This is a genomic window from Gulosibacter molinativorax, from assembly GCF_003010915.2.
Taxonomy (GTDB): Bacteria; Actinomycetota; Actinomycetes; order Actinomycetales; family Microbacteriaceae; genus Gulosibacter; species Gulosibacter molinativorax.
In genome coordinates, this window is sequence record NZ_CP028426.1 from 1,092,950 (window position 1) to 1,207,069 (window position 114,120).

The 114,120-nt window shown below is 65.0% G+C and carries 106 protein-coding genes, 2 tRNA genes and 1 pseudogene (1 of these 109 running past the window's edge); 19 read left to right on the forward strand and 90 right to left on the reverse strand.

From position 1 onward, the window contains the following. Positions 1 to 184 carry the 5' end (the start) of a Zn-dependent alcohol dehydrogenase gene (locus GMOLON4_RS05215; protein ID WP_026935656.1) on the reverse strand. 908 nt of this gene lie to the left of the window's left edge, so 184 of the gene's 1,092 nt are visible here — the first part of the coding sequence; it begins with the start codon at positions 182 to 184; its stop codon lies beyond the left edge, outside the window. A gap of 691 nt (positions 185 to 875) precedes the next feature. Between GMOLON4_RS05215 and GMOLON4_RS05220 the strand changes: the two genes are divergently transcribed. Continuing rightward, the gene (locus GMOLON4_RS05220; RefSeq protein WP_146137552.1) at positions 876 to 1,424 is read left to right on the forward strand and encodes a 4'-phosphopantetheinyl transferase family protein; all 549 of its coding nucleotides are present in this window, start codon (positions 876 to 878) and stop codon (positions 1,422 to 1,424) included. On the opposite strand, the gene GMOLON4_RS05225 is transcribed toward GMOLON4_RS05220, so the two are convergent. From GMOLON4_RS05225 to dapB, 29 genes are all read right to left on the reverse strand, one after another. Further along, the gene (locus GMOLON4_RS05225) at positions 1,395 to 2,747 is read right to left on the reverse strand and encodes a M1 family metallopeptidase (RefSeq protein WP_051265842.1); all 1,353 of its coding nucleotides are present in this window, start codon (positions 2,745 to 2,747) and stop codon (positions 1,395 to 1,397) included. The two genes, GMOLON4_RS05220 and GMOLON4_RS05225, sit on opposite strands and share 30 nt — an antisense overlap. A gap of 26 nt (positions 2,748 to 2,773) precedes the next feature. Next, entirely contained in the window at positions 2,774 to 6,781 is a 4,008-nt protein-coding gene (locus tag GMOLON4_RS05230) for a Pls/PosA family non-ribosomal peptide synthetase (protein ID WP_026935654.1), read from the reverse strand. 169 nt (positions 6,782 to 6,950) lie between these two features. Beyond that, positions 6,951 to 7,025, reverse strand: a tRNA-Asn gene (locus GMOLON4_RS05235). A gap of 136 nt (positions 7,026 to 7,161) precedes the next feature. Next, positions 7,162 to 8,172: a D-isomer specific 2-hydroxyacid dehydrogenase family protein gene (locus tag GMOLON4_RS05240; RefSeq protein ID WP_084147258.1), complete on the reverse strand. Its 1,011-nt coding sequence runs from the start codon at positions 8,170 to 8,172 to the stop codon at positions 7,162 to 7,164. Next, positions 8,172 to 9,221 carry an ATP-binding cassette domain-containing protein gene (locus GMOLON4_RS05245; protein WP_051265839.1) on the reverse strand — a complete coding sequence of 350 codons (1,050 nt, stop codon included), beginning with the start codon at positions 9,219 to 9,221 and terminating at the stop codon, positions 8,172 to 8,174. The genes GMOLON4_RS05240 and GMOLON4_RS05245 overlap by 1 nt, the downstream gene beginning before the upstream one ends. Positions 9,222 to 9,346: 125 nt before the next feature. Beyond that, on the reverse strand, positions 9,347 to 11,233 hold the full coding sequence (gene dnaG, locus GMOLON4_RS05250; RefSeq protein ID WP_026935652.1) for a DNA primase: 1,887 nt from the start codon (positions 11,231 to 11,233) through the stop codon (positions 9,347 to 9,349). A 17-nt stretch (positions 11,234 to 11,250) separates the two neighbouring features. Then, entirely contained in the window at positions 11,251 to 12,552 is a 1,302-nt protein-coding gene (locus GMOLON4_RS05255) for a deoxyguanosinetriphosphate triphosphohydrolase (RefSeq protein WP_051265836.1), read from the reverse strand. Continuing rightward, a complete protein-coding gene (dusB, locus tag GMOLON4_RS05260; RefSeq protein WP_265415408.1) occupies positions 12,536 to 13,609 on the reverse strand; it encodes a tRNA dihydrouridine synthase DusB in 1,074 nt (357 codons plus the stop codon). Before dusB ends, GMOLON4_RS05255 begins: the two co-directional genes overlap by 17 nt. A gap of 146 nt (positions 13,610 to 13,755) precedes the next feature. Next, a complete protein-coding gene (locus GMOLON4_RS05265; protein ID WP_026935649.1) occupies positions 13,756 to 15,144 on the reverse strand; it encodes a glycine--tRNA ligase in 1,389 nt (462 codons plus the stop codon). A gap of 76 nt (positions 15,145 to 15,220) precedes the next feature. Continuing rightward, positions 15,221 to 16,258, reverse strand: a complete 1,038-nt coding sequence (gene lipA / locus GMOLON4_RS05270) for a lipoyl synthase (protein WP_035731298.1) — start codon at positions 16,256 to 16,258, stop codon at positions 15,221 to 15,223. Then, complete coding sequence (lipB, locus tag GMOLON4_RS05275; RefSeq protein WP_245575315.1) at positions 16,255 to 16,890, reverse strand: lipoyl(octanoyl) transferase LipB; 636 nt, start codon at positions 16,888 to 16,890, stop codon at positions 16,255 to 16,257. Before lipB ends, lipA begins: the two co-directional genes overlap by 4 nt. A gap of 46 nt (positions 16,891 to 16,936) precedes the next feature. Next, positions 16,937 to 17,722 carry an isoprenyl transferase gene (locus GMOLON4_RS05280; protein ID WP_026935647.1) on the reverse strand — a complete coding sequence of 262 codons (786 nt, stop codon included), beginning with the start codon at positions 17,720 to 17,722 and terminating at the stop codon, positions 16,937 to 16,939. Positions 17,723 to 17,780: 58 nt separating this feature from the next. After that, positions 17,781 to 18,563, reverse strand: coding sequence for a DNA repair protein RecO (gene recO / locus GMOLON4_RS05285; RefSeq protein WP_322745136.1), 783 nt, complete (start codon positions 18,561 to 18,563; stop codon positions 17,781 to 17,783). A 5-nt stretch (positions 18,564 to 18,568) separates the two neighbouring features. Continuing rightward, complete coding sequence (leuA, locus tag GMOLON4_RS05290; RefSeq protein ID WP_026935645.1) at positions 18,569 to 20,308, reverse strand: 2-isopropylmalate synthase; 1,740 nt, start codon at positions 20,306 to 20,308, stop codon at positions 18,569 to 18,571. A gap of 136 nt (positions 20,309 to 20,444) precedes the next feature. After that, positions 20,445 to 21,173 carry an ATP-binding cassette domain-containing protein gene (locus GMOLON4_RS05295; protein WP_026935644.1) on the reverse strand — a complete coding sequence of 243 codons (729 nt, stop codon included), beginning with the start codon at positions 21,171 to 21,173 and terminating at the stop codon, positions 20,445 to 20,447. 80 nt (positions 21,174 to 21,253) lie between these two features. Next, complete coding sequence (locus GMOLON4_RS05300) at positions 21,254 to 21,844, reverse strand: response regulator (protein ID WP_245575316.1); 591 nt, start codon at positions 21,842 to 21,844, stop codon at positions 21,254 to 21,256. Between the two features lie 88 nt (positions 21,845 to 21,932). Next, a complete protein-coding gene (locus GMOLON4_RS05305; RefSeq protein ID WP_146137538.1) occupies positions 21,933 to 23,333 on the reverse strand; it encodes a sensor histidine kinase in 1,401 nt (466 codons plus the stop codon). Next, complete coding sequence (gene era, locus GMOLON4_RS05310) at positions 23,299 to 24,246, reverse strand: GTPase Era (RefSeq protein ID WP_026935642.1); 948 nt, start codon at positions 24,244 to 24,246, stop codon at positions 23,299 to 23,301. The genes GMOLON4_RS05305 and era overlap by 35 nt, the downstream gene beginning before the upstream one ends. Next, positions 24,236 to 25,588 carry a hemolysin family protein gene (locus GMOLON4_RS05315; protein WP_035731294.1) on the reverse strand — a complete coding sequence of 451 codons (1,353 nt, stop codon included), beginning with the start codon at positions 25,586 to 25,588 and terminating at the stop codon, positions 24,236 to 24,238. The genes era and GMOLON4_RS05315 overlap by 11 nt, the downstream gene beginning before the upstream one ends. After that, the gene (gene ybeY / locus GMOLON4_RS05320; RefSeq protein WP_026935641.1) at positions 25,585 to 26,058 is read right to left on the reverse strand and encodes an rRNA maturation RNase YbeY; all 474 of its coding nucleotides are present in this window, start codon (positions 26,056 to 26,058) and stop codon (positions 25,585 to 25,587) included. Before ybeY ends, GMOLON4_RS05315 begins: the two co-directional genes overlap by 4 nt. Continuing rightward, complete coding sequence (locus tag GMOLON4_RS05325) at positions 26,055 to 27,089, reverse strand: PhoH family protein (protein ID WP_051265830.1); 1,035 nt, start codon at positions 27,087 to 27,089, stop codon at positions 26,055 to 26,057. The genes ybeY and GMOLON4_RS05325 overlap by 4 nt, the downstream gene beginning before the upstream one ends. Beyond that, positions 27,076 to 27,423: a histidine triad nucleotide-binding protein gene (locus tag GMOLON4_RS05330; protein ID WP_026935640.1), complete on the reverse strand. Its 348-nt coding sequence runs from the start codon at positions 27,421 to 27,423 to the stop codon at positions 27,076 to 27,078. Before GMOLON4_RS05330 ends, GMOLON4_RS05325 begins: the two co-directional genes overlap by 14 nt. Positions 27,424 to 27,440: 17 nt before the next feature. After that, on the reverse strand, positions 27,441 to 28,184 hold the full coding sequence (locus GMOLON4_RS05335) for a 16S rRNA (uracil(1498)-N(3))-methyltransferase (protein WP_026935639.1): 744 nt from the start codon (positions 28,182 to 28,184) through the stop codon (positions 27,441 to 27,443). Next, positions 28,184 to 29,281: a molecular chaperone DnaJ gene (dnaJ, locus tag GMOLON4_RS05340; protein WP_026935638.1), complete on the reverse strand. Its 1,098-nt coding sequence runs from the start codon at positions 29,279 to 29,281 to the stop codon at positions 28,184 to 28,186. The genes GMOLON4_RS05335 and dnaJ overlap by 1 nt, the downstream gene beginning before the upstream one ends. 17 nt (positions 29,282 to 29,298) lie before the next feature. Further along, complete coding sequence (gene hrcA, locus GMOLON4_RS05345; protein ID WP_026935637.1) at positions 29,299 to 30,321, reverse strand: heat-inducible transcriptional repressor HrcA; 1,023 nt, start codon at positions 30,319 to 30,321, stop codon at positions 29,299 to 29,301. 83 nt (positions 30,322 to 30,404) lie between these two features. Then, complete coding sequence (hemW, locus tag GMOLON4_RS05350; RefSeq protein ID WP_245575314.1) at positions 30,405 to 31,574, reverse strand: radical SAM family heme chaperone HemW; 1,170 nt, start codon at positions 31,572 to 31,574, stop codon at positions 30,405 to 30,407. Between the two features lie 52 nt (positions 31,575 to 31,626). Then, the gene (gene thyX, locus GMOLON4_RS05355; protein ID WP_026935635.1) at positions 31,627 to 32,355 is read right to left on the reverse strand and encodes an FAD-dependent thymidylate synthase; all 729 of its coding nucleotides are present in this window, start codon (positions 32,353 to 32,355) and stop codon (positions 31,627 to 31,629) included. 141 nt (positions 32,356 to 32,496) lie between these two features. Beyond that, on the reverse strand, positions 32,497 to 32,967 hold the full coding sequence (locus tag GMOLON4_RS05360; RefSeq protein ID WP_026935634.1) for a tetratricopeptide repeat protein: 471 nt from the start codon (positions 32,965 to 32,967) through the stop codon (positions 32,497 to 32,499). Next, positions 32,964 to 33,692, reverse strand: a complete 729-nt coding sequence (gene dapB, locus GMOLON4_RS05365) for a 4-hydroxy-tetrahydrodipicolinate reductase (RefSeq protein WP_035731287.1) — start codon at positions 33,690 to 33,692, stop codon at positions 32,964 to 32,966. Before dapB ends, GMOLON4_RS05360 begins: the two co-directional genes overlap by 4 nt. Before the next feature lie 58 nt (positions 33,693 to 33,750). On the opposite strand from dapB, the gene GMOLON4_RS05370 reads away from it, so the two are divergent. Then, positions 33,751 to 34,287, forward strand: coding sequence for a GNAT family N-acetyltransferase (locus GMOLON4_RS05370; protein WP_026935633.1), 537 nt, complete (start codon positions 33,751 to 33,753; stop codon positions 34,285 to 34,287). A gap of 18 nt (positions 34,288 to 34,305) precedes the next feature. On the opposite strand, the gene GMOLON4_RS05375 is transcribed toward GMOLON4_RS05370, so the two are convergent. Continuing rightward, complete coding sequence (locus GMOLON4_RS05375; RefSeq protein ID WP_026935632.1) at positions 34,306 to 34,905, reverse strand: histidine phosphatase family protein; 600 nt, start codon at positions 34,903 to 34,905, stop codon at positions 34,306 to 34,308. Next, positions 34,905 to 36,248: a M16 family metallopeptidase gene (locus GMOLON4_RS05380; protein ID WP_026935631.1), complete on the reverse strand. Its 1,344-nt coding sequence runs from the start codon at positions 36,246 to 36,248 to the stop codon at positions 34,905 to 34,907. The genes GMOLON4_RS05375 and GMOLON4_RS05380 overlap by 1 nt, the downstream gene beginning before the upstream one ends. 142 nt (positions 36,249 to 36,390) lie before the next feature. Here GMOLON4_RS05380 and GMOLON4_RS05385 point away from each other — a divergent pair, with 142 nt between their 5' ends. After that, positions 36,391 to 36,945, forward strand: a complete 555-nt coding sequence (locus GMOLON4_RS05385; protein WP_051265827.1) for a YbhB/YbcL family Raf kinase inhibitor-like protein — start codon at positions 36,391 to 36,393, stop codon at positions 36,943 to 36,945. A 97-nt stretch (positions 36,946 to 37,042) separates the two neighbouring features. Here the strand turns inward: GMOLON4_RS05385 and GMOLON4_RS05390 are convergent, their stop codons facing one another. The 5 genes from GMOLON4_RS05390 to GMOLON4_RS05410 all read right to left on the reverse strand — a co-directional run bounded on the left by GMOLON4_RS05390 (position 37,043) and on the right by GMOLON4_RS05410 (position 42,858). Then, positions 37,043 to 39,283, reverse strand: coding sequence for a polyribonucleotide nucleotidyltransferase (locus tag GMOLON4_RS05390; protein WP_026935629.1), 2,241 nt, complete (start codon positions 39,281 to 39,283; stop codon positions 37,043 to 37,045). A gap of 196 nt (positions 39,284 to 39,479) precedes the next feature. Further along, positions 39,480 to 40,670: a cystathionine gamma-synthase gene (metB, locus tag GMOLON4_RS05395; protein ID WP_026935628.1), complete on the reverse strand. Its 1,191-nt coding sequence runs from the start codon at positions 40,668 to 40,670 to the stop codon at positions 39,480 to 39,482. 223 nt (positions 40,671 to 40,893) lie between these two features. After that, complete coding sequence (gene rpsO / locus GMOLON4_RS05400) at positions 40,894 to 41,163, reverse strand: 30S ribosomal protein S15 (RefSeq protein WP_026935627.1); 270 nt, start codon at positions 41,161 to 41,163, stop codon at positions 40,894 to 40,896. A 118-nt stretch (positions 41,164 to 41,281) separates the two neighbouring features. Beyond that, entirely contained in the window at positions 41,282 to 41,647 is a 366-nt protein-coding gene (locus GMOLON4_RS05405) for an FKBP-type peptidyl-prolyl cis-trans isomerase (RefSeq protein ID WP_035731283.1), read from the reverse strand. A 26-nt stretch (positions 41,648 to 41,673) separates the two neighbouring features. After that, positions 41,674 to 42,858: a PrsW family intramembrane metalloprotease gene (locus GMOLON4_RS05410; protein ID WP_146137537.1), complete on the reverse strand. Its 1,185-nt coding sequence runs from the start codon at positions 42,856 to 42,858 to the stop codon at positions 41,674 to 41,676. A 135-nt stretch (positions 42,859 to 42,993) separates the two neighbouring features. Here GMOLON4_RS05410 and GMOLON4_RS05415 point away from each other — a divergent pair, with 135 nt between their 5' ends. Continuing rightward, positions 42,994 to 43,476 (forward strand): hypothetical protein, encoded by a 483-nt coding sequence (locus GMOLON4_RS05415; RefSeq protein ID WP_035731280.1) that lies wholly within the window; start codon positions 42,994 to 42,996, stop codon positions 43,474 to 43,476. Between the two features lie 169 nt (positions 43,477 to 43,645). Here GMOLON4_RS05415 and GMOLON4_RS05420 read toward each other — a convergent pair whose 3' ends face one another. After that, a complete protein-coding gene (locus GMOLON4_RS05420; RefSeq protein WP_035731277.1) occupies positions 43,646 to 45,145 on the reverse strand; it encodes an aspartate ammonia-lyase in 1,500 nt (499 codons plus the stop codon). Positions 45,146 to 45,259: 114 nt separating this feature from the next. Then, complete coding sequence (locus tag GMOLON4_RS05425) at positions 45,260 to 47,407, reverse strand: DEAD/DEAH box helicase (RefSeq protein WP_026935625.1); 2,148 nt, start codon at positions 47,405 to 47,407, stop codon at positions 45,260 to 45,262. A gap of 235 nt (positions 47,408 to 47,642) precedes the next feature. On the opposite strand from GMOLON4_RS05425, the gene GMOLON4_RS05430 reads away from it, so the two are divergent. After that, a complete protein-coding gene (locus GMOLON4_RS05430; protein WP_169516423.1) occupies positions 47,643 to 48,305 on the forward strand; it encodes a maleylpyruvate isomerase family mycothiol-dependent enzyme in 663 nt (220 codons plus the stop codon). On the opposite strand, the gene GMOLON4_RS05435 is transcribed toward GMOLON4_RS05430, so the two are convergent. From GMOLON4_RS05435 to truB, 4 genes are read right to left on the reverse strand one after another with little or no spacing between them, the layout of a single operon-like run. Further along, positions 48,302 to 49,243 (reverse strand): bifunctional riboflavin kinase/FAD synthetase, encoded by a 942-nt coding sequence (locus tag GMOLON4_RS05435; protein ID WP_026935623.1) that lies wholly within the window; start codon positions 49,241 to 49,243, stop codon positions 48,302 to 48,304. The genes GMOLON4_RS05430 and GMOLON4_RS05435 overlap by 4 nt on opposite strands. Further along, on the reverse strand, positions 49,240 to 49,677 hold the full coding sequence (locus GMOLON4_RS05440; RefSeq protein WP_026935622.1) for a hypothetical protein: 438 nt from the start codon (positions 49,675 to 49,677) through the stop codon (positions 49,240 to 49,242). The genes GMOLON4_RS05435 and GMOLON4_RS05440 overlap by 4 nt, the downstream gene beginning before the upstream one ends. Positions 49,678 to 49,702: 25 nt before the next feature. Further along, positions 49,703 to 50,083, reverse strand: a complete 381-nt coding sequence (locus GMOLON4_RS05445) for a hypothetical protein (protein WP_026935621.1) — start codon at positions 50,081 to 50,083, stop codon at positions 49,703 to 49,705. Continuing rightward, positions 50,080 to 51,105: a tRNA pseudouridine(55) synthase TruB gene (gene truB, locus GMOLON4_RS05450; protein ID WP_084147257.1), complete on the reverse strand. Its 1,026-nt coding sequence runs from the start codon at positions 51,103 to 51,105 to the stop codon at positions 50,080 to 50,082. Before truB ends, GMOLON4_RS05445 begins: the two co-directional genes overlap by 4 nt. A gap of 67 nt (positions 51,106 to 51,172) precedes the next feature. On the opposite strand from truB, the gene GMOLON4_RS05455 reads away from it, so the two are divergent. After that, a complete protein-coding gene (locus tag GMOLON4_RS05455; RefSeq protein ID WP_051265821.1) occupies positions 51,173 to 52,252 on the forward strand; it encodes a ketopantoate reductase family protein in 1,080 nt (359 codons plus the stop codon). Next, entirely contained in the window at positions 52,245 to 53,213 is a 969-nt protein-coding gene (locus GMOLON4_RS05460) for an HhH-GPD family protein (protein WP_084147265.1), read from the forward strand. Before GMOLON4_RS05455 ends, GMOLON4_RS05460 begins: the two co-directional genes overlap by 8 nt. 106 nt (positions 53,214 to 53,319) lie before the next feature. Here the strand turns inward: GMOLON4_RS05460 and rbfA are convergent, their stop codons facing one another. From rbfA to dxr, 14 genes are all read right to left on the reverse strand, one after another. Further along, complete coding sequence (rbfA, locus tag GMOLON4_RS05465; protein WP_026935619.1) at positions 53,320 to 53,745, reverse strand: 30S ribosome-binding factor RbfA; 426 nt, start codon at positions 53,743 to 53,745, stop codon at positions 53,320 to 53,322. Beyond that, on the reverse strand, positions 53,738 to 56,722 hold the full coding sequence (gene infB, locus GMOLON4_RS05470) for a translation initiation factor IF-2 (RefSeq protein WP_026935618.1): 2,985 nt from the start codon (positions 56,720 to 56,722) through the stop codon (positions 53,738 to 53,740). Before infB ends, rbfA begins: the two co-directional genes overlap by 8 nt. 73 nt (positions 56,723 to 56,795) lie before the next feature. After that, complete coding sequence (locus GMOLON4_RS05475) at positions 56,796 to 57,101, reverse strand: YlxR family protein (protein WP_084147256.1); 306 nt, start codon at positions 57,099 to 57,101, stop codon at positions 56,796 to 56,798. A gap of 16 nt (positions 57,102 to 57,117) precedes the next feature. After that, entirely contained in the window at positions 57,118 to 58,119 is a 1,002-nt protein-coding gene (nusA, locus tag GMOLON4_RS05480) for a transcription termination factor NusA (RefSeq protein WP_026935617.1), read from the reverse strand. A gap of 77 nt (positions 58,120 to 58,196) precedes the next feature. Continuing rightward, positions 58,197 to 60,008, reverse strand: a complete 1,812-nt coding sequence (locus tag GMOLON4_RS05485) for a proline--tRNA ligase (RefSeq protein WP_026935616.1) — start codon at positions 60,006 to 60,008, stop codon at positions 58,197 to 58,199. An 18-nt stretch (positions 60,009 to 60,026) separates the two neighbouring features. Then, entirely contained in the window at positions 60,027 to 60,737 is a 711-nt protein-coding gene (locus tag GMOLON4_RS05490; protein WP_026935615.1) for a hypothetical protein, read from the reverse strand. Beyond that, positions 60,734 to 61,720, reverse strand: a complete 987-nt coding sequence (locus tag GMOLON4_RS05495) for a vWA domain-containing protein (RefSeq protein ID WP_051265818.1) — start codon at positions 61,718 to 61,720, stop codon at positions 60,734 to 60,736. The genes GMOLON4_RS05490 and GMOLON4_RS05495 overlap by 4 nt, the downstream gene beginning before the upstream one ends. Beyond that, a complete protein-coding gene (locus GMOLON4_RS05500) occupies positions 61,717 to 62,712 on the reverse strand; it encodes a VWA domain-containing protein (protein WP_051265815.1) in 996 nt (331 codons plus the stop codon). Before GMOLON4_RS05500 ends, GMOLON4_RS05495 begins: the two co-directional genes overlap by 4 nt. Further along, positions 62,703 to 63,245, reverse strand: a complete 543-nt coding sequence (locus tag GMOLON4_RS05505) for a hypothetical protein (RefSeq protein ID WP_026935614.1) — start codon at positions 63,243 to 63,245, stop codon at positions 62,703 to 62,705. The genes GMOLON4_RS05500 and GMOLON4_RS05505 overlap by 10 nt, the downstream gene beginning before the upstream one ends. After that, on the reverse strand, positions 63,232 to 64,143 hold the full coding sequence (locus tag GMOLON4_RS05510) for a DUF58 domain-containing protein (RefSeq protein ID WP_051265812.1): 912 nt from the start codon (positions 64,141 to 64,143) through the stop codon (positions 63,232 to 63,234). Before GMOLON4_RS05510 ends, GMOLON4_RS05505 begins: the two co-directional genes overlap by 14 nt. A 2-nt stretch (positions 64,144 to 64,145) precedes the next feature. After that, positions 64,146 to 65,141, reverse strand: a complete 996-nt coding sequence (locus GMOLON4_RS05515) for an AAA family ATPase (RefSeq protein WP_026935612.1) — start codon at positions 65,139 to 65,141, stop codon at positions 64,146 to 64,148. Positions 65,142 to 65,211: 70 nt separating this feature from the next. After that, positions 65,212 to 66,357, reverse strand: coding sequence for a flavodoxin-dependent (E)-4-hydroxy-3-methylbut-2-enyl-diphosphate synthase (gene ispG / locus GMOLON4_RS05520; RefSeq protein WP_181244087.1), 1,146 nt, complete (start codon positions 66,355 to 66,357; stop codon positions 65,212 to 65,214). A gap of 21 nt (positions 66,358 to 66,378) precedes the next feature. Beyond that, positions 66,379 to 67,707 (reverse strand): M50 family metallopeptidase, encoded by a 1,329-nt coding sequence (locus GMOLON4_RS05525; protein WP_026935610.1) that lies wholly within the window; start codon positions 67,705 to 67,707, stop codon positions 66,379 to 66,381. A gap of 11 nt (positions 67,708 to 67,718) precedes the next feature. Continuing rightward, the gene (gene dxr, locus GMOLON4_RS05530) at positions 67,719 to 68,819 is read right to left on the reverse strand and encodes a 1-deoxy-D-xylulose-5-phosphate reductoisomerase (protein ID WP_035731271.1); all 1,101 of its coding nucleotides are present in this window, start codon (positions 68,817 to 68,819) and stop codon (positions 67,719 to 67,721) included. A 113-nt stretch (positions 68,820 to 68,932) separates the two neighbouring features. On the opposite strand from dxr, the gene GMOLON4_RS05535 reads away from it, so the two are divergent. Then, a complete protein-coding gene (locus GMOLON4_RS05535; RefSeq protein WP_026935608.1) occupies positions 68,933 to 69,949 on the forward strand; it encodes an asparaginase in 1,017 nt (338 codons plus the stop codon). Between the two features lie 50 nt (positions 69,950 to 69,999). On the opposite strand, the gene GMOLON4_RS05540 is transcribed toward GMOLON4_RS05535, so the two are convergent. The 16 genes from GMOLON4_RS05540 to prmC form a co-directional block, all read right to left on the reverse strand. Then, positions 70,000 to 72,972, reverse strand: a complete 2,973-nt coding sequence (locus GMOLON4_RS05540; protein WP_026935607.1) for an FtsK/SpoIIIE domain-containing protein — start codon at positions 72,970 to 72,972, stop codon at positions 70,000 to 70,002. After that, positions 72,972 to 74,096, reverse strand: coding sequence for a DUF4192 family protein (locus GMOLON4_RS05545; protein ID WP_026935606.1), 1,125 nt, complete (start codon positions 74,094 to 74,096; stop codon positions 72,972 to 72,974). The genes GMOLON4_RS05540 and GMOLON4_RS05545 overlap by 1 nt, the downstream gene beginning before the upstream one ends. A gap of 97 nt (positions 74,097 to 74,193) precedes the next feature. Beyond that, on the reverse strand, positions 74,194 to 75,372 hold the full coding sequence (locus tag GMOLON4_RS05550) for a DUF5684 domain-containing protein (RefSeq protein WP_106486572.1): 1,179 nt from the start codon (positions 75,370 to 75,372) through the stop codon (positions 74,194 to 74,196). A gap of 200 nt (positions 75,373 to 75,572) precedes the next feature. Continuing rightward, the gene (locus tag GMOLON4_RS05555; protein WP_026935604.1) at positions 75,573 to 76,352 is read right to left on the reverse strand and encodes a YaaA family protein; all 780 of its coding nucleotides are present in this window, start codon (positions 76,350 to 76,352) and stop codon (positions 75,573 to 75,575) included. Beyond that, positions 76,349 to 76,636, reverse strand: coding sequence for a F0F1 ATP synthase subunit epsilon (locus GMOLON4_RS05560; RefSeq protein ID WP_026935603.1), 288 nt, complete (start codon positions 76,634 to 76,636; stop codon positions 76,349 to 76,351). Before GMOLON4_RS05560 ends, GMOLON4_RS05555 begins: the two co-directional genes overlap by 4 nt. After that, positions 76,636 to 78,102, reverse strand: a complete 1,467-nt coding sequence (gene atpD / locus GMOLON4_RS05565; protein WP_026935602.1) for a F0F1 ATP synthase subunit beta — start codon at positions 78,100 to 78,102, stop codon at positions 76,636 to 76,638. The genes GMOLON4_RS05560 and atpD overlap by 1 nt, the downstream gene beginning before the upstream one ends. A gap of 31 nt (positions 78,103 to 78,133) precedes the next feature. Further along, positions 78,134 to 79,030 (reverse strand): F0F1 ATP synthase subunit gamma, encoded by an 897-nt coding sequence (locus tag GMOLON4_RS05570; RefSeq protein ID WP_026935601.1) that lies wholly within the window; start codon positions 79,028 to 79,030, stop codon positions 78,134 to 78,136. Between the two features lie 38 nt (positions 79,031 to 79,068). Beyond that, positions 79,069 to 80,712, reverse strand: a complete 1,644-nt coding sequence (atpA, locus tag GMOLON4_RS05575; RefSeq protein WP_026935600.1) for a F0F1 ATP synthase subunit alpha — start codon at positions 80,710 to 80,712, stop codon at positions 79,069 to 79,071. 47 nt (positions 80,713 to 80,759) lie between these two features. Beyond that, positions 80,760 to 81,551 (reverse strand): F0F1 ATP synthase subunit delta, encoded by a 792-nt coding sequence (locus GMOLON4_RS05580; RefSeq protein ID WP_026935599.1) that lies wholly within the window; start codon positions 81,549 to 81,551, stop codon positions 80,760 to 80,762. After that, the gene (locus GMOLON4_RS05585) at positions 81,551 to 82,129 is read right to left on the reverse strand and encodes a F0F1 ATP synthase subunit B (RefSeq protein ID WP_084147254.1); all 579 of its coding nucleotides are present in this window, start codon (positions 82,127 to 82,129) and stop codon (positions 81,551 to 81,553) included. The genes GMOLON4_RS05580 and GMOLON4_RS05585 overlap by 1 nt, the downstream gene beginning before the upstream one ends. Before the next feature lie 16 nt (positions 82,130 to 82,145). Beyond that, positions 82,146 to 82,376, reverse strand: a complete 231-nt coding sequence (atpE, locus tag GMOLON4_RS05590) for an ATP synthase F0 subunit C (protein ID WP_026935597.1) — start codon at positions 82,374 to 82,376, stop codon at positions 82,146 to 82,148. A 99-nt stretch (positions 82,377 to 82,475) separates the two neighbouring features. Next, on the reverse strand, positions 82,476 to 83,270 hold the full coding sequence (gene atpB, locus GMOLON4_RS05595) for a F0F1 ATP synthase subunit A (protein WP_106486573.1): 795 nt from the start codon (positions 83,268 to 83,270) through the stop codon (positions 82,476 to 82,478). A 196-nt stretch (positions 83,271 to 83,466) separates the two neighbouring features. Then, on the reverse strand, positions 83,467 to 83,916 hold the full coding sequence (locus GMOLON4_RS05600; RefSeq protein ID WP_051265803.1) for a hypothetical protein: 450 nt from the start codon (positions 83,914 to 83,916) through the stop codon (positions 83,467 to 83,469). Next, a complete protein-coding gene (locus GMOLON4_RS05605; protein WP_051265800.1) occupies positions 83,916 to 85,187 on the reverse strand; it encodes an MraY family glycosyltransferase in 1,272 nt (423 codons plus the stop codon). The genes GMOLON4_RS05600 and GMOLON4_RS05605 overlap by 1 nt, the downstream gene beginning before the upstream one ends. After that, positions 85,188 to 85,865, reverse strand: a complete 678-nt coding sequence (locus GMOLON4_RS05610) for an L-threonylcarbamoyladenylate synthase (RefSeq protein ID WP_026935595.1) — start codon at positions 85,863 to 85,865, stop codon at positions 85,188 to 85,190. Positions 85,866 to 85,877: 12 nt separating this feature from the next. Next, positions 85,878 to 86,741 carry a peptide chain release factor N(5)-glutamine methyltransferase gene (gene prmC / locus GMOLON4_RS05615; RefSeq protein WP_169516420.1) on the reverse strand — a complete coding sequence of 288 codons (864 nt, stop codon included), beginning with the start codon at positions 86,739 to 86,741 and terminating at the stop codon, positions 85,878 to 85,880. A gap of 199 nt (positions 86,742 to 86,940) precedes the next feature. Here prmC and cysK point away from each other — a divergent pair, with 199 nt between their 5' ends. Beyond that, on the forward strand, positions 86,941 to 87,879 hold the full coding sequence (gene cysK, locus GMOLON4_RS05620; protein ID WP_026935593.1) for a cysteine synthase A: 939 nt from the start codon (positions 86,941 to 86,943) through the stop codon (positions 87,877 to 87,879). Positions 87,880 to 87,909: 30 nt separating this feature from the next. Beyond that, positions 87,910 to 88,506: a serine O-acetyltransferase EpsC gene (gene epsC, locus GMOLON4_RS05625; RefSeq protein WP_051265794.1), complete on the forward strand. Its 597-nt coding sequence runs from the start codon at positions 87,910 to 87,912 to the stop codon at positions 88,504 to 88,506. Between the two features lie 125 nt (positions 88,507 to 88,631). Here epsC and prfA read toward each other — a convergent pair whose 3' ends face one another. The 8 genes from prfA to argS form a co-directional block, all read right to left on the reverse strand. After that, entirely contained in the window at positions 88,632 to 89,720 is a 1,089-nt protein-coding gene (gene prfA / locus GMOLON4_RS05630; RefSeq protein ID WP_026935591.1) for a peptide chain release factor 1, read from the reverse strand. After that, positions 89,717 to 91,843: a transcription termination factor Rho gene (gene rho / locus GMOLON4_RS05635; RefSeq protein WP_026935590.1), complete on the reverse strand. Its 2,127-nt coding sequence runs from the start codon at positions 91,841 to 91,843 to the stop codon at positions 89,717 to 89,719. Before rho ends, prfA begins: the two co-directional genes overlap by 4 nt. A 185-nt stretch (positions 91,844 to 92,028) precedes the next feature. Then, the gene (thrB, locus tag GMOLON4_RS05640; protein WP_026935589.1) at positions 92,029 to 92,982 is read right to left on the reverse strand and encodes a homoserine kinase; all 954 of its coding nucleotides are present in this window, start codon (positions 92,980 to 92,982) and stop codon (positions 92,029 to 92,031) included. Between the two features lie 69 nt (positions 92,983 to 93,051). Continuing rightward, the gene (locus GMOLON4_RS05645) at positions 93,052 to 94,386 is read right to left on the reverse strand and encodes a homoserine dehydrogenase (RefSeq protein WP_026935588.1); all 1,335 of its coding nucleotides are present in this window, start codon (positions 94,384 to 94,386) and stop codon (positions 93,052 to 93,054) included. Beyond that, complete coding sequence (gene lysA, locus GMOLON4_RS05650) at positions 94,387 to 95,817, reverse strand: diaminopimelate decarboxylase (RefSeq protein WP_035731266.1); 1,431 nt, start codon at positions 95,815 to 95,817, stop codon at positions 94,387 to 94,389. 59 nt (positions 95,818 to 95,876) lie between these two features. Next, entirely contained in the window at positions 95,877 to 97,211 is a 1,335-nt protein-coding gene (locus GMOLON4_RS05655) for a hypothetical protein (protein WP_051265788.1), read from the reverse strand. A gap of 121 nt (positions 97,212 to 97,332) precedes the next feature. Beyond that, complete coding sequence (locus GMOLON4_RS05660; protein WP_026935586.1) at positions 97,333 to 98,196, reverse strand: LmeA family phospholipid-binding protein; 864 nt, start codon at positions 98,194 to 98,196, stop codon at positions 97,333 to 97,335. 3 nt (positions 98,197 to 98,199) lie between these two features. Next, positions 98,200 to 99,867: an arginine--tRNA ligase gene (argS, locus tag GMOLON4_RS05665; protein ID WP_026935585.1), complete on the reverse strand. Its 1,668-nt coding sequence runs from the start codon at positions 99,865 to 99,867 to the stop codon at positions 98,200 to 98,202. 73 nt (positions 99,868 to 99,940) lie between these two features. Here argS and GMOLON4_RS05670 point away from each other — a divergent pair. Further along, a tRNA-Arg gene (locus GMOLON4_RS05670) sits at positions 99,941 to 100,013 on the forward strand. A 232-nt stretch (positions 100,014 to 100,245) separates the two neighbouring features. Here GMOLON4_RS05670 and GMOLON4_RS05675 read toward each other — a convergent pair. Then, positions 100,246 to 100,446 carry a hypothetical protein gene (locus GMOLON4_RS05675; RefSeq protein WP_169516418.1) on the reverse strand — a complete coding sequence of 67 codons (201 nt, stop codon included), beginning with the start codon at positions 100,444 to 100,446 and terminating at the stop codon, positions 100,246 to 100,248. A gap of 119 nt (positions 100,447 to 100,565) precedes the next feature. On the opposite strand from GMOLON4_RS05675, the pseudogene GMOLON4_RS05680 reads away from it, so the two are divergent. The 3 genes and pseudogenes from GMOLON4_RS05680 to GMOLON4_RS05690 all read left to right on the forward strand — a co-directional run. Further along, positions 100,566 to 100,778 (forward strand): annotated as a pseudogene (locus tag GMOLON4_RS05680) (IS1634 family transposase); the annotation flags it as partial. A 19-nt stretch (positions 100,779 to 100,797) separates the two neighbouring features. Continuing rightward, complete coding sequence (locus GMOLON4_RS05685) at positions 100,798 to 100,992, forward strand: integrase core domain-containing protein (RefSeq protein ID WP_051265783.1); 195 nt, start codon at positions 100,798 to 100,800, stop codon at positions 100,990 to 100,992. 662 nt (positions 100,993 to 101,654) lie between these two features. Further along, positions 101,655 to 102,092: a hypothetical protein gene (locus GMOLON4_RS05690; protein ID WP_146137435.1), complete on the forward strand. Its 438-nt coding sequence runs from the start codon at positions 101,655 to 101,657 to the stop codon at positions 102,090 to 102,092. A 1,681-nt stretch (positions 102,093 to 103,773) separates the two neighbouring features. On the opposite strand, the gene GMOLON4_RS05700 is transcribed toward GMOLON4_RS05690, so the two are convergent. Further along, entirely contained in the window at positions 103,774 to 104,130 is a 357-nt protein-coding gene (locus GMOLON4_RS05700) for a cupin domain-containing protein (RefSeq protein ID WP_026935582.1), read from the reverse strand. A 136-nt stretch (positions 104,131 to 104,266) separates the two neighbouring features. On the opposite strand from GMOLON4_RS05700, the gene GMOLON4_RS05705 reads away from it, so the two are divergent. Together GMOLON4_RS05705 and GMOLON4_RS05710 are read left to right on the forward strand one after the other, a co-directional pair. Then, positions 104,267 to 105,187, forward strand: a complete 921-nt coding sequence (locus tag GMOLON4_RS05705) for a cation diffusion facilitator family transporter (protein WP_026935581.1) — start codon at positions 104,267 to 104,269, stop codon at positions 105,185 to 105,187. A 124-nt stretch (positions 105,188 to 105,311) separates the two neighbouring features. Continuing rightward, positions 105,312 to 105,887 (forward strand): helix-turn-helix domain-containing protein, encoded by a 576-nt coding sequence (locus GMOLON4_RS05710; RefSeq protein WP_026935580.1) that lies wholly within the window; start codon positions 105,312 to 105,314, stop codon positions 105,885 to 105,887. A 10-nt stretch (positions 105,888 to 105,897) separates the two neighbouring features. Here GMOLON4_RS05710 and GMOLON4_RS05715 read toward each other — a convergent pair whose 3' ends face one another. Continuing rightward, positions 105,898 to 107,055, reverse strand: a complete 1,158-nt coding sequence (locus GMOLON4_RS05715) for a trans-sulfuration enzyme family protein (protein WP_035731259.1) — start codon at positions 107,053 to 107,055, stop codon at positions 105,898 to 105,900. Positions 107,056 to 107,321: 266 nt separating this feature from the next. Here GMOLON4_RS05715 and GMOLON4_RS05720 point away from each other — a divergent pair, with 266 nt between their 5' ends. Beyond that, the gene (locus GMOLON4_RS05720) at positions 107,322 to 107,636 is read left to right on the forward strand and encodes a DUF4333 domain-containing protein (protein ID WP_051265780.1); all 315 of its coding nucleotides are present in this window, start codon (positions 107,322 to 107,324) and stop codon (positions 107,634 to 107,636) included. Positions 107,637 to 107,747: 111 nt separating this feature from the next. Here GMOLON4_RS05720 and GMOLON4_RS05725 read toward each other — a convergent pair whose 3' ends face one another. Both GMOLON4_RS05725 and GMOLON4_RS05730 read right to left on the reverse strand, forming a co-directional pair. Continuing rightward, on the reverse strand, positions 107,748 to 108,188 hold the full coding sequence (locus GMOLON4_RS05725; protein WP_026935577.1) for a hypothetical protein: 441 nt from the start codon (positions 108,186 to 108,188) through the stop codon (positions 107,748 to 107,750). A 10-nt stretch (positions 108,189 to 108,198) separates the two neighbouring features. After that, positions 108,199 to 108,972 carry a gamma-glutamyl-gamma-aminobutyrate hydrolase family protein gene (locus GMOLON4_RS05730; protein WP_084147252.1) on the reverse strand — a complete coding sequence of 258 codons (774 nt, stop codon included), beginning with the start codon at positions 108,970 to 108,972 and terminating at the stop codon, positions 108,199 to 108,201. A 114-nt stretch (positions 108,973 to 109,086) separates the two neighbouring features. Between GMOLON4_RS05730 and GMOLON4_RS05735 the strand changes: the two genes are divergently transcribed. Further along, positions 109,087 to 109,830, forward strand: coding sequence for an SDR family oxidoreductase (locus GMOLON4_RS05735; RefSeq protein ID WP_026935576.1), 744 nt, complete (start codon positions 109,087 to 109,089; stop codon positions 109,828 to 109,830). Positions 109,831 to 109,908: 78 nt separating this feature from the next. On the opposite strand, the gene GMOLON4_RS05740 is transcribed toward GMOLON4_RS05735, so the two are convergent. After that, complete coding sequence (locus GMOLON4_RS05740; protein WP_051265774.1) at positions 109,909 to 110,193, reverse strand: DivIVA domain-containing protein; 285 nt, start codon at positions 110,191 to 110,193, stop codon at positions 109,909 to 109,911. Positions 110,194 to 110,387: 194 nt separating this feature from the next. On the opposite strand from GMOLON4_RS05740, the gene GMOLON4_RS05745 reads away from it, so the two are divergent. Beyond that, positions 110,388 to 110,786 carry a Fe-S oxidoreductase gene (locus GMOLON4_RS05745; RefSeq protein WP_026935575.1) on the forward strand — a complete coding sequence of 133 codons (399 nt, stop codon included), beginning with the start codon at positions 110,388 to 110,390 and terminating at the stop codon, positions 110,784 to 110,786. Positions 110,787 to 110,859: 73 nt separating this feature from the next. On the opposite strand, the gene GMOLON4_RS05750 is transcribed toward GMOLON4_RS05745, so the two are convergent. The 3 genes from GMOLON4_RS05750 to GMOLON4_RS05760 form a co-directional block, all read right to left on the reverse strand. Beyond that, positions 110,860 to 112,311 carry an amidase gene (locus GMOLON4_RS05750; protein WP_026935574.1) on the reverse strand — a complete coding sequence of 484 codons (1,452 nt, stop codon included), beginning with the start codon at positions 112,309 to 112,311 and terminating at the stop codon, positions 110,860 to 110,862. A 51-nt stretch (positions 112,312 to 112,362) separates the two neighbouring features. Then, a complete protein-coding gene (locus GMOLON4_RS05755) occupies positions 112,363 to 113,049 on the reverse strand; it encodes a uracil-DNA glycosylase (protein WP_035731256.1) in 687 nt (228 codons plus the stop codon). Between the two features lie 134 nt (positions 113,050 to 113,183). Then, entirely contained in the window at positions 113,184 to 113,960 is a 777-nt protein-coding gene (locus GMOLON4_RS05760) for a type 1 glutamine amidotransferase family protein (RefSeq protein WP_026935573.1), read from the reverse strand. Between the last annotated feature and the right edge of the window lie 160 nt (positions 113,961 to 114,120).

A 114,120-nucleotide genomic window follows, 5' to 3' on the forward strand; every position in this document is an offset into this window, starting at 1 on the left:
CGATCTCGTGACCAAGCACGGCGGGCGGCGGATAGTTCACCTCGTTCTTCATTTCCATGAGGTCGCTACCGCACAGGCCCGAGGCCTTGAGCTCAACGAGCACCTCGTTGCCGACCGGGTCAGCAAGCGTGACGTCTTCTTCAACCCAGCCCGCGCCGAGTTCGCGAACAACCATTGCCTTCATCGATTCCTCCAAATCGTTGTAACGACGGTGTCTTTTCACGTTAGTCCTCGCCCTGGGGAGAACCCGGGCAGTCTCGAGCCAGCCCGTGCTGGGATATTGGATGCGCGCGCATGGATCTCGGTGCTGGGCCGGGCTGTGCTGGGCCGGGCTGTGCTGGGCTGGCCGTGCTGGCCCGGCCGTGCTGGCCCCGGTCGTGCTGGCACAGCACCTGTCCGGCGCTGGCTCAAAAATTCAAGCCCCGCAGGAGTTCTGGCGTGAAATTTCAAGCCATGCGCGCATCCGGGTTTGAAACTTCAAGCCACGCGGATGCTGGCCTAAAAATTCCAGCCAAATCCGTCCCACCGAGGTGATATCACCTCGGTGGACACCCCTCGGCAGAAACTTTCAAACCGCGTCAACGCTGGTCTCAAATTTCAAGCCGTCAAGCCTGCACGGCGTCAAACTTCAAGCCGTCAAGCCTGCACGGCGTCAAAATTCGCACCCGCCAGCGTCCGCGGCGTCAAAGTTCAGGCCGAACACCGAGCACGATGGACCGCCCTGCGGACCTGCTCGCCGTTTGATGCACTGCACGTAAGTCTGAAGCTCAGGGGCGCTGCAGACTCGCCCGAACTCGCCCGACTCCCCCGCGAGTACAACTTCGCATCCCTTCCAGCGGACCGGTCGTCGCTGCGGATCGCTGTACGCTTCGGGGATGGATGCTGAATCGGTGCTGGCGCGGCCGGACGGAGTGCGAATCGCCTGGACGACGACCACTGCTTCACACCGCCGCGAGGCATCCCGCCAGCTCCTTCGCGAACTCATCGAGCCAACACAAGGCGAGATCGGTTTTCAACAACAGTGCCCAATTTGTGCCGCTCGTGACCACGGGCCGCTCTATGTACAACTAACCGACACGGTGCCTGCACCGTCCAGGACTCCACGGCTAGTCAGCGTGAGCTACGCGGGTCCGTTTGCTATTGCCGCCGTGGCACCATCCGAATCATCGGCATTCGCGATTGACGCCGAAATTGATTCGGACCGCACTCGGGCCGCAGTAAAAGAAGCGCTCGGTCCGGATACACCTGACCACAGCATCCGCGCGTGGACGCGGCTTGAGGCCATTGCCAAAGCACACCAAACCGGGCTGCGGGGTGAATGGACCGAGCCGGATACGACCGACTTCGAAATCACCGACCTGCAACTGCCGCGGACTGAACCCTCCGTGATTGTGTCAATCGCGCGGCGTCGACACTTGTGTTGACACGTCGCCAGCCACAAACGACGGCAATTGCGGCAATGCAGTGTCGTACAACCAGTGCTGCCATAGATCGGCCTGTGGTGGAATACCGCCAACCTCCTCGACCAGGGCAATGAAATCAGCGCTCACCACGAGCTGGTGTGCGCGTTCCACAGCCCACCGACGCAGTAGATTGCGGAACGACATCTCGCCAATCGTGCGCCGAATCGACTCCAAGAGCAGGGCACCGCGTTTATAGACGCGATCGTCGAAGAGGTCCCGGGCTCCGGGGTCAGCGAGTTGCAAGTCTTGCGGCTCGCCCATGAGTCGTTCGTGGTGCCGCTCTGCGCACTGCGCAATCGTCGGGCCGCCGGACGACTCGGACCACACCCATTCGGCGTAGCAAGCAAAACCCTCATTGAGCCAAATATCTTCCCACTGCCGAATTCCGACGCTGTTGCCAAACCACTGGTGCGCGAGCTCGTGCGCGAGGAGCCGGTGCTCGCTCGGCTCGCAATGATTGATGCCGAACGTCGCCATTCCCTGCGCCTCGAGAGGAATCTCGAGTTCGTCCGCAGTGACGACCGTCGTGAGGTCTTCTTGCGGGTACGGACCAAACCAGTCTTCAAACACCTCCAGCATTCGCGGCGTCGACGCGAACGCGTCGCGAACGCGCGGCCACTGCGACTTCGGCGTGAGGATGCGACCCCTCCCGAGGGGATATTCCCGATATTCGCCGACGTGGGCGGCTAGGAGATAGGTCGCCGTAGGCACGTTACTTGCAAACATCCATGTTCGTTTCCCGCCTCGAGTCGTCACCGGACCTGGCACACCAGTTACTGCGACAAAATACTCCTGATCACAGGTAAACCGCACCTCGTAGGTCGCACGATCATCGACTCGGTCATTGCATGGAAACCAGGTGGGCGCACCAGTTGGCTGCGACGCCACGAGCGCACCATTGTCGAGTTCCTCCCAACCGATCTGCCCCCAAATGGATCGAGTGGGTGCGGGGCGCCCCGCGTACTCAATCGCAATCTCCATTTCCTCGCCAGGCGCAAGGATGCGATCAAACTTCACCTGGATACTGCGACGGTCCTGCGCGACCTGACTGTGGAGCCACCCGTCGACCCGTATTTTCGCCACCTTGAGACCAACGAGATCAACTGATAGCGATCTCGTCGTGGCAAGCACGCGAATGCGAAGCGTCGCGGTGCCCTCGAGACGGTTTTTCCGCGGTATGTAGTCGAGGTCGAGCCGATAGTGCAAGACGGCATACCGCGTATCACCGGAGTTCGGCGTGTAGCGGTTTGGGGCAGGTTCGGCTGTCGTGGAAAGTGAGGTCATCAAAGCATTTCAGCGCCGGAGCGCGGTTAGTTGGTGGATTGATAGGCGCGCACTTTCACTGCGCGCCATGGGCCGATTGGGTTCCCGCTCCATCGCGAACCTACGGGCACGCTTTCGCCTCGCATCACGAGTGAAGCAGGCCCGACCGTCGCGTGAGCGCCGATTACTGCTGCGGGCAAGATTACGCTGTGGGGTCCGAGCGTCGCGCCCGCCTCGAGCTCGACAGTGTCGGTGCTCATGATGCGATCGTGGAAGAGGTGGGTCTGTACGACGCAACCGCGATTTACGGTCGACCCGTCACCCAGCGTGACGAGATCCGGTTCTGGCAGCCAGTAGGTATCGCACCAGACGCCGTGGCCGATCTTTGCGCCAAGGGAGCGCAGCCACACTGCCATCGCGGGAGTACCAATCGCGGCGCGCGCGAACCAGGGCGCCGCGAGCATCTCGGTGAAGGTGTCGCTCACCTCCGTGCGCCAGACAAAACTTGACCAGAGTGGATGCTCGCCCGGGCGAATCGGTCCGACGATCACCCATTTCGCGACAGTCGTGATGCCGGCGGCGACCGCTCCGGCGACAAGCATTACGACACCGGAAAGCAGCACGGTAATCACCGGGCCGGTCTCGAGCCAGAGCCACGCAAAGGTGAACAGCACGCCAAGGCCAAGTCCGACGGTCAGAAATACCGGCACAATGCGGCACAGTTCCCATGCCGTTCGAAGGATACGCAACCGTGCCCCGGGGTTGTAGGTGCGCTCATCCTCAACGTCTTGAGTCTGCCGACGTAGACGCGCGGGCGGCGAGCCCAGCCACGAGGAGCCGGCCTTTGCCTTCGAAGGCGCAACCGAGAGCACCGCGACGAGCGAGTTCTTAGGCACCTTGTGTCCCGGTCCAGCGATTCCCGAGTTCCCGACGAACGCGCGCCTTCCGATGCGCACCTCGCCGATTCGCATCCAGCCACGGTGTAGTTCGTAGGATGCGATCATCGTGTCGTCGGCGAGGAAAGCACCGTCATTAATGCGCACCATCTTGGGCAGCAGCAAGACAGTGGATGCTTCAACGTTCTTCCCGACCTTGGCTCCCAGCATCCGCAACCACACCGGGGTGAAAAGGCCCGAGTACAGCGGGAACAGGAAATTACGTGCGGAGTCGAGGAGTCGTTCCGTCGTCCACGCCTGCCACCCAGCGCGACTGTGCACTGGGAAGACGCCTTCGCGCATCCCGATCGAGCAGAATCGAACGAGTAGGACTACGGCACCGGCATAAACAACTCCGGTAACCAGCGTGGCCGGAACGAGCCATACGACTGCGCCGCCGAGCGCGGCAAGGAGCGTTTCGGCACCCTGAATGCCGAAGCTGACGACGAGCGCGCCTGCTGCAAAAGCAACGAACGGCAACAGCGCCAGCAACACCGAAGACAGGCCGTACGCGAACTTCCAGATGGCTCGCTGAGGCGCGACCTCGAGGGGCCAGCCATCAAGGGTTTGGCGCCGCTGCGAGTCTTTCGCACCGCCGATTCGCACCGCGGGCGAACCCGCCCACAGCTGGTCTGCCTTGACCCGTCCGAATACGGCAGACCCTGGCGCAATCTCGGCCCCGTCGTCGATTCGGGTTCCGGGAGCGAGTGTCGATCGCGCGCCAACTGACACGTTGCGCCCGATCTGCACTGCACCGAGGCGGAGCAGGTCGCCGTCAATCCAGTAGCCCGTGAGGTCCACCTCAGGCTCGATCGCGGATCCGCCGCCGATCTCGAGCATCCCGGTAATGGGCGGAAGGGTGTGGAGACTCACATCGCGGTCGATTTTTGCGCCGAGTGCCCGTGCGTAGACGATCACCCATGGCGCGCCCGAGAGTCCAACCGCATCGATCTGACTCGCGAACTGTTCGGCAAGCCACAGTCGCATGTGGACCACGCCACCGCGCGGATAGTCGCCGGGTTTCACGCCCGCCAGCAGAATACGGGCGACGATGACGGCGATCGTCATCCGGCCAAACGGAGTCGAGACGATCACGAGCGCAATCACGAGCACCCACCACGGGACCGAAGGAAGCACCGCAAATGCTTCGTTATCAATCGCTCGAAGGATCGTCCCCGCCGTGAGCAGGTAGAGAAGCCAGCGAATGCCGCTCGCGATAAAGAGCGGGATGCCCGCGAGGGTTTGCGCCCACTGGGTACGTTTTGGCGTGGGTTGCGGCTGGTGATAGCTCTCGGGATCCGCCTTTTCCTCGGTCGCGGCGATCGCTTTCGCCATCGCCGCGAGCCTCGGCACATCGTAGATATCGGCAACCGTAAACTCGGGTACTCGGACGCGGATGCGCGACACGAGTTGTGCGGCCGCGAGCGACCCGCCACCGAGATCGAAGAAGTCGGCGCTCGTGGATGGGACCGCGGCGCCGAGTACCGATTGCCACTGCTCGGCAAGCCACCGTTCGGTTTCCGAAAGCTCCGGATCGTTTTCGATGCCTTCTTCGGCCCCGGCCCCCGCGATCGGCCACGGTAGCGCGGCACGGTCAACCTTGCCGGAAGTACGAATCGGCAGTTCGTCTACCACGGCGAGTAGCGGCATCACGCCTGCCGCGAGCCGCGAGGCGAGATACTCGCGAGCATGGGCTCGGTCAAGTTCCCCGCCGTTGCCCTCAACCACGAGGTAACCGACGAGGACGGGGACTCCCGCCTCAGTTTCTCGCACGGCAGCCGCGGCCGCGGTGACGCCGGGCAAATCTTGCAACGCATTCTCGACTTCGCCGAGTTCGATTCGGCGTCCGCCGACCTTCACCTGGTCATCGGCACGGCCAAGGAACATGAGGCCGGTCTCCTCAAAACGGACGAGGTCGCCGGATCGGTAGGCGCGATCCCATCCGAGGGACGGCATCGGGGCATACTTCTCGGCGTCCTTTGCCGGATCGAGATAACGCGCGAGACCAACACCACCGATGATCAGCTCGCCCTGCTCCCCCGGCGCGACACGCTTGCCCTCGGCGTCGACAACTGCAAGATCCCACCCATCCAGCGGCAGGCCAATGCTCACGGGGGTCACCCCATCCAACTGGCAACCGCACGACACTACCGTTGCCTCGGTGGGCCCGTACGTGTTCCAGATTTCACGGCCTGGCTCGACGAGCCTGGCAACGAGCTCCGGCGGACACGCCTCGCCCCCGACAATGAGCAGTCGCACGTTCTCGATGGCCTCCGCGGGCCACATCGCAGCGAGGGTGGGAACGGTCGAGACCACGGAGATACTCTGGCGCACCAACCATTGGGCAAGATCCTCCCCCGACCGGACGAGCGCGCGTGGCGCCGGGACAAGGCATGCACCGTGTCGCCACGCGAGCCACATTTCCTCACACGACGCGTCGAACGCGACTGACAGCCCCGCGAGCACGCGGTCGCCAGGAGCAAGCGGATCCTGTTGCAGGAACATGTTCGCTTCGGCATCGACGAATGCGGCCGCGGAGCGGTGAGTCACCGCGACGCCCTTGGGCACACCCGTAGAACCCGAGGTAAAGATGACCCACGCGTCGTCCTCGAGTTGTGGAAAGCCGGTGTCGGCAGCGGTCTCGGCAGCGCGCGTTGAGTCGCCTTCGTCAGCGTCACGCGTGTCCGGATGCGGCGGCCGGCTCGGCTGGTAGCCATCGTTCGTGATGATTCCCGCGACTTTGGCCTCGCCAAAGACGAGCTGTGCACGCTCCTCCGTGTCATCAGCATCAACCGGAACGTATGCGGCGCGAGCACGCAAAATGCCGAGAATCGCGATGTAAAGATCTTGCGAACCGGAATCAACCCGGACGCCAACTCGGTCTCCCGGACGAACACCGAGGTCTCGCAGCGCATTCGCCGTCGCCTCGACTTCCTCGAGTAGTTGAGAATAACTCAGCGCAGCGGAGCCGTCGTCGATTGCCGAGGCATCGGGATGCTGCGCGGCTGTCGCCCAAAGAATATCGATCAGTGTGCGGGGATCAGGCGCAGCGGATGCGCGACTGAGTACCGCCTGCGAGTGATGAGATTCAGAGGCCGACGGTTCTTGTGCTGAACGCATTTCCAATTGCTTGGGTACTCCTTGATCGAGATCCGACAACGTCACGAGCAAATCCGGCGCAAAAAGATTCCAGTGCGAGAAAGCCGAGATCAATCATGGCATCGAAAAGAGAATGGCGTGGTCATGTGGAGGCCCATTCCTGGTACTTCCGCATGACCACGCCATACATTGGCTCCCCGAGTTGGATTCGAACCAACAACCTGCCGGTTAACAGCCGGCTGCTCTGCCGTTGAGCTATCGGGGATGACAACTTGACTACTATAACGCGAACTTTCGGTCTAAGTAAAATCGAGCCTGCACCATCCGCGTGTCCCGCATCCTGGTGCGGATCACACCGTTGTCATTCGCGAGATTTCGACCGCGCGCGGACACGCACGCAATCAGTACCCAAGCCGCGGATCGGCGACGCCGACAAACTCCCCCGTCTCCAGGAACGCCCGCACGTTGTCGCGGATGCGCTGCTCGAGCAGCGGCTGCACCATCTCGGGAGTGTCCGCGGTGTGCGGCGTCACGACGCAACGCTCGTGCGAGTACAGCGGATGCCCGGCGGGCAGCGGCTCCGGGTCGGTCACGTCGAGGCCAGCCCCAAAAATCATGCCGGCGTCCAAAGCAGCAACCAGCGCATCCGTGTCAACGAGCTTGCCACGCGCAATATTGACCAGCACGGCGGACGGCTTCATGCTCGCCAATCGCGAGGCATCGATCAGCGCACGGGTCTCGTCAGTACTCGCGGCGGCGAGCATCACGACGTCGGCCTCCGGCAGCACCACATCGAGCTCATCTGTCGTCACGGTGAGATCCGCGGCAGCTACGGGCACGGAACGGCGCCGCACCACCGTGGTGCGTGCCCCAAACGACTCAAGCAGCCGCAGGTACTCGAGCGCGATGCCACCCGCACCAACGACCACGACATTCGCGCCGTAGAGCGATTGCCCCGAAGACTCGCCCCAGGACGTCGCCCGCAGCCGCATGGGCAGCTGACGAAGCGTCGCGAGCGTCAGCGTCAGCGCGTGCTCGGCAACCGGCTGCGCGTACGACCCCTTCGCCGAGGTGAAGAGCACGCCCCGCTCCGCGGCAGGAATGAGCGCCTTGCCATACGCGTCGATGCCGGCGAACGGCAGCTGCACCCATCCGATGCCAGGATGCGCATCCAGGGTCCGCACCAGCGTGTCGACATCGCGCGTGGTCGTGTAGATCAGCCCGCGTGTCGCATCCGACAGCGGTGCCACGACTCCCCCGGCCTCGCGGACGGCAACGCCGTCGGCAAACTCGCTGCCCTCGGGCAGAATCGCGATCGAGCCGGGCTCGGGCCGAGCCTCGGCGGGCAGGATGCGAGGGGCCTCCGCCAGGACCTCGTCGTGGGTGAACTCTCCGCTCGTTCCGCGGTCCATCACTTCTCCTTATTGAATCGGTCGAATTCGGGACGGCTCTCGATGAGCTTCGCTCGTTCGGCCTTCTCGGCCTCGAGCCGTGCCTCTTCCGCATCCGCCTCGGGATCGGGGAACAAACCGCGAACGACTCGATCGACCGCGGCGTCTGTGTCCTTCGTGAGCGTACCTGGAAGCGGCGTGCGGGCGTAGTCGCGGGCCTCGCGCATCCGAACCAGGTACGGGTCCGTGGCGTCGCACAGGACTTCCTCGATATTGCCCTGGGCGATGACAAATCCGCGATGGCACACGAGCATGTCCTGCGTGAGCCGCTCGACCGTCGCGAGCTCGTTGCTGATCACGATCACGCTCATTTGGCGCACCCGGTTGAGCCTCTCGAGCAGCGACATGATCGCGGGCTGCGCGAAGATGTCCACGCCCTGCGTCGGCTCGTCCACGATGAGCACACGCGGCTCGATGATCAGGGCCTGCGCGAACGCGACGCGCTGCCGCTGGCCCCGGCTGAGCTCGAACGGAAAGCGGTTGAGGGTGCCGAGCTCGAGGTCGACGGCATCGATGAGGAGCGCCGCTGCCCGACCGAGGGCGCGCCGGTCAAAGTCGCGATCGCGGCTAAGCACCGGCTCGGCGATGTTCTCTGCGACGGTGAGGTCGTTGCGCAGGCGATCGCCTGATTCGGGCGCGAGGTACCCGACATCGAGGGTCAGCCGGCGCTGGTCGTCCCGCGTTGGTTTCCGCAGATCGATGCCCGCAACCTCCGCGTTTCCGCCCGAGATCCAGGGCCAGTCCACTTCCTTCTCACGCAGCATCGCGCGACCCGACAGCACCCGGCCGAGCGAGCTCTTGCCGCTGCCCGAGGCTCCGACGACGCCGAGAATCCCGCCGCGCGGCAGGTCGATCGACACGCCGGAGAGCACGCGCCGATCGTCGGCGGCCAGGTGCGGGCCAAAGGAGATGGACAGGTCGCGGGTGCGCACCACGGGCTTGAAACCGGCAGGTTGTTCGTCGGCAGGATGCGCGCCCACGTGGGGCTCGTCGATCTTGGTGGAACTCATGCGAGCAGCCTAGCCGGGCGCCGTGCCCAACCCGCCGATGCGACGTGGCTCAGTGCCAATAACCATCCGGAGTCGGATGCGCGGCCCGGCTGGTGCGCGGGCAGCCAGCCAGCGTCCAGCCAGCGTCACACCTGCTGTTCGAGGCTCTCGCGCACGTCGCGCTTGCGGCGCTCAACATCCACTAGCTTCTCGCTCAGCTCGCGGTGGCGCAGCGGGTCGATCTCGATGTCGGTGCGACGCAGCTCACCGAGGAGCTCCGCCTTCCGGTGCAGCAGGTCTCGCTCGACGAGCGCGGCCGCCATCGAGCGCACGTAGGCCGCGACCTGTTCGGGACCGTTGCCCGCCGGTAGCGGCGCCATCGAGAGGTCGTTCACGAGCGGCATGAAGGAGCTCGGCACTTCCTCCTGCACGCGAGGCAGCCACTGCGGCGTGCCGAGGTCGGCCTGGGTGGCGATAATCGCATCCCGCACGATCGACAGCGTCGAGTTCGAGAACTCGGCGTCGAGCACGTTGTTGAGCTGCGCATCCGAGAGCATCTTCGGGTACTGCAGGATCGCCGAGAGCGTGTCCCGCTCGAGGCGCGTGACGGGATCGTTCGGGAGGTCCTGCATCCGCACCGCCGGCACGGTGTAGCCTCCGGCCGCAGCCATCTCCTCCGGCGAGTAGTCCGGCGGGTAGTCGGATGCGCGCTGCTGCTGCCGCTCGGCGCTCGCTACGGCCGCGCGCACCTGCTCGAGGTCCATCCCGAGCCAGCCCGAGAGCTGCCGTTCGTACTCGGGCCGCAGGGCTCGGTCGCGGATGCCCACGATGATCGGCGCGGCCTCGCGGAGCGCGGCGACCCGACCCTCGGCGGTGCGCAGGTTGTGCTTGCGCAGCTGCTCGCGAATCACGAACTCGTACATCGGCTGCGGATTCTCGACCATGCTGCGCACGGCCTGGTCACCGCGGTGAAGCCGCAGGTCACACGGGTCGAAGCCCTCCGGGGCGACGGCGACGAAGGTCTGCGCGACGAAGCGGTTCTCCTCCGCGAACGCACGCATCGCGGCCTTGCGGCCGGCTTCGTCCGGGTCGAAGTTGAAGATGACGCGGCCTCGGTGCGACTCGTCGTCCATGATGCGCCGCAGCACCTTGATATGGTCGACGCCGAAGGCCGTGCCACAGGTCGCGACGGCCGTGGTCACGCCGGCGAGGTGCGCGGCCATGACGTCGGTATAGCCCTCGACCACGACCACCTCGTGGCTGCGGCCGATGTCCTTCTTTGCGAGGTCGAGCCCGTAGAGTACGCGCGACTTGTGGTAAATCTCGGTCTCGGGGGTATTGAGGTACTTCGGGCCTTTGTCCTCGTCGAGCAGCTTGCGCGCGCCGAAGCCGACCGTCTGCCCCGAGGTGTCGCGGATCGGCCAGATCACGCGGCCGCGGAAGCGGTCATAGCTCGAGCCGCGCTCGTTCGTGGACACGAGCCCCGCATCCTGCATCTCCTGCATCGAGAAGCCGCGGCCGCGCAGGTGCTTGGTCAGCGCATCCCACGACTGCGGGGCGAAGCCCACGCCGAAGCGCGCCGCCGCGGCCGGGTCGAAGCCGCGGCCGCCGAGGAAATCGCGCGCGGGCTGCGCCTCCGCGGTCGAAAGCTGGCCCTGGAAGAACTGCTCGGCCTCGCCCGTCGCGGCCAGCAGGCGAACGCGCTTCGAGTGATCGGGAGCCTCGCCGCCGTCCTCGTAGGTCAGCTGGTAGCCGAGCTTGCCCGCGAGCTTCTCGACGGCCTCGACGAAGGTGACGTGATCCATCTTCTGCAGGAAGCTGAATACGTCGCCCGACTCGCCGCAGCCGAAGCAGTGATAGAAGCCGAGCTGCGGGCGCACGTGGAATGAGGGCGTGCGCTCGTCGTGGAAGGGGCACAGTCCCTTCTTCGAGCCAACACCGGCGGACTTCAGCGTGACGTATTCGCCAACGACGTCCTCAATGTTGGTGCGAGCACGAATCTCATCAATGTCAGATCTCCGGATACGCGCCATGCCCGAATCCTACGCCGTTACCAATGTTGCTGGGCCCCGATGACCTTGCTGTGGAGAGTGAGTGCGGACTGGTCGGTGAGGGACGCGACCTGGTCGACGACGACTCGGCGCTTCGCCGCATCGTCCGTCGCGTCGCGGAAGAGCCGCGTGTACCCGTCATCGAGGAAGCGCTCCCCCGAGGCCCACAGACCCTCGAGCAACTCGGTGAGCAGCTGCCGCTGGCGCGCATACACGGGCTGGCGCGTCGGCAGCGACATTACGAAGCCGGACACGGTGCCCTTGAGCAGCGCGATCTCGGCCTCGGTCTCCCGCGGCACGATGACGTCGGCCGCGAACCGCGTGAGCCGCGCATCCTTGCCATAGTGCTCGAGCGTCGCGTGCGTGGCCGCCTGCGCGAATCGCCCGATGAGCTGCGAGGTGAGGTTCTTCAGGCCTGCCTGCGTGCGCATCGTGCCGTCGTACTCGTGCACCCAATACGGCGCCGCGAGCAACCGCTCGAGCGCCTCTGCCATCTCGTCCTGGCTGAACTCGCCGTGCGACCAGTCGACCCCGTTGTAGAGAATCGCCTCGCGGTTCTCGGCCCACTCGATCTCCTCGAGCGGAATGTACCCCTCGACCACGGCGTCCTCGAGGTCGTGCACCGAATACGCGATGTCGTCCGAAAGATCCATCACCTGCGCCTCGATGCACTTGCGGTCCGCCGGCGCGTCGGCGCGCAGCCACTCGAACACGTCGCGGTCGTCCTCATACATGCCGAACTTGCGCGTGCCCTTCTCCTTGGCCGTCGCGTAGTCCCACGGGTATTTGCAGGATGCGTCGAGGCAGGCCCGGGTCAGGTTCAGTCCGTAGGTGCGCCCGTCCTCGCCGATCACCTTCGGCTCGAGCCGGGTGATGAGGCGGAGGGTCTGGGCATTGCCCTCGAAGCCGCCAATCTCCTCGGCCCACTCGGCAAGCGCGCGCTCGCCGTTGTGGCCGAACGGCGGATGCCCGATGTCGTGCGCGAGGCACGCGGTATCCACAACGTCGGGGTCGAGGTCGAGTACGCCCGCGAGCTCGCGGCCAACCTGCGCGACCTCGAGCGAGTGCGTCAGCCGGTTGCGGGCGAAGTCGACGCCAGAGGTCGGCGAAAGCACCTGGGTCTTCTGCGACAAGCGGCGCAGGCCGGATGAGTGCAGCAGCCGGGCGCGATCGCGCGCGAACTCGGAGCGGTTGCGGTTCTCGTGGTGCTCGTGGAGGAAACGGTCGCCGTCGCGTGTCTCGTAGCCGCGGGCCGGGATGTCGGTGGTCGCTTGCGGCAAGTGCTTAGCCTCCCGACACATCGAGTTCGGCGGCGGCGATGTCGTCCTGATCCGCCGAACTCATCGTGCGGGAATCGAGCCAGCCCTGCGGCAGCGCGGCGCGGCGGGGCGAACCCGCGCGCCCGCGCGGGCCCATCGCGCTCGAGCCGGGCCACGGCTCATCCGGGAGGTCTGCGACGAGCTCGCGCAGCTGGTCGAGGGTCTCGATCAGCGCGAAGTCGCGACGCGCCTCGCCACCGACCGGGTAGCCCTTGAAGTACATCGCGGCATGCTTGCGGAAGTCGCGGCAGCCGTAGAACTCGTCTTCGTAGAAGTCGACGAGGAGCTCGGCGTGACGAATCATCGCGGCGCCGACCTCGCGCAGCCCCGGTTGGGCGCGCTCGGGGCGGCCCGCGAAGGCAGCCTCGAGATCGGCGAACAACCAGGGACGGCCGAGGACGCCGCGGCCAACCACGACGCCATCGCAACCGGTCTCGCGAACCATCCGCACGCCATCCTCGCCCTCGAACACGTCGCCGTTACCGAGAATCGGGATGGACGAGATCGTCTCCTTGAGCGTCGCGATCGAGGACCAGTCGGCTTTCCCGGAATACTGCTGCTCGAGCGTGCGCGCGTGCAGCGTGATGCCCGCGATTCCCGAGCCCTCCGCGATGCGGGCGCTCTCGAGGTACGTGAGTCGTTCCTCGTTAATGCCCTTGCGGATCTTCACGGTCACCGGGACGTCGCCGGCGCGGCGGACGGCCTCGGTGCAGATTGCTTCGAAGAGGTCGCGCTTCCACGGCAGGGCGCTGCCGCCGCCGCGCTTCGTGACCTTCGGCACGGGGCAGCCGAAGTTGAGGTCGAGGTGGTCGACCTTGTCCTCGTCTACGAGCATCGCAACCGAGTCACCCACGATCTTCGGGTCGACACCGTACAGCTGAATCGAGCGGACCTTCTCCTCCGGGTGGTGACGGATGAGGCGCAGCGCGGTCGGGTTCTTCTCGACCAGCGCGCGCGTCGTCACCATCTCGGTGATGTAAAGGCCGGCACCATATTCCTGACACAGCCGTCGGAACGCCTCGTTGGTGATGCCCGCCATGGGGGCGAGCGCGACCGGCGAGGCGATCTCGATCGGGCCGATCTTGAGCGCCGGGGCCGGGGCTGCCTGGGTTCCCTGAGGTGACTGAGCAGCCTGGGGGCCTGCGTGGCCTGGGTGGGTTCGGTAATCGTCATGGGCTCCCGCAATTAGCAGCCGCGCAGGCGCTCGGACAGATAGCCGAACAGGCGGTCCATCGAGACGCGCTCCTGCTGCATCGTGTCGCGCTCGCGCACGGTGACGGCGCGATCGTCGATCGAGTCGAAGTCAACGGTGACGCAGAACGGAGTACCGATCTCGTCCTGGCGGCGGTAGCGGCGGCCGATCGCGCCGGCGTCGTCGAAGTCGATGTTCCAGCGACCGCCGTTGCGGATCGAGTCGGCGACCTCCTTCGCGAGCGGAGTGAGGTTCTCGTTGCGCGAGAGCGGCAGGACGGCGACCTTGTTCGGCGCGAGGCGCGGGTCGAGGCGCAGCACCTTGCGCTTGTCGACGCCGCCCTTCGAGTTCGGCGCCTCGTCCTCGGCGTACGCATCCACGAGGAACGCCATGAGCGAGCGGGTCAGGCCGAACGAGGGCTCGATAACGTACGGGGTGAACCGCTCACCTGCCGCCTGGTCGAAGAAGCTGAGCTCCTCGCCCGAGGCCTTCGCGTGCGACGATAGGTCGAAGTCGGTGCGGTTGGCGACGCCCATCAGCTCGCCCCACTCGTTGCCCTGGAAGCCGAAGCGGTACTCGAAGTCGATCGTGCGCGCCGAGTAGTGGGCGCGCTCGTCCTCGGGCACGTCGAACTGGCGGATGTTCTCGGGATCGATACCGAGGTCGTAGAACCACTCGAGGCAGTCCTTGACCCACGCGTCGAAGTGCTCGGGAGCATCTTCGGGCTTGACGAAGTACTCGATCTCCATCTGCTCGAACTCGCGCGTGCGGAAGATGAAGTTACCCGGCGTAATCTCGTTGCGGAACGCCTTACCAACCTGGCCGATGCCGAACGGCGGCTTCTTGCGCGCGGTGGTGAGCACGTTCATAAAGTTCACGAAGATGCCCTGCGCCGTCTCCGGGCGGAGGTAGTGGAGGCCGGCCGCGTCATCCACCGGGCCGAGGTAGGTCTTCACGAGGCCCGAGAACAGGCGTGGCTCGGTCCAGGAGCCTTCCTGGCCGGTCTCGGGGTCGCGAATGTCGGCGAGGCCGTTCTCGGGCTGCTTGCCGTGCTTCGCGACGTACGCCTCGATGAGGTGGTCGGCGCGGTAGCGCTTGTGGGTGTGCAGCGACTCGACGAGCGGGTCGGTGAACGTCTCGACGTGGCCGGACGCCTCCCAGACGGCCTTCGGCAGGATGATCGACGAGTCGAGGCCGACCATGTCGGCGCGGCCGCGCACGAAGGTCTGCCACCACTGCTGCTTGATGTTCTCCTTGAGCTCCACGCCGAGGGGGCCGTAGTCCCAAGCCGAGCGCGAACCGCCGTAGATTTCACCCGCCTGGTAGACGAAACCGCGCTGTTTAGCGAGGGCGATTACCTGGTCGAGCTTCGAGGCTGCCATCTAAAGAACACTCCTGGGCGTCATGGGAAACGGGGACATCGTGCAAACACAATCAACGTCCCAGTCTACCGCGGGATTACGCCGGAGCGAGTACCTCTCCCAGGTGCGGATTCCGCGCCACGATCGAGGATGCTTCCTGGTACGCGGGCGTGGTGTCGCGCAGGTGCGAGAGCGCCTCCGGAATTTCGCGACCCTTCGCCGACATCGCCTGGGCCCAGAGCCGACCGGCGCGGTACGAAGAGCGCACGAGCGGCCCCGCCATGACGCCCGCGAAACCGAGCTCGCGCGCGAGATCCGAGAGCTCAATGAACTCTTGCGGCTTTACCCAGCGGTCGATTGGGTGGTGCAGCTTCGACGGCCGCAGGTACTGCGTCAGCGTGAGGATGTCGGTGCCGCGATCGCGCAGGTCGCGCATCGTCGACTCGATCTCCTCGCGCGTCTCCCCCATCCCGAGGATCAGGTTTGACTTCGTGATCATCCCGAGCTCGCTCGCGCGGGCGAGCATATCGAGCGAGCGGTCATAGCGGAACGCCGGACGAATCTCCTTGAAGATGCGCGGCACGGTCTCGAGGTTGTGGGCGAACACCTCGGGCTCGGCCTCGCACACGGCCTCGATCGCGCCGCTGCCGCCGCGGAAGTCGTCGACGAGCAGCTCGACACCCGTGCCGGGGTTCAGTGCGTGGATCTGTCGCGCCGTCTCGGCGAAGAGCCAAGATGCGCCATCCGGCAGGTCATCGCGCGCGACACCCGTGACGGTCGCGTAGCGCAGGCCCAGCTCGCGCACCGACTCGGCGACGCGACGAGGCTCGTCGCGGTCGTAGCTCACCGGCTTGCCCGTCGCGATCATGCAGAAGTCGCAGCGCCGCGTGCACTGGTCACCGCCGATGAGGAACGTCGCCTCGCGGTCCTCCCAGCACTCGTAGATATTCGGGCAGCCGGCTTCCTCGCAGACCGTGTGGAGCTCGCTCTGGCGCGCGAGGCGGCGCACATCCTGGTACTGCTCGCCGACGCTCGCACGCGTGCGGATCCACTCGGGCTTCTTCTCGATCGGCGTCTGCATGTTTCGCGCCTCGACGCGAAGGAGCTTGCGGCCCTCGGGCGATGGGGTGCTCATAACTGGCCTACTTTCTCGGGCGCGCGAAAGTGCGCCAGTTCCTGCTCAAGGTATGGATGTAATAGTCCGGCGATCTCGGCGACCGACAGCGAAACCCCGAGCTCCGCGAGTGAGACGACCCCCGCATCCTGAATGCCACACGGGACGATCCGCTCGAAGTCGGCGAGGTTAGTCGAGACGTTGAGCGCGAGCCCGTGCATCGTCGTGCGTTTCGCGAAGCGAACGCCAATCGCGCACAGCTTGCGGTCGGGCTGGCCCGCGGCGGTGATCCAGACGCCGGTGCGGCCTTTGACGCGGCCCGCAAGGATGCCGAGCTTCGCTGCGAGGTCGATCACGGCCTGCTCGAGACCGCGGACATAGGCCACCACATCCTGGCGGCCGTGCACGTGGATGATCGGGTATGCGACGAGCTGCCCCGGGCCGTGATAGGTCACCGAGCCGCCGCGATCGATGCGGACGACCGGGACATCCGGGTTCGGGATGTCCTCGTCAGAGGTGCTGCTGCCCGCCGTATAGACGGGCGCGAACTCGCTGTAGATGACGGTGTCGGGAGCTTCCCCCGCCGCCACGGCAGCGTGCAGCTCGCGCTGGATCGCATCCACCTCGAGATACTCTATCGGCGCATCGGTCAACAAGGCTAATTTTTGCACGCCGTCCAGTAAAGCACGGAAACAAGAGTTACGGGGTCGACGCCTCCGACTGCGGCTTATCGACGGCGCCGCCAAAGCGGCGATCACGGTCGATATACAGCCCGATGGCGTGCCACAGATCCTCGCGTGTGAAGTCCGGCCACAGCGTGTCGAGGAAGACCATCTCTGCATAGGCGGATTCCCACAGCAGGAAATTCGAGGTGCGCTGCTCGCCAGACGACCGAATGAACAGGTCGACGTCCGGCAGCTGCGGCTGGTAGAGATACTTCTCGATCGTGTTCTCGCGGATGCGGTCGGGATTGATCCTGCCCTCGGCGGCGTCAGCCGCGATTCGGCGCACCGCCTCGACGATCTCGACGCGGCCGCCGTAGTTGACGCACATGTTGAGGGTCATCACCGTGTTATTGCGTGTCAGTTCCTCGGCGGCCTTGAGGTCGGTGATCACGCTCTTCCAGAGCCGTCGCTCGGCGCCCGACCACACCACCTTCACGCCCCACTCGTTGAGCTGGTCGCGCTGACGGCGGAGCACCTCGCGATTGAAGCCCATGAGGAAGCGGACCTCCTCGATCGAGCGCTTCCAGTTCTCGGTCGAGAACGCATACACCGACAGGTGCTGCACGCCCGCCTGCACCGCGCCCGCGACGACATCGAGCAGGGCCTCTTCGCCCGCTCGGTGCCCCTCGGTGCGCGGCAGTCCGCGCCGATTCGCCCAGCGTCCGTTGCCATCCATCACGATCGCGACGTGTTTCGGTACTGCGCCGGCCGGAAATGCGGGTGGCGTGATTCCGGTCCAGTCGAGGGGCTTGAAATTCATGCCCCTAGCGTACTTTCACCGCTGCGGTTCCGGATGCGCTGTGGTTTCCGCGGCGCTATCACCCGCCGGCATTGCGCATCCGCCACACCTCGTCGATCGCGGTGAAGGATTTCAACTGCCGGTCGAGGTGGTAGGTCACGTACGCCTTCACGATGCGGGATGCGTCCGCCCGGGTCGCCTGGTCGCTCCCCTCCGCGACGCGCCAGTTCCCCGCGAGCAGCGCCCAGAGCAGACGCATCGTGTCGATGTGCGCGGCTAAGGTCGCGCCGCACCCCGGGGCACAGGATGCGCACACCGCTCCCCCGGCCGCGAACGAGATTCGCGCGTGCGGACCCGGCGCGCCGCAGCGGGCACACTCGTTGAAGCTCGGCTCCCAGCCCGCGAGCGAGAGCGAGCGGAGCAAATACGCATCCAGCTCGAGGAGCGGATCGCGCTCGCCCGAGGTGAGCGAGCGCAGCCCCTGCAGCAGCAGTGCGTACTGCAGGGCCGCGGGTTCGGCATCGATGATTTCGTCGACAGATTCGACCATCGCGTTGGCTGCGGCGTAGCGCTCGTAGTCGGCGACGATCGCCTCGGCGAAGCTCTCGACCGTCACCGCCTGCGTCACCGTCTCGAGCCGAGAACGGTCGTCGGGATTCTTCGAATAGAGCTGCGCATCCACGACGGCGAACGGCTCGAGCCGCCCGCCGATCTTGGAGTTGGTCCTGCGCACCCCTCGGGCCACGGCGCGGATCTTTCCGCGCTCACGCCCGAAGAGCGTCAGGATGCGGTCGGCCTCACCGAGCTGCTGCGCGCGCAGCACGACGACCTCATCGCCGTACGAGCGCATCGGTGTGGCCATGCGGCCTAATTGCCGTTGTTGCGCAGCGCCCGGTTCACCGAGGACACGATCGCTTTGAGCGAGGCGTTCGCGATATCCGGGTCGATGCCGACGCCCCACAGGCGCTGCCCGTTGGTCTCGAGCTCGACGTATGCCGCGGCGAGCGCGTCGCCGGAGGCCGAGAGCGTGTGCTCGACGTAGTCGTACAACTTCACCTCGTACCCCTTAGCCTCGAGCGCCTTCAGGAAAGCGTCGATCGGGCCGTTACCGCTCGTCTTGATCTCGCGGGTCTCGTCGGCGACGCGGAGCTTCACGTCCATGGCGGTCGTGCCGTCCATTTCGGTCTGCGTGCGCGTGCCGAAGATCTCGAGGCGTCCCCACTTGTCCTCGACCTGTTCGGCCGGCAGGTACTCGTGGATGAACTGCTCCCAGATCGCGTCGACGGTCATCTCGCCGCCCTCGGCGTCCGTGCGCTGCTGCACGAGGCCCGAGAACTCCACCTGCAGGCGACGCGGCAGGTCGAGGTTGTGGTGTTCCTTCAACAGGTACGCGACGCCGCCCTTGCCGGACTGCGAGTTGACGCGGATGACGGCCTCGTAGGTGCGGCCCAGGTCCTGCGGGTCGATCGGCAGGTAGGGCACCTCCCACTGGATCTCCCTGACGTCCTTGCCCTGTTCCTCGGCCTTGACGTCGAGGGCCTCGAAGCCCTTCTTGATCGCATCCTGGTGCGAACCCGAGAACGCGGTGTAGACGAGGTCGCCGCCCCACGGGTGGCGCTCGTCGACCTTGAGCTGGTTGCAGTACTCGACAGTGCGGCGAATCTCGTCGATGTTCGAGAAGTCGATCATCGGGTCGACGCCCTGCGTGAACATGTTCACGCCCAACGTGACGAGGCAGACGTTACCGGTGCGCTCGCCGTTGCCGAACAGGCAACCCTCGATGCGGTCGGCGCCGGCCATGTAGCCGAGCTCCGCCGCTGCGACGCCGGTGCCGCGGTCGTTGTGCGGATGGAGTGAGATCAGGATCGACTCGCGGCGGTCCAGGTTGCGATGCATGTACTCGATCATGTCTGCGTACACGTTCGGGGTCGACATCTCCACGGTCGCCGGCAGGTTGATGATCATCTTATGCTCGGGCGTCGGCTCGAACTCGGCGATGATCGCGTTGCAGACCTCGACGGCGTAGTCGAGCTCGGTGCCCGTAAAGCTCTCGGGCGAGTACTCGTAGTAGATCTCGGTCTCGGGGATCATGTCCTCGAACCGCTTGCACATGCGGGCACCTTCGAGGGCGATCTGTTTGATGCCCTCGCGGTCCTCGCGGAAGACGACCTCGCGCTGCAGCGTGCTCGTCGAGTTGTAGAGGTGCACGATCGCGCGCTTCGCACCGCGCAGCGATTCATAGGTGCGCTTGACGAGGTGCTCGCGCGCCTGGGTCAGCACCTGAATCGTGACGTCCTCGGGGATCTTGTCCTCATCGATGAGGCGGCGCACGAAGTCGAAGTCGGTCTGGCTCGCGGAGGGGAAGCCGACCTCGATCTCCTTGTAGCCCATGCGCACGAGCAGGTCGAACATGACCATCTTGCGCTCGGGCGACATCGGGTCGATCAGCGCCTGGTTGCCGTCGCGGAGGTCGACCGCGCACCAGCGGGGCGCTTCGGTGATGACCTTGTTGGGCCAAGTGCGGTCCGGCAGGCGAACCCCAAACATCTCGTCGTACGACACGTAGCGGTCGATGGGCATGCTTGAGGGCTTCTGGAAGTTTTGCATTTTTCGGAGGTCTCCTGTGAGAGTTTTTGTGGCTAAGCCAACACCGAACTCCGCGACGAGGAAGGCTTAGTTGCTAAGCCTCGTCGCGGCACAGAAGGAGGAGGGTGCCGAAAACGAGCATGGAGCGATGATAGCACTAGCCCGCGGCGAACTGGCGCTGGATCTCCGACCAGCCCCGCACATCCGCAACGACCCGACCGCCCACGACCTTCACGACGTGATGCGCCCGCGACGCGCTCGACAGCTCAGAAGACGCGTACAAGACAGGCAGGCCGTAGTCGGCCGCAATCACGCGCAGCAGCCCCTCGAGCATGCTGCGCTCCCGCTGCGGGAGTTCGGCGAACGGGTTCTCGACCGCAATCATCGCTGGCGCCGGCGCGAGGGCGCGGCCGATCGCCACGCGATGCTGCAACGCCTGCGGGAGGTTCTCGACATAGGCCTGCCCGAGGTCGTTGAACCCCAGGGATTCCTCGACCCGGCGGGTGCGCCCGGCGCGATCCAGCTCCGGTGCCTGATCGAGCCACTGCCCGATTGCGCTATCGATCGTCTGGCCCGCGAAGCAATACGGCTGGGCCGTCAACAGCCCAACTTGGAGTGGCGTCAGCGTGTTTGGCTGCTGCGGACGCCGCGAAATGGCGACGCCCTGCAGGGCGCTCTCCCCCGCATCCGTCGGGTCAACGCCGACCGCGGCGCGGAGGAGCGATTCACCCGAACCGTCGCTCGACAGCAGCACGGTGAGCTCGCCCGCGACCGCGGTGAGCGAGACGTCGATGAGCGGGGCGAAGCCGCCGCGTCGCAGCGATTGGATCTGAAAATCCGTCCCCGAACCACCGAGCGAGCGTGGTGAAAGCAGGGGTGCCGACATGCCCCAAGACTAGGAAGTGGGGCCGCGACTTTCGTCGTCAGTCATGCCGAAGCGGTGTCATCCATGAGTATGAGACAACGTTAAAGTAGCCCGTGCTCGTAAGCGAAGACGACCAGCTGCACGCGATCGCGGAGCGACAGTTTCGCCAGGATGCGCGAGATGTGAGTCTTCACCGTGGCCTCGGAGAGGAACTCCTGCGCCGCGATCTCGCCATTCGACATGCCCTTCGCCGCGAGGAAGAACATCTCCCGCTCGCGCTCAGTGAGCGCTTTGAACTCCTCCGGTTCGCCACCGAGTCGATTTGGCGACTGCGAGAAGCGGCGGATGAGGTCGGCTGTGGCCTGGGCCGCGAACACCTCCGAGCCGGAGTGCACGGTGCGGATCGCCGCGAGGAGGAACTCGGGGTCGGCATCCTTCAGCACGAATCCGGATGCGCCGGAAGCGACGGCCTTCGCGACCGCCTTATCGAGGTCAAAGGTCGTGAGGATGAGGATGCGCGTGTCGAGTCCCCGGGCGACGATCTGCTGCGTCGCTTCGAGCCCATCCATCACCGGCATCCGCACGTCCATGAGGATGACGTCGGGGTTCGTCGCCTGCGCGAGCCGCACCGCCTCCGCACCGTCCGAAGCCTCGGCGACAAACTTCATGTCCGGCTGACTCTCGATGAGCATCCTGATGCCACCGCGGAAAAGCTGCTGGTCATCGACGAGGGCAACGCGAATCGGCGCGTTCGTTTCGGTGCTGGTGCTCAAGAGGAACTCATTTCTGGGTTGATGTGTGAGTCGCGTGCGTCACTTCCACCCTAGGGGGAATTTCTGCGCGCACCGGCTCATGCTCGCCGGTCACGTACGATTCGGGGTCCGTCGGGAGATCGCATTCGACGTTGGCCGCGGGCGAGACATAGGGCGCCTGTGCCCGCACGACCCACTCGCATCCCTCCATGCCGGCCGACGCCTCGCCACCCACCGCGAGCAGTCGCTCCCGCATGCCGATAATCCCGTGGCCGCCCGACGCGCTGATCTTCGGGACGTCCGCGACCCGGTTTCGCACGATCAGGTAGAGCTTGTCCTCCCAACGGATCTCGAGGGCGGTCGGTGTTTTGTTGTCGCCGTACTTCAGGGCGTTCGTCAGCGCCTCTTGCACGACGCGGAATACGGCAAGCTCGGCGATCGCGCCGATCGGCTTGCGCACCCCGACGACATTCACGTCGACTCGCAGGCCCGCCGCCCGGATGCGGTCGAGGACAGCCGGGATATCGTCGATCCCCTTCGACGGGCCCTCGCCCTGCGTGTGCCGGAGCTGTCCGAGGAGCCCCCGCACATCGGCGAGCGCCTCCCGCGCGGTTTCGGAGATCGTCGACAGGACGGGTTCCGCCTTGTTTGGGTCCGCCTTCATGAGGTACCGGCCGCCGTCCGCCTGCGCGACGACGACGGCAAGCGAGTGCGCGACCACGTCGTGCATGTCGCGCGCAATCCGGTTGCGTTCCTGCTCGACAATCAGCTGCTCCTGCGTGCGCTGATACTCGATCTCGGCGAGCTCAGCCGAGTGCGTGAGCTGATGAGCCTGAATCTGGACCCGCTGCACCATGCCGGCGAGCCAGACGACCACCGTCCCGAGTACGAGCGGCACCGAGAAGATCAGCAGCGAGAAGAAGAATGCGGAGGAGCCGTAGAAACCGGCACCCGCGAAGTCGCGCAGGCCGGGGATGTCGACCGGGAAGAGCGCGAGGTAGACCGCCTCCAAGAGCGGAAAGACGACGGCCATGATGCCCGACAGCCAGATCCGCAGCCGCGAGCCGTTCGCGGCGCAGCTGAACAGCACCATGAGGATGGCGATATCACCGAAGGACGGCGGTGCCCCCACGAGCAGCTTGATGTTGAAGCCGAATGTCAGCAGCACGAGCGAGGGCCAGGGACATGTCCGCCGGGTGATGATGGCGAGCGTAAATGGGACCCAGGATGCGAGCAGGCGCCAGTCGAAGAAGATTTGCCAATTCTGGTTGATCGACAGCGGCAGCCCGACCGTGAGCATCAGCACGAGGCCGACGAGCACGTCGGTTAGCACGGCGTGTCGAGGCTGTTCCTCCTGCACATGGCAGAACCAGCTCGGCGCGCGAAAGACGGGCTCAGAACCCGAGTCGACCAAGCTGTTTTGCGTCACGTTGCCAATCCTTTGCCACCTTTACGTGCAGCGTCAGACTAACGCGACGATCGCTGATCGCGGTGATCGCCTTGGTCGCGAACTGTCGCACGTTCTTCAGTCGGGCGCCATTCTTGCCGATGATGATGCCCTTCTGGCTCTCCCGCTCGACATAGATGTTCGCGTAGATGTGGCGCTTGCCGTCGTCATCTTCGTCGTCAAACATGTCCTCGATCATTACCGCGATCGAGTGCGGGAGCTCGTCGTGGACACCGTGGAGCGCCGACTCACGGATGAGTTCCGAGACCCGCTGCGAGTATGTCTCCTCGGTGATCATGTCGTCGGGGTACAGCTGCGGCGATTCCGGGAAGAGCGCGATGAGCTCCTGGATGAGGGGCTCGAGATTAATGTCCTCGGTCGAGGAGACGGGGATGATGACGTCCCAGTCGCGCAGCGTCTCGATCTCCATGAGCTGCTTCGCGACCTCGGGCTTCGGCACCGTCTCGCACTTGGTCACGAGCGCGACCTTCTTCGCCTGCGGTGCGCGGTCTAGCCACTCGTTGATGAGCCGGTCGCCGGGGCCGATCGGTTCGTTCGCCGGCACGCAGAAGCCCACGACGTCGACATCGCTCAGTACATCCTCGACGATGTCGTTGAGCCGCTGGCCGAGCAGCGTCCGCGGCCGGTGGATGCCCGGGGTGTCGACGATGATGATCTGGCCGTTCGGCCGATGCACGATGCCGCGAATCGCGCGGCGCGTCGTCTGCGGCTTGTCGGAGGTGATCACGATCTTCTCGCCGACAAGCGCGTTCGTGAGGGTGGACTTTCCCACGTTGGGTCGACCAACGAACGTGACGAATCCGGCGCGGTAGTTGGGCTCGCTCGCGGATTCGTCTTCGCCCTGCGGCTGGTCGGTTAGGTCATCAATACTCATGGTTCTCCTTGTGCAGCTTGGAGGTCCGATCGTCGAGAACCCCGGTGAGTGAATCTTGCAGTGGTGCGGAAAGCCCACTGCCGGATTCGCGAGTTCCGATAAAGCGCACCGAAACCTCGGTCACCCGGTGGCGGCGTCCCACGCGATCGGCCGTGAGTTCGAGACCGTCAACGACGACTCGGTCGCCCAGCACCGGAATCTTTCCGAGCGCCTTCGACATCAGTCCGCCGACCGAGTCTACGTCCTCGTCGTCAATCTCGATATCGAAGAGCTCGCCGAGCTCGCTGGTGGACATACGCGAGGAGACGCGCATCGCGCCGCTCGCAAGCAATTCGATCTCTTCGGTATCGCGGTCGTGCTCGTCGTTGATCTCACCCACGAGCTCCTCGATGAGGTCCTCAAAGGTCACGAGACCGGCAACCCCGCCGTACTCATCAATCACGATCGCGAAGTGGGTCGACTCGCGCTGCATCCGGCGCAACAGCTCGCTCGCGCCGAGCGACTCGGGAACGAACGTCGCGGGCCGTGCCACGGTCAGGACGGTACCCGCACCGCGGGTGCCGCCGTGCAGCATTTCGCGCGACAGGTCCTTCTGGTAGGCCACCCCGCGAACGTCGTCGCTATCGCGGCCGATGATCGGGGCGCGCGAGATACCGTCGTCGAGGAGCTCACCGAGCGCCTGCGCGACGGTGCTGTCCGCATCCACCGTGTGCATGTCGGTGCGTGCCACCATCACCTCGCGAACGAGCCGGTCGGAGAAGTCGAATACCGAGTGGATCAGCTCGCGATCTTCGTCCTCGAGCACCTCATCCTCGGCGGCCTCGTCGACCATCGACAGCAGCTGTTCCTCGCTCGATAGCGATCCCGAGCGCGGGGTCGGGTTCGGGGTGACCGAGTCGCCGATGGCCGTAAGCAGGTCGGCAATGACGCCGGTCAGAACGCGCGCGGCACGAATAAGCCACGACAGGGCGCTCACGGTCTTCTGCGGATGCGCACGACCGATCGATTTCGCGCTCGATCCGCTGAGGAGAAAGTGCACCACGAGCATCACGACGGCGGTCACGGCAAAGGCGATCCACGGCTGTCCCGAGCGATCGGTGAACCACACCGCGAGCAGCGCGGTCGCGAGCGTTTCGGTGCCAGCCCGGGTAAAGGTCACGGCATGCTCGTGGCCTTCCGGGTTCGCCGCGATCCCCATGAGGAACCGGTTCCCCGGCCGCTCCTCCGAGAGCTCGGCGATATCGGCACGCGGCAGCTGCGCGAGGGCCGCCTGCGCGGCCGCGAGCAGTGTCGAAATCAGCACCAATACGATCAGGATGCTGATGACGAGAAACCAGGTCACTTGCGGAAACCGGCCTTTCGTTCGGCCGTCGCGAAGCTCAGCAGCAGATCGCGTTGCAGGCCAAACATCTCCTTGTGCTCTTCCGGTTCGGCGTGGTCAAAGCCCAACAGGTGCAGGGTGCCGTGGGTTACGAGCAGGAGAATCTCATCCACCGTGCTGTGGCCCGCGGTCTTCGCCTGAGTCTCGGCAACCTGCGGGCACACCACGATGTCACCAAGGAGCCCCGGCGGGGTCTGGCGTTCGATCGAACCGGGGCGAAGCTCATCCATCGGAAAGCTCAGCACGTCGGTCGGGCCAGGCTCGTCCATCCACTGCACGTGCAGCTCTTCCATCGGCCCCACGTCAACGAAGACGATGCTGAGGTCGGCATCCGGGTGGATGTGCAGTTGGTCCAGGTTATGGGTCGCGAGGCGAAGAATCTTTGCCTCGTCGATCTCCATGTTGGACTCGTTGTTTACCTCAATGCTCAAAATCGGCCTCCGGTCTTCTTGCGCTCCGTACGCGCCTGCGTGCGCGCGTCGTGGGCCGTGTATGCGTCAACAATCTCGCTCACGAGGGTGTGTCGGACGACGTCCTGGCTCGTGAGGGTCGAGAAGTGGATGTCCTCGACGTCTTCCAGGACGATTGTGGCCTGCTTGAGGCCGGATGCCCCGCCCGGCAAGTCGATCTGGGTGATGTCACCCGTGACGACCATCTTCGAACCAAAGCCGAGGCGCGTGAGGAACATCTTCATCTGCTCGGGGGTCGTGTTCTGCGCCTCGTCGAGCACGACGAAGGCGTCATTCAGGGTGCGACCACGCATGTATGCCAGGGGCGCGACCTCGACGACGTTCGTGGACATGAGCTTGAGCACGAGGTCCGGCTCGAGCATCTCGCCGAGCGCATCGAAGAGCGGGCGCAGGTAGGGGTCGATCTTCTCCGTCAGCGTGCCGGGCAGGAACCCGAGGTTCTCCCCCGCCTCGACGGCGGGACGAGTTAAGACGATCTTCGCGATTTCCTTGCGCTGCAGCGCCTGCACCGCCTTCGCCATCGCCAGATAGGTCTTGCCGGTGCCGGCGGGCCCGATCCCAAACGTGATCGTGTGCTCGTCGATCGCATCCACGTAGCGCTTCTGCCCGAGTGTTTTCGGCCGGATCGTGCGCCCGCGCGTCGTGAGAATCGACTCGCCGAGGACCTCGGACGGCGGCGGGGCGCCTGGGGTTTCGAGCAGCTGATTCGACCGACTCACCGCCTGGGGATCGATCACGGTACCCGAACGCACCATGTCCGCGATTTCCTGGACGAGCGACTCCGCTCGCGCGACGTCATCGCGGTGCCCCGAGAGGGTGAGCTGATTGCCGCGGGCGAGTACACGGACGCGGGGATGCTCACGCTCGATCGTGCGCAGAATCTGATCGCCCGGGCCGAGCAGGTTCACCATCGGCACATCGTCGATGATGATCGAGCGCTCGATCTTGCCGTCGTCGGCCGTGTCGTCAGCCGTGTTCTCAGAACGTGGCAAGAGTGCCTTCCTCGAGGCCGCCACCCAGGATGTGCGCGTGCACGTGGAAAATCGTCTGGCCGGCCTCGGCGCCAGTGTTGAAAATGAGGCGGTACTGCCCGCCCGTGTGCTCGTTCGCGAGCTGCTGCGCCGTCGCGACGATGTGCGCAAGCAAGTCTGCGTCGCCCGCCGCAAGCTCCGCCACATTCGCGTACTCCGGCGTCTTCGGCACCACGAGCAGGTGCACGGGAGCCTTCGGGGCAATATCGCGGATCGCGATTACGCGGTCGTCCTCGAAAAGAATCTCGCTCGGAATTTCACGGTTGATGATCTTGGTAAAGATGCTGTCGGCCATGCGGGCAATTCTACTGGTCACCATCGGGAAAGCCGGGTGAGGAGTGCTGCGATAGCCGCGGGCCCTGCCGTCGAGGTCCGCAGCACGTTCTGCCCGAGGCGTACCGCAACCGCTCCTGAGCTGCGAAACAGCTCGATCTCCTCGTCCGAGACGCCGCCCTCCGGACCAACGATGAGCGTGAGCGCGTCGCCGTCGCCGAGATCGTCGAGTGGGACCTCACCGAGTGGGAGCTCCCCACCTGGATCGAGCACGAGCACCCGCCCGGGCTCGAACTGCGCGGCGAGCTGCTTGGAGGTCGCGACCGCCGCGATCTCGGGCACGCGCGCTCGAATCGACTGCTTCGATGCCTCACGGGCGATGGTCTCCCACCGCTCGCGATTCTTCAGCGCCTTATCCCCGACCCACTTCGAAACCGAACGGCTCGCCTGCCAGGGCACCACCGCATCCACGCCGAGCTCGACCGCGGCCTGCAGCGCCATCTCGTCGCGCCCGCCCTTGGCGAGGCCCTGGACGAGGACGAGCCGCGGCGAAGCGACCCGCTCGACCACCGCATCCTCGAGCGCGCGAACTCGAAACTCGCCTGTGGACGTGGCCACCACCTCGGCCTCGACACGCGCGCCGCGGCCGTTCAGCAGGATGATCTGCTCTCCCTCACGCATGCGCGCCACCTTGACAGCGTGGCGCGCCTCATCGCCCGTCACGACGAGTTCGTCGCCCGTGACCGCTGCATCCCAATCGGGCTGCAGGTAGGCGTGGGCCACTAGCGGCCGAACTTTCCGCGCAGTTTCGAGAACAGCCCGGGCTTTTCCTTCGAGAGGGTCGGGCCCGACTCGTGCTTCGAGCGCTCGGCGAACTGCTTGAGGAGGTCTTTCTGCTTGTTGTCGAGCTTGGTTGGTGTGCGCACGTGCAGCGTGACCTCGAGGTCACCGCGGTGCGTCGAGCGCAACCGGGTGATGCCGCGGCCGCGTACCGAAAGGACGTCGCCCGACTGAGCGCCGACCGGAATCTCGAGCTCGACGTCGCCGTCGAGGCCGGGCAGTGTGGTCGTCGTGCCGAAGATCGCGTCGATCATCGAGACCTCGAGCAGGCACTCGAGGTTGTCGCCGTTACGCACGTAGACGTCGTGCTCGCGCACGCGCACCTCAAGGTAGAGGTCGCCATTCGGGCCACCGCCGGGGCCAGCCTCGCCCTGACCGGGCAGGTGGAGGCGCAGGCCCGAGTCGACGCCCGCGGGGATGTCGACGGGGATCGTGACCTCAGCGCGCACGCGACCCTGGCCGTGGCAAGTCTCACACGCGTGCTCGATGATCGTGCCGAACCCCTGGCAGGTGCCACAGGGTGAGGTCGAGATGACCGGGCCGAGGATCGAGCGCACTTGGCGACGGATCTCGCCCGAACCGCCACACTCGGAACACGTTACCGGCGAGGTTCCCGGCGCCGCCCCGGTGCCGTGGCAGTCCTCGCAGTGGGTCGCGGTCTGCACCTCAATGTCGCGGTGCGTGCCGAAGATTACCTCGTCGAGGTCGAGCTCGACGCGGATGAGCGCATCCTGCCCGCGCTGCGCGCGCGAACGCGGCCCGCGACCGCCGCCGCCACCCTGACCGCCGAAGAAGGCGTCGAAGATGTCGCCGAAGCCAAAGCCGCCCATGCCATCCTGGCCGCCCATGTCGTACTGCTTACGTCGCTGCGGGTCGGAAAGCGTGTCGTAGGCCGCGGTGACGTCCTTGAACTTCTCTTCCGCGTCGGGTGACGGGTTGACGTCCGGGTGCAGCTCACGCGCGAGCTTTCGGTACGCCTTCTTGATTTCGTCCTGCGACGCTTCTTTGCTCACGCCCAGGACTTCGTAGTGGTCTGCCAAAACTGGCTGCCTCCTTGTTATGCCGCCGTGTCGTTGAACACGCGCGATAGATAGCGGGCGACTGCGCGAACAGCCGCGATGTTACGCCGGTAATCCATGCGAGTTGGTCCGAGAATGCCGAGGCGGGCCTCGCCGCGGTCGGCCATATAGCCCGAAGCCAGGATGCTCGTCTCCTCGAACGAGGCCTCCTCGTTTTCGTGGCCGATCGACACAGCCACCTCGTGATCCTGCAGGTCGAGCTCGGCGACGAGCCGCAGGAGCACCACCTGCTCCTCCATCGCCTCGAGCACCGGCAGGATGCTCGAAAAGTCGCGTTCCGTGCGGGCGAGATTCGCGGCGCCGGCGATGATGAGCCGATCCTCGCGGTTTGAATTGAGCTGATCGATCAGCGCGTTCACGAGCTGGCTCGCGAGCACCTCTTCCTCGCCGGTAAACGGGTCGGTCAGATCATCGATACGCTTGGCGGCCTCCTGCAGCGAGTGACCAACGAGGGTCTCGTTGAAGTGTTGCCGGACCTTGACGAGCGTATCCTCGTCGATTTCCGATTCGATTTCGACGATGCGCTGCTCGACGCGACCCGAGTCGGTGATCAGCACGGTCAGGATGCGCCGGTCACTCAGCGAAACGAGCTCGAGCCGGTGGATCGAGGATGTGAGGAGCGAGGGCAACTGCCCGATCGCGACGGAGTTCGTCAGCTGCGCGAGGGTGCGCACCGACTGCACGACGAGCTCCTCCGGATCGCTCGAGCGCTCCATGAAGTCTTCGATTGCTCGGCGCTGCGCGGTGGTCAGCGGACGAATGCCCGACAGCCGGTCGACGAACACCCGGTAACCCTTGTCCGTCGGGATGCGGCCCGAGGACGTGTGCGGCGCGGTAATGAGCTCCGCTTCTTCGAGCTGAGCCATGTCGTTGCGAATCGTCGCGGCCGACACTCCAAACTTGTGGCGCTCGACCAGCCGCTTCGAGCCGACTGGTTCCTTCGTTTCTACGTAGTCGCCGATGATGGCGCGAAGCACGTCAAGGCTGCGCTCACTCACCACTGACATCACCCCGGTTCTTGCTGTTGGCTTGCACGCTTGCGCGGGCACGGCGAGTTAGCACTGTGCCCTTGTGAGTGCTAAGTCTACTGCGGATCCTCGGTGAGTGTACGGGCAATCACGTCGGCGAGGAGCCTGCCGCGCAGCGTCGGGATGATTCGGCCGCGGAAAGCCGCGCCAGCATCAACGAGTCCGTCCGCGATGAGCTCAGCTACGCGCTCGCGCGCGTTCGCTGCAAGCGTGGCGGTGGGCAGCCCGTCGCGAAGCCGAGTACGCAGCAGGACGATCTCTTCATGCCGCTCTTCGGAGCTCAACACCTCGTGACCGGCGGCCGGAGTCTCGCCGCCGTTTAACCGATTCGCGTAGGCAGCGGGATGCTTGACGTTCCAGAAGCGTACCCCGTTGACGTGGCTGTGCGCACCGGGGCCGAAGCCCCACCAGTCAGTGTCGTGCCAGTACGCGAGGTTGTGACGCGAGGGATGCGCACCGCCCTTCGACCAGTTCGACAGCTCGTACCACTCGTACCCGGCCTCGGCGAGCAGGCGATCCGCGAGCTCGTACATCTCGGCCTGCAGGTCGTCATCCACCTCCGCGATCTCGCCGCGGCGGATCTGCCTCGCGATCGCGGTGCCCGGCTCGATAATGAGCGCATAGGCCGAAATGTGGTTGGGCGCCATCGAGATCGCCTGCTTGAGGGAGGCGCGCCAGTCCTCGAGACTCTCCCCCGGCGTCCCGTAAATGAGGTCGACCGAGACCTCGAGCCCCGCATCCTTCGCCGCCTGCACGACGTCGGGTACTCGAGCCGGATCGTGCGTGCGATCAAGGGTCGCGAGCACGTGCGGCACGGCCGACTGCATCCCGAAGCTGACGCGCGTGACGCCCCCATCCTTCAGTTCGCGCAAATAGTCCGCATCGACCGAGTCCGGGTTTGCCTCGAGACTGACCTCGGCGCCCTCGACGATGCCGAAGATCTCGCGAAGCCGTGCGAGCACATCCACGAGTGCCGCCGCGGGCAGCAGCGTGGGCGTGCCGCCGCCGAAGAACACGGTGCTGAGTGCCGAGTCGTGCCCGGCGTCGCCGAGTACCCGGTCGGCCAGCGCGATCTCTTTCAACACCGCATCCGGGTACGACTCCTGCGAGACGGAGCCGAGTTCAGTCGCGGTGTAGGTGTTGAAGTCGCAGTAGCCGCAGCGAACGCGACAAAACGGGATGTGCACGTAGGCCCCGAACTGACGCCCGGCGAGCCCTTCGCGCACGCTCGCGGGAAGGGCTCCGTCCTGAGGCAGTGGCGCGCCGTCTGGCAGCTGGCTAGGGGGCAACTCGGCCGTTCGAGTTGAAGACCTCAGCGGTGATCGGCATGAGCTCGGTCCAGAGGTCTTCCATCTTCTCGGCGCACATCTCGATCTCGCGCTGCGGGAACGAAGGGAACTGCGATCCCTCGACGAGTCGACGCAGCGACAGGAAATTCATGAGCGAGCGGGCGTTCATCGTGACGTACATCGACGAGTAGATGTTGAGGGGGAGCACCATGCGGGCCACCTCGCGGGCAACGCCGGCGTCGAGCATCCGCTCGTAGCTGCGGTAGGCGGCCTCCGACTGGGCTCGGACCTCTTCGGACACGAGCGCCGTCTGCTCCGGGGTGCCCGGGTGGAACTCGTACTTTCCGGGGCGACCCTCCTGGCGGAGATTGCGCTCGGGTGCGGGGACGTAGAACGCCGGCTGCAGCTGGCGATAGCGGCCAGATTCCTCGTTGTAGCTTGCGATGCGGTGGCGCTGGAATTCGCGGAAAACGAAGATCGGCGCCTGCACGTAGAACGTCATCGAGTTGTGCTCGAACGGCGTGCCGTGGCGGTCGCGCATCAGGAAGTTGATGAGCCCGCGGTCTCGCTTGTGCAGTTCCTCGGCCTCGCCCTCGTCGGGGCGGCTCTGTTCGCCGATCGTCGATACACGCGCGGCGAAGAGCACATCGCTATCTTGGGCCTGCGCACGGACAAGCTCTACGGTTACGTCGCTCCGGAATTCAATCTCGTCAGTCACCGGACTACCCTACCGCGCCGCTCAGCAGCCCGCTGCGCTAGGCCGAGTGCCTAAGAACAAGACAAGGTCCTTGAGTAAGCGGGCGGAGCCCGGTGTATCGAATGGCCCGGTCGTTTCGATACAAATCGCTTCGCGATTCACTCAACGACCTTGCGTGTTGCTCGCAGCCGCGTCGAGCTCGATCGCGTGCCGCATGGCCTTGCGGGCACGGGGCGTGTCGCCGGATGCGCGGTACGCCAGGGCGAGCCGGGCCCAGGCCCGGTAGTCGTCGGGATTCGATTCGACCTCCGCTTTCCAGCGCGGGAATTCGTCGTCCGCGGCCTCTCGCTCGGGGCGCCCGGAAGGACGCTTGGGGAGGTCGTCCGCGGGAAGCTCCCCCGCATCCGCCATTTTCGCGAGCAGCGCATCGCCCTGCGCCGCAAAGCGGATGTCTTTGGCAATGAATACGACGCCGACGAGCGGAAACACGACGAGGGCTGCGCCCATGATCACGCCGATCGCGGTGCCGCTCGTCACGAGGCCCCAGACCATCCCGGCGATCGCGATGAGATAGATCGCGATCAGCCCGAGGAGGACGTAGACGCCGACCCGAGCGCCCGACCAGCGCTTCACTTGGCCTCGCCGATGCCGAGCAGTCCATCGATGCCGACGGTGAGGCCGGTTGCCGTGGCCGCCGCGTTTAGCGCGAGCTGAATGCCGTGCGTGTACGCGGTGTTGGAGAACGTCTCGTGGCGGATCGTCAGGGTCTCGCCCGTCCCGCCGAAGATCACCTGCTGGTCGGCGACGACCCCGCGCAGCCGCAGCGCGTGCACGGGGATGCCCGCCACGACCTGGCCGCGGGAGGGCTGGTCCGCGTTCGGCGGCACTGGCTCGCTGTCTCGGGCCGCGGAGATCGCTTCGGCCGTGCGAACCGCAGTCCCGGAGGGCGAGTCAACCTTCTTGTCGTGGTGCGCCTCGAGGATCTCGATCGAGTCGTAGAACTTCCCCGCGATGGTCGCGAGGTGGGTGCCGAGTACCGAGCCGACCGAGAAGTTCGGGACGATGATGACGCCTTGGCCCTCGGGGATGCCCGACTCGAGTGCCGCGAGCCGCTCCTGGCCCCAGCCGCTCGTGCCGACGACCACGTTGATGCCGTGCTCGAGAGCGAAGTCGACGTTGGCCTCCGACACGTCGATGCGCGTGACGTCGATGAGCACATCGGCGCCGAGCATTTCCTCCTTCGCGGAGCTGCTCGTGAGTGCCGAGTGGAGCTCGAGCCCGTCGGTATCGGCGATGATCTGCTGGATGAGCGTGCCCATCCGACCGCTGGCCCCGGAAATAGCCACAGAAATAGTCATAGCTAATACCGTACCGCGGGCGGAGGCTGCGCCCTCGCGCGTTGCCTACGATGGCGGGATGGTCACGTTCTTCGAAACGCCGACGGATGCGCCGATCGCCCGGGAGTTGCTCGGCGAGTACATCGCTGAGCGTGTCGCCACGCGGCCAGCGTCGGCCGAGCCGTATCAGCCGCCGCAACCAACCCCCGCGCAGTTCGTACCCCCGCACGGCATCTTTCTCGTCGGTGGCGAGGATGCGCTGGCTATTGTTGCTGCGTCGGCTCACTCTCGAGGTGCAGACCAGGCCCTTTGCTGCGGCGGGATCCGCGCGATCGAGCCGGGCACGGAATGGGTCGACGACGGGTTCGGTGGCCAGCGGTGGTTCGAGCTCAAGCATCTCTACACGAGGCCAGCGGCCCGCGGTCGCGGGATCGCGGGCCGCCTGATTGCCGAGCTCACCGAGGCCGCGCGTCGCTTCGGCGCCGACCGCCTCGTGCTCGACACCCACTCCTCGCTGTCCTCCGCGGGCCACCTATACGAGAGCGCGGGGTTCCGCGCGATCCCGCGGTTCAACGACAACTCGAACGCGGATCGCTGGTTCGGCAAAGCGCTCTGAGCGGCCCTCGCCGCAGCGTTACACGTCGGCGTACCAGTTAATCCCGGTGCGGTCCTGCGGCTCCAGGTGCGACAGATCGCCGAAGAGCTTGAGCTCATCCGGGCGCACCGAGCGAAGCCGCAGCACGGTCAGCGCGGTGTTGCCGGTGCTCAGTGTGAGCCAGTTCCACTCGGGCAGCCCGAGCAGCTCGCGCACGAAGTAGCCGATCACGAAGTTGTGCGTCACGAGCAGGGTGTGCTCGTCCTCCCGGCTGCGCGTGAAGAACGTCGTGATCGCGTCGTTCATCTGCGCCTGCCCCGCCTCGATATCGGCCTGCTCGACGCCGGAGAAGAAGCTGTCGTAGTGGGCGGGCGCGGATTCGCCCGAGGACGGGACGCAGTCAAACAGCAGGTTCGATTGCTCGAAGGATGGTCCCTGCGTATACGTGTCGATGATCGCGGCGGTATCCACCGCCCGCTCAAGCGGCGAGGTCAGCGCGCGGGTAAACGGCACGCGGGCGAGTTTGCGTCCGATGGCGTGGGCCTGCGCCCGCCCTCGCTCCGAGAGCGGCCCCTCGGCAATACCGTGTTCTGCGTTTTCCTGTTCCCCGTGTCGTACCAGGTAGAGGAAATGGCTCATTAGAGCGCCTCCAGCTCAGTCTTTGCTTCAGTAGTGAGTGGGCCGATCGTCTCGACCGTCTTGTCACCGGTCATGACCTCCCGCGAGAGCGCGAGGATGTCTTCGAGCGTGGTCGCCTGCATCCGGGCGATCGACGCATCGAGGTCGATGTACTCGCCTAGCACGAGCTCGGCGCGCGCGAGCCGGTGCATCCTCGCGTTCATTGACTCGAGGGCGAGCGCGCCGGCACCAGCCCCGGCACCCTGCGCATCCGCCAGTTCCTCTTCGGTGACGCCATCGGTCGCAATCTTGTCCAGCTCGTCCCGAATTACGCGCACCGCCTCGGCCGCCTTATTCGGGAGGAACGACGCCGAGACACCGGTGACGCCCGCATCCGCGTGGCTCGCGCCGAAGGAGAATACCGAGTAGACAAGCCCGCGCTTTTCGCGGACTTCCTGAAACAGTCGCGAGGACATGCCGCCTCCGAGGATGTGGTGCAGCAGCCCGAAGGTCGTGCGCCGGTCATCGCGCGCGTCGATGCCCCGGCTGCCCACGATCAGGTGCGTCTGCTCGAGCTCGCGCTCGATGACCTGGATGCGCTCGGCGCGGTCATACTGCGCGGGCGCGGCGTCGCGACGCGCCACGGGGCTCGCGGATACGTCGAGATCCCAGCCGCCCTTGCGCAGGCCCGCCTCGACGCGCCGCAGCGCATCCTCATGGTCGACGCGTCCCGCGATCGAAATGACGAGCTGATCCGGGCGGTAGTAGCGGCGGTAGAAGTCCCAGACCTCGTCGCGTGAGACGGCCAAAATGCTGTCCGGGGTGCCGGCAATCGGCCGGCCGAGCGGATGCGCGCCGAAGAAGTTCTCGTAGAACTTCTCCCACAGCACGTCGGTCGGGTCGTCCTCGGCCATCGCGATTTCCTCGAGGATCACGCCGCGCTCGAGCTCGAACTCGGCCGGTTCGAGGAGCGACGAGGTGATCATATCGGTGAGGACGTCGATGGCCATGCCGAGATCGCGATCCCGCACCCGCGCGTGGTAGACCGTCTGTTCACGCGAAGTCGCGGCGTTGAAGTCGCCGCCGACGCGCTCAAACTCGAGCGCCACGTCACGCGCCGAACGCGTCGGCGTGCCCTTGAAGAGCAGGTGCTCGAGGAAGTGGCTCGAGCCGTATTCTCGATTCGTTTCGTCTCGGGAGCCGAGCGGGACGAAGAAGCCGATCGCGGCCGAGGCCGCGCCAGGCACATCCTCGGTAATGAGGCGAACGCCGGACGGCAGAATCGTTCGTCGAAGGGTTGCACCTCCCGCGACTTCTTCTTCGAGGTACGGAAGGTCAAGTGGCAACTGAATCGGCGTGGTCATAGCGTGCCAAAGCCTACCCGCAACCAACGACAGTCGCCGCTTTGATGACGCGGTTGCGCACTTTCATCCCCAAGCTTGTAGCGGACACTATCTGGCAAGCTGAAGCTATCCGCCCGGAATCTCGAACTCGCAAAGGAGCACCATGACACAGTCACTACACACGAAGCCGCTGCCGACGAACAACCCGTACGAGCAGGTATTCGAAGCCCCGACCCTCGCCGTGCGCGCCGCAACGTTTGCCGAGGGCGATGTCCTTCCCCTCACCCACGTGGGCACCTCCCACGGCGGCGAAGCGCTCTCCCCTGAGCTCAGCTGGGATGCAGTGCCCGGCGCCGAGTCGTACACCGTGACGCTCTTCGACCCGGATGCGCCGACCATGTCTGGCTTCTGGCACTGGATCGTGTACAACCTCCCAGCGGACTGCACGAGCCTCGCCCAGGGCGTCGGCACGGGCGATCTCGCCGACCTCCCGCAGGGCGCGGCACTCGGCTACAACGAGGCGCTCGGTCGCCAGTACATTGGTGCCGCTCCCCCGGCCGGCCATGGACCGCACCGCTATTTCTTCACGGTGCAGGCCCTCAACACGCGCCTGGATCTGCCCGAAGACCTCACCGGGGCGCGCATCCACTTCATGCTCCGCGAGAACGTGATCGCCCGCGGCCACCTCATGGCCACCTTCGAAAACGTGGGCGAGTAACGGCGTAGGTTCGCTCGCAGACCAAGAACGCGGCGCCCTCCCAGGTTTGGGAGGGCGCCGCGTTTAGGTGTGGACGAGTGGCTCGCCGGCCGACGAACTAGGCGTCGTGCGGAACGTCCTCTTCCTCGTCGACCGGCTCAAGCGAAAGCTTGCCGCGGTCGTCAACCTTGGTGATGCGCACGAGAATCTTCTGGCCCACCGAGAGCACGTCCTCGACGTTCTCGACGCGCTTGCCACCAACGAGCTTTCGCACCTCCGAGATGTGCAGGAGGCCGTCCTTGCCCGGGAGCAGCGAGACGAACGCGCCGAACGAGGCGATCTTGACGACGGTACCGAGGTACTGCTCGCCGACCTCAGGAACCTGCGGGTTCGCGATCGCGTTGACCGCGTCGCGGGCGGCCTCGGCCGAGGGGCCGTCGCTCGCGCCGATGAACACGGTGCCGTCGTCTTCGATCGAGATGTCCGCGCCAGTGTCTTCCTGGATCTGGTTGATGATCTTGCCCTTGGGCCCAATCACCTCACCGATCTTGTCGACAGGGATCTGCACCGAGATGATGCGCGGTGCGGTGTCCGCCATCTCGTCCGGCTCGTCGATCACGGGGTTGATCGCACGGTCGAGGATCTCGATGCGTGCGTCGTGTGCCTGCTGCAGCGCCGAGTCGAGAACCTCCGAGGGGATGCCGTCGAGCTTGGTGTCGAGCTGAAGCGCGGTGATGAATTCGGCGGTGCCTGCGACCTTGAAGTCCATGTCGCCAAGCGCGTCTTCAGCGCCGAGGATGTCGGTCAGCGCGCGGTACTGCGTCTCGCCATCGACCTCGGCCGAGACGAGGCCCATCGCGATGCCCGCGACCGGCGCGCGAAGCGGCACACCAGCGTTGAGCAGCGACAGCGTGGATGCGCAGACCGAGCCCATCGAGGTCGAGCCGTTCGAACCGAGCGCCTCCGAGACCTGGCGGATTGCGTACGGGAACTCCTCGCGGGCGGGCAACACCGTGACGAGCGCCTTCTCGGCGAGGTTACCGTGACCGATTTCGCGGCGCTTCGGCGAACCAACGCGGCCGGTCTCACCGGTCGAGTACGGCGGGAAGTTGTAGTGGTGCATGTAGCGCTTCGACTTCTGCGGCGACAGCGAGTCGATCTGCTGCTCCATCTTGAGCATGTTCAGCGTGGTGACGCCCAGGATCTGGGTCTCGCCGCGCTGGAAGATCGCCGAACCGTGGACGCGCGGGATGACGTCCACCTCGGCGTCGAGCTGACGGATGTCGGTAACGCCACGGCCGTCCATGCGGACGCCCTCGGTCAGGATGCGACCGCGAACGATGTCCTTCGTGACCGACTTGTACGCCGCCGAGACCTGCGCGTTCGAGTTCTCGGGCAGCTCGCCAGCCTCGACCTTGGCCGCAACGGCCTCCTTGACGCGGCCCTTGAGCTCGTCATCCGCATCCTGGCGCGCGATCTTGTCGGCGATCTGGTAGACGCCCTTCAGGTCTTCCTGCGCGAGTTCGGTGACGACCGCGAGCAGCTCGTCGGTGTACGACGGGAAGGTCGGGTATTCCTGAACCTGCTTGTTAACCTGGCCGGCGACGTCGAGCTGTGCCTTGATCAGCTGCGTGATGAAGGGCTTCGACGCCTCGAGTCCCTGCGCGACGACCTGCTCGTCGGGCTTCGTGGCACCGTTCTGGATGAGCTCCCAAGCATTCTCAGGGGCCTGCGCCTCCACCGTCATGACGGCGATGTCTTCGGTGCCGTCCTTCCGGGTGATCAGGCGGCCGGCAACGGTGAGTTCGAACGTCGCCTCTTCGGTGACCTGCGAGTAGGTCGGGAATGCGACCCACTGGCCTTCGATGAGCGCAATGCGAATTGCGCCGATCGGGCCCGAGAACGGGACGCCCGAGATCTGCGAGGACATCGACGCCGCGTTGACGGCGAGGACGTCGTAGGTCTCGTTCGGGGCGATCGCCATGACCGTGATCACGATCTGTACCTCGTTGCGGAGGCCGTCGATGAACGACGGGCGCATCGGGCGGTCGATCAGGCGGCACGCGAGGATCGCGTCGGTCGAGGGGCGGGCCTCGCGGCGGAAGAACGAGCCGGGGATTTCACCCTTCGCGTAGCTGCGCTCCTCGACGTCCACGGTAAGCGGGAAGAAGTCGAAGTTTTCCTTGGTGTTCTTCGAGACGCTCGTTGCGCTGAGCAACATGGTCTCGCCGTCGAGGTACGCCGCGGCCGAACCCTGCGCCTGCTGTGCGAGGCGGCCGGTTTCGAAACGTACGGTGCGGGTGCCGAATTTACCGTTGTCGATAACGGTCTCGGCGAACTTGATTTCTGGACCTTCCAAAGGTCATCTCCTTGTGTCGTCCGCACGCACACAGCACCAACCTGGCCGATTCTGCCGACCAGGGCTGACCGTCAGTAGGAGCTCACCGGTTCTCAGAGGTAGGCCGGGGTGCCGCCACCGAAGATCAGCAAGAGCTAATCTGCGCGCGGGTGAATACGAACTTTTTGATCGTACCAGGGCACCCCGGCCAGGGATGCTAGTTGCCCAGCGCAGGGCTGAGCGATTCCTCGAGCACGGCCGCGTCGAGGGAAACCTTGAGGTCGGCGATGATGTCGGCCGCGGGCTCAATTCCGATCGAGAAGCGCAGCAGACCCCTCGTAATCCCGGCGGCCTCCTGGGCCTCGGGTGTCATGGATGCGTGGGTCATCGTGGCCGGGTGCGCGACGAGCGACTCCGTGCCGCCGAGCGACTCGGCGAGGCTGAACAGCTCCGTGGCCTCGACGAAGCGGCGTGCCGAATCCTCGCCGCCCACGAGCTCGAGTGAAAGCATCGCGCCGAAGCCGTTCTGCTGCTTGACGGCGATCTCGTGACCCGGGTGCGATTCGAGGCCCGGGAAGTAGACATGCTTGATCGCGGGGTGGTCTTTGATCGCCTCGACGACGGCGAGCGCGTTCTCGAGGTGTCGCTGGATGCGCACCTCCAGGGTGCGTAGGCCGCGCAGGACGAGGTGCGAGTCGGCCGGACTCGCGGTGAGGCCGAGCACGTTGCCCCACCAGTTAAAGAGATCGGCGTGTTCCTGGGTCTTGCCAATGACGGCGCCCTGCACGACGTCCGAGTGGCCGTTGAGGTACTTCGTCACCGAGTGCACGATCACGTCGACGCCGAGGTCGAACGGGCGCTGCACGAGCGGAAGGAACGTGTTGTCGGCGACGACGACGGCGCCGAGCTCGTGGCCGACGGCCGAGATCGCCTCGACGTCGGTGATGCGCAGCAGCGGGTTCGAGGGGGTCTCGAGCCAGACGAGCTTCGGGTGCAGTTCGCGCAGGCGCGCGGCGGCACCCTCGGTGTCGGAGAAGTCAACGGCCTCGAAGACGTAGTGTCCCTTTGCCCCGAGCTGCTCGAATACACGCCAGCTACCGCCGTAACAGTCGTGCGGGTAGGCGACGACATCGCCCGGCTCGAGGAGGGAGATGAGCGAGAGCGTCACCGCGCCCATGCCGGTGGCGACGATAGTCGCGCCCGCGCCGCCCTCGAGCTCGGCCAGCGCATCCCCGAGGAGCGCGCGAGTCGGGTTACCGGAGCGGGTGTAGTCGAACTCGCGAGGAACGCCGAACTCGGCGAACGTGTAGTTGGACGAGCTGTAGAGCGGCGGCACGACTGCACCCTGGCTCGTGTCCGTTTCAATTCCAGCTCGGATCACTCGCGTAAGGCTCGAAAATTCAGTCATGGTCACTCTCTCTGCAGGAATTCGATGGATGCGGGTGCCTTTTCGGCGTCGCTCCGACTGTATGACCGAGCGGCGATGCGCGTCGTCGAATTGTCGCTTGGCGTCACAATTGGCCGACACGCTTCGTCATGTTCGCGAGAGCTCACAGATACGAACATGCCCTGATACGAAAAAGCCCCCGCAAGTTGCGGGGGCTTGTTCAACGATCCGACGTCGCGGTGTCTTATCGGCGCAGGCCGAGGCGCTCGATGAGCGCACGGTAGCGGTTGATGTCGACATCCGTGAGGTAGCTCAGGAGACGGCGACGCTGACCCACGAGCAGGAGGAGACCGCGGCGCGAGTGGAAGTCGTGCTTGTGCTCCTTGAGGTGCTCGGTGAGTTCGCTAATGCGAGCCGACAGGAGCGCGATCTGAACCTCGGGGCTACCGGTGTCACCCTCGTGAGTTGCGTACTCGTCGATGATGGCTTTCTTCTTTTCTGCGTTCAGCGCCATTGGCGTGAGCCCCTTTCGTTCGCTGCGCGGCGTTTTCAAACCAATTTCGAAAACTCTCTGATTCCGCGGCCGATTCACGGCAACCTCCCTAGCGTACCAGGAAAGTTACGGGGTATTACTACTTCGCGTCGAGCAGATCGATAACGAAAATGAGCGTGCGACCCGCCAGCGGGTGGCCACCAGTCTCGCCATAGGCCAGTGCGGGAGGAACGGTCAGCTTGCGTCGGCCGCCAGCGCGCATCCCCGGGATGCCCATCTGCCAGCCCTTGACGAGCATCGCGAGCGGAAACTCGACTGCCTCGCCACGTGACCAGGAGGAATCGAATTCATCGCCCGACTCGTAGTCCACGCCGAGGTAGTGCACCTTCACGGTGCCGCCCTTCGCGGCCTCAACGCCGTCACCGACGACGATGTCTTCGATCTCGAGCATGGTGGGCGCGGGGCCGTCGGGGAAATCGATCTCTGGTTTCTGCAGTTCAGTCATGCACACAAGCCAAACACACTTTTTTCCTATTTGTCCGCGTGACGCCGCTTGCGTGCATCCGCCAACACCTCTCGGTGCACACGCGTCGACTCAAGTAGCTCCTTCTCCCGCGTGCGACGATTCGGATCCTTCTTGTTGACGGAGGCCCGCTCGCGAGCGAACGCGAGAGCGGTGGCGTCGCTGATGAACCCGCGCATGGCATCCCCAACTTCCTCGGGTTGATCGCGCGCCCAACGCAGCGTTGAGCGGCGCACCGGCCAGTCGGTGATCATCCGGATCTCGCCGGCCGTGAACCAACCGGCCTTGCGATACTCCCCCAGGCGCAACTGAATGACCTGCTGGTCGTGCTCCTGAAGCTTGATGAGGAACCAGCCGGCGATCAGGAAGATTGGCACCTGCACGAGCACGTAATAGACGACCCAGCCGAAGGGGTTCGTCGGCTCGATCCCGAGCCACGGCAGCACGAGGACGCTGCCACCGTTCCACAGCGCGTGCAGGGCGATCGCGAAGGCGAGGCCGCCGAGGAACCCGACGACGTAGCGCCACGGCTCGCTGCGACGCGCGGCCCAACCGAGTGGCATACCGATCATGCCGGTAAAGAGCACATGAGCGAAGGGCGACAGGATGCAGCGCACCACCAGGAGCCATACGAAATCCGCGCCGGTTGACCCGGAGGATGCGAAGTAGACGATGTTTTCGGTAAAGGCGAAACCCGCGCCAATAATCGCGCCATAGATGAAGCCATCGAGCGGTCCATTGAACTCGCGGCGCGCGATCAGCAGGAGGACGAGCAGGCCCGCGCCCTTAATCACCTCTTCGAGGACCGGCCCCTGCACCAAGATCGAAAACGCATCCACCGCGCCGTCGTCGCCGAGATACTCCCGGGCAACGTCGAGAAGAAAGTTACCCCCGATGAGCGTGCCGAGAATCGAGGCACCCGCGCCGTAGATGAAGCAGAACAGCAGCAGTAACGTCGGCTCCGGCTCCCAGCGGTCCAACCAACGAACGGCCATCAGCGACAGCGTCAGTGGAATCAGTGCCGGGATCACCATGATGATCGCGTCGACCTTCCACGTCACGAGCAGCCAGCCAACGACAACGAGGCCGATGATGACCACTATTGCGAGGACGGTCCACCAAACGAGAGGCGCTCGCGGAAGCCGAAAAAACCGGTGGTGCTGCGCGCCGGTCGGGGCGGTTGATGAATTCAAAAAGTTTCCACTACGTGTTCAAGGAAGATCAGGGATCAATCATGGCAAAGCGTAGCCTGACTGTCACGCTCCCCCTCCCACCACGCCCTGCCTTACTTGCACGGCAATCAAGATCGAGACCGGTAGATTAGAGGCATGAAGCGATTGATGTTTATCGTCGGCGCCGGGATCGGTTTCGTTCTCGGTGCACGCGCGGGGCGTGAGCGATACGAGCAGATCAAGCGAGCCGCAACCGTCGCCGCCGAATCCGCCCCAGCCCAGCGCGCAGTTGATCTCGCCCAACGGGGCACGGACGCTGCCACCGATCAGCTCGCGAAGCTTTCCGGCCGCGTGTCGGAATCCTCCAAGGAGTTCGAGTCCAAGGTCGTCCACACGGCCGAAGAGCTCCGCGAGGAACTCCTCCGCCGCACCGAGGATGCCAGGACGAGCCTCGAGGAAGCGCGCACCTCCGCCAAAGAATGGGTGGACCACACCAAGGAACGCAGCATCGAGTTCCAGGCGCAGAACGTGGTCGCCGTCGGTGACATGCGCGCCGAGGCACTCGCGGACCTCGACGACTCCGTCGAAGACGAGATGGTGGACGAGGGCCACGCGGACGAGCGAAATCGGCGCGACTAGCGCGTCGAGCGAGCACGCACGGAGCTAGCTAGCACTGAGCTAGCACGCACCGAGCAAGCACGCACCGAAATTCGGTCGTGCCAAACACACGAATGGTCCCCAACGCCGACTGCGTTCGGGACCATTCGCATCTTCGCCGCCGCGGTTCCTCCGGGCGGAGGCGCGCGACTTAGAAGAAGTGCGCGAGCTCGGTCGTGTCGAGCGAATCGATCTTGCGCTCGCGCTCGGCGATTTCGTCGTCCGACAAGAACTCCGCGCCGGCATCCGGGTGCGGCCCGGCGAGTACGGCGGGCACGAGCATCGCGTCCACCTGTTCGCGGCTCATGAGCCCCTCGGAGACGGCGAGGTCGGCCACGTTTTCGCCCGTGCGCTGCGCCGTCTTTGCAATTCGCGAGGCGGCTGCGTAACCGATCACGGGATTCAGCGCGGTCACGAGACCGATGTTGGAGGCGACCTGGGCCGCGGTCTTCTCCGCGTTGGCCGTGATGCCGGTGATGGCGTTGACGCGCAGCGTGCGCATCGCGCGACGCAGCCAGACCGAGTTCTGCATCAGCGTGTGCATCATAACCGGCTCGAATGCGTTGAGCTGCAGCTGGCCTGCCTCGGAAGCGAACGAAATTGCGACGTCACCACCGGCGATCATGAATGCGACCTGGTTCACGGCTTCCGGGATCACCGGGTTCACCTTGCCCGGCATGATCGAGGAGCCGGCCTGGCGAGCGGGAAGGTTGATCTCGCCGAACCCGGCCTGCGGGCCCGAAGAGAGCAGGCGCAGATCGTTGCAGATCTTCGAGAGCTTCATCGCGCCGCGCTTCATTACTGAGGACAGCGACATGAATACGCCCGTGTCGCTCGTCGCCTCGATCAGGTCGGTCGCAGTCTGCAGATACTCGTACCCCGTGATGTCGCGAAGGTGCTTGATCACCGCTTCGCGGTATCCGGGATGCGTGTTGATTCCGGTGCCGATCGCAGTCGCGCCGAGGTTGAGCTCGAGCAGGAGCGGCTGCACATCACGCAGTCGCTGGATATCTTCACCGATCGTGACGGAGAAGCCGTGGAACTCCTGCCCCAATGTCATGGGCACCGCATCCTGCATCTGCGTGCGGCCGACCTTGAGGACGTCGCGGAACTCGTAGCCCTTCTTGCGCAGCGAGTCCTGCAGCAGCTGGTATTCCGCAATGAGGTTGTGCGTCGAGTGCACGAGCCCGAGCTTCACCGCGGACGGGTAGGCGTCGTTCGTCGACTGCGAGAGGTTCACGTGGTCGTTCGGCGACATGTATGCGTAGTCGCCGCGCGGGCGACCGGCGAGCTCGAGCGCTCGGTTCGCGATCACCTCGTTGGCGTTCATGTTGGACGACGTACCGGCACCGCCCTGGATGACCCCGACGATGAACTGGTCGTGGAGCTGACCCTCAATGATGTCCTGGCAAGCGCGGTCGATGAGGTCGGCGCGTTCGGCGTCGAGCTCCCCCGTCTCGAGGTTCGCGCGCGCCGCGGCCTGTTTCACCTGCGCGAGGCCGACGAGGAAGTCGGGATAGACGTTGATCTGGCGACGTGAGATATCAAAATTCTCGACGGCGCGGGCGGTATTCACGCCCCAGTACGCGTCGGCGGGGATTTTGATCTCCCCGATCGAATCCTGCTCTACACGGAACTCCTGATCAGCCATTTTTATTGGTCTCACCTTCGTCGATATCGGTGGCTACATTGCCGAGACAAAGTCTACGGCCCCGAGTATCCCAAATCTGTGTCGAAGTGACCGACTATGTGCCGAAAGGCTTGTTCAGTTGCCCAACCTGTGCTCGAGGCCGCGCAGCAGCATCTTCACGATCGCCTCGACCTGGATGTCCTCGCTCTGGATCTCGCCCTCGTCCGTGCCCTCGAGGGCCCGGGCCGCGAGGCCCTGCTTGGAGTCGATGAGCTCGGCGACGTGCACGTCGATGGTCTGGGAGGCGAGGATGCGCCATGCGGTGACCGGTTCATCCTGCCCGATGCGGTGGACGCGGTCGATCGCCTGGGTCTGCTCCGCCGCGGTCCAGCTGAGCTCGGCGAGGACGACGTCACTCGCGACCTGGAGGTTAATACCGACGCCGGCCGCCATCAGCGAACAGATGATGACCTGGACCTCGGAGTCCTTCTGGAACGACTCGATCGCACGGTCGCGCGCAACTTGTGTCTGGTCGCCGCGGATCGAGACCGTCCGCACGCCCTCGCGCTCGAAGACCGCCTGGGCGCGATCCATCGCCTCGATGTGCTTTGCGAAGAACACGACCTTGCCAACCGAGTGCGCGAGCTGCGCGGTGTACTCGGCAGCGAGTTCCGATTTCGCGACACCGATGCGGTGCAGCATCGAGAAGATCGAGTCGCCCGCCGAAGAGACCTTTGATTCCTCGATTTCCTGACGCGCCAGCATTCGAAGCCGGTTCTCGTCGACCGTGTCTGCGGGCAGATCCGCCGCGGCAATCATGCGATCGTAACGCCCAAGCAGACGCTCCACGAGCAGCCGCTCCGACTTCCGAATCGAGTTGCCTTCCTCGGAATCGAGCTCGACCGGCATGTCGATGATGCGCTTCGACGGGAGAGACTTCGCGACGTCGATCTTGCGACGACGCACGATGCCCTGGTCGATCACCGCGCGGCGGCCCGCGGCCAGGAATCCCGCATCGGATGGCACGAGGCCGGTCTCATCGAGCGCATCCATCAGTGTCGGCGCGGGCTTGTCGCCATCGAGCCAGCCGAGGAACTGCCAGATGGCTTTGAAGTCCTCGACGTCGTTGATGAGCGGCGTACCCGTGAGCGCCATCAGCAGCGGCTCGACACCCGGGATGTGCTGGCGAATTGACTGCGCCAGCTGCAGCACGAGGCGCGAGCGCTGCGACTGCAGGTTCTTGATGAAGTGGGCCTCGTCCACGACCATGCCGCGGAAGCCGATCTTTCGCAGCCAGCCAATGTGCCGGTCAAGAATCTCGTAGTTGACGATGAACACGTCGCTGAAGGCGTCCACGTCGTTGCCATCGCCCGAGATCACGGTCGCGCGGCGACCCGGCGTCCAGCGTTCGACCTCCTGCTGCCAGTTTGTCTTCACGACGTTCGGCACGACGCACAGGAGCGGGAACGCATCCGCCACCGAGGCGGCGAGGATGCTCTGGGCCGTCTTTCCGAGGCCCGGCTCGTCGGCGAGGAGGAACGTGCGGTGCCCCTCACGGACGGATTCGATCAGCTGCGCCTGGTGCGGCATGAGCTCCTGGCCCTGCGGCGCCACGCGGTCGAAGCGCGGAGACTCGGGGAGGTCCATCGATGCGGCTCCCCCGCCGGCGCCGGTCTCGAAGGCCTTGAGCAGCGAGCTCAGCAGCTCCCAATTGCGCAGCCGCGAGTAGTGTTCCTCGAGCGGGCGAATCTTGCTGAGATCGGGCGCGAGGAACGGCGAGGAGCGCACGCGCGACTTGACGCTCACGGGGAGCACCTGCCGCTCGAGGATCTTCTGTTCGAAGCCCTCCTTGGGTGCCTCCTCCTCGACGGGCTCGTCGACGACCATGTCGACGCCGCCCGCGAAGAGCATCTGCTTGCGCAGCTCGCGTGCCTGCGGGGTCGTAGGTGCCTTCGCATCCAACAGCGCGATCAGCGTCGTGTCGCGGGCCGCCGTCTTCGCGAGGATGGCGGCCAGCCCATCGAGCCGCTTCATCGACTCGTCGCGCTCCTTGTCGGTCACGGAAGTATCCGTCTTCAACCGCGTGCGCTCCTCGCGCATGAGGAGCGCTGCGACCTGGAACTTCGTCCGATTCGCCGGGGAGACGCGGCCGCGCGCCGCGGCAGCCTCGACCTCGCGTGCGGCCTTGGCCAGCTGCGGGATTATGCCGGTGTTGTCGAGCGGGTTCCGCTGACGGCGTCGCGAAGCGTGCTGGTTCAAACGCGATCGGGTTTTGGGCGTCATGCCCCTCCTTCGGTGAACAATCCGGCTCGAGGAGCCGATGTCAGGCCGCGCGTTCTCTCAACGGTGCGACCAAAAAACGTTGCCGTCAACGACGACTTATTCGTGGTGACGCGGACTCGGGGATATACAGAGATCCCTAGAATGCAGGCGTCCTGAACAGTGTAGCGCCTGGGAATCAACATGGGCGAATCGCCGGGCCGAGATCTCTATCGCCAGCGGTGCAATAATGGCGGCCGTGACAACTCCTCTCGATCCCGAACACATCCCCGTTAGCGATGAGGCGTACTCGCGCCCAACGAAGAAGAGTTCGGGTGACTGGAGTGCGCACATCGCCACGACCCTCGAACGTCTCGCCGAACTGCTCGAGACCCTCACTGACGAGCAGTGGGAGGCGCAGAGCCTGTGCGACGACTGGCGCGTGCGCGACGTCGTCGGCCACATCGTGTGGCGCGTCGGCGAGGCGAACGGCACGATGATGCGCCGGAGCATCAAGAACCTCGGTCGCGCCGGATTCAACATCGCCAAGTCGATCAGCCAAATTGGCATCGAGGTCGGCAAGTCTCCCCGTGTCGAACTCATCGAGCGGCTGCGCGAGATTGCGGCGGAAAAGCTGCAGGGCCACGGCCGGATCGGCTTCATCGAACTGACCGAGGCGGTCGTGCACACCTACGACATCACCGAGGCCCTCGAGTTGCCGATTCGCCTCAGCCCGCGATCGACCGGCGCAGTTGCGCGCGTGCAAGCGGAGTCGCCCCGCGGTGGGAAGAACACCCGCATCGCCAAGGAACACTCGCTGCGCGCCACCGACGCCCGCTGGCTCGTTGGCCAGGGCTCCCCGATCGACGCCACGGCCGGGGAAATCATCATGCACCTGTTCGGGCGCCGCTCGCTCGTCTAGTCGCCGCGGAGCAGCACGCGGGTCTCGTCGACGTCCTGCTGCATCCGCTCGATGAGCGCCTCGAGCGAGTCGAATTTCTCCATGCCGCGAAGCCGGTGCACGAACGAGACGTGGACGCGTTCGCCGTAAATATCGATGCCCGACACGTCGATGATGTGCGCCTCGACCTGCTTCTGCGGCACACCGTCAAACGTCGGGTTATTCCCGATGGAGATCGCCGCCGGGTAAGACTCTTCGCCGAGATGCAACCAGCCCGCGTACACGCCGTCGGCCGGGATGAATCCCTCGAGCGTCTCGGGCTCGAGGTTGGCGGTGGGAAACCCTAGCTCGCGGCCGCGCTTGGCGCCGTGCACGACGGTGCCGCGGATGTCGTGGTAGCGGCCGAGCACCTCGGTCGCGCTTTCGACGTCGCCGCCTTCGAGGCACTCGCGAACCCACGTGGATGATGCGCGGCGGCCGTTCTCGCCGATCTCGTCGTCCACTACGACGACCTCGTAGCCGAACTCGTGGGCATGATCGATCAGGAAATCGACGTCGCCGAGGCCCTTGTGGCCGAAGTGAAAGTCGCGGCCGATGACGATGGCCTTCATCCCGAGCTGGCCGACGAGCAGGTCGCGAACGAACTCGTAGGCGGGGATGTTCGACAGCTCGCGCGTGAACTCGAGCACCACGATCGCAGCGACATTCTGCTTCGCGATCAGCTCCGTCTTCTGTTCGATGGAGACGAGCGCCGTGGGCGCCTTCTCCGGCGCGAACAGCTGCATCGGGTGACGGTCAAACGTCACGACTACCGGAGCGAGGTCTCGTTTTGTTGCCTCAAGACGAAGCTCAGAGATCAGGCGTCGATGCCCGAAATGGAGCCCGTCGAACTTACCAATCGTGATGACCGTTGGTCCGATGTCGGCGGGAAACTCCGCCGGGCTAGTCACGACCGTCATGCGACAACCGCCTTCCCACGCGAGGTGCGCATCGATTCAAGATAGGAGATTCCGAGCAGAGGGAGCACGAAAGGAATGTACACGTATCCGCGACCGAATCCGCTCCACACCGTGTCGGCGGGGAACAACTCGGGGTGAGTTCCAGACAAGACGCCGACGGCCAACACGCCGACCAGCTCAAAGGTCAGCGCGATCCACGCGACCGTCCGCCACGTATTGCTTCGGTGCGCAAGTGCGAGGCTGATTCCCGCGACGAGGTACACGACCGCAGCGACGAGGCTCAGCGAGTATGCGAGCGGCGCGGCATCGAAGTCACGCGCAATCTGCACGATGCTCCGGCCGGTCGCGGCCAAGAAGAGAACGATGTAGACCGCGACAAGGATGCGGGACGCGCCGGTCTTGGGCTCGGTCTGCACGTCAGTTTTCGTGGGCATGATTACTCCAGTATTCCACCCGGCGCTATGCCCCGAAGAACGCGCCCGCGTCCACCCAAATCTGCTGCATCCGGAACACCATTACCGCGACCGCGAAGGCCGCGATGGCGAGAACCGCGTTCGACCAGCGAGTGCGCTCGATCAGCGCCCAGAGAATTGCCGCGGGCGGGATGATCGCAGCCGTGATCATGTACATCCAGAACTCGATACCGTCGCCCTGAATGCGATTGCCGAATAGCGGGGCCACGAGCGCCATGACCAGCTGCACAATCGTCAACACACCAACCACCACGACGGATCCGGCCGTGAAATCGCTCGGCTTGCGGTCGGCAAACGCCGCGAAAAGGCAGATCAATCCGGCCAGAATGCCGATACCGAATTGAACCCAGGTGAACCACTCGATCATTTCGCGTCGGCCCCGCCCTTTCCTGCCGTGTCTGGTGTCTGCTCGGCCTCGGATGGCCGCGTTGCCGCAGCCCGCTCGGGCATGTTCATGATGGCCTTCGTCTTACCCGCGAGGATCTCGACGAGCCCGATCAGCTCGCCATCGGCGTCGGCGACGGCGAGCGGGCCCTCGTACTGGGCAAAGCCCTCGGGCGCGGGGATGCGCTGACCGAATCGCAGCGCTTTCGCCTGGGCCTCGTCGACTTGCACGACCTCGAAGCGCTTGCGAATCGCCTCGGCCGGCCGGATGAGTTTCGGTGGTGGCGACCCCGCGTCGATTTCCTCGCGCGACGGGAGGTGGCGCGCATCCGCGAGCGTGAGGTCGCCAATGCGCGTGCGTCGCAGCGCCGTCAGGTGCGCGCCGACCCCGAGCTTGGCGCCGAGATCGCGCGCGAGCGCCCTAACGTACGTTCCTGAGGAGCAATCCACGCGAATCCGAGCATCCACGACCGCTGCCCTCTCGACCGAGTCGAGGTCCGCATCCACCTGCTCAATCCCGAGCAGCTCGATCGCGTAAATGCTGACCGGGCGCGCCTTGAGCTGCACGTCTTCGCCGGCGCGCACGCGCTCGTGCGCCCGCCGCCCGTTGACCTTGATCGCGCTGACGGCGCTCGGCACCTGCTCGATATCTCCGGTGAGCTGTGCCGCCGCCTCGAGGATGCGCTCTGACGTAATCGCGGCTATCGCGTCGATGTCCGATACCTCGGTAACCTCCCCGTCCGCATCCTCGGTCGACGTGGCGATCCCGAAGCGGACCGTGGCCTCGTAGGTCTTGTCGGCCCCGACGAAAAACGTGAGCAGGCGCGTGGCATCGCCGACGCCGAGCAGCATGAGCCCGGTCGCCATGGGATCGAGCGTGCCGGCATGCCCGACCTTGCGCGTGCCGAGTGCCTTGCGCGTGCGAGCGACCAGGTCGTGGCTCGTGATGCCGCCGGGCTTGTCGAGGGGAAGGAGGCCGTGCGGCGCAAGGGGTCGGGAAGACATAGTCCGGCCAGTCTAGTTCGCTCGCGGCTCGCGCCTGGCGGTAGACTCGCCTGGTCTTGGGGGTGGGATGCGCATTTCGGTTATCGGGCTCGGCGCCGTTGGCGGGGCACTCGCGGCTCTCCTCGATCGTGCCGGGCACGATGTCACGGCAATCGCTCGTTCGCGCACCGCCGAGCTGATCGCATCCGAAGGGCTCATCCTCACGGGAGCACGCGGTGATCACACCGCGCGGCTGCGGGTCGCCGACACTCCCCCTGCGGATGCCGAGCTGGTGCTCGTCGCCGTCCGCACGTACGCCACGCGTGAGGCGTTGGTCTCGCACGCCGCAGCGACCGCGAACAAGCCGGTGCTGCTCCTGCAGAACGGCCTGGAGGGCCCGCAGCGCGCCGCGGAACTGCTCGGCCGCGTGGATGGCGCCGGGATATTCGCCGGGCTCGCGCTGTTCCCCTCGACTCGCATCGCAAACAATCGCGTGCGGCTGACCGGGCTCGGCGGGATGCGAGTAGGCCACGCGCATCCCGCCGAGGGTGATGCCGCCGCGGCAATTGCGCGCGCGATGAACGACGCCGTGCCGAGCGTGAGCATCCCGAACATGCACGGAGCACTGTGGTCGAAGCTGCTCGTGAACCACGTGAATGCCTTGCCGGCAATCACCGGGACGAGCGTTCAAGCCGTGTGCCGGCATCCACTGCTGCACAGCATCCTGGCCGACGCGCTCACGGACGCGGTGCGCGTGGGCGATGCCACGCGAGTGCGCTTCGGCGGTGTCGGCGTCATCGAGCCGGCGCACGTCGCGCGGATCCGCGCCGGACACGCGCTGGAGGTCGTGACCGGGCGGCTCGCCACCGCCTTTGGGTACGTGCCGAACCCCGCATCCACGCTGCAGTCGATCCGTCGCGGCCAGCCCACAGAGATCGACGATCTCGATGGCGCGGTGGTTCGTGCCGCGGCTTCGGTGCGGATGCGCGCCCCGATTCACGAGGCGATGGTGGCTCTCGTGCACGAGGTTTCGCGCACTGGCGAGTTTCTTACCGCGTCCGAGGTCGCGCGCCGCGTCGACCCCTGGCGAACGGATCGGTTACTGAACTCGACGGATGCCGGGCCGCACAGCGATGGCCGGCGAGTGGACGCACGGCACGATGAATGAACCGGCTCTGATTGCATCGGTTCGGTCGGATGACGCAACTTCCGCGGACCGCAGCGTCGAGATCGTCGAGCGTGTAATCGCCTGGTTCGAGGCGAATCAGCGCCCCTTTCCCTGGCGCGACCCGGACTGCAGCGCGTGGGGCATCCTCGTGAGCGAGGTGATGTCACAGCAGACGCAGATGTCGCGCGTCGAACCCAAGTGGCGCGAGTTCATGGAGCTCTGGCCGACGCCCGCCGCGATGGCCGAGGCGCCAGTTGCCGAGGTAATTCGTCGCTGGGACCGCCTCGGCTATCCGCGCCGGGCAGTCAACCTACATCGCTGCGCTGTCGCGATCGTCGCGGAACACGGCGGTTCGGTACCGTCCGATCGGGATGCGCTGCTCGCCCTGCCAGCGATCGGCGCCTACACGTCTGCCGCCGTCGCATCCTTCGCGTTCTTGCGGCGAGAGCCTGTGGTCGATACCAACGTGCGGCGCGTGCTCGCCCGGGCGATACACGGCGAGGCCGTGGCATGGCCGGCGAACTCGAAGCGTGACGAGCGGGAGATGCTGGCGTTGCTACCGGAAGACCCGGCACGCGCGAAGCTCTGGAACGCGGGTGCAATGGAGCTCGGCGCGGTGAAGTGCCAGTCCAAGAAGCCGCTGTGCGAGGCGTGCCCGATCGCGGAATTGTGTACCTGGCGCGAGCGGGATTACCCCGCGGCGACCGAGAAGCCGCGAGTTCAGGCCAAGTTCGAAGGCTCCGACCGCCAGCTTCGCGGGCGCGTCATGGCGGTGCTGCGAGAGCATCCCGACGGCGTCGTATTTGCGGACCTCCCCGAGTTCGTCGAGGCGTCAGGTGTACCAGCCGCGTCGGGCACGGTCGACGTCGCCCACGCCAACCGAACGCTCCAGCTCGCTGAGGACCTCGTACGCGACGGCCTCGCGCAACGCGACGGATCGCGCATCCGTCTCCCGCACTAGCGCAGTGCCACGGCTCGCCGGAAACGGAACTGGCCATCTGCCGGTGAGTCGCGATCGAGTCAATCGCGCACACCATCCAGATGGCCAGATACAAAGCGAAGCAGCGCTAGCTGTCTTCCTCGGTCTCGTATGGGTTCTCGTCGCCCGCGTAGGACTTCCCCTCGCGTTCACGCGCCACAGCGGCGTCCTGCTCGCGAGCCTTCGCGAGCAGATCGTCGAGGTGAGCGGCGTTCTCGGGGAGAGCGTCGTGGACGAACTCGAGGGTCGGCACGAGTCGAATGTTGAGGTTCTTGCCGACCTCCGAGCGGATGCGCCCGGTCGCGCGCTTGAGCGCAACGGCCGAGCTCTTTCGCTCCTCGTCCGTGCCGTACACGGTGTAGAAGATCGTCGCGTGCTGCAGGTCGCCGGTCACTCGCACATCGGTGAGGGTGACGAAGCCCAAGCGGGGATCGCGGATCCCACGCTCGAGAATCTTCGCCACCAGCACCTTGATGCGGTCGGCCAGACGCGCTGCGCGGCCGTTATCAGTCACGAGGCTTCTCCACCATTTCGGTCGTCTCGATCTCGTCACCGATCTGCAGGTCGTTGAACTTGCCGAGGCCGATACCGCACTCGAAGCCTTCGCGGACCTCGGTCACGTCGTCCTTGAAGCGGCGCAGCGACTCGATCGCAAGTCCGTCGGCCACCACAACGCCGTCGCGCAGGATGCGCGCCTTCGCGTTGCGGGTGATCGTCCCCGACTGCACGAGACAGCCGGCGATGTTGCCGAACTTGGACGAGCGGAAGATCTCGCGGATCTCCGCCACACCGGACTGGACCTCTTCGTACTCGGGCTCGAGCATGCCCTTGAGGGACTTCTCGATGTCCTCGATCGCGTCGTAGATGACCGAGTAGAAGCGGATGTCGACGCCTTCCGACGAGGCCTTCGCGCGCGCCTTCTGGTCGGGTCGAACGTTGAAGCCGATGATCACCGCGTTGTCGATGGTCGCGAGGTCGACGTCCGACTCGCTGATCGCACCCACCGCACGGTGGATGATCCGCAGCTGAACGGTGTCGTCCACCTCGATCTTGAGGAGCGAGTCCTCGAGCGCCTCGACGGCACCGGAGGCGTCACCCTTAAGGATGAGGTTGAGCGACTGGACCTTGCCCTCTTCGAGCGCGCGGGTGAAGTCCTCAAGCGACATGCGCTTGCGAGCCTTCGCGAGCTGAGCGTTACGCTCAACGGCCTCGCGCTTCTCGGCGATCTGGCGTGCGGTGCGGTCATCGTCGGTAACGATAAAGGTGTCACCGGCGCGAGGTACCGAGCTGAGGCCCTGTACCTGTACCGGACGCGAGGGCCCTGCGGCCTCGACCGCGTCACCGTTCTCATCCGACATCGCACGCACACGACCGTGGGCCGTACCAGCGACGATCGAGTCACCGACGCGCAGCGTACCCGACTGGATGAGCACGGTCGCGACCGAGCCACGACCGCGGTCGAGCTTCGCCTCGATTGCCGTACCACGCGCATCCTTGTTCGGGTTGGCGCGCAGGTCGAGCGATGCGTCAGCGGTAAGCAGCACCGAGTCGATGAGCTCGTGGATGCCGTCACCCTGCTTTGCCGACACGTCGACAAACATGGTGTCGCCGCCGAACTCTTCGGCGATGAGACCGTACTCGGTCAGCTGCGAACGAACCTTCTGCGGGTTGGCACCCTCGACGTCGATCTTGTTGACCGCGACGACGATCGGCACATTGGCCGACTGTGCGTGGTTCAACGCCTCAATCGTCTGAGGCATGATGCCGTCGTCCGCGGCGACCACGAGGATCGCGACGTCGGTGACGTTCGCACCACGAGCACGCATCTGCGTGAAGGCCTCGTGACCCGGGGTGTCGATGAAGGTGATCGCGCGGCGAACGCCGTCGTGCTCGCCCCACACCTGGTACGCACCGATGTGCTGCGTGATGCCACCGGCTTCACCGGCGCCCACGTCGGCACGACGAATCGCGTCGAGCAGTCGGGTCTTACCGTGGTCGACGTGACCCATGACGGTCACGACCGGCGGGCGCGGCTCGAGGTCGTCATCCGATTCCTCTGCCTCTTCACCCTCGAGGTCGATGTCGAAGTCCTCGAGCAGCTCGCGGTCTTCATCCTCGGGCGAGACAACTTCGATGCGGTAGCCGAGCTCTTCACCGAGGATCTCGAACGTGGCCTCATCGAGCGACTCGGTTGCGGTTGCCATCTCACCGAGGTGGAACAGCACAGTTACGAGGTCACCGGGCGATGCATTGATCTTGTCGGCGAAGTCCGAGATGGATGCGCCGCGACGCAGGCGAATCGGGGTGTCGCCGTTACCGCGAGGTACCTTGACGCCGCCAATCGACGGTGCCTCCCGCAGCTCAAATTCTGCCCGCTTCGTCCGCTTCGACTTTCGTGCCTTGGACTTGCTACCGCCGCGACCGAAGGCGCCAGCGGTACCGCCGCGACGACCACCGCCGCGACCGCCACCGCCACCACCGGCAGGCGCGCCGCCGGGACGCGCAGTGGTGAAGCCGCCGCCACCAGCGCCGGGACGACCGCCGCCGCCACCAGCACCGCCGCGACCGCGGTTCGGGCCCTGTGGGCGCTCACCGGGAAGTACGCGCGGCTGACCTGGGCGCGGTGCCGAGGGGCGCGGGCTCGTGCCGGGCTTGGGGGCACTGCCACCCGCGCCACCTGAGCCGCCCGGGCGCGGAGCACCCTGGCGCTGGCCGGGGCCGCCGCCCTGCTTCGAGCTGAACGGGTTGTTGCCGCCGCGGGGACGGCCCATTCCCTGCGCGGATGCGTAGGGGTTGTTGCCGGGGCGCGGTCCGCGCGGGCGCGGCATCGCGTTCGGGCTTGGCTTATTCGAGTCCTGGCCGGGCTTCGGTGCGCCCTGGCCCGGCTTCGGTGCCGACGCGCCAGGCTTGGGAGCCGAGGCGCGGCCGGGCTTTGGTGCCTGACCCTGAGCATCCTTGTCCGACGGGGTCGGAGTCGGCGCGACCGACGAGCGAGTCGGCGGTGCTGCCGGGGTCTCCGCGGCCGCGGCCGGAGTCGGGGTCGGTGCGACGCCCGAGCGCGGACGCTGTTCGGTCTGCGCAGCGGGCTTCGGTGCGCCAGACTTCTGCGCGGGCTTGGGCGCGGGCTTCTGGCCGGGCTTCGGAGCCGCGGAACGCTGACCCGGAGTCGGCGCTGGCTTCTGGCCGGGCTTCGGAGCCGCGGCGCGCTGGCCTGGCTTCGGTGCACCCGGGGTTGCGGCCGGCTTTGCCGCGGGCTGGGCCGGAGCCGCCTGCGACTTCTCCGGTGCGGCAGCGGCCGGTGCATCGTTTGACGAGCCCTCGCCGGCTGCGGCGCGTCGCTTGAACTCGTCGCGGAGGCGACGGGCGACCGGGGGCTCGACACTGGACGAAGCCGTCTTCACGAACTCGCCCATTTCCTGCAAGGTCGATAGAACGACCTTCGATTCGACGCCTAGTTCGGCGGCGATCTCATGTACGCGTGGTTTTGCCACTTTTCTCCTCACCAGGGCCTGCCCCGGTGGGGAGCAGACCTAATAACTTCGGTTGTGCCTCATCGTGAGCCACTCATGATTGGTCCATAGTCCGATCAACAACCTTTGCTGTCTGAGCCGAGGCGGGCGCCTCGGCCAATAGTGCGGCGTACTTCCGTACGTCGGTGTCGTCCGCATCCCTGATTCGCAAGGCCCTTCGGAAGGCCCGCCGCTCGAGTGCGTTATTCACGCATTCGAGCTTCGGATGCAGCCATGCCCCGCGGCCAGGTTGGCTAGCTTCCCGGTCTACCAGGAGCTTGCCCTCAACTACGACAATGCGCGTGAGTTCTGACCTTGGGGCGAGCGATCGGCAGCTGATGCACGTTCGCACTTGACCCATACTACTCCTCCGATTGCTATTCGGAGTCCTCGAGAATGCTATCCGGCTGAATATCAATGCGCGCGCCGGTGAGCTTCGCGGCGAGTCGCGCGTTCTGCCCCTCTTTGCCGATCGCCAGCGACAGCTGGAAATCGGGCACGAGCGCCCGCACGGCCTTCGACTTCTCGTCGAGCACGAACGCACTCGACACCTTCGCAGGGCTGAGCGCGTTCGCCACGAACGTAGCGAGGTCGGGCGAGTAATCGACGACGTCGATCTTTTCGCCGGAGAGCTCATTCGTCACGGCGCGCACACGCGCGCCGAGTTCACCGATGCATGCACCCTTGGCGTTGATGCCCTCGACGTTGGCGCGCACCGCGACCTTCGAGCGATGCCCGGCCTCGCGCGCGAGCGAGACGATCTCGACTACGCCATCCGCGATCTCGGGAACCTCGTGAGCGAACAGCTTGCGCACAAGCCCCGGGTGGGTCCGCGACACGGTGATCTGCGGCCCGCGCAGCCCGCGTTCCACCTTGGTCACGAACACGCGCAGGCGCGTGCCGTGCGAGTAGTCCTCACCCGGGACCTGTTCCTCGGGCGGCAGGATCCCCTCGACCGAGCCGAGGTCGACGTGGATCATGCGCGGGTTGGGACCCTGCTGAACCACGCCCGCCAGGATGTCGCCTTCGCGACCACGGAACTCGCCGAGGACCTTGTCGTCGCCGTGCTCGCGGAGTCGGATGTTGATGACCTGCTTCGCAGCGGCGGCCGCGATTCGCCCGAAGTCCTCGGGCTCCTCGATCGCCTCGCCGATCTGTTCGCCGTCTTCGTCAAGCTCGGGCACGAGGATGTTCACCTCACCGGTCTTTCGGTCGAGGTGCACGCGCGAACCCTCGGGCGGCGGAGTCTGACCGGCTTCCTGGGTGGTGTGCTTCTGATATGCCGTCAGGATGGCCTGTTCGAGGATCGAGGCGAGTTCTTCGAACGGGATCTCTCGCTCGCGTTCGAGCATTCGTAGTACTGCCAGGTCAATCTTCATTGGCGCTCCTTTATTCAGCTATCGGTATTCAGCTTTCGGGTATTCAAGTGTCGCTTGCGCGGGTCCGTGAGGAAAACTCAGCGGACCTTCTGCGCAGCAGCCTCTAAGGATACCTCACGAGCTGCGAGCAGCGTGGGAACCGCCTCGGCAATCTCAACCTGGGTGCGCTCGTTGGTGCGACGGTTCCACAGCTCGACGATTCCATCGGCGGCGCCGCGACCCGCGATGAGAATCCACGGCACGCCGATGAGCTCGGCGTCGCCGAACTTGACGCCCGGCGATTCCTTGGGACGGTCATCCAGCAGCACTTCCAGCCCGGCTGCTTCAACCTCCGTGGCGAGTTGCTCGGCCACCTGGAATGGCACCCCGCCCTTTCCGGTCGCGACGACGTGCACGTCGTAGGGCGCGACGGCCTCAGGCCAGATGAGCCCACAGTCGTCGTGGTTCTGCTCGGCGACGAGCGCGAGATCGCGCGTGACGCCAATGCCGTAGGAGCCCATGGTGACGACGACGAGTTTGCCATTGCGATCGAGCACCCGCAGGTCCATGGCCTCGGCATACTTGCGGCCGAGCTGGAACACGTGACCGATCTCGGTCCCGCGCTTGGTGGTCACCGGGCCCGAACCGTCGGGGGCAGGGTCGCCATCGCGCACATCCGCTGCTTCGATGCGGCCATCGGGGACGAAGTCGCGACCCAGTACGAGGCTGTGGACGTGGGTATCCGCGGCGTTCGCCCCAGCGATCCAGTTCGAGCCCTCGCCGATGCGCGCGTCGAGGTAGTACGGAATGCCCCATTCGCCCTCGGCTCCGAGCACCTGGCGGCCATCCAGCCACGGACCGATGTAGCCCGGCACGAGCTGCGGGTGGCGTTTCAGGTCGTCTTCGTTCGCGATCTCGACCTCGCGCGGCGAGAACGCCGCCTCGATTCGGCCTAGGTCGGCCTCGCGGTCGCCCTCGACGGCAACCACGATGACCTCGCGGTTGCCCTCGTGATCGACGAGCGCCAGGACGACGTGCTTGAGGGTGTCGGCTGCGGTCCACGCCTTCTCCCCCGCGAGGTCCTGGTTCGCGACCTCGACTAGCGCGGCGATCGTGCTCGCACCCGGGGTGGCGAACGTCGTCGCGGGGCCTTCCGCGGATGCGTCGCGAGCCGGTGCCTGTGTCGAGACGTACGCCTCAACGTTCGCCGCGTAGCCGCCGGCCGACTCCACGAAGGTGTCCTCGCCGACTTCGGTGGCGTGCAGGAACTCCTCGGACTTCGACCCGCCCATCGCGCCGGCCTGCGCATCCACAATCACGTACTCGAGGCCGAGGCGCTGGAAGATGCGCTCGTATGCGTCGCGCTGCTTCTGGTAGCTCTCGTCGAGACCGGCGTCGTCGATGTCGAATGAGTAGGCATCCTTCATCGTGAACTGGCGGCCGCGCAGCAGGCCCGCGCGAGGGCGCGCCTCGTCGCGGAACTTGTCCTGGATCTGGTAAATCGTCAGCGGGAGGTCCTTGTAGGACGAGTAGAGGTCCTTCACGACCCCCGTGAACGCTTCCTCGTGCGTGGGCGCGAGCACCATCGGCGAACCCTTGCGATCCTCGAGGCGGAACATCGAGTCGCCGAAGTCGCTCAGTCGGCCCGTCGCCTCGTACGTCTCGGCGGCGAACAGCGCGGGGAAGATCATTTCCTGCGCCCCGGCGCGCGCCATCTCCTCGCGGACGATCGCTTCTACCTTGTTCTTGACCTTCAGGCCGAGTGGTAGCCACGCGAAAATTCCCGGAGCTTGGCGGCGGATATACCCCGCGCGCACGAGCAGTCGGTGGCTGGCAACTTCCGCATCCGCCGGGTCTTCCCGCAGCGTGCGAACGAACAACGTAGTTAGGCGATCAATCACGCCAGCCATCGTACCGTGACGCTGGGCCTACCAAGGTTCGTCGACGCTGCCGCCGCTGCCGCCCCCGTAGTTGTCGTTTTCTTGGACGTCCTGATCCCGATTTTCCTTATTCTCGTCGAGCCCGTTCTCGAGTTCGTCGAGGGCATCCGGATTCGGCTGCTGCTCGGGCTGCGGGGTGCTCTCGGGGTCTTGCTGATCGGGCTGCGGCTGCGACTGTTCGAACTGCTGCAGCTTCTCGAGGATGCGCTCGTGACTGTCATCGAGCGAACGGTTCGACGTCGACTGGTCGCACGCCGGATCCTGCGCCTCGATGAGCGCGATGGCCTCTTCATACTTGGCATACGCGCCCTCGGCGCTGCCCTCCGCCAGGAGCTTGTCGCCCTCGCGCTCGAGGGTGATCGCGAAGTTGGCGCGGATTGGACACTGCTCGGCCGGGGCCGCGAGCTCGAGCGCGGTCGTGAACTGCGCGCCAGCCTCGGCCAGCGCATCCAGCTCGAGATAGCTCGTGCCCATGTTGTAGTGCGGTTTCCAACGCTCGACGAGGTTGATCAGCGCGAGCTGGCCCGAGGTATTGAGGGCCTCCTCGTGCTTCTCGTCCTGGTGCTGCGCGATCGCCGTCTTGGCGACGAAGTGCTGGCCGATAAGCAGCACCCCGAGTGCGCCCGCGAGCAGAACCACGGGCAGGCTCCAGAGCAGGATGCGGCGGCGCAATTTGCGCAGGGTCGTCACGGGTTTCATTCGAGTTGCTCCCTCGCGTCGCGAAGCTCGGCAGCCGCGCGGCCGAGCGCCCAGACCTCGGTCAGAAGCACCGCGAGCACGACGAGCGCGAAGATCCAATAGAGCGGGAACGTGGTGCGCAGCGTCGACTCGCTATCGAGGCTCTGCCCGCGGCCCGGATCAACTTTGGCCGCAACCGGCTGGTCGGCCGCCGTGCGGTGCTGATACGACACGTTGAGCTCGCCCGCAATCGTCTGGAGCGCCTCCTCATCGATCTGCGATACCGCGTCGCCGCCCTCGTTTTTCCGCACGTACGATCCGGTAGTGCCGTAGCGATCGTATTCGCGCATCCTGCCGCCGTCGGCCGTGCCGTAGCCGAACACGGCGCCGCCCTGAATGAGCCCCGCGGAATCCCCGAAGGATTCCGGGCCGGCCTCGGCCGTGTGTTCGCCGTCGCCGAGGTAGTAGACGACGCGCACGCGGTCGGGGTATTCGGTCGAGGCGCTGTCGAGGATATCCGCGACGAGCTCGGCGGCAGCACCAATCGAGGTGCCGGATGCGAAGCGCACTTCCTCGGGATACATCGTGTCGAGCGACTGCTGCAACGCGGTCGCGTCGGTCGTGAATGGCAACCGCTGCACCGCGGCCGAGCCGAAGCTCACGATCGAGTAGCGCGCACCCGGATGCTGCTGCGCGAGGGCGACCACATCCGTCTTCATGCCCTCGAACCGCGGCTCGGTGCCGTTCCAGTCCTCCGCCGCGGCGGAGGCCGAGTTATCGACGACAAACAGCACGTCGACCGATTCGTCGGCCACCTCGGTCGGCACCGCACCGATGCCGGGGCGGAAAAGCGCCGCGATGAGCGCGAGCACCATGACTCCGCGAAGCACCCAGCGCATCCGTGTGGCGCGACTGGCCAGGGCGAGGCTATAGCCGACCCAGGCGAGGAGCACGATGCCGATCAGGACGAGCGCCCAGGCGGGCAGCATCGGATTGAAGGTCATATGCGCAGCCTCCTCGCGAACACGAGGTACACGGGAACCAGGATGAGCATCCACCAGAGCCAGGTTTCGGGCCGGTCGATCACGAGCAGCTGCGGGGCGCCCTCGATCTTATTGGTCTGATCGCTCGTGATGTCGTCGACGATCGTGTCGATCGCGCCGTCGTCTTCGAGCGAGAAGTACTGGCCGTCGTGCGACTCGATCACGTTGCGGTACTCGGCGGCGTAGGCGTCGCCCATGTCGTTCGCGTCGAGCGCGTAGACATTGACGAAGTGTTGCCGGGCGAACTCCGCCGCCTGGGGCAGCGAGACCGTCTGGGAGCCGTTGACCACATTATCGGTCGCGAGGATCACCGAGCGCGAGCGGTCGTCGTCGACCGGCTGCCCGCCCTCCGAGGGCGATGCCCCCTCGAACTGCATGACGCACGAGGCGAGCCCGTCGCCCACGAGCGATGCGCCAGCGTTGTTCAGCGTGCCCGAGTTGAAGTAGGAGGAGTTGACGCCCGTGAGCATCGAGTCGCGCACCTGGGTCAGCTGCTCCTCGATGAACCGGTAGTCGTCGGTCAGCGGGAACACCGGCACCGCGGATGAGTTCCACAGCACGAGCGACATGCGCTCGCCTTCGAAGCCCGGCAGCATCTCGAGATACCTGTCAATGACCCGCGCGTCGAAGTCCACCATCGACCCCGAGACGTCGAGGCACAGCACGATGTCGCGATTGTATTTCTCGGGCGTCTCAACCTTCGTGTAGACCCATCGGGCACTCGCCATCGTCGTCACGCCGATCAGCGCGATCACGACGACCGCCGCCACGATCGCGGCCGCATTGGCCCGGTCGATCGCCTTGAGGTAGCCCGGCAGTTTCGTGAGTCGCTCGGAGTTCGCGATGGGCACTCCCCCGCGCTTTCGCTTCGGTTCCCACACGAACACCACGACCGCGAGGACCACGACGATCGCCGCGACGAGGAACGGCAGCCACCAGTACGCTAGCGCCATCCCGCGAGCACCTCCCTCGCCATGTGGATGCTCTTGCCAAGATCCTGCTGCGGCTCCGCCCCGAAGACGGCCGGGTAGAACTGCTCGACCGCGCGGGTGGTGCCGCGCAGCTCGGTGCGCCGCAAGTCGCTGAGGGTCATGTGGTCCGCAGGGATTCCCGTCGCCTCCGCGACGTATTCGCGCACGACCGCGCTGAGCTGCTCGTGCGCGGCCTTGGGGTCGAGCGTGCCGTTCATCGACGCCGTCTCGATCTGCGCGATCTTCGAGTACCCCTCGTGCTGGAGCTTCTCGAGGTCCACCGGCGGCTCGGTCTTGGCCTTCATTTTCGTCGGCTTCGTGCGCCCCGCGGTGAACAACAACACGAGCACGTAGAACGCGGCGATCAGCGCCAGAATGGCGATCCCGAGCACGAGCCAGAACGGGCTGTAGCCGACGAGCGGCATGACCTCACCTGGGTTCGGCTCCGGGGTTGGGCTCGCCTGGTTCGGCACGATCGCGGCGAGGAAGTGCTGGATGCGATCAGCGGCGAGCATGCTGCCTCGCCTTCAGCGCGCGCAGGAGCTGCGGCACCGCATCCTCGTGGCGACCGATGCGCGCGACCGACACACCGCGATGCTCGAGCAGCTCGCGCATGCGCTCGCGTCGGGTCGCGTACTGCTCGGCGAACTCGCGGCGCAGGCGCGAGTTGTCGCGCAGCATGGACGGCATCTGCCATTCCCCGTCGACGTCGAATACTCGACCCTGTCCCTGCACCATGGCGGTCGGGTCGGCATCCAGCACCTCGACCCAGACGAGCTCGTGCTGCGCCGAAAGCGCGACAATCTGCGCCTCGAGTCGCTCCGAAAGGTCGATCTCGTCGGTCACCACCACAACCAGCGAACGGTGCCGCAGCGTCGCCCGCGCGCGGTCGAGGAGGGCCTCGGTGGACGAGACCGGCGACTGGAGCGAGGAGTCGTCGTGAATGTCGCGCAGCATCCGCTCGAGCGCGGCCTCGCTGCTGCGGAAGGGCCGGGCGCGCACCGTCGAGGAATCACCCGCGATGAGGCCGACCTCGTCGCCGTGGCGGACCGCGAGGTACCCGAGCGTTCCGGTCACGGTGACGGCGATGTCGCGCTTGAGGTCGCCGCCGAGCGAGTGCGCCGCCATGTTGCGGCCCGTGTCCACGATGAACATCACGCGGTGGCGCCGTTCATCCGCCCAGCGACGAATCAGCGTGGTCTGCGCGCGGGCCGAGGCTTTCCAGTCGATGTCGGCCACCGCATCCCCCGGAACATACTCGCGCAGGTCGTCGAAATCGAGGCTGCGGCCACGGTGAATCGACGCGTAGTGGCCGTCGAGGAGGTGTGTCGCCTTGCGCCGCGAGCGAAGGTAGAGACGCGACTTCACTCGGGTCAGGAGTGACCCAGTCACGGGTGAGACGGGCTGCGTCACGGTTATGGCGTCCGTACCGACGCGAATACCGCGTCGACGATGCGCTCGGGCGTGACACCGGTTGCCTCGGCCTCGTAGCTCAGCAGCGTGCGGTGGCGCAGGATGCGGTGGCCGAGCCGGCGGACATCCTCGGGGATGACGTGGTCGCGACCCTGCAGGAGCGCCGCCGCCCGCGCGCCCGCGGTGAGGTTAATCGCGGCGCGCGGCGATGCACCCACCTCGACCAGCCGGGCGAGCTCGGGTTCGAGGTACTGCTCGACGTGACGGGTCACGTAGGTCAGCGACACGATGTACTCGGTGATCGCGGGGTCGACGTAGACGCGCTTGGTGAGTGCCTGGAGGTCGAGGATGTTCTCGAGCGAGGCGACCGGTTCCTGTTCCTCTTCGAATACCCCAGCGTCGATGCGCCGGAGAATCTCGGCCTCCTCGGCGGGCGTCGGATAGTCGAGGACATCCTTGAGCATGAAGCGGTCGAGCTGCGCCTCGGCGAGGACGTAGGTGCCTTCCTGCTCGATAGGGTTCTGGGTTGCGATGACGAGGAACGGCTTGGGCAGCGGGAAGCGCTCGCCGCCGATCGTCGTCTGGCGCTCCTGCATCGCCTCGAGCATGGCGGATTGCGTCTTCGCGCTCGAGCGGTTGACCTCATCGAGCAGCACGAAGTTCGCGTGCACCGGGCCGAGCTTCGTGACGAACTCATTGCGCTGCGCGTCATAGATCTGCGTGCCAATGATGTCGCTCGGCAACAGATCGGGGGTGCACTGGATGCGCCGGAACGACCCGCCGATCGAAGCGGCGAGTGCCTCGGCCGCGGTCGTCTTCGCGAGCCCCGGCACCGACTCGAGCAGCACGTGGCCGCCCGTCAGCAGCGCAATGAGTAGCGTCTCGCGCAGTTGCAATTGGCCCACGACCTTGCCGCTGAAGGCCTGCACGATATCGCCGATGACCTCTTTCGCTGAGGCAAGTTCTGCAGGCGTAATCCGCTGGCGTGGTGAAGTCATGACTGCCATCGTAAGCCTTCCGAGCTGCGCGGGCCCAGGATGGTCGGCCCAGGATAGTTCCCGCGATCGGCTACGTCAGCACCTCGGGTGAGCCGACCTCATCCCGCGGCATGTCGGCCGCGATGCGCTCGGCTTCGGCGATGAGCGTTTCCACGATTTCCGATTCGGGCACCGTGCGAATCACCTCGCCCTTCACGAAAATCTGGCCCTTGCCGTTGCCGCTCGCGACGCCGAGGTCCGCCTCGCGCGCCTCCCCCGGTCCGTTCACAACGCAGCCCATGACGGCGACACGGATGGGCACGGTGAGGTGCTTGAGGCCCTCCTGCACAGACTCGGCGAGGGTGTACACATCCACCTGGGCGCGCCCGCACGAGGGGCACGAGACGATCTCGAGGCGGCGCTCGCGCAGGTTGAGGGACTGCAGAATCTGCAGCCCAACCTTGATCTCCTCGACGGGCGGAGCCGACAGCGAAACTCGGATGGTGTCGCCGATGCCGTCGGCGAGGAGCGAGCCGAAGGCGACCGCGGACTTGATCGTGCCCTGGAACGCCGGGCCGGCCTCGGTGACGCCGAGGTGGAGCGGCCAGTCGCCGCGCTCGGAGAGCATCCGGTAGGCCTTCACCATGACAACCGGGTCGTTGTGCTTGACCGAGATGCCGAACTCGTGGAAGCCGTGTTCCTCGAAGAGGCTCGCCTCCCACACCGCCGACTCAACGAGGGCCTCCGCGGTGGGCCGACCGTACTTCTCGAGCAGCGAGGGCTCGAGGGAGCCGGCGTTCACGCCGATGCGCAGCGCCACGCCCGCGTCGCCCGCGGCCTTCGCGATCTCGCCGACCTGGTCGTCAAATTTCCGGATATTGCCCGGGTTGACGCGCACGCCCGCGCAGCCGGCGTCGATCGCTTGGAAAACGTAGTTGGGCTGGAAGTGGATGTCGGCGATCACCGGGATCGGGCTCTTCATCGCGATGATCTTCAGCGCGTCCGCATCCTCCTTGCGGGGCACGGCGACGCGAACGATATCGCAGCCCGCGGCAGTGAGCTCGGCGATCTGCTGCAGCGTCGCATTGATGTCGTGCGTGGGCGTTGTCGTCATCGACTGCACCGTCACGGGCGCGTCGCCACCGACGTAGAGCGAGCCCACCTTGACCTTCCGCGTCTTCTTGCGCGGGGTGATCAGTTCGGGGATCTTGGGCATTCCGAGGTTCACTGCGGTCACGCGGACAGTCTACGTCCCGCGCTACCCGAACAATCGGATGGGATTGACAATGTCCGTGAAGATAAACAGTGCGCCGATGATGAGCCACACGATCGCCATCACCATGGTGACGGGCAGGAGCTTGGCCGCGTCGAATGGTCCCGGGTCGGGCTTGCCGCGGATCTTCGCGAACCAGCGACGCAGGCCGTCGTAGAGCGCAGCCGCGACGTGCCCGCCGTCGAGGGGCGGCAGCGGGATGAGGTTGAAGACGGCGAGCGCAATGTTCAGCGAGCCCACGATTTGCACGATCGTCGCGACGCGGTCGATCACGGGGATGCTGTCCTGCGCCGCGATCTCGCCCGTGATCCGGCCGACGCCGACGACGCTCATGGGGCCGTTGGGGTCGCGCTCGGCGCCGAGAAATCCGGCCTGGAACATCTGCACGACGCGTTGCGGGAGCGTCACGACGACCTCGGCGACGCCCTTAATGTTCTGCCCGTACATCTCGCCGACGTACGCGATGTCCTGCTGCTTTCGCTCGCTCGTCGCGGTGAATCCGACGAAACCGACCGTCTGCGTGACCGGGTTGCCCGCCTCGTCTTCGATCACTTGACCGGTCGTCTCGTCGAGGACGTACACCTCGTTCGGTCGCGGGGTCACCGTCAGGTCGAGCTCGGCGCCGTCACGCTCGACGGTGAGCTTGATCGGCTCGCCGACGCTGACGCGGATGGTGTTCTGCAGCTCGTCCCAGCCCGAGATCGGCTTGTCGTCGATCGCGGTGACGGTATCGCCCGGCATGAGCCCCGCCGCGTATCCGGGCGCCGGCTCGGGACAGTCATCCGGCACAGTCTCAGTGCCTGCGGGCACGACGCATTCGTAGACGTCGCCGACCGTCGTCGTGGGCTGGTAGACGCCGAAGCCCATCGCGACGATCCCGAAACACACCGCCGCGATCACGAAGTTCATAAACGGCCCACCGAGCATGATGAGCAGGCGCTTCCAGACCGCCTGGCGATAGAACGCCCGGTGTTCCTCGCCCTCGGGGATGCTCTCGGCGCTCGTCTGCCGACCGTCCTCGATCATCTGCGAGACGAAGCCCGTGCCCTGCGCGGTGGCCTTGTGGCCGGGCTTCGGCGGGTACATCCCGATCATCGAGATATAGCCGCCGAGCGGGAAGAGCTTGATGCCGTACTCGGTTTCCTTGGTCTTCTTCGACCAGATGGTCGGACCGAACCCGACCATGTACTGCGGCACACGAACGTTGAAGAGCTTGGCGAAGGAAAGGTGGCCGAGTTCGTGCAGCGCGATCGACAGTCCCAGCCCGATCAGGGCCGCGACGATGCCAACGATAAACAGCAGTACTCCGGTCACGGGCGACTAGCCTACGCCCGGATTCGCTGATGGGCGGCTGAGCGTGCCCAGTTCTCAGCTTGGAGGAGCGACTCCCGCGTGACTTCGCGCTCTTCGCCCGGCCACGCATCCACCACCGCGCGGACCGTGTCGACGATGCCGAGGAACGGGATCGCGCCCTCGTGGAAAGCGTCGACCGCCTCCTCGTTCGCCGCGTTGAACACCGCCGGATATGCTCCCCCGGCCCGACCGACCGACTTCGCGAGTTCGAGCGCGGGGAAGGCATCCTCGTCGAGCGGTTCGAAACTCCACTGTTGCGCCTTCGCCCAATCCATCGGCGGCACGGCCGCGGGCACGCGTTCCGGCCAGCTGAGCCCGAGCGCAATCGGCAGGCGCATGTCGGGCGTAGATACCTGCGCGATCGTGGCGCCGTCGACGAACTCGACCATCGAGTGGATGATCGACTGGGGATGCACCACCACGTCGATCTGCTCGAACGGCACGTCGAATAGGACGTGCGCCTCGATCACCTCGAGCCCCTTATTCACCAGCGTGGCGGAGTTCGTCGTCACGACCCGGCCCATGTCCCACGTGGGGTGCGCGAGTGCCTCCGCGGGCGTCACTTGCGCGAGCGCTGCTCGGCTTCGCCCTCGGAACGGGCCGCCGGATGCGGTCAGCACAAGTCGTGAGACCTCCGCGCGGTTTCCCGAGGCGAGGCACTGCAGGATCGCCGAGTGTTCGGAGTCGACCGGAACGATCTGCCCGGGCGCCGCGAGCTGCTTCACGAGCGCGGCACCGACGATGAGCGACTCCTTATTTGCCAGGGCGAGCGTCGTACCAGCCTCGAGGGTTGCGAGCGTGGCACCGAGCCCCGCAGAGCCGGTGATGCCGTTGACCACGACGTCGGCTTCGGTGTCTCGCACGAGCGCCTCGGCGTCGGCCGCACCGAGGGCCGTGGCGGAGGTCGGCACCCCGAACTCCCCCGCGAGCCTTTCGAGACCCGCCGCATCCGTTCCCGCGCTGAGCCCCGCGACGACGAAGCGCTCGGGGTTGCGCCGAATGATGTCGAGCGTCTGGCTCCCGATTGATCCGGTCGCGCCCAGTACGAGCACCCGTCGCGGGGTGGTGTTCATCGTGATCTCTCCTCTTCGCGGCGTGGTTCACACGCTCGTGGGCCCCGCCGAACCGCGTAGCATGGCTAAGCTATTCCCTTTGCTTGCGGAGGGCCAATTATTACGGAGGTACGGTGGCAGGCACGTTCTTGGGCAAGGACTCGGTGGAGCTCGCCGTCGTCACGCGCGGCGGATTTATCGAGTCTCGTCACGTGGGGTCCGCCGCCGTGGTGGATGCGAACGGCGAGCTGCTCCTTTCCCTCGGCGACGTGCGTGCGCCGATTTTTCCGCGCTCGACGCTGAAGTTTGTGCAGGCTCTCGCGTCGCTTGAGGCGGGTGCGCCGCTCGACGGCGAGCACCTTGCCGTCGCGTGTGCGTCGCACGTCGGCACACCGCTCCACGTCGCGCTGGTCCGCGACATCCTCGGCCGCGCCGGTCTCGATGAATCGGCGCTGCAGTGTCCCGCGACGTGGCCCGCCGACCGCGCGTCGCGCGACTCGCTCATCCGTTCCGGAGAGCCGAGCGCGCGCGTGTTCATGGAGTGCTCCGGGAAGCACGCCGGATTCCTCGCGGCGTGCTCGGCCGCAGGCTGGCCCGTCGAGAACTACCTCCACCCCGACCACCCGCTGCAGAAGCTCGTGCGCGAATCGCTCGCGCGCTTCGCGGGCGAACAGATTTCCGTCACCGCGGTGGATGGCTGCGGTGCGCCGGTGTACGCGGTATCGCTGGCTGGAATGGCACGCGCGATGTCCCGCTTCGCGACCTCACAGTCCTCGTCCCCGTTCGGCATTTTTCGGAACGCGGCGAAGATCTGGCAGGCCACGCTGAAGCATCCCTGGACAATCGCGGGCCACGGCCGCCCAGACTCCGTTGTGATCGAAGAACTCGGGGTGCTGGCGAAGACCGGCGCCGAGGGCGTGCTCGTGCTCGTCGCACCGGACGGAACCTCGGTGGCGATCAAGTCGCTCGACGGGTCGTCCCGGGCCAATATGCTGCCTGGGCTGCAGCTCTTGGTCGCGGCGGGATCGATCGATGCCGCGCGTGCCGAGGCCGTCCTTCCGAAGCTTCGCCTCGCAATCAGCGGTGGTGGCCAGACCGTTGGCGCAATCATGCTGGGTTCGGACATCCCCACCGTCATCGAACGGGACTAGCTCATCGAGCGGGACTAGCCCGACGAGCGGGACTAGCCCATCGAGCGCGGCTACTCGGGGCGGCGCTCGATCCCGATCGGCCGCCCGTCCAGCAACTGAACGCGCCGCACGGAGCCATCTGGCAGCCGGAGCAGCGCGCGAGTGTGGCTGTCGTCAAGCGCCGGGTACAGCGCATCCCCGCGAAAGGTGCTGCGCCACTCGCCTGGGGTGAGCCCTACCGCGAGGACCGCCAGCTGCTCGGCGTACTTCGGAAGCGCGCCGTAGGCGGCGTTCCACTGGTCCAGCTCGCCGACAATGACCCGCTTCCCCAGCGCCAAGTCGAGCTCGCCGGTGCGCGCCGCGGCCGGGCTCGGGACCTGGCCGAATTCGTGTCCGTCGTCGGTGAGTGCCGCGCGGACCGGCCCGAGGCGGCGGCCAACCACCACGAGCCCGGTCTCTGGGACGTTGAACGGGAGCCACCGTGCCATCGACACTGACGCCGCAGTAACCGTTGACGCTGCCGCAGCCGCTGACACAGCAGCTGGCCCAGCAACTGCAGCAGGCCCAGCAACAGCAGCTGGCCCAGTAGCTGCCGTGGCCACCTCCAGGCATTCCGCGGCAGGTTCGGCGACCTCGGCCACTTGCACCAGCAACCGGCCGAGCCGTCCACGGCCCGGGTTCAGCCGCTCCTGCCAGTCCCCCGGTTCCCCGCCCTGTAGGATCCATTCCTGTCGCGACGGTGCCGCGAGATACAGGCTGTCGCCGCACAGGCCGCGAAGCTTTTGCATCGAGCCCGACACTCGCCTTGCCGTCAGTACCACGCTCATCCCGAGCCTGGCGCCCGTCCGCAACAGTCGCTGTAGCCCCTCGAGCCACTCGGCTCGATGCTCGTCGTCAAACTGCTGCTCGAGTAGGTCCACGTCGTCGACGAGCACGATCGTCCAGGCCCCGGTCCCGCCCCGCAGCAGTCGCTTCAGCGCATCCCAGGCGGTTTCGGCCTCGGCACCCAAGTCAATCACGGTGCTTCCGCTGGCTCGCGCGCCCGCCGCGATGGCGCGGAGGACGCCACTCTTGCCGCTCTCGGCCATGCCACTCACGAACAGGTGCTGCCCGGGGCGATCGAGGCTGATCACCGGCTGCTGCTGCCGTTCGGGAACATCGGCCAAGGCGTACGCGATGCCGACGGGGATGCGATCGTGCCCGAGCGCGTGCGGAGACAACGAAGTTGGCAGCGGCGGATGCCAGGGCCTGCGTACTGCTGGCAGGTTCGCGTCGCTGCGGCGAGTTTCTTCCCGCGTCGCGAGTTCCTGGATGAGGGCTGGTCGCGCCACCGCGACCTGTACCTCTTCGGCCTCATCCCCGCCGATTTTGATGAGCGCCCTGCCGCGCAACTCGCGATTGAGCTCGGCAGCGTCAGGAGCACCCAGAAGCGTGTGCGAGTCGCTCGGCTGCTCGACCCGCAGGCACAGGCGGATCGCCGCGTTCGCCAGCAGCTGCTCACGAAAGGCGCCGGTCGGGCGCTGCGTACAGAGGACCATATGGATGCCGAGGCTGCGGCCCCGCGCACCGACGTCACTGAACACATCCTGCAGCTCGGGATGCGCCTCGACGAGCGCCTGAAACTCGTCCACCATCACCACGAGCCGCGGCACGACGCCCGGTTCAAGATCGGCAATGTCACGCACGCCAAGATCACGCAATGCGAGTTCGCGCCGGCGCACCTCAGCACGCAGGCTCAGGCCTACGCGAGCCGCCTCGTCGTCGTCGAGATCCGTCACCACGCCGACGCAGTGCGGTAGGTTCGAGATCGCGTCAAAGGTCGCGCCGCCCTTGAAATCGAGGCACAGGAGCGTGCACTCATCACTCGTGTAGGACGCCGCCAGCGCCGCCGCCCACGCAATCAATAGTTCGCTCTTCCCGCTGCCGGTAGTCCCGCCGATCAGCGCGTGCGGACCGTGCCGGACGAGGTCGACGGTGCTTGGGCCATCCGCACCGAGCAGAAAGTTCGCGCCAAGGCCGACTGGCGTGGGTGACTCTGCCGCGACCGCGGGAACCAAGTCGGCGAGCTCGCAGCTCGTGGGAAGCCTTCGGGATGCGCGGGACCGCTCGCGCTGGGCCACCACAACCCCGGGCAGCCAGCTCGCGAGCTCGGCGGCCGACAGAGAATCACACTGCATCCGCAACCGACGGCCCGAGGAGTCGATCAAGACGCTCTCCCCGCTCGGCTCAATGAGGATCTGCACCACGGCGTCGGTCCCACTGGCGGGTTCGGTCGCGGCCGGGTCGGCGAGTTCGGCGGCATAGGGTGCTTCCGGCCACGCACCCGGCTCTGCGTGGTGCGCCTCGATCTGTACCTCCGCTCGGGCGCGTGGCGATATCTCGACGCCCGCGGCGCGCAGCTCCGCGGCAATGCCGCCCGACAGCTCGCCCGTGAGCGAAAGACGCGCCGAGCGTCGCTCATACAGCAGCTGCACCAAGAGCGCGCGCACGGCGCCGGCAACTTCCACGCGGGGCCCGCACACGCGAACCTTGCTGCATTCGATTGCGTGGGGCGCGCTTTCCAACCTCGCGGCCTGCTCGACCAGTTCGCGGCTGCGCGCATCCGTCCCGGAACCCTCGGTCCGCAGCCCGCTGCGAACCGAGGTGGTCCCGACGACGATGCCGGGTTCGACACGGTGCGCGCCTGCCACGAGGTCGCTCGCAAGGGGATGCTCGATGCGGCGCCGCGCTCGCAGTCGCGCGTGTGCCGCCGCGATATCAGCTTCGGCAATCGCGACTGCAGCCTCGAACTCGGCGGTCGCGCGCTTTCGCCGACGTCGGCGACCGATCCGTTGGTCGATCACATTCGCGGTGCCGAGCACCGGGCCAAGAATCGCGAACATCAGCACGTACGGAGTCCGAAGCAGGGCGAAGAGGATGATCGCAACCACCACGGGAGCAATGGTCATCAGGATCGGGAAGCCATTCGCGGGTGGCTCATCTGGCAGCGATGGCAGCCGGAGCGCCGCCTCCTGCTGATCCGCCGGTGCCTCGGCAAGCTGCATCACTCGGTGACTCCCAACAGCTCGTCGAAGTCGCCCTCGGTAAATCCCCCCGTGACGCCCACCTCACGGATCCAGCCGGGGGTCACGCCGCTGCCGCTCGCCATCTCGACGAGCCGGGCAATTGGATGCGAGGGGTCGCGGCGCAGCGCCTCGCGTGAGTAGTGGTTCGAGAGCGAGCTCGACCCGCGTGCCCACTCGAGCCAGCCGAGGGCCGCGTACCCAGCGGCCGCGTCTCGCTCAGGCACCACGGCGAGCAGCTCCCGCAAGAGCGCTACCCCCTCGGCTGCGCGAGGAAGTTGGATCGGCTCGATCTCGAGGCGATCGGTGATGAGGCTGTCGATAATCTGGTCTTCATCAATGTTGAGCGCCATCCACACGAGCTCGAGATCCTCGGCGATCTGCCGTCCGTATACGGCACTCGCCAGGATGCACTCGGTAGTCAAGAGGTCGCGGAACCCGACCGTGACGATCGCCTGGGCCGCGGTCTTCGACGCCACCGAGAGAGCGGCGTGTGCTTCCCCGCCTTCGCGACGCGCGCGAACATCGTGCAGCAGATCTTCCCAGGCGAGGAGCACTCCGGAAAGCTCGAGTTCGCGCCCCATTGTGCCGATCACCTCGATCGCCCGTAACAGGCTCCGTCTCGTATTCCGGGTACCCCGGGTGATGGCGACGAATTCGTCGAAGCCGGGAAAACGCAGCGCTTCCGCCCCGTAGTTCAGTTCCTCGAGTGGCCCCGTCTCCGATCCATCGAGACTCGACCAGCCGTTGGCCGCGACGGTAATTGCTCCGCGTCGTCGGACCCCACAGAACAGCAGCGCATCCCCGATCGCCCGTTGATAGGCGTCGAACGGCACTCGTCCCGCAACGATCGGTCGTTCGGTGAAGACGACGAACAGTACCTCATTGGCATCCGGCAGCTGCGCAAGCTGGTGGAGGACGAACAAGGCGTATTCCTCGGGGCTCGCGGCATTCTCTGGTCCGGGCAGGTCGATCCGGATGCAGGCGCGGCCGTGGCCGTGAGTGAACGGTAGGAGTACGAGTGAGTTTTGGGGCAGGTAACCGACCATTTCGGGGACGGTGTTCAGGATGTCGATGGCGGTGCGAAGTCGTTTCGTCTGGCTCATGCCGCACACAGTACGAGGGCGTGTGAGCTAATTGCTCTCACGCCCTCGCGAACTGTGCAGAACCGCCGAAGCGGCTCACGCTGTGGACAAGTTCGAACTAGCCGTTCGAATCACCAGTCTTGTTACCGTACGGGTTCTCCGAATCGCCCGGCTTGGACGAGCCATACGGGTTGTCCGACTGAGCACCCTCAGCGGTGGTCGACGAATCGGCCGGTGCAGCGTCCGACTGGCCCGCAGCATCCGACTGACCGGCGGCGTTCGACGCGCCCGCAGCACCGGGGGCCTTATAGCCGCCAGACGACTGGCCGGGTGCCTGGTAGCCGCCAGCCTGCGGGGCCTGGTAGCCCGACTGACCCGAAGACTGGTAGCCGCTGCCCGAGGATTGCTGCCCCGGGGCCTGGTAACCGCCAGCTTGCGGAGCCTGGTAGCCCGACTGACCCGAAGACTGGTAACCGCTGCCCGAAGACTGACCCGGAGACTGACCCGGAGCCTGGTAACCGCCAGCCTGCGGAGCCTGGTAGCCCGACTGACCCGAAGACTGGTAACCGCTGTCCGAGGACTGCTGGCCTGGGGCCTGATAGCCGCCCTGCTGCTGGCCGGGTGCCTGATAGCCGCCACTCTGCTGCTGACCGGGAGCCTGGTATCCGCCCTGCTGCGGCTGGCCTGGTGCCTGGTACCCACCCTGCTGCGGCTGCTGGTACCCACCCTGCTGGGGCTGCTGGTAACCACCTGGCTGGCCTGTCGCCGGGTAACCACCCTGCTGCGGGCCCTGGTACCCCTCGGTGTAGTACGGCGTCACGCCGACTGCCGCTCCTGCGGCCGTGGGGCCGGGACGTGCACCATTCGGCAGGCCACGCCACTTCGAGCTGTCGAACGCGAGGATGGCCACCCAGATGAGGTACGTAATACCGACGATGGCAGAAACCGCGTAGAGCGCGACGAACCCGCCACCCTTACCGAAGCCAATACCGATTCGGTACGCCGCGAGGCACTGCATCACGAAGACGCCAATCGCGACGAGCCAGCCGAGGAACGGAATCCACGTCAAGAGCAGACCGAGGATGATCCAGCCGGGGTAGCCACCGGCCTCGAGGAAGACCCAACTGTTGAAGATGGGTACCCATGCTTTCCAACCTTCGATGTTCATCTTGTTGAACATCTTCATGAGGAACCACGCGTAGAGCGCGTAAATTGCCAGACCAACGATGATGCTGACGATAATCATCCCGGCGCTCAGGCCGAATGCGGCCCCTGCTCCATCGCCATAGTCGTACATTGCTTTCCCTATCTATCTATTTGCAAGATTTTATGGAACTGCGCACACCGAAGGTCATGAAACTATTCGGAGTGCCTGGGAATACTCGTATTTCAGCAACAGAGTAACGCTATGACTTGTCGGTGGGCCGTCTACTGGACGCGCGTATGGCGATGTCGCCCGTTCCTCGGGCCAATCAGCGACGGAATAATGAACGTCGATCATCCTGCCGAATGATGACGAACGATATTCACAACGCCGTCGTCGCCTCGATACACCTCGAAGTCCGGCGCGACGGCCGCGGCGACGTCCTCGAGCAACAGAGGCTCGGGCCCGCCCGCGAATCGCTGTGCGAGCATCCGCACAAACACGCCCTTGGCCTGCTTATTGAAGTGGTTCAGCGAGCGAAGCGAGCCATCAGGCTGCCGCTCGGCCACATTGCCCCACGCGCCGCGCACGCCCTCGGGAAGCGGGCCAAGGTCGACGTAGCCCTTCGATCGCAGGTCGAGAATGGGGCCGGGATGCACGGCCAGGGCACTCGAGATCGCCTCCCGCCAGCGGGCCTTGAGCGTCGCGCCGGAAAGTTTGGAATTGTGGGAAAGCCGGTATGCCGCAATCCCGTCGCCAGCTCCCACGAGGCCGTAGAGCGCCGAATGGATCGCGACGTGGTCATCGAGCCAGCGACGTTCTTCCGACGCGAGGCTCGCGGCATCGAGCGCGTCGAAGAGGACGCCGGTATACCGCTCGACCGCCGCTTTGAGGGGCGGGCCCGCATCCAGTTGCTGATTTCGCGTGAGCTCGACCTCGGCGAGCTTTGCCGAGATCCTGAGGGCCTTCGCGGCCGCGTCGCCACCTTCGCGAGAGAGGCCAACGAGGTCACGCCGCGTTTCCTCGCGAATCGGGTCCAGCTCGCTCCAGCGGGATGCGGTGGGAAACAAACTGTTGCCGCCATCCGTTTTGGTTTCGGATGGCGGCAACAGAATTAGGAGTCGCTCGCTCACTCGGTGACGGCAGCCTCGCCTGCAATGACGGTAACAAGGTCGTTCGAGACCGAGAGGAAGCCGTTCTCGGCCTTCGCCGAGATCGTCTTGCCTTCAGCGGTGATCACACGAACTTCGCCGACCGCGAGGGTCGCGAGAACCGGTGTGTGGCCGGGGCGGATACCGATCGAGCCCTCGGTCGTGGCGGCGATGACCTCTTTGGCCTTGCCTTCCCACACCTGTTCCGTAGCCGAAACGACGTTCACGTTGAGCATTGGTACACCGAGACTCTCTGCGTTCGACACTAACCGAGTTCCTTCTGGAGCTTCGCGTATGCCTCAAGCACGTCGTCGATCGGGCCGACGTTGAAGAAGCACTGCTCCGGAATGTGGTCGAACTCACCCTTGGTGATCGCGTCGAATGCCTCGACGGTGTCCTTGACGGGCACGGTCGAACCCTCAACACCGGTGAACTGCAGCGCGGTGTAGGTGTTCTGCGAGAGGTACTGCTGGATACGGCGTGCGCGAGCAACCGTGATCTTGTCCTCTTCCGAGAGCTCGTCAACACCAAGGATCGCGATGATCTCCTGGAGTTCCTTGTTCTTCTGCAGGATTTCCTTCACCGACGTCGCAACGCGGTAGTGGTCCTCACCGACGTACTGCGGGTCGAGGATGCGGCTCGTCGAAGCGAGCGGGTCCACTGCCGGGTACAGACCACGCGAAGCGATCGCACGCGACAGCTCGGTGGTTGCGTCGAGGTGCGCGAAGGTCGTCGCCGGGGCCGGGTCGGTGTAGTCGTCAGCAGGGACGTAAATCGCCTGCATCGACGTAATCGAGTGACCACGGGTCGAGGTGATGCGCTCCTGGAGGATGCCCATCTCATCCGCGAGGTTCGGCTGGTAACCCACGGCCGAAGGCATACGACCGAGGAGGGTCGACACCTCCGAACCTGCCTGCGTGAAGCGGAAGATGTTGTCGATGAACAGGAGCACGTCCTGGTTCTGCACGTCGCGGAAGTACTCAGCCATGGTGAGGCCGGTCAGCGCGATGCGCAGACGCGTCCCCGGCGGCTCGTCCATCTGGCCGAATACAAGGGCGGTGTTCGGCAGAACGCCCGACTCCTCCATTTCGAAGATGAGGTCGTTGCCCTCACGGGTACGCTCACCAACACCGGCGAAGACCGACACACCACCGTGGTCCTGAGCCACACGGGTGATCATTTCCTGGATCAGAACGGTCTTACCGACACCGGCACCACCGAACAGACCAATCTTTCCACCCTGTACGTACGGGGTGAGGAGGTCGATGACCTTGATACCGGTCTCGAACATCTCGGTCTTCGACTCAAGCTGGTCGAAGGCCGGCGGCTCGCGGTGGATGGGCCAGCGCTCAGTGATCTCGTAGGGCTCCGTGAGCATCGACTCGTTGAGCACCTTGCCGGTCACGTCAAAGACCTTGCCCTTGGTCACGTCGCCAACGGGCACCGAGATCGGTGCCCCGCTGTCGCGGACTTCCTGGCCACGGACGAGGCCGTCGGTGGGCTTCATGGCGATGGCACGGACGAGGTCGTCACCGAGGTGCTGCGCAACCTCGAGCGTGAGCTCGAAGCTTTCGTCGCCCATCGAGACGTCAGTCGTAAGTGCGTTGTAAATGCCGGGCATTGCGTCGTGCGGGAACTCGATGTCTACCACCGGGCCCGTGACACGCGCGATGCGACCGACGCCGGCGGGCTTAGCCTCCGCCTGCTGATCGAACGTCGCGTTCGTCGTCATTTGCGTTCCTTTTCTTCGTGTTCAGCGCGGGTTAGGAAGCGAGCGCATCCGCGCCGCTCACGATTTCAGTGATCTGCTGCGTGATCTCGGACTGGCGCGCGTTGTTCGCCAGTCGGGTGTAGTCGTCAACCAGCTCTTGGGCGTTGTCAGACGCCGCCTTCATTGCACGCTGTCGCGCGGCCTGCTCAGAGGCCGCCGAGTGCAGCATGGCGTTGAAGAGTCGTGACTCGATGTAGACGGGAAGCAGTGCGTCAAGCACCGACTCCGGATCCGGTTCGAACTCGTAGAGCGGAAGAATCTCGTCATCCGAGGGTTCTTCCACGCCGTCGACCACTTCGAGTGGCAGCAGACGAACGAGCGTTGCGTCCTGTACCACCATGTTCTTGAAGCGGTTGTAAATGATGTGGATCTCTTCGACGCCGCCCTCTTCGTAGGGAGTCGTGAAGCGGTCCACGAGCGTGGTGCCGATTTCCTTCGCGGTGGTGAAGACCGGCTGCTCAGTCGAGCCGGTCCACTCACTTTCGAATGCGCGGTCACGGAAGGTGAAGTACCCAACAGCCTTGCGGCCGACGAGGTAATACACAACTTCCTTACCCTGTCCGCGCAGCAGATTCGTCAGTTCCTCGGCCTCTTTCAGCACGTTCTGCGAGAACGCACCGTTGAGACCGCGGTCACTGGTGAAAATCACGACTGCCGCTCGGCGAACCGTCTCCGGCTCCGTGAGGAGCGAGTGGTCGATGCTCGCCGAGTGGGTCGCTGCTGCCGAAACTGCCTGGGTCACGGCGCGGGCGTAAGGGTTTGACGCCTCCATCCGCGCGCGTGCCTTCGAAATGCGCGAGGTTGCAATCAGCTCCATGGCGCTCGTTACCTTCTGCATCGTCTGCGCGGACTTGATGCGCGCGCGATACTCGCGAAGCTGTGATCCCATGGTTCTCCTGTACCTCTAGTCTCTCGTCGGGCTAACGCCTAGTGGCGCTTTCCGCGGACGATCTGCTCCTGCTCGACGTCTTCTTCAGCAGTCGAGTCAAACTCTTCGCGACCGACCGAGTAGAGGGACTTGCCGTCAGACAGCTGGAAGGTCTTCGAGAACTCGTCGATGCTGGATTCCATCGCCTGGAGGACTTCCGGCTCGAGCTTGCCGCTGGTGCGGAGGTCGTCGAGGACGGTCGTGTTCCGGGCGAGGTAGTCGTGGAGCTCTGCTTCGTAGCGCAGCACGTCGGAGACGGGAACGTTGTCGATCTTGCCGTTGGTACCGGCCCAGATCGAAACAACCTGCTTCTCGATCGGGAACGGGTTGTAGTTCTTCTGGCGGAGCAGCTCGGTCAGGCGAGCACCACGCTCAAGCTGGCGCTTGGTCGCGGCGTCGAGGTCCGAGGCGAACATCGAGAACGCTGCGAGGTCGCGGTACTGCGCGAGCTCGAGCTTGAGGGTACCGGAGACCTTCTTGATGTGCTTCTGCTGTGCCGAACCACCAACACGCGAGACCGAGATACCAACGTCAACAGCTGGGCGCTGGTTGGCGTTGAACAGGTCCGACTGGAGGAAGATCTGGCCGTCGGTGATCGAGATCACGTTGGTGGGGATGTATGCCGAAACGTCGTTCGCCTTGGTCTCGATGATCGGAAGACCGGTCATCGACCCGCTGCCGAGGCCGTCCGAGAGCTTTGCACAGCGCTCGAGCAGACGCGAGTGGAGGTAGAAGACGTCACCGGGGTATGCCTCACGGCCCGGCGGGCGACGCAGGAGCAGCGAAACGGCACGGTACGCCTCGGCCTGCTTCGAGAGGTCGTCGAAGACGATGAGGACGTGCTTGCCGCCATACATCCAGTGCTGGCCGATGGCCGAACCGGTGTATGCCGAGAGGTACTTGAAGCCGGCAGGGTCGGATGCGGGCGAGGCCACAATGGTGGTGTACTCGAGTGCGCCCGCCTCTTCCAGTGCGCCGCGAACCGCAGCGACGGTCGAGCCCTTCTGGCCGATAGCGACGTAGATGCAGCGAACCTGCTTCGAGACGTCACCCGACTCCCAGTTGGCCTTCTGGTTGATGATCGTGTCGATCGCGATCGAGGTTTTACCGGTCTGGCGGTCACCGATGATGAGCTGACGCTGGCCACGGCCAACGGGGATCATCGCGTCGATTGCTTTGATGCCGGTTTCCATCGGCTCGTGGACCGACTTACGGTCCATAACACCGGGAGCCTGCAGCTCGAGGGCACGACGGCCTTCGATGCCGGTAATCTCGCCGAGGCCGTCGATGGGCTCACCGAGGGGGTTCACGACGCGGCCGAGGTAGCCCTCGCCGACCGGAACCGAGAGGACCTCGCCCGTACGGGTGACGGTCATACCCTCAACGATGCCCGCGAACGGGCCGAGGACGATTGCACCGATCTCGTCTTCGTCGAGGTTCTGTGCGAGGCCGAGCGTGCCGTCCTCGAACTTGATGAGCTCGTTGGCCATGGTCGAGGGAAGGCCCTCGATACGTGCGATGCCGTCGGCGGCGCTAACTACCGTACCGACTTCGGTGGCCGACGCACCCTGCGGACGGTACGAGCTCGCGAAGCTCGAAAGAGCATCCCGAATCTCGTCCGGATTGATCGTAAGTTCTGACATGTTCTTCCCTTGTCGTTGGGGCTGAGCCCCGAAGTTCACGTGCGCAGCTAGGCGAGCTGCAGGCGAAGGTCGTGGAGGCGAGCCGCCGCGGTGTCGTCGATCACGACGTCACCGAATTCGATACGCATTCCGCCGATAACGGCCGGATCGATGACCTGGTTTACCGCAACCTCGCGACCGAAGCGTGCGGCGAGACCAGCCTTGAGGCGATCCAGCTGTGCGTCGTTCAGTCCACGGGCAACGGTGACCACAGCAACCTGTCGGTTCGCCTGATCGGCGACCACATCGCGTGCCCAAGACACGAGGCGGCGCGTACGACGGCCGCCGGAATTGGTGAACAGCGAGGTGAGGATGCGGATCGTGTCAGCGCTCAGGCGCTGTCCGAAGAGGCGGTTCACCAGCGCAACCTTGGTTTCCGGAGCCTGCAGACGGGTGCCGAGCGAGAGCTCGAGTTCCCCGTTCGACAGCACGGTGTCAAGGAAGGCGTTCAGCTCGGAACCGAGCTGTTCGTGGTTGCCGGTGGCCTGCGCGAGCGCGCGGATCGCAGCTTCTTGGGTGACCTGAACCAGCTCTTCGGCCGATTCCCAATTCTGTGCAACGACCGTTGCAAGTACCCGGGTGGCTGGGCCACCAAGCTGCGAACCAAACACGCGCTCGACCAAAGAGCGCTTCGACTCGGGAGGAACCCCCCGCTCAACAAGCGCGGACGCCAGGGGCTTCGATTCGGCGAGGACATCAACCGCACCGAACAGGTTGTTCACCGAGTCGGTGTCAACCTGGGTCAGCGTGTCGATCTCGCGCTTTACCGCGGCGAGTGCGTGCTTTGTCGCGCTACGCATTATCGGTTCGTCCCCGCCTTCTGGTCGAGTTCGGACAGGACGCGGTCAACGTACACGGTGGATCGCTGGTCGTCGGAGAGGCTTTCGCCCACGACGCCCGAAGCAAGATCGATCGCAAGCGAGCCGACTTCCTGGCGCAGCGAGACGATTGCCGACTGGCGCTCCGCCTCGATCTGGTCCTTGGCGGTCTTCGTCATGCGGTCAAGCTCGTTCTGGGTCTCCTGCTTCTTCTCTGCCTTAATCGATTCGCCCTCGGCGCGTGCCTTTTCGCGAATCTCTGCAGCTTCAGTGCGGGCCTCAGCCAGCAGCTGAACGTATTCTTCCTTGCGCGCGTCAGCCTCGGCCTGAACGGCCGCTGCCTGCTCGATGCCGCCTTCAATCTTGGCGGAGCGCTCTTCAAGGATCTTGTTCAGCTGCGGAAGGACGAACTTCCAGAAGAACAGCAGGAGCACCACTAGCACAACAAGCGACCACACGATGTCGTACACCGCGGGGAAAAGCAGGCTGGGGTCCCAGCCAAAGTTGTTGTTGTCGGTTGCCGCGGCGAGTACCGCGGTTCCGTCGTTAATGATGCTCATTGGTGGAAGTGCCTAACTAGCCGAAGATGAACGGGGTCGCGATACCAATGAACGCGAGCACCTCGGTGAATGCAATACCAAGGAACATCGTGGTCTGGAGGCGACCGGCCATCTCGGGCTGACGTGCCATACCTTCTACGGTCTTGCCAGCAACGATACCGATGCCGATGCCGGGGCCAATTGCAGCGAGGCCGTAACCGATGGTTGCGATGTTGCCGGTAACTTCGGCGATCGTGGTGGTGTCCACAGGGGTTTCCTTCCGGTTGGGCGATTCCGCCAGGTCAGCGGTAATCGTCGTATAGAGGTAGTTGGGTATCGAGGTTGGTCTGAGGGCTCTGCTTCAGAACTAGTGTTCTTCTGAAACAGAAAGCTGGATGTAGCTGGTCGTGAGGAGTGCGAACACGTACGCCTGCAGGATCGCAACAAGAAGCTCAATCAGCGTCATGAAGAAACCACCCGCGAGGGTGATGATGCCCATGGCGCTCCAGACGTTGAGCAGTCCGAAGAAGAACCAGGTCGCGGAGAACGCGAGAACCAGCAGAAGGTGGCCGACCATCAAGTTCAGGAAGAGTCGGAGGGCCAGCGAAACTGGTCGAACGACGAAGGTGTTCACGAACTCGATCGGCGTAAGCAGGATGTACATCACCCATGGCACACCCGACGGGAAGAGAGCGTTCTTGAGGAACTTCCAACCGCCGACTTCGCGAATACCCGCGTAGATAAACACGACGTACGTCGTAAGTGCCAACACGATCGGCATACCGATGATCGCGTTACCCGAGATGTTCAGGAACGGTGTGATGCCGGTGAGGTTCATGAACAGCACGCCGAAGAACAGCACGAGGATGTACGGCAAGTACTTCTTACCGATCCGCTCACCGAGCATGTCGTAGACGATGCCGTCACGCACGAAGCCGACGCCCATTTCTACGAGCGACTGCAGTTTGCCTGGCACCACCTTCGGCTTGCGGAGTGCGAGCCAGAAAATGAGCATCAGCACTGCGACGGCGATGAGACGTACCAAGATGATTCGGTTGATCTCAAAAGGAGTGCCGTCAAACAAAAGCGCGGGAGGGAAGAACTCCTCATCCACATTCGGTGCGTGGAACTCGCCACCGGCGGTGACCGCGATACCCGTCATCAGATTCAGGGCTGTGGGAATCAGGGGAATCTCCTGTCTCGAAGCGCACCTAAATATCGTGGATGCGCGGCATGTGACGGTGCAGTGTGGCGGTCACAGATCTGTAACTACCAACTGGGTCAGCCTATCAAGAAATTTACAGGTTCAAGTACATCGGTGGCCGGTTCTGCACCGATTTCGCGAATTTTTCGGGGCGCTACTGCTTCTTTTCGGGGCCCGGTAGGTCGACCTCGCTGACGTAAGGCTGGCGCGAGCGCAGGACAACGACGACGTCGATGGCGAGCGCGCCGACGAGTGCCACAAGCATCGTCGACCAGAGCATCCAGTCGTGCGTGAAGTCGAACGCGCGCACCACGGCGAGGACACCGACGAATGCGATGAGCTTAAGCAGCCAGGCGCCGAGGATCACGGCCATGAAATAGGTGCTCGGCAGCTTCGCCGCGAAGATGATCGAGATTGCGGTGACCGCGGTGAAGAGCAGCACGACTGCTGCAGCGACGACCGCGGACCACACCCCAGACCATCCGGCGACGAACCAGCCGACAATGCCGCCGACGACCGCGACGGCGATCATCAGGATGAGCGACCAGCGCAGCACCTTTCGCATGATGGGCACGCTGGACGGTACGGAATTATCCGGGGACATTACTGCTCCTCATTGGTGGATTGCTTTTTCCGCTCCGTGAGCTTGCGAAGCCGCTTGCCAAGCGCAACGGGGGCGGGATGATTTGCGCGGACCTTGTCGGACTCCTCGAGGCCGAGCCGGTCGAGGGGGTCGAACTGGTCATCGTCGTCGCCATACGGCGAGCGCTGCGCTTGCTTCTCGAGGCGCTTGCGCTGTGACAGCGGCGCGACCGTAAATACCGTACAGATAATCATGCCGATCGACACAAACACGATTGCGATCCACATCGGCTGGACGGTGAAGGTGAGGAGTGCCCCCACGCCAATCACGATCGCCCAACCGTAGAACAGCAGCACCGCGCGACGCTGTGTGTGCCCCATGTCGAGGAGTCGGTGGTGCAGGTGCTTCCGGTCCGCCGAGAACGGCGACTTCCCCGCCATGAGTCTTCTAATCACCGCGAGTGAGAAGTCGAGCAGCGGCACGATGAGCACTGCGAATGGCAGCACCAGAGGGAGGAAGGCGGGGAAAAGCGCATCCTTGCTGATCAGGCTCGGGTCGACCTCACCTGTCACCGCAATGGTGGAGGTGGCCATCAGCAGGCCCACGAGCAGCGCTCCCCCGTCACCCATGAACATCTTCGAGGGGTTCCAGTTCCAGGGTAAAAACCCGGCGCAAATGCCGACGACGATCGCCGAGATCAGCGCGGCGAGGGAAAAGCGGCTCGTCTGCATCGACTCGGTGAGGAAGAAGGTATAGACGAGGAACACACCGTTACCGATGATCGCGATGCCCGCGACAAGCCCGTCGAGCCCGTCGATGAAGTTGACGGCGTTCATCACGAGCACGACCGCGAGCACCGTAAACGCGATACTCATCCACTGGGATGCGACGGTGATGCCGCCGATTGGCAGCGAGGTGATGGCCACGCCGGAGAACGCGAGGATGAGCCCGGCCACGATTTGCGCCGCGAGCTTAACCATCCAGTCGAGGTCGACGAAGTCGTCAATGACGCCGACGACGACGATCAGCGCGGCGGCACCGATGACGCCGAGCACTCGAGTGGGCGAGGCAAAGACGATATCGAACCAGCTAATCTGCGATGCCACACCCAGCGCGACGAGAAAGCCCAGGAACATCGCGATGCCGCCGAGCCGCGGCTTCGGGGTCTTGTGCACGTCGCGCGCACGCACCGGCGGATACCAGCGATAGCGCATCGCGAGTCGATAGACCACCGCGCAACCAACAAAACTGACGGCTGCCGCGATGATGATGATCAGCCCGAGAAAGCGCAACTAGTTCGCCGCATCCTCGGGTTCGAGCAGGTCACCGAGCACGCTCGCGATCGACGCGCGTGACAGCGCGCCATGCCGTACGATGCGCGCCGGAATCGGGTTGTCCCGAACCGTGAGCCCCGTGGCGTCCAAGATCGTCGAGGCCTCTCCACCAACTTCACCGGCGTCCAGGAAAATCTTCACGTCCTCGCCGAGCTGGGCAACCGCATCCTGAACCGTCGCCGGAGCCGTCTGCCCGTGCTTGTTGGCGCTCGAGACGGCGAGCGGCCCGGTGGATTGCAACAACTCGAGGGTGAGCGGATGGTTGGGGACGCGAAGTGCGACCGTTCCGTTGGTCTCCCCGAGGTCCCAGTTCAGGCTCGGCTGGACCGGAAGGATGACCGTAAGCGGGCCGGGAGCGTATTCGGCAAGTAGGGTGCGAATCACGTCCGGCACCTCGGAGGCCAGCGCATCGATGGTTGCTACGCTTCCGACGAGTACGGGCGGCGGCGACTGGCGGGTTCGGCCCTTGGCCTCGAGGAGCGCCGCCACCGCTGACGGCTTGAACGCGTCGGCGGCGATCCCGTAGACGGTGTCGGTGGGGATGACCACGAGCTCGCCGAGGCCGAGCGCCCGCTGTGCCTCGCGCATGCCGGCGAGCAACTCGCTCGGGGCGGACAACGAATAGATTTCTGCCATAACGATTACATACTAGGCCGCGCGGCCCGCGCGTCGTGCCCACGTGAAGCGGTCGCGATCATTGAGATCCCGTTCAGTCGTGGCTTCGATGAGGCCATTTTCGGTGAAGATTTCGCGCACCGCCTGCCCCTGGCGCTCGGTGTGCTCGACCGCAACGAGACCGCCGGGGACGAGCAGTTGCGCCGCGGTCGCACCGATGCGCCGGATGTCGCCGAGCCCGTCCACGCCCGAGTACAGGGCGGTCTCGGGGTCGTAGAGGCGAACCTCGGGGTCCGCGGGGATGTCGCGCGCCGGCACATAGGGCGGGTTCGACAGGATCGCGGTGTACTGGCGCACGGGAGCCGTGTGGATGCGTTCGTGCCAGTCGCCGAACTCGACGCGCACCTCGGGCGCGAGGTTACGGAGATTTGCGACGAGCCAGGGCAGCGCATAGGGCGAGGCCTCGAATGCCGTTACCTCGGCCTCGGGCACCGAGACAGCGACCGAGGCGGCGATCGCGCCCGAACCGGAGCCGAGGTCTGCGACGACCGGGCTCGGTGAGCCGAAGGATTTGAGGAACGCGAGACCGAAGTCGATGAGCAGCTCGGTTTCGGGTCGCGGCACGAACACCCCGGGGCCCACATTGAAATCGAGTCCGTAGCAGGATGCCGTCCCCGCGAGATATTGCAGGGGCTCGCGTCGCGCGCGGCGACGAGCGGCCCGCAGGACGCGGTTAATGTCCTCGCTCGCCAGCTCCTTGCCGAGGAGATGATCGAGCTCGATATCTCCCAGGCTTCGTCGCAGTATGGCTGACAGCAGCAGGTCGGCCTCGCGATTCGGGTTCTCAAAACCGGAGTTCGCGAGCTCGTCGCGAACCTGGCTCCGCACCTGCGTCATGTCCATTCGTTCTCCCGGCTCAGTGTCTCTCACCCTCGACCGTCTGCCCAGCCGCATGACCGAGTGTTACAGATCTCGCGGGCTCTGCAGGTTTCTGAAGGGCGTGGCGACTAACTTGGATTGCGTTCCGTTGCGGCACGCGGCTCGCATCCCTGCTCCGTCACACCCGCACATCACGCTCGCTGCAAGAAAGGCAGAAATGGCCGAGAAGATCTACAACGATGTCACCGAAGTAATCGGCGGCACCCCGCTCGTACGCCTCAACCGCATCAACGAGTCGGACGCGAATGTGTACGCGAAGCTTGAGTTCAACAACCCCACCGCGAGCGTCAAGGACCGCCTCGCCTGGGGCGTCATCCGCGCAGCGGAACGTTCGGGTGAGCTGCAGCCCGGCGGCACGATCGTCGAGGGCACCTCCGGCAACACCGGCATCGCCCTCGCCGCGATCGGCGCGGCGCGCGGCTACAAGGTCGTCATCGCGATGCCCGAGACGATGTCGCTCGAGCGTCGCGCGCTGATGAAGGCATTCGGTGCCGAGCTCGTCCTCACCCCGGGTCCAGAGGGGATGCGCGGTGCGGTGCAGAAGGCGCAGGAGATCCAGGCGTCAACCGAGAACTCGATCCTCGCGAGCCAGTTCGAGAACCAGGCGAACGTCGAGATCCACCGCGAGACCACCGCAGAAGAGGTCTGGAACGACACCGACGGCAAGGTCGACATCTTCGTTGCCGGCATCGGCACCGGCGGCACCGTTACCGGCGTCGGCCAGGTGCTCAAGGAGCGCAAGCCGGAGGTCAAGATCATTGCGGTGGAGCCTGCCGACTCGCCGCTGCTCACCGAGGGTCGCGCCGCTGGCCACAAGATTCAGGGCCTCGGCGCGAACTTCGTGCCCGAAATCCTCGACCAATCCGTGATCGACGAAATCATCGACGTGCAGCTTGACGACTCGCTGCGCGTGTCGAAGGAGCTCACGAAGACCGAGGGCATCTTCTCGGGCATCTCTTCGGGTGCCAACGTCTGGGCGGCGCTCGAGGTCGCGAAGCGTCCGGAGAACGCCGGCAAGAACATCGTCGTGATTGTTGCCGACACGGGCGAGCGCTACCTCTCGAGCATCCTGTTCGATGACATCCGCGAGAACTAGTAAGCAGTTCTGATCGGGCAGAATGGCTTCATGGCCAATTCGCAACCGTTTCGCCCCAGCCACCGCGTCGATGCGTTCTTCCGAATGATTCGAGAAGACATCTCCGCGGTGCGCCGGGGCGATCCGGCTGCACTGTCCAAGGTTTCAATCGTCCTGAACTACTCCGGGCTGCACGCGGTGTGGGGCTACCGGGTCTCGAGCGCGCTGTGGCGGCGCGGGCATCGACTGCTCGGGCGCCTCGTGTCGCAGTTCGCCCGGTTCTTGACGGGTATCGAGATTCACCCGGGCGCGAAGATTGGCCGCAGGCTCTTTATTGACCACGGCATGGGTGTCGTCATCGGCGAGACGGCCGAGATCGGCGATGACGTCCTGATCTATCACGGCGTCACGCTCGGTGGCGTGTCGACCAAGAAGATCAAGCGCCACCCCACGATCGGTGATCGCGTGATGATTGGCGCCGGAGCGAAGCTGCTCGGACCGATCGAGATTGGTGCCGACTCTAGCGTCGGCGCGAATGCGGTGGTGACGAAGTCCGCTCCGCCGAATTCAATCCTCACCGGCGTGCCTGCCCGAGCACGGCAGCGGACCACCCCGGCGACACACGAGCCCGGCGACTGGATCATCTAAAACGCTCATTGAGTAGGGCGAAACGCAGAACGCTCATTGATTAGCAGCGAAGCTGCGTATCGAAATGTCGTCGGGAAGGCGCATGTCGATACGGGCTTCGCCCTACTCAATGAGCGTTCTTGCTTTTACTCGCTCAGCTGCGCGAGGCGCGCCTCTTCGTCCGCGAGAATCGCCGACTCGATCACCGGGCCAAGCGCCCCGTCGAGTACTGCATCCAGGTTGTACGCCTTGTACCCGGTGCGGTGATCCGCGATGCGGTTCTCCGGGAAGTTGTATGTGCGGATGCGCTCCGAGCGGTCCATAGACCGGATCTGCGACGCACGCTGGTCGGCCTCGGCCGCGGCCTTCTCCTCCTGCTGACGCGCAAGGAGGCGAGCCTGCAGCACGCGCATCGCGGCGGCGCGGTTCTGGATCTGCGACTTCTCGTTCTGCATCGAGACGACGATGCCGGTCGGGATGTGCGTGATGCGAACCGCGGAGTCGGTCGTGTTCACCGACTGGCCACCGGGACCGGACGAGCGGTACACATCGATCTTGAGGTCGTTCTGGTCGATCGCGACTTCCTCGGGCTCATCCACCTCGGGGAACACCAGTACGCCGGTGGTCGAGGTGTGGATGCGTCCCTGCGACTCGGTCGCGGGCACACGCTGTACACGGTGCACGCCACCCTCGTACTTGAGCGAAGCCCACACGCCGTCGGCCGGCTCGCTCGAGTTCGACTTCACGGCGATCTGCACGTTCTTGTAGCCGCCAAGATCGGATTCGGTCTTGTCGAGCAGCTCGATCTTCCAGCCGCGCTGTTCCGCGTAGTGCGAGTACATGCGCAGGAGGTCCGCAGCGAACAGCGCCGATTCCTCGCCACCTTCGCCACCCTTGATTTCCATGATCACGTCACGGCCATCATCCGGGTCACGCGGGATGAGCAGGCGGCGGAGCTTCTCGATCTGTTCCTCGAGCTGCCCTTCGAGCCCCTCGGCCTCGGCAGCGAACGCCTCGTCCTCCCCCGCGAGCTCGCGGGCGGCCTCGAGGTCGTCCTCAAGTGCCGCCGCGCGGTCATCCGCGGCAAGAATCTGCGAGACCTCCGCATAGCGACGGTTCACCTTCTTCGCCCGGGCAGCGTTTGAGTGCAGCTCTGGGTCGACGAGCTGTTCCTGCAGTTCGGCATACTCGGCGCGAAGCGCCCCTACCGAATCCTGAAACTCGGCGCGGCTCACTGTGCGCTCACCGTGCTAATCGGGTTGGCGCGCACGGATGCGAGAAACTCCTCGTTCGAGGACGTCGACGAGATGCGCTCAAGCACCGCTTCGAGCGAGGCCTGCGCGTCGCCATGCAGCGCGCGGCGGATCGCCCAGGTCACTTCGAGCTCGTTCGGGCTGAGGAGTTCCTCCTCGTGCAGCGTCGAGGACTGCTGGATGTCGAGCGCCGGGAAGATGCGCTTGTCCGCGATCTCGCGCGAGAGGCGCAGCTCCATGTTGCCGGTACCCGCGAACTCCTCAAGGATGACCTCGTCGGTACGTGAGCCGGTCTCGACCATTGCGGTGGCGAGGATAGTGAGCGAGCCACCGTTCTCGACCTTACGGGCGGCACCGAAGAAGCGCTTCGGCGGGTACAGCGCGGATGCGTCGACGCCGCCGGCGATGATACGGCCGGATGCGGGCGCAGTCAGGTTGTACGCCCGGCATAGCTGCGTGATCGAGTCGAGCAGCACGACGACGTCCAGACCGAGCTCGACGAGTCGCTTGGCGCGCTCGATCGCGAGCTCGGCGATCGTCGTGTGGTTCTCGGCCGGCATGTCGAAGGTCGAGGCGACGACTTCGCCGTGGATCGTCCGCTCGAGGCGGGTAACTTCCTCGGGGCGCTCATCCACCAGCACGAGCATGAGGTGGGTGTCCGGGCTGTTCTGCGCGATCGCGTTCGCGATGCGTTCGAGGATGATGGACTTGCCGGACTTCGGCGGGGCGATGATGAGCCCGCGGGTGCCCTTACCGATCGGCGCGAAGAGGTCGATCATGCGCTGAGCGGCGTGACCGTTCTCGGTCTCGAGCTCGATCCGCTCGTTCGGGTATAGCGGGGTCAGGTTGTCGAACTCGGGACGCTCCCGGTTGCTGTCCGGGGTCTCGCCGTTGATCGTGTCGACGCGAACCAGGGCATTGTACTTCTGGCGGCCCCCGTGGTGCTCGCCCTCGCGAGGCTGACGAATTGCACCGACGATCGCGTCGCCCTTGCGCAGGCCGTATTTCTTGACCTGGCCGAGGGATACGTAGACGTCGTTCACGCCGGCGAGATAGCCGGACGTGCGCACGAAGGCGTAGTTGTCAAGGACATCCAGGATGCCGGCGATGGGCAGCAGGACGTCGTCCGGTGCGATCTCGGGATCGGCGTCGTCACGGTGGCTGCGCTTGCGGTCGCGCTGGCGCTGGTTCTGGTTCTGCTTACCGTTCTGGTCCTCGCCAGCGCGTGCGGGCTGCTGCTTGGGCTGACCGCCCTCGTCCTTCTGCTGGCCCTGGTCCTCGGGCTGCTGGCCCTTTCCGCGGTTGCGGTTACGACTGCGCTTGCGGCCAGACTGCTGACCGTCGCGACCGTCCTGGCTCGAGTCCTCATCGTCGCCCTCGTCACGAGCGGGTGGCAGGATGATGTCGTCGAGCGTCCTCGGCGCATCCGCGGCCCTCTCGGCGCGCTGACGCTCCGTCTGCTGTTCGCCGCCCTGCTGCTCGCCAGCCTGCTGGCGGTCGCCGGACTGTGCTTCCTGCTGGCCGCCGCGCTGGTTACGACCACCGCGGGTCGACTGACCGCGCTGGCCCTGGCCGCGAGCGGCGCGGTCCGCCTGCTGCTCATCCTGCTTGCCGGCGTCGGCGCCGACGTTGTCTAGTGCCTGGTCGAGCAGGTCGGCGACGGCGAGGGCCGCTTCGTCCTGCTCGGGCTCGGCTGCGCTCTGCTGGCGCGACTGTGCCGGACGGTTGCGCCGGGTCGCGGGGCGCTCCGGTGCATCCTGCTTCGGCGCATCCTGCGCAGGAGCTTCCTGCTTCGGCGCATCCTGAACGGGCGCTTCCTGCGCGGGAGCTTCCTGCTTCGGCGCTTCCTGTGCGGGCACCTCCGACTTCGGAGCCTCCTGCTTTGTCGCTTCGGCCGGGGCCGCTGCGGGGGCCTGCGCCGTGTTGCCCGACTGGGCTGCCTCAATCGCTTCGACGAGGACGGTCTTGCGCATCCGGGCCGCGCCCTTAATGCCGAGTTCCTGCGCGATTCGCTGCAGGTCGGCGACACGCATGGCGCTTAGCGGACGGCTTTCGGTAGCTCCCGATTCCGGCTGCGTGCCGGCTTCTTCTGGAGTGGTATTCATATTGAAAAATTCCTTGGTTTTGAAATGCGCTCGCCATCAGACGGCGCACGTATTCAAGCGAGGCCACGAGAACTCCGAGCATCCCTGCCACGTCGATAAATGAGATCTGGGTGGCAAGAACTGATCCGCATGGAATCGCGGCGTTGCCTCACATCAATGTGTTCCTCAGGCTGCACGCCAGAGCGCTAGGCCGACGGTGACACCGTCTGATTCGGAACTTCCTCCACTGTAGCACCCTGAATGTCAACCGCCGTCAAATACGCCGACCACTTAGTATCGGTGCGCGCCTGCGCAATCTCTGCGGCACGAAGGCGATCTGCCGGATCGTCGCACAGCACGAGCACGCTCGGGCCGGCTCCCGAGACGACTGCCGCGAGGCCCTCGGCGCGGAGGTCATCAATCAGGGCCTTCGTCTTCGGCATTGCTGCGGCCCGATAGCTCTGGTGTAGCCGGTCCTCGGTTGATTCGAAGAGCAGCTCAGGGCTCTGCGAGAGCGCCGCCACGAGCAGCGCCGCGCGCGACAAGTTGAAGATCGCATCCGCGTGCGGCACCTGCGAAGGCTGCAGCGATCGAGCCACCGAAGTCGACATCGTCTCCTCCGGCACCAGCACGATCACCGAGACACCGCGATCGACCAGCAGCTTTTTCGATCGTGGCGCCCCGCTTGCGGTGACCCACGCGATCGTCAGCCCACCGAACAGGCACGGCGCGACGTTGTCCGGGTGCCCCTCGAGCTCGGTCGCGAGTTCGAGGAGCGTGTCGTCCGAGACGGACTCCTGATCCTCGATCAATCCCGCCGCGCCCACGATGCCTGCGACAATCGCGGCGCCGGACGAGCCGAGGCCGCGGCCGTGCGGAATCGTGTTCGTGGCGTGGAGGCGCAGGCCAGGCTTGTCGTACCCGAGCTTGCCCAGCACGTAAAAGATGGTGCTGACGACGAGGTGTGACTCGTCGGTCGGCACCTCCCCGGCGCCGACGCCCTCGACCTCAATCTCGAGCTGGCCTGGCTCGAGCGCCTCAATGACCACTTCGTCGTATTCCGCCAGCGCGAGGCCGAGCGTGTCGAATCCTGGACCAAGGTTGGCGCTGGTGGCGGGAACGCGAACTTTCACCGTCCGGCCGAGCGTTACTGCGCTCATACGTGTGTGTCCTACTGCTTAGTTGTTGCTCAGTGTCGGGTGCCCGGTGCAGTCCGACGATCGGTGTGCCTAGAGGTTCGAGCCCTCGACCCGCAACACGCCCTTGATGTCGTGTACCGCGGGCGACTCGGCGAGTGCCGTGACGAGGCTCGACAGTGCTCCCTCGGTAGCACGGTGCGTGCCGATGACCAGCGTCGCGCGCGATTCGGCGTCCCCGTCATCGCTTTCCTCGACGGGGGCGGCCTGTTCGAGCGTCGCGACCGACACCTGCTTTTCCGCGAATGTCTGCGCGATCCCGGCGAGGATGCCCGCCTCGTCTTCCGCCTCGAGCGAGATTTGGTAGCTCGTGACGATTTCTTCGACGGGAAGGATCGGGAGGTCCGCATCCATCGATTCACCGGAGCCTGGGCCGCCAAGCAGGTGGCGTCGCGCCGCGGCGACGAGGTCGCCGAGCACCGCGGATGCCGTCTCGACACCGCCAGCGCCAGCGCCGTAGAACATCAGCGAGCCAGCGGCCTTCGCCTCGACGAAGATCGCGTTGTTGCCGCCGTGCACGCTCGCAAGCGGGTGCGTCTCCGGCACGAGCGCCGGGTACACGCGAGCCGAGACCTGATCCTTCTCGCCGTTGTTGCCGGGGATACGCTCGCAGATCGCGAGCAGCTTCACGACGTAGCCCGCGCGCTTCGCGTCCTCAATCTCGTCGATCGACACCTTTGTGATGCCCTCGCGATAGACCGAGTCGACGGGAACCTTCGTGTGGAATGCGATCGAGGCCAGGATCGAGGCTTTCTGCTGCGCGTCGTAGCCTTCGATATCCGCGGTCGGGTCCGCCTCGGCGTAGCCAAGCTCGGTGGCGATGCGCAGCGATTCGTCGAACGAGTCGCCGCGGGTGTGCATCCGGTCGAGAATGTAGTTCGTCGTGCCATTGACGATACCGAGGATGCGCTCGACGCGGTCGCCGCCGAGGTTCTCGCGCAGCGGGCGGATGATCGGGATCGCACCGCCGACGGCGGCCTCGTAGTACAGCTGCGCGCCAACGCGTTCCGCAAGCTCGAAGAGTTCGGCGCCGTGGTGCGCCAGGAGCGCCTTGTTCGCAGTCACGACGTCCGCACCCGACTCGAGGGCGAGCGTGACGAGCTCGCGAGCGGGGTTGATGCCGCCCATGAGCTCGACCACGATGTCGGCCGAGACGATCAGGGTCTCCGCATCGGTGGTGAAGAGCTCCTTCGGGAGGTCGACATCGCGCTTCGCGTCGGGGTTGCGGACGGAAATACCGATGAGTTCGAGTCGCGTACCGACGCGCCGCTCGTACTCGTCCGCTTGCTCAAGGAGGAGTCTTGCGACCTGGCTTCCGACAGAGCCTGCGCCGAGCAGGGCAACCTTGATGGCACGTTTCTCGTTCATTCACTTCTCCTCTGGCGACCAGGCCGCGTCGGCCGCGAGCTGGTCTTGAATGGTGATGCGGCGGATGAGGGTGCGCGCGGCACCGTCTCGAACTGCCACCACAGCGGGACGGTCTAGGTAGTTGTAGTGGTTCGACAGCGCCCAGCAGTAGGCGCCGGTCGCGGGCACGGCGAGCAGGTCGTCGGGTGCCACGTCGGACGGCAAGTAGTCGCTGTTGATCACGATGTCGCCGGATTCGCAGTGCTTGCCCACGACGCGCACGAGCTGCGGGCCCGCCACGGACTCGCGGTTGGCAAGGCGGACGGTGTAGTCCGAGCCGTAGAGGGCGGGGCGAATGTTGTCGCTCATGCCGCCATCGACTGACACGTAGAGACGCTCGGCACTGCCGTCCTCAAGCGGCACGTCGACCGACTTCGTCGTACCTACCGTGTAGAGCGTTGTGCCACCGGGGCCAATGATCGAACGTCCGGGCTCGAACGTGATCTTCGGCAGGTCGCTTCCGGTCTCGCGGCATGCGCGAGCCACCTCGGCCGCGATGCCGCGGGCAAGGTCGGCGAGCTTCGGGGCGTTGTCGCTCGGGAGGTAGGCGATGCCAAACCCGCCGCCCAGGTTGACCTCGGGGACGGGGCCGTTCGCGAGCAGCTCCGCGCGGAAACGCATGAGCTTGTCGGCGGCAGCGCCGAACCCGGCCGCCTCATAGATCGAGGAGCCGATGTGGGAGTGGAGCCCGAGGAGCGAGAGCGATTCGAGCTCGCGGATGCGCGCGATCGCCGTGCGCGCGACGTCGAAGGTCAGACCAAACTTCTGGTCCTCGTGGCTCGTGGCGAGGTACGAGTGGGTCGAGGCGTGGATGCCCGCGTTCAGGCGCACCATGACCGGCTGGACCTTGCCGAGTTCCGCTGCGACCGTCGCGATGCGCTCGATTTCCTGCAGCGAGTCAATGATGATCGAGCCAACGCCAACCTCGACGGCACGGCGGATCTCGGCGACAGATTTGTTGTTGCCGTGCAAGCCAATCTGCGCGGGATCGATGCCGGCAGCGAGCGCGACCTCTAGCTCACCGCCGGAGGCGACGTCGAGCCCGAGTCCGCCCTCGGCCATCCAGCGGGCGACGTCGATCGAGAGGAATGCCTTCGAGGCGTAGTGCAGCTCGACCTCGGCGCCGATTTCGGCAAACGCGGCACCGAAATCGCGCGCGGCGTTAGCCGCACGCTTTCGAACATCCGCCTCGTCGACGATGTAGAGCGGTGAGCCGAACTGCTCGAGTAGCGCACTCGCGCGTACCCCGCCGATTTCGAGTTCGCCATCGTCGGTGCGTTTCGCGGTGCTCGACCAAACCGCCTCATCGAGGTAGTTCACGTCGCCGGCGGGAAACTCAAGCCATTCGGGAGCAAGTGGGCTGGGCAAGAAAGAAGCGGCGGAGGTGTCCATCCCGGATATCCTACCGGGATCTGGACGCCTCCGCCGCCGTTCGCGGGAGCCGCGTAACGCTACGCCATGCAGGTCGTTATCGCGAGGTCTCCGGTCGGGACGTTGTCAACCTCCCACTGGAAGTGCATGCCCTCCTCGTCGACCGCGGCTTCGGTGACATACGACTCGTAGTCGGTCGCCTCGCAGGGGTCCACCTGCTGCGTCAAGTCAGTAGTGCCCATCTGGTCCGTGTAGTCCTGGCCGTCCATGGTCATCGACGTAATTTCCATGACCATCCAGCCTTCGACCGCAGAGATCTGCATCGTCATCTCGACGGTGGAGCCGTACTGCTCCATCTTCAGCGAGAGACCATCGCTCGTGAGGGATGCATCCATGCCGTCGAACGTGGCGCCCGTGGCCTCGTCCAAGAACACGTCCATGATGGCATCGGCAGGAACGTTGACGTCGACGCGAACCCGATCGATCGTGCCTTCCCCGTTCGCGGGTGCGCCGAAGAGCGTGTACTTGACGTCGTACGGAATGTCGTTCGCGACGAGTTCGGGCCCGTGAACCTCAACCTGCGAATACTTGCCGCCCATGGATTCGAAGACGTACGAGCCGCCCGCGAAGGATCCGTTCAGGTCTCCCTCGGCAGTCGTACCGTTGATTTCGATCCCCTGCTCCTCGAGGAGCGCGACATAGGTGTTTCCCGCCGAGCTGCGCCCGGCGAATTCCCAGATGAGTCCAGCGACGACGAGCAGCACGACCACGCCACCGGCGATGAGGCCGATGAGCATGCCCTTGCTCTTCTTCGGCGTGTTCCCGCCGGTCGGCTGACCGTAACCACCGGACGCCGCGGCATAGCCGCCGCCCTGCCCGTAGCCCGAGCCCGACTGATCGTAGCTACCGCTGTAGCCGCCCTGTCCCGGCGCACCCTGCTGCTGCGATGCATCCTGCCCGTAGCCGTACTGCTGCTGACCGGCGCCCTGACCGTAGCCGGAGGCTTCGTTGCCGTAGACCGCCTGGTTCTGCTGGTAACCCGAGCCGTAGCCCTGGTCGCCGTACGAACCGCCGGACGCGCTGTAGGAACCGTAGTCCGCCGGCTGCCCCTGCGCGTCGGCGCCCTGCTGGCCGTACTGCTGGCCCAGATTCTGTTGGCCCTGATTCTGCTGGCCATAGGAGTCTGCCCCGTAGGTGCCTTGGCTATACGAGCCCTGCCCGTAGCCGCCCTGGCCGTAAGTGTTCTGACCGGATGCGTCCTGGCCGCCCTGCGAACCGTACGATTCCTGACCGTATTGGTTCTGGTCGTACTGATTCTGACCGTGCTGCTGACCGCCCGCGTTGCCGGTCTTGTCTTGATCCTCCGGCTTTTGACCCCAGGGATTCTGATTACCAGCGTTCGGGTCATACGTCATGATTGCTGCTCCTTCGATCCATCGGGCCGCGCAACGGGATTGCGCACCACATCATTCAACCACTCGACGGCAACCGCTCACTCGACCGATGAACGAATTCCATCGCCGGGATGAGACAACCCTACGCGGCAGAGCAACTCCCCCGCGTGTCGAAAACCTTGTCGGTGATGGTCATCGGCTCGGTCGTCCGGTAGCCGACCTCGAGCCCATCCTCAACTACCTCGACCGAGGTGATCTCGAGCGACTCCGGCAGGTGCTCGGCCACGCAGAACTCGAGCGTGAATTGCTCGGGGTCGACCGGAATATCGGCCCCGCTCGCGCCCGAGTGCACCGAAATGCTTTCGGCAAAGATCTGAATGCGCCCACCCGACTGCAGCCGCGCGTTTGCGACCACATCGAGCGTCACATCCACGCCAAACACGCTGACCGCGGTGGAATAGCCGAAGCTTCCGTCCTGCAGATCGATCGCGTGCATAGTGATCCCGTATTCGGCCGTGGCGTCGGCCAAAAGTCGGTTCAGCGACTCCTCGCCGATGCGCACCGTCCCCTCGGCGGAGCCGATCTCGACGGGATCCGTGAGCGTCACTGATTCTGCCGCGATGTCGATGCTGCCCTTCGCAGCCCCGAAGTAGACGTTGCTGCCCTCGATGTCGAGCCCGGAAAGCTCCCCGCCGATGACCTCGCACAGGACACACCAGCCGGTCGCCGACGCCGAGACCTCCGCGACCACGCCGTCGGGCATCGACTCCTCGATCTGGCTCGCGGCGATCCGGCCGACCAGGATGCGCGTGAGCAGTTCGGCTGCGATCGCGAGGACCACCAGCAGTACGGCGAGCCAGACAAGCAGTCGACCCCAGCGCACTCCATTCGGCCGGGCACGATCCTGCTCGCCGTACCCGGGAAGCTCGTAGGCCGGCTGCCCAAAGTCCGGCAGCGCATCCGACGCTTCGGCCCGGGACGCCGACGCCTCCGAATTCACGGCCACCGGTTACATCCGGTCCGGCGCTTCCACGCCGACCATGTTGAGCCCGTTTCGCAGCACCTGCGAGGTCGCCTCGTTGAGCACGAAGCGGCTCGAGTGGACTGCCTCGACGGGGTCGTCGCCCTGCGGGATCACGCGGCACTGGTCGTACCAGCGGTTGTACGCGGCGGCGAGGTCTTCGAGGTAACGCGTCACGCGGTGCGGCTCGCGCTCGACCGCGGCAACCTCGAGGATGCGCGGGAACTCGCGTAGTTGCCCGAGCAGGTTGTTCTCGGTTGGATGCGTGAGGGTCGCGGGATCGAAGTTGTCGCCATTGATCTCGGCCGCCGTCGCGTTGCGGTTGACCGCACGCGTGCGGGCGTGCGCGTACTGCACGTAATAGACGGGGTTGTCGTTTGAGCGGCTTACCAGCAGGTCGAGGTCGATGTCGATTGAGGTGTTGGTCGACGAGCGAACGAGCGAGTAGCGCGCGGCGTCAACCCCCACTGCATCAATGAGGTCGTCGAGGGTCACGATGTTGCCCGCGCGCTTCGACATCCGCACCGGCTCGCCGTCCTTCACGAGGTTGACCATCTGGCCGATGAGGATCTGCATGTTGACGCCCGGGGTGTCGCCGAACGACTCGGCCATCGCCATCATGCGGCCGATGTACCCGTGGTGGTCCGCGCCGAGCATGTAGAGGTTTTCGTCAAACCCGCGCTCGCGCTTGTTCACGTAGTAGCCAATGTCGCCCGCGAAGTAGGTCGGCTCGCCGTTGGAGCGAATGATCACGCGGTCCTTGTCGTCACCAAAGTCGGTCGTGCGCAGCCAGACTGCGCCATCCTGCTCATAGATGCGACCGAGGTCGCGCAGTCGCTGGATCGCGAGCTCGACCGAACCATCGGAGTGCACCGTGTCCTCGTGGAAAAACACGTCGAAGTGCACGCGGAACTCTTCGAGCTTGTCGCGGATCGCGCCGAACATGAGCTCGACGCCGTGTTCACGGAAGACCTCCTGCTTCGCGTCGCGGTCGGATGCCGCAGCGAGCTCCTCAGGATGCGCCTCGGCAACCTCGGTGGCGATGTCGCTGATGTACTGCCCCGCGTAGCCGTCCTCAGGGGTGGGCTCGCCAAGGTATGCGGCCACCAGCGAGTTCGCAAAACGGTCGATCTGCGCGCCGTGGTCGTTGAAGTAGTACTCGCGGGTCACATTCGCGCCCGCGTTGAGCAGGACGCGCGCGAGCGAGTCGCCGACGGCGGCCCAGCGCGCGCCGCCGAGGTGGATGGGCCCGGTCGGGTTCGCCGAGACAAACTCGAGGTTGATCTTGCGGCCGGCGAGCGCGGTCACATTGCCGTATGACTCCCCCGCCGAGACAATTTCGCGGGCGAGCTCGCCAGCCGAGGCCTCGTCGAGGGTGATGTTGATGAATCCGGGACCGGCGACGTCGACCTTCTTCACCGAAGGGTCGGCCTCGAGGCCAGCCGCGATCTCCTGCGCGAGCTCGCGCGGGTTCGTGCCGACTCGCTTCGCGAAGCGCATCGCGACGTTCGACGCCCAGTCGCCGTGATCGCGATTCTTGGGCCGCTCCAGCTTGAGGTCGTCGTCGGTGAGTGTGATGTCACTGCCACCTTCACGGCGGTCGAGCGCCGTGCGGATCGAAGAGGCGAGGGCAGAGGTAAGGGTCGAGTCGTTCATCAGGGTCAATGGTAGGCGTTGCCGGGCGAGGATGCGCATTCCCCCTTCTCAATCCTGCTAAGCTGTCCGAGTTGCCTCCGTAGCTCAGTGGATAGAGCGCCGGTTTCCGGTACCGTAGGTCGCAGGTTCGACTCCTGTCGGGGGCACTAAGGGTTGTTTGCGATTGGTCTGAGATCAATTTGCGAAACCATATAGGCATGACGGATACGGCCCGGCGCTCGCTTCTTTCGAGTCCAGCGCGGCCCGTTTCGTTGCCCCTATGCGCGAAAACGACACAATCGCCCGTTTCCCTATCTCTCGTGGCGGAGATGCTGGGAAACGAGCGATTTTAGGCGCGCCGATAGCCCCGACTTGTGCGGGGCTAGTGAGATGTGGGTGTTAGGCCGCTACTGGTCGCGGTGGGCCATGCCCAGGCACCAACAGCGGCAGCTCGGGGGCCACGAAATCGGGCAGCGACGAGCCGGTGCGACGCTTCCGCGTGCCTGTGCCCGGGGACGGTGCTTCATCGCCGCTGCCCTGACGTTTCAAGTACCCAGCGATCTTGCGCAGGTTCACCACGCACACGACCAACGCAATCATGATGAACTGTTTGCCGTAGCCACGCACCCGGCGAAGCCCGGACTGCCCCAACCGGCCATTACCATCGCCCTTGAGCGACGTGTTCGCGCTTTCGACCGCAGAGCGTGGCCCCTGGTAGCGACGCGCACTTGACGGTCGTGTTCGCGGCGTTAGCGGTAGCCCGGAAGATTGAGGCCGTCACGGGCTGGTCGCTCAAGAAATTCATCACCACCGCGCGCCGTTATCGCGAGGTCGAGATCGTCGTGGGCGGGCATGCCGTGACCGCGGCGGACCCGCTCCCGGAGGACCTCGCCGCGGCCCTCGAAGCGCTGAAGCAGTGTGCACTAAATTGACCTAAGTCAGGACAATGCCATGGCCGAGGCGCTAAATTCGGTGTTCAAAGCCGAACTGATCGACCGGTACGAGTGGCACGGGCTGATCGATGTGATGGCCGCGACCTCAGAATGGGTGGGCTGGTACAACCAGCGTCGACTCCATTCCGGCATCGATTATCTGACGCCGGCCGAGGCCCACGCAATGCACCAACCAATGGCGCTTGCAGCATAGAAAACCAAGAAAAGAACTCTCTACCAAACCCGGGGCTTGACATGCGGTTGTTCAGTATTCCCGCGAGCATCGCACGCACTGGCCGGCGCACGATCCTGCATCTGTCTGACCGTGCCCAATGGGCCCAGATCGCGCTGTACGCGATTACGCGCCTACGCCTGCTCGCACGAGCGCCCGGATAGTCGCTACCCCAGACACCCGCTCTCGAATCGAAAGCCCCTTGGTGTGGAATCCCGCTCCCGCAGCGTCACGCGGCCGAATGTCGTGCGCTCATGCAAGAAGTCACTTCGATTCCGGTGACGACGCTACAAAGCTCCGCTCAACCGACCTATGAAATATCGAGGTTAGGCGCTGCGCGGTCAGTAAAGCGCATGTCGAGTACGAATTGTTTGACGTTTCCGTCAGTAACGACGCACTCTGCGCGGTTGTCGAGCATCGACACAAGCCTGCACCGATCGTGGCTGCTCGGTGAATGCATTGAGCGGACTTCAGCCCCGTGAGCGTCGCCCACTGAGAGAGGCGAAGGAAGCGGCATAGCAATCACCCAGGAGAGTGACTACTTAATTCAGGAGCGTGCGAAGATGCGTTGCTATTGTGTCGGTGTGCAGCGAAGAGATCGAAAGCAGAAATAATCGTGCATGTATTTGCGCAGGAGGACTCTAGTGCCGCTCGAAAACTCCCAAACAAGCAGCGAATTCCGTCGCGTGTTGAGCAAGCTGCATGACATGTATGGGCTGGAAGCGGGTAACTGTGACCTTTTTGTTCTTGACAATGGGTACCCCGCAATTGCCTACGCAGGTAGCGACAATTCAATCTATGCCATCTACTTGGCACCCTGGACGGATAGATACTGCGCGTTACGATTTACTGTTGATGAATGGCAGTTAGGTCATATATGGCCCGAACAAGTGGTCACCCGCCTGGCAGCAGATATTGCGACAGCTTTGCAAGAGCCTTGGGGCAGCGTCTCGCCACGAGAGGTTCAAGGAATCCTATGGTCTGGTGATGTTTATAGGGATGAAGCGTTCCTGGAAAACCTGCCACCCCGCGCTTTTATAGACCAAATTGAGGCCTGGGCTCGAAGCGCCCCTAACGAATAGGCCTTCGCTAGGGGCGTTTCGGTTGATTAGGCTATGGGCTCACGCGACAATGTGTACTCTGTAGTTTGGTGGTGACCGTCAATGCTCGAAGAGACTGGCGGCGCAGTTACAGTATTCTGAGTGATCCCATCCCTCGTGGCTGCCGAGTTAAGGGCGGTGGTTACCCAGTCGGGACATTTCGTCGCGCTGTTTGGCATTTCGCAGTAGGACGTCACAAGGCCGAACTTTCCAACCAGAATCACGTTGTATAGAGTCGACTCATTCAATGCAGGTGAGTAGATAGCATGCATCTTAATCTGCTCGACAGTTTGGCATTTCGTTCCGGTGCAGACTTGGCGTGAGACGTAGGATATTAGGTCATAGCAACCATTATTTTGCGGCTTAGTGCTATCATTTGGAGATTGAAGTAGCCATTTGAGCCCCGGGATGGTTCGAATATTGTGCTTATGGTAAGCCTTATCGTATCCAAAGCCTTTGCTTGGGGTGTCCGAGTCAAAGTATCCTCGACGAATGGGTATGCTTCCCAATACTGGATTCGATGCAGTGCCCATCACTTGCTGCAAAGGGTAGCCGTCCGGTGGTAATGCATACGGTTCGAAGTCGAGTTCATCTGTCGTGTCGTCGCTACGCGAATCACCGGCTTCCAGTGGGGCGGCCACTGAAGCATTAGCTGTTCCGGCAGGAGTAAGGCTCAATATAGAGGCCAATGTCATGAGTGATATTAGGAGTAAGGTGCTGACTCTTTTTCGAGCGCTTCGAATCATTTGGTCTCCGATGAATGAGTTGATGAATGTGTCGTCTTTAGGCGATCATAAATCGAAGAATTTCGAGAACTGATTGCGTCAACAAACTGTGAACACACCGGTATTAAAGCGCGAAATTGTATTGATTTAGCGGCCATGCTCGAAGAGGAAATATTCGTTGATACGATGCTGGACGAGATGATCGGACGTCTCCGACCCACACTCGACCAATGGTCATTAACATCGTGCATGGGTCCTTCGGGTGGGGTTTTGCGGCATCGTTGCCTCAATCACAGGGAATTTTTTGCATAAGCGCACGACACTCGACCGCGTGACGCTACGGGAGCGGGATTTCAACCCCGAAGGCCCCTTCAATGGTCGAGGTGAGTATCGGAACGAGCTGCTATCCCGGGGCTCGCGAAAGTCCCCGCAACCGGGTGATCGCCTCCAGCACGGTCTGTACCCAGTGGGCACGGTGGGATATATGCACAATTGTGCGTCGGAAAGTGCATGCGATCGCCGCGGGAATGCTGAATAACCGCAGCCGGAGCCGTTTCACCTCCCACCGTCGTGCTCCGCGTCGGGAGACCAGAGGAGCCCCATCCAGGTGGTGATTTCTCCGGCGAGGGCCACGAGTTGGCACCAGATCTGTTTCTGTGCCAACCCATGCAGAGGCAAATTCCGTGGGCCGGTGTCTTTCGTGATCCGGATTCGGTCCTCGCACCATGTCTTCGACATCCCGGTGCGCGCCACTATCAGCGGAAGTTTCGGATACGTGAGACAGATGGTCGTTCGCGCGAGTAGCGACATCGTCGAGCCTTCAACAGCTACAAGCAGTGCTTAGAGCTGGGAAGTTTTCGTCCTTAGCCTGGGAAGTGGCCCGCGAGAGACGGTCATAAATCCCTGGTCACCGAGTTTCGCAAACAGCCCACTAAGGGTTAAGCGATGAATTGCCCTGGCGGATAGGGCCGTTTGGCCACGCTAATGAGAATCGCGGAGTCTTCCAGAGCCTCAATACTGTGGCGAGCGTGCGGCACGATGAGGAGACTTCCGGTTCGCGCTTTCCACGAATCGTCGCCCACTCGAAGGCGAACTCGGCCCTGGATCACGTAGACGGTGACATCGTCCTGATTGTCATGTTCACCGAGATTGGTCCCTTTGATCATCCCGACCACTGTTTGGCGCAGCGACTTCTCATGGCCGCCGAAGACGGTTTCCGCGGCTCGTCCGCCATCGGCCTCCGCCGCAGCGTGGAGCAGTTCACGCGCGAGCGCACTAATCGAGAGTTTCGTCATGATTGCAAGTCTAGGTGCGGGGCCCTGTCCCGGTCGGCGAGTTGCGCAAACACCCCGCTGCAGGATCGTTCAGTTTTTCAGACATCTGTCGTGAAATGATCATCCCGAACAGACTTCGAATCTGGAAGGTGCAGACATGACTGCGTCGGAGACCCCTCGCGTCTCAGAGAATCGCCTCCTCATGCGATTCATGTGGCTTTCGGTCGCGGCCGCGATCGTCACGATTGTGCTCAAGGTTGCCGCGGCCGTCATCACCGGTTCTGTCGGGTTCCTCTCGGATGCACTTGAATCGGGCGTAAACCTCGTCGCCGCCATCGTGGCGCTGGTCGCGCTTCAGATCGCCTCGCGGCCGGCGGATGCGAATCACCAGTTCGGGCACGGTAAGGCCGAGTACGTTTCCGCCCTCGTAGAGGGAGCGATGATCTTCGTGGCCTCCGCGATGATCATTTGGACGTCGATTCAGCGACTGCTCGACCCGCAGCCACTCGAACAGCCTGGAATCGGCCTCGTCCTCAGCATCACGGCATCGGTCGTCAACCTCGTCGTGGCGCTCGTGCTCATCCGCGCGGGCAAGCGATACCGCTCCCCTACGCTTTCTGCGGACGGACAACACCTCATGACTGATGTCTGGACCACCGTCGGCGTCATCATCGGCATCGCCGCGGTCGCTCTCACCGGCTGGCTCTGGCTCGACCCGCTCATCGCACTGGCCGTGGGCGTCAACATCCTCGTGACTGGCTACAAGCTCCTCCGATCTTCGCTCTCGAGCCTTCTCAGCCAGGCGCTCCCCGCCAAGGACATGGCAAAGATCGAGCCCGTAGTGGCAACATTCCAGACGGAGAACGGCGTCACCGTCGAGCGGATTCGCTCTGTCGAGTCGGGACGTGAGCGCCAGATCGCCCTCCTAATGCGAGTCCCCGCATCCTGGAGCGTCGACGAAGCGACCCAGACTGCAGATCGGCTTGACCGCGCGATCAATGAGGCGTTGCCCGACACCCAGATCATCGTGGAGACGCGGCCCCGCGAACAGGCTTCCATGACCCCGCCGAATGACTGATCTCATTCGTCCGCACGCGACCCTGCGCCGATAATCGCGGGACCTTAACTTCGGCAGTCACCTCTGGCGGGCTCCTCTAGTATCGTCGCTGAAATGTCCGACATAGTAACGAGGGGGCCGGACCGTGGATGATCTGAGCGCTTCGCTAGCGGCGGTGGTCCAGGATGAGCGGCTCACTCGCGGCCTTTCGCTCGCGGGTCTCGCCGAGGCCTCCGGGGTGTCGCGGGCCATGATCTCGAAAATCGAACGGTCCGAGGCCCAGCCCACGGCAGCGCTGCTCGCGAAACTCTCGGCGGCGCTGAACCTCACCCTCTCGGAGCTCATCGCCCGAGCCGAGGTCGACTCGCAGCGACTCATCCGGCACGCACAGCAAACCGTGTGGCAGGATCCACAAACCGGCTATCGGCGGCGGGCCGTCTCCCCTCCCGGCAGCACCTCGCTCGAGCTCATCGAAGTCGAACTACCCGCCGGCGCCGAGGTTCGCTATCCGGCCGAAGCCTATCGATTCATCGATCAGCAAATCTGGATGCTCGAAGGTCACCTTCGGTTCATCGAGGGCGACGAAGTCCACCAACTCGACCCGGGTGATTGTCTTCAGCTCGGCGCCCCGCAGCACTGCGCGTTCGTAAACCCGACCGATTCGACGTGCCGATATCTTGTTGCGCTCGACAAGCTCACCGTGACTCGCCGCGACAGCTAGCCGCGCATCCTCAACCGAGCACGCGACGAATCGAGCCAACGAGATCTGCCCATAGGTCCTCGACGTGTTCGATGCCGATAGACGCCCGGCACAGCGTCATCGGCACCCCCGCCGCGATTTCCGCGTCCCATCGTGTCCGCCGCTCGATGACCGTCTCGACACCGCCGAGGCTCGTGGCGTGGGTCATGAGTGTAAGGCCCTGCAGAATCTCATCGGTCTGCTCCGGGGTGCAATCAAGCTCGAACGAGAGCATGTTGCCGCATCCCTCCGGCAGCACGCGTCGAGCGAGTTCGTACTGCGGGCTACTGACGAGCCCCGGATAGTTGACGCCACTTACGCGAGGATGCGCGGCTAGCCGCTGGGCAAGTTCCGTCGCGTTGGCTTCGGCCTTGTCGAGACGCACGGCGAGGGTGCGTAGCCCGCGCAGCGCCAGGAATGGCTCGAGGCCGCCGGGCACCGAGCCGAAATCGTGCCGATAGGCCGAGAGTCGAGCGGCCACCTCAGGCGCGCGGCAGACGGCTATGCCGAGTAGCGCGTCGTCGTGCCCACCGATGAGCTTTGTTGCCGAGTGCATGACGATATCGGCGCCCATCGCGAGGGGCCGCTGTCGTAGCGGCGTCGCAAAAGTCGCGTCAACGACGGTCATCGCGCCGTTCGCGCGGGCACCCTCGACGATCGCAGGAACGTCCGCCACCAGCATCGTCGGGTTTGCGATCGACTCGAGCCACACGAGGTCCGCCCCGCGCGAGGCCGCAATGACCGCATCCGTATCGCCAGCATCCACCGCGACAACTCGCACGCGACCGTGGGCTTCGAGCCGCCGCATGAGGTTCGTCACCCCGTAATACGCCGCGCCCGGAAGCACGACGACCCCGCCCGTTGGCACCAAGTCGGCGATCGCGGTTGCCGCCGCGAGTCCTGACGAGAACGCAACTGCGTGGCCGCCATCAAGTGCGCCCACCGCGGTCTCGAACGCGGCCCAACCATCGTTGCCGTCGCGGCCGTAGGCCCGCTCGGTGTCGTGCACGTAGGTGGTGCTCAGGGTTATCGCGGGGTTCATCGCCGCACCGGCCACGCGCTCCGGACGCCCCGCCTGCACCGTGACCGTCTCGGGCCGCCATTCGGGCGCCACCGACACATGGGCGGAAGAGATGGACGATTCGGACATGGCACTCCTTAAACACGCAGCGACTGGCAGCTTCCTCGGACGGGAAGACCCACTAATGCTGTCACTATAAGCACCATTGCGTCCACTATCGAGGCCACTCGAGCCCGCGCGGTTTGACCGCTGCGCGATTATCCGCACCGGCCGATTCCGACCTACCCGGCACTACGTTGTGCCGGATCGCACGCAGCACAACGTCCCCGTAATCCTCAGGCATCAAATTGCGTTCAGACCAGTTGTTTTCGAGGTTGTCGCGACAGGCTGTCCGCATGACTCGAACCGCAGTGACAAGTTTTGCCGCCCTTGCAGTCGTCGGCCTCGCGCTCGCCGGCTGCAGCTCGACCCTCACCGTCTCGGAATCGGATGTGGAGGCCCAGGCTGCCTCAAGCCTCGAAGGCCAGCTCGGCTTCGCCCCGGAAATCGACTGTACCGAGGGGCTCCCGGGAGAGGTGGGCGCGGAGATCACGTGCGATCTCTTCGACCAGAGCGGCGCCCGCTATGACGTCATCATGACCGTCACAAACGTGGATGGGACCAACGTCGAGTTTGACGTCAACGTTCCGCCAGGGCAGACCGGCGAGTAGGCCTCCGGACGCACTTCGGCTGCCACCAACACTGCAACTGCATCATCCACTCACCGCAACAGAAAACGCCACGCTTTCCGGGGACGAAAGCGTGGCGTTCTGTGTCCGCGGCTACATCGTGCTCGCGGCGAGGTTAAAGATCAGTCCCCCCGCGAAGGATACGAGGACTCCGAAAAGCTCAGCGCACGCGAGGCCGACCGCAATCCCGGCAATGACGAGACCTTGACCGCGGCGGAGGGCGATGATCCCGAGCACCAACGCGGTCGCGCTGAGCACGAGCGTCAGCAGAGCATTCACTATCCCTGCCGCGGACACAATAAGGCTGCCCACATCGGAAATGAGCAGAAACGACGGTGCCCAGGCAAGTAACGCGTGAACGACCACCGTGACAATCGCGAAGATGAGCGCGAGCTTCGCGAGACCCGCGCCCCCGCTCCGAGGTGCCGTCGGTGCCAGCTGTGACGGCTGCTCCTGGAATGAGGGCTGCGGAACATATGGCGATTGGAACTGTGACTGCGGTTGGGACTGCTCAGCGTTGTGTTGGTCGCTCATGCCAGCGAGCCTAGACGACGCTAGGGTTGGCGCTGGCCTGTTCGGTCGCAATATCCGTCGAGCGGAGCACGTCAAGTAGTCCGCGAAGGAGGGTTTCGAGGTGCCCCGGCTCCGAGCCGAGCGACTCGGGGTGCCACTGCACTGCCACGAGCGGTGCGGATTCATGTTCGAGAGCCTCGACTGTCCCGTCTGGCGCGGTCGCGGCGATGCGCAGATTCTGCCCCAGCGCATCCGCCGCCTGGTGGTGCGATGACTCGGTGAGCAGCTCGGGTACGCCAACGATTTCCCGGAGACGAGTGCCTTCAACGAGCGTGACCGGATGCTGCACAAATTCGTGCTCCTCGACGCCCGTCTTGCGGTGACCGTCGGCCGTGTCGAGATGTTGCACGAGCGTCCCGCCGAGCGCGACATTCACGAGCTGAAGCCCGCGGCAGATTCCGAAGAGCGGCTTGTGATTCGCGACCGATTCGCGAATGAGCTCGGTCGAGCGCGCGTCAGCGAGCGAGAGGTGGTTCCCGGTCTCGGGGTACTCCTTCGTCTTCCCATAGAGGGTCGGGTCGACGTCCTCGCCGCCCATGACGACCACCGCATCCGCCTGGCGATAGGCATTGCGAATGTCTTCCTCCGACGCATCACCGATGTAGATGCGGTTCGGCAGCCAGCCGACGCTGCGCGCGACGTCGACGACTTGCTGGGTCAATTCGTCAAGGGCTGCGGTGAACGCCTTATCAGCGCGCTCATTGGTGCCCTCGATCACCAGCAGAAAGGGAACTTGAGTACTCATCCTCACGGTTATAGCAGTTGACACGTATCGCCGCGAAATGCGAGGCGCGTATTCTTCACGGGAGAGACACTCCGTGAGCCAACGTAGGTTCGCGAATACCTTGGAGGAGTTGCCATGAAATTCGCAATCGCCGGCGGCACCGGCACGCTCGGGAAGGCCACAGTTCTGGCGGCACAGGAACGGGGCCACAACACCGTCGTGCTCGCCCGTAGTCGCGGCATCGACATCACTGTCCCGGAGCAGGTGACTCCCGCGCTCGAGGGTGTGGATGCGGTGATCGACGCGTCGTCCGTGGCGACGATGGATGCGAAGGAGTCGGTGCGTTTCTTCGGGAAGGCGACGCGAACGCTGCTCGCCGCCGAGCAAGAACACGGCATCGGCCATCACGTGGCGGTCTCGATCATCGGCGCCGCGCGCATCAACGCGGGTTACTACGCGGGCAAGGCGACGCAGGAAAAGATTCTCCGCGGGCTATCGGGCGGCTGGTCGATTCTCCGCGCGGCGCAGTTCCACGATTTCGCCCTGCAATTCGAGGATCGATACGCGTTCGCGAACATTCGACTCGTGCCGCGGATGCGTGCGCAGCCGGTCTCGGTCGACGAGGTGGCTGCCGCACTGCTGGAAATCGTGGAGGGCGGGCCACAGGGACTCGCACCTGATATCGCAGGCCCGCAAGAGGAGCGGATGGCGGACATGGTGCGCCGCTACCTCAGCGTCAAGAACAGCCCGAACCGCGCCCTCGAGATCCCGCTGCCGGGCAGGCTTGGCCGGGGCTTACGCGACGGGTCGCTCGTCGCCGGGCCGCACGCGCGACTCGGCACGCAGACCTACAACGAGTGGCTCGCGACGCAGCTCTAACGGTCGCGCCTCGGAAACCTGAAGCGGCACCCCACCGCTTGGGTGGGATGCCGCCTCTTCGATAAAGCTGAGGGAGAGCTAGTTATCCGTACCGCGCTCGAATTCTTGGAACGCTCGGCTGAGTCGTTCGAGGAATTGGTCCACATCGTGCGGCTCGTAACCGTCACGAAAACGTGTGGGAGCGAATTGAATTGACTGCACGGTGTTCGCAGTCACGGGCTGGCGCTCGATGGACTCTCCAGATTCGTACTTCCGAAGAGTATCCACGACTCGGTCAAGGAAGTGGTCTACTTCCCGCTGGTCGTAACCGACCGAGTACTTTGTGGCACGGAACTGCTCGTTCAGCACTTCATCACTTCGCATTACTGCCTCCGTAGATTTGGGTGCGTCCAGATCAGGACCGCTGGCAATGCTACGCCAAGAAAAGGCGTTACTGGGTATCAAAACTGACTGTTTCACAGACATTGGACCGGTCCTACAGGCAACTCGCCAACATCCGCGGTCCGTGGTATGCGCGTGCAGCCGTGCCAAAGGTCGAGAAATGGGATGATCGACGCATGATCGTTCGCCTCGCCAAGGAAATCTTCCTCGACTCCCCCGTGTCGCGCCTCGGCGCGAATTTCGCGACCGCAGTGGCGCTCGCCTACGGGGCGCCGCTCTCGACCGGGAAGATCGAGCGACACAACTCGCTCATCGTGCTTCGCGGATTGCCCCGCTGGTCGTTCAAGCGCGGTGGGGTGTGCGTCGGCCGGGTCTACCTCACCAACCAGAACGTGTCGCCGCGAGTGTTGAAGCACGAAGAGGTGCATGTTCGCCAATGGCGTCGATACGGGTTGCTTTTCCCCATCCTCTACGCGCTCGCGGGGGCGGATGCGCTCAAGAATCGTTTCGAGATCGAGGCCGGTCTCGAGGATGGCGGCTACGTGCGCCGCGGCGGCAAGCCCCGCGCTCGTTGAGTCGCCGCGCAGCGGCGTATCGAAGCGGCCTTTCGATAGCCTCCGCTACTCAAGGACCTACATTTTGGCGTAACTACCAGGTGGACGGGTGGCGGTCCTGCCACTGCAGCTCGCGCTCCAGCTCCCGCCCGAAGCGCAGGAGCGTTGACTCCGTACCCGGGCGACCGATCGCCTGCACACCCCAAGGCAGCGGGTCGACGGCGATCGGGAGCGTGATGGCGGGCAGCCCCGCCACATTGAGATAGCTCGTATACGGCGTGTACTGGCACTGCTGGATGAAATTCCGGTTCCCATCCGAGGTGTCGTACCAGCCGATTGGGCGCGGCGACATCGCGAGCGAGGGCGTGAGCACGACGTCGTAGGAGTCGTAGTCGGCAATGATCTGCCGCTCGAACCCGGAAAGCGTGCGGAGCGCCTCGACGACCGTGCGGGCCGGGAGCTTCCTGCCCTCCTCGATGATCCAGCGCGTGAGTGGCTCGATCCCGGCCAGTGTCGCGTCGTCAAGCGGCATCGCGGATGCGCCGCCCTGCCAGATCGCCCGGAACGCGCGGACATACTCGGGGAAGGGTCTCGGCTCGACCCGCTCCACGGTATGCCCGAGCCGCTCCGCGAGGCGGACCGTGTCTTCGAGCACGCCTGCCGCGCCATCGTCGAGCGTGATCTCGTAGTCGGTGGCCCACGGCGACCAGGTGTTCCAGCCAATCTTGAGTCGGCGGCTCGGTTCGTGCAGCGACTCGAGGTAGGAGCGCTCCCCGCCAGGCGCCGTGAGCGCGAACTGATCCCGCGGACGATCATCCTCGCGGCGTGGAATCATGCCGTCGAGCAGCAGCGCGACGTCCTCGATCGAGCGGCCGATCGGACCTTCGACGGCGAGGCCGGCGAGCGCATCCACCCCGGAACCGCCGGGCACCCGCCCGCGCGAGGGCTTGAGGCCGACGAGGCCGCAGGCCGCGGCGGGGATGCGGATCGAGCCGCCGCCGTCGCTGCCCGGGGCGAACGGGAGGAGTCCGGCCGCGACTGAGACTGCGGCTCCGCCCGAGGATCCGCCCGGCCCGCGCGAGGTGTCCCACGGGTTTCGCGCGACGCCGCCCTCGAGGAGGTTTTCGGTATAACTCGGAAAGCCGAACTCCGGGGTGTTGGTCTTGCCGAGCGAGACTCCCCCGGCCGCGTCCATCGCGAGCGGCGTCGCGGAGGTCTCGGTTGGGACATACCCGACCATCGCGCGCGAACCATAGGTCGTCGGGACTCCGGCGCGATCGGTGAGGTCCTTGTCACCGAACGGCATCCCCCACAGCGGCGCGGCGTGCAGGTCGCTGGCCGCCTCGTCGCCCGCATCCCGCTGCGTATCGAGCTGCTCGGCGCGCTCCCGAGCGGCATCGGTCGTCACGGTTATGAAGCCGCGCAGCTCGTCGTTTTTCGCCGCGATTCGATCGAGGTAGTGGTCCACCAGCTCGAGGCTTCGAAGCTCACCCGAGGCGAGCATCCGACGCTGTGTCACGGCCGAGAGATCATGCAGTTCGCTCATGCCGCCAACCATAGCCACCGACTCCGAGACCGCGCCCAGCCCTGCGCTGCGCTAGCCTTCGACGCGCCAGTCGATTGGTGACGCACCCTGTGCCTCGAGCAGGGAGTTCGCTTGCGAGAACGGCCGCGAGCCGAAGAATCCGCGCGACGCCGAGAGCGGTGAGGGATGCGCGGACTCGATCGCGGGCACGTCGCCGAGAAACGCGCGCGCCTTCCGCGCGTCGTTGCCCCACAGGATCGCCACGAGCGGGCCGCCACGCGCAGCGAGCCCGCGCAGCGCGCATTCGGTGATTGCCTCCCACCCCTTGCCGCGGTGCGATGCGGCTGCGCCGGGCTGTACCGTCAGGGAGCGATTGAGCAGCAGGATGCCCTGCCCACTCCAGCGGGTCAGGTCACCGTGCGGAGCTGGCGGGATGCCGAGATCGTCCTGGAGCTCGCGATAGATATTCGTGAGCGAGCGCGGGATGGGCCGTACGTCGCGATCGACCGCGAACGAGAGCCCGATGGCGTGCCCCGGCGTCGGGTACGGGTCCTGCCCGACCACGACGACCCGCACATCCGCGAGCGGCTGCGCGAACGCGCGCAAGACGTTCTCCCCCGCGGGCAGGTACCCGCGACCGGCAGCGTTCTCGGCGCGCAAGAAGTCGCCCATCGCGGCAAGCTCGGGTGCCACGGGTTCGAGCACGCCGGCCCAGCCCGCATCCATTCGGCCGGAGGAGACGAGTTCGGCAAGGTTCATGATCGTACGCAACGTTTCGAGGTGGGACTGCTCAGAGTTAGGTGTTCGGGATGGGGCGACTCGGCGTCTGGGCGTCGCGTCGTTGTCCGGTGTCGGCAGCGTCGGCAGCGTCGGCTCGACGCGAGTCGGCGGCGCTATTCAGCGTCAGCGTCGTCGTCGTCGTCCTCGGCAGTGTCCTCGTCGTTCCCCGCGCGTGACGAGGTGACGGTCACACCGCCCGCGTCGCCGACGACGTGCCACAGCGAGCCGGTGCCGAACAGCTCGATGCCGGCCTCGGAGATGTCGAGCGCGGTGCCCTCATCCAGCGCGAGGATGCGGTCGGCAAGCCCCGCCTCGCAGCAAGCCACCGCGAGGCCCACGATTCCGCGCTGGGCCGCGTGCGAAAGCACCGTGAGGTCGACGAGGCCGAGGCCCTGCTCGACCCGAACCTCGCCCGAGATCGCACTGTCGCCGGGCAGGTTGGGCGCGATCTGGACGCCCCCGATTTCGGTGCCGCCAAGGATCGCGACCTCGGAGGCGACCGCGGCACCGCCGCCGATGCCCAAGAACGGCACCTGCTCGTGGACGAGGCGACGGACGTCGGTGACGCGGCTCGAGAGCGCGGAAAGAATCGCGAGCGGCTGACCGTCGGCGATCACGATGCCGTCGGCGGTGAGGAGCTCCCCACCGTCGAATCCCTCGGTGACGGAACCCGCCGCATCCACCGACGCGACCACCGGAATGAGCTCGATCCCGAGCCCGGCAAACAGCGCCTCGGTCGCGCGCAGCTGCGCTTCCGGCTGCGCCGCGGCGGCCACCACCGCGACCTTCGCGGATGACGACCCCGCGCGCGCGTCGATTTGTGCAACGAATCTCTCGGCGATCGGGCGCAGTGCCTCGATCTCGCCGCCTCCGGCCAGCAGAATACTCACCCGCATATCGTGTCATGGATGCGTCGTGGGCAGGTGTCATGAATGCGTCATGGGCAGGTGTCATGGATGCGTCGTGGGCAGGTGTCATGGATGCGTCGTCACGTTACGCAGGGAGTTGGGCTGTGCCGGGATGCGGGGCAAGATTGAGCCTGTGCGCTTT

Excerpts from the sequence above, each read along its gene's own strand:
- epsC (WP_051265794.1), top strand. The coding sequence starts at position 87,910 with ATGGCCAATTCGCAACCGTTTCGCCCCAGCCACCGCGTCGATGCGTTC.
- rpsO (WP_026935627.1), bottom strand. The coding sequence starts at position 41,163 with ATGGCGCTGAACGCAGAAAAGAAGAAAGCCATCATCGACGAGTACGCA.
- GMOLON4_RS05735 (WP_026935576.1), top strand. The coding sequence starts at position 109,087 with ATGAAATTCGCAATCGCCGGCGGCACCGGCACGCTCGGGAAGGCCACA.
- GMOLON4_RS05685 (WP_051265783.1), top strand. The coding sequence starts at position 100,798 with ATGGCCGAGGCGCTAAATTCGGTGTTCAAAGCCGAACTGATCGACCGG.
- lysA (WP_035731266.1), bottom strand. The coding sequence starts at position 95,817 with ATGGACACCTCCGCCGCTTCTTTCTTGCCCAGCCCACTTGCTCCCGAA.
- GMOLON4_RS05545 (WP_026935606.1), bottom strand. The coding sequence starts at position 74,096 with ATGAGCCAGACGAAACGACTTCGCACCGCCATCGACATCCTGAACACC.
- GMOLON4_RS05485 (WP_026935616.1), bottom strand. The coding sequence starts at position 60,008 with ATGGCTGGCGTGATTGATCGCCTAACTACGTTGTTCGTTCGCACGCTG.
- GMOLON4_RS05420 (WP_035731277.1), bottom strand. The coding sequence starts at position 45,145 with ATGGCTGATCAGGAGTTCCGTGTAGAGCAGGATTCGATCGGGGAGATC.
- GMOLON4_RS05550 (WP_106486572.1), bottom strand. The coding sequence starts at position 75,372 with ATGTACGACTATGGCGATGGAGCAGGGGCCGCATTCGGCCTGAGCGCC.
- GMOLON4_RS05515 (WP_026935612.1), bottom strand. The coding sequence starts at position 65,141 with ATGACTTCACCACGCCAGCGGATTACGCCTGCAGAACTTGCCTCAGCG.
- GMOLON4_RS05230 (WP_026935654.1), bottom strand. The coding sequence starts at position 6,781 with ATGCGTTCAGCACAAGAACCGTCGGCCTCTGAATCTCATCACTCGCAG.
- GMOLON4_RS05435 (WP_026935623.1), bottom strand. The coding sequence starts at position 49,243 with ATGACGGTCGTGACTAGCCCGGCGGAGTTTCCCGCCGACATCGGACCA.
- GMOLON4_RS05460 (WP_084147265.1), top strand. The coding sequence starts at position 52,245 with ATGAATGAACCGGCTCTGATTGCATCGGTTCGGTCGGATGACGCAACT.
- atpD (WP_026935602.1), bottom strand. The coding sequence starts at position 78,102 with ATGACGACGAACGCGACGTTCGATCAGCAGGCGGAGGCTAAGCCCGCC.
- GMOLON4_RS05255 (WP_051265836.1), bottom strand. The coding sequence starts at position 12,552 with ATGTGTCGGGAGGCTAAGCACTTGCCGCAAGCGACCACCGACATCCCG.
- GMOLON4_RS05500 (WP_051265815.1), bottom strand. The coding sequence starts at position 62,712 with ATGGCGCTAGCGTACTGGTGGCTGCCGTTCCTCGTCGCGGCGATCGTC.
- GMOLON4_RS05570 (WP_026935601.1), bottom strand. The coding sequence starts at position 79,030 with ATGGGATCACAGCTTCGCGAGTATCGCGCGCGCATCAAGTCCGCGCAG.
- GMOLON4_RS05225 (WP_051265842.1), bottom strand. The coding sequence starts at position 2,747 with ATGACCTCACTTTCCACGACAGCCGAACCTGCCCCAAACCGCTACACG.
- GMOLON4_RS05730 (WP_084147252.1), bottom strand. The coding sequence starts at position 108,972 with ATGAGTACTCAAGTTCCCTTTCTGCTGGTGATCGAGGGCACCAATGAG.
- GMOLON4_RS05610 (WP_026935595.1), bottom strand. The coding sequence starts at position 85,865 with ATGGCAGAAATCTATTCGTTGTCCGCCCCGAGCGAGTTGCTCGCCGGC.
- leuA (WP_026935645.1), bottom strand. The coding sequence starts at position 20,308 with ATGCAAAACTTCCAGAAGCCCTCAAGCATGCCCATCGACCGCTACGTG.
- GMOLON4_RS05750 (WP_026935574.1), bottom strand. The coding sequence starts at position 112,311 with ATGAGCGAACTGCATGATCTCTCGGCCGTGACACAGCGTCGGATGCTC.
- GMOLON4_RS05245 (WP_051265839.1), bottom strand. The coding sequence starts at position 9,221 with ATGAGTTCCACCAAGATCGACGAGCCCCACGTGGGCGCGCATCCTGCC.
- argS (WP_026935585.1), bottom strand. The coding sequence starts at position 99,867 with ATGAACGACTCGACCCTTACCTCTGCCCTCGCCTCTTCGATCCGCACG.
- GMOLON4_RS05280 (WP_026935647.1), bottom strand. The coding sequence starts at position 17,722 with ATGAATTTCAAGCCCCTCGACTGGACCGGAATCACGCCACCCGCATTT.
- prmC (WP_169516420.1), bottom strand. The coding sequence starts at position 86,741 with ATGACGCAGGTGCGGAGCCAGGTTCGCGACGAGCTCGCGAACTCCGGT.
- GMOLON4_RS05240 (WP_084147258.1), bottom strand. The coding sequence starts at position 8,172 with ATGGACCGCGGAACGAGCGGAGAGTTCACCCACGACGAGGTCCTGGCG.
- GMOLON4_RS05475 (WP_084147256.1), bottom strand. The coding sequence starts at position 57,101 with ATGGGTCAAGTGCGAACGTGCATCAGCTGCCGATCGCTCGCCCCAAGG.
- GMOLON4_RS05580 (WP_026935599.1), bottom strand. The coding sequence starts at position 81,551 with ATGCGTAGCGCGACAAAGCACGCACTCGCCGCGGTAAAGCGCGAGATC.
- GMOLON4_RS05445 (WP_026935621.1), bottom strand. The coding sequence starts at position 50,083 with ATGATCGAGTGGTTCACCTGGGTTCAATTCGGTATCGGCATTCTGGCC.
- rho (WP_026935590.1), bottom strand. The coding sequence starts at position 91,843 with ATGAATACCACTCCAGAAGAAGCCGGCACGCAGCCGGAATCGGGAGCT.
- dxr (WP_035731271.1), bottom strand. The coding sequence starts at position 68,819 with ATGAACACCACCCCGCGACGGGTGCTCGTACTGGGCGCGACCGGATCA.
- GMOLON4_RS05385 (WP_051265827.1), top strand. The coding sequence starts at position 36,391 with ATGACACAGTCACTACACACGAAGCCGCTGCCGACGAACAACCCGTAC.
- GMOLON4_RS05220 (WP_146137552.1), top strand. The coding sequence starts at position 876 with ATGGATGCTGAATCGGTGCTGGCGCGGCCGGACGGAGTGCGAATCGCC.
- GMOLON4_RS05425 (WP_026935625.1), bottom strand. The coding sequence starts at position 47,407 with ATGACGCCCAAAACCCGATCGCGTTTGAACCAGCACGCTTCGCGACGC.
- GMOLON4_RS05700 (WP_026935582.1), bottom strand. The coding sequence starts at position 104,130 with ATGACGAAACTCTCGATTAGTGCGCTCGCGCGTGAACTGCTCCACGCT.
- GMOLON4_RS05585 (WP_084147254.1), bottom strand. The coding sequence starts at position 82,129 with ATGAGCATCATTAACGACGGAACCGCGGTACTCGCCGCGGCAACCGAC.
- thrB (WP_026935589.1), bottom strand. The coding sequence starts at position 92,982 with ATGAGCGCAGTAACGCTCGGCCGGACGGTGAAAGTTCGCGTTCCCGCC.
- era (WP_026935642.1), bottom strand. The coding sequence starts at position 24,246 with ATGAGTATTGATGACCTAACCGACCAGCCGCAGGGCGAAGACGAATCC.
- GMOLON4_RS05600 (WP_051265803.1), bottom strand. The coding sequence starts at position 83,916 with ATGTCCCCGGATAATTCCGTACCGTCCAGCGTGCCCATCATGCGAAAG.
- GMOLON4_RS05645 (WP_026935588.1), bottom strand. The coding sequence starts at position 94,386 with ATGAACGAGAAACGTGCCATCAAGGTTGCCCTGCTCGGCGCAGGCTCT.
- GMOLON4_RS05715 (WP_035731259.1), bottom strand. The coding sequence starts at position 107,055 with ATGTCCGAATCGTCCATCTCTTCCGCCCATGTGTCGGTGGCGCCCGAA.
- GMOLON4_RS05380 (WP_026935631.1), bottom strand. The coding sequence starts at position 36,248 with ATGACCACGCCGATTCAGTTGCCACTTGACCTTCCGTACCTCGAAGAA.
- recO (WP_322745136.1), bottom strand. The coding sequence starts at position 18,563 with ATGGCCACACCGATGCGCTCGTACGGCGATGAGGTCGTCGTGCTGCGC.
- dapB (WP_035731287.1), bottom strand. The coding sequence starts at position 33,692 with ATGACTATTTCTGTGGCTATTTCCGGGGCCAGCGGTCGGATGGGCACG.
- GMOLON4_RS05330 (WP_026935640.1), bottom strand. The coding sequence starts at position 27,423 with ATGGCCGACAGCATCTTTACCAAGATCATCAACCGTGAAATTCCGAGC.
- dnaG (WP_026935652.1), bottom strand. The coding sequence starts at position 11,233 with ATGGCGCGTATCCGGAGATCTGACATTGATGAGATTCGTGCTCGCACC.
- GMOLON4_RS05370 (WP_026935633.1), top strand. The coding sequence starts at position 33,751 with ATGGTCACGTTCTTCGAAACGCCGACGGATGCGCCGATCGCCCGGGAG.
- truB (WP_084147257.1), bottom strand. The coding sequence starts at position 51,105 with ATGTCTTCCCGACCCCTTGCGCCGCACGGCCTCCTTCCCCTCGACAAG.
- GMOLON4_RS05725 (WP_026935577.1), bottom strand. The coding sequence starts at position 108,188 with ATGAGCGACCAACACAACGCTGAGCAGTCCCAACCGCAGTCACAGTTC.
- GMOLON4_RS05455 (WP_051265821.1), top strand. The coding sequence starts at position 51,173 with ATGCGCATTTCGGTTATCGGGCTCGGCGCCGTTGGCGGGGCACTCGCG.
- GMOLON4_RS05440 (WP_026935622.1), bottom strand. The coding sequence starts at position 49,677 with ATGCCCACGAAAACTGACGTGCAGACCGAGCCCAAGACCGGCGCGTCC.
- GMOLON4_RS05415 (WP_035731280.1), top strand. The coding sequence starts at position 42,994 with ATGAAGCGATTGATGTTTATCGTCGGCGCCGGGATCGGTTTCGTTCTC.
- atpB (WP_106486573.1), bottom strand. The coding sequence starts at position 83,270 with ATGACGGGTATCGCGGTCACCGCCGGTGGCGAGTTCCACGCACCGAAT.
- lipA (WP_035731298.1), bottom strand. The coding sequence starts at position 16,258 with ATGAGCACCCCATCGCCCGAGGGCCGCAAGCTCCTTCGCGTCGAGGCG.
- GMOLON4_RS05295 (WP_026935644.1), bottom strand. The coding sequence starts at position 21,173 with ATGTCGGCACCCCTGCTTTCACCACGCTCGCTCGGTGGTTCGGGGACG.
- GMOLON4_RS05375 (WP_026935632.1), bottom strand. The coding sequence starts at position 34,905 with ATGAGCCATTTCCTCTACCTGGTACGACACGGGGAACAGGAAAACGCA.
- GMOLON4_RS05655 (WP_051265788.1), bottom strand. The coding sequence starts at position 97,211 with ATGACGTATGACCCGAACGCTGGTAATCAGAATCCCTGGGGTCAAAAG.
- GMOLON4_RS05740 (WP_051265774.1), bottom strand. The coding sequence starts at position 110,193 with ATGCGAAGTGATGAAGTGCTGAACGAGCAGTTCCGTGCCACAAAGTAC.
- GMOLON4_RS05705 (WP_026935581.1), top strand. The coding sequence starts at position 104,267 with ATGACTGCGTCGGAGACCCCTCGCGTCTCAGAGAATCGCCTCCTCATG.
- GMOLON4_RS05675 (WP_169516418.1), bottom strand. The coding sequence starts at position 100,446 with ATGATTGCGTTGGTCGTGTGCGTGGTGAACCTGCGCAAGATCGCTGGG.
- atpA (WP_026935600.1), bottom strand. The coding sequence starts at position 80,712 with ATGTCAGAACTTACGATCAATCCGGACGAGATTCGGGATGCTCTTTCG.
- GMOLON4_RS05300 (WP_245575316.1), bottom strand. The coding sequence starts at position 21,844 with ATGCTCATCGAGAGTCAGCCGGACATGAAGTTTGTCGCCGAGGCTTCG.
- GMOLON4_RS05755 (WP_035731256.1), bottom strand. The coding sequence starts at position 113,049 with ATGAACCTTGCCGAACTCGTCTCCTCCGGCCGAATGGATGCGGGCTGG.
- nusA (WP_026935617.1), bottom strand. The coding sequence starts at position 58,119 with ATGAAGATTGACCTGGCAGTACTACGAATGCTCGAACGCGAGCGAGAG.
- GMOLON4_RS05505 (WP_026935614.1), bottom strand. The coding sequence starts at position 63,245 with ATGCTCGCCGCTGATCGCATCCAGCACTTCCTCGCCGCGATCGTGCCG.
- dusB (WP_265415408.1), bottom strand. The coding sequence starts at position 13,609 with ATGGCGGGCATCACCAACGAGGCGTTCCGACGGCTGTGTCAGGAATAT.
- GMOLON4_RS05540 (WP_026935607.1), bottom strand. The coding sequence starts at position 72,972 with ATGCAGCTTGCCGAGGCACCGGCGGATCAGCAGGAGGCGGCGCTCCGG.
- GMOLON4_RS05745 (WP_026935575.1), top strand. The coding sequence starts at position 110,388 with ATGATCGTTCGCCTCGCCAAGGAAATCTTCCTCGACTCCCCCGTGTCG.
- GMOLON4_RS05720 (WP_051265780.1), top strand. The coding sequence starts at position 107,322 with ATGACTCGAACCGCAGTGACAAGTTTTGCCGCCCTTGCAGTCGTCGGC.
- GMOLON4_RS05405 (WP_035731283.1), bottom strand. The coding sequence starts at position 41,647 with ATGACTGAACTGCAGAAACCAGAGATCGATTTCCCCGACGGCCCCGCG.
- GMOLON4_RS05495 (WP_051265818.1), bottom strand. The coding sequence starts at position 61,720 with ATGACCTTCAATCCGATGCTGCCCGCCTGGGCGCTCGTCCTGATCGGC.
- metB (WP_026935628.1), bottom strand. The coding sequence starts at position 40,670 with ATGACTGAATTTTCGAGCCTTACGCGAGTGATCCGAGCTGGAATTGAA.
- GMOLON4_RS05490 (WP_026935615.1), bottom strand. The coding sequence starts at position 60,737 with ATGAAACCCGTGACGACCCTGCGCAAATTGCGCCGCCGCATCCTGCTC.
- GMOLON4_RS05265 (WP_026935649.1), bottom strand. The coding sequence starts at position 15,144 with ATGGCAGCCTCGAAGCTCGACCAGGTAATCGCCCTCGCTAAACAGCGC.
- cysK (WP_026935593.1), top strand. The coding sequence starts at position 86,941 with ATGGCCGAGAAGATCTACAACGATGTCACCGAAGTAATCGGCGGCACC.